The sequence below is a fragment of the Gorillibacterium terrae genome (genome assembly GCF_051594785.1).
Taxonomy (GTDB): domain Bacteria; phylum Bacillota; class Bacilli; order Paenibacillales; family NBRC-103111; genus Gorillibacterium.
In genome coordinates this window covers 56,151-170,110 of record NZ_JBPPGI010000003.1, presented here as the reverse complement: position 1 = coordinate 170,110, position 113,960 = coordinate 56,151, and the positions used below count along the sequence as shown (strand labels likewise).

General features: G+C 55.1%; 104 protein-coding genes, 1 pseudogene and 1 riboswitch (2 of these 106 cut by a window edge). Of the genes and pseudogenes, 50 read left to right on the top strand and 55 right to left on the bottom strand.

Going from position 1 to position 113,960, the window contains the following annotated elements; translation table 11 throughout:
- On the top strand, positions 1-409 hold the 3' portion of the coding sequence (locus ACSEXS_RS13445) for a hypothetical protein (protein ID WP_438433746.1). It extends 134 nt beyond the left edge of the window; the window shows 409 of its 543 coding nt (coding positions 135-543); the start codon falls outside the window, past its left edge; the stop codon is at positions 407-409.
- Between the two features lie 2 nt (positions 410-411).
- Here ACSEXS_RS13445 and ACSEXS_RS13440 read toward each other — a convergent pair whose 3' ends face one another.
- Positions 412-1,314 (bottom strand): alpha/beta hydrolase, encoded by a 903-nt coding sequence (locus ACSEXS_RS13440; RefSeq protein WP_438433745.1) that lies wholly within the window; start codon positions 1,312-1,314, stop codon positions 412-414.
- Between the two features lie 127 nt (positions 1,315-1,441).
- Here ACSEXS_RS13440 and ACSEXS_RS13435 point away from each other — a divergent pair, with 127 nt between their 5' ends.
- The 3 genes from ACSEXS_RS13435 to ACSEXS_RS13425 all read left to right on the top strand — a co-directional run bounded on the left by ACSEXS_RS13435 (position 1,442) and on the right by ACSEXS_RS13425 (position 4,048).
- Positions 1,442-2,452 (top strand): helix-turn-helix transcriptional regulator, encoded by a 1,011-nt coding sequence (locus ACSEXS_RS13435; RefSeq protein ID WP_438433744.1) that lies wholly within the window; start codon positions 1,442-1,444, stop codon positions 2,450-2,452.
- Positions 2,449-3,396 carry a helix-turn-helix transcriptional regulator gene (locus ACSEXS_RS13430; RefSeq protein WP_438433743.1) on the top strand — a complete coding sequence of 316 codons (948 nt, stop codon included), beginning with the start codon at positions 2,449-2,451 and terminating at the stop codon, positions 3,394-3,396. The genes ACSEXS_RS13435 and ACSEXS_RS13430 overlap by 4 nt, the downstream gene beginning before the upstream one ends.
- A gap of 67 nt (positions 3,397-3,463) precedes the next feature.
- A complete protein-coding gene (locus ACSEXS_RS13425) occupies positions 3,464-4,048 on the top strand; it encodes a DinB family protein (protein WP_438434041.1) in 585 nt (194 codons plus the stop codon).
- Positions 4,049-4,287: 239 nt separating this feature from the next.
- On the opposite strand, the gene dnaN is transcribed toward ACSEXS_RS13425, so the two are convergent.
- Positions 4,288-5,409: a DNA polymerase III subunit beta gene (dnaN, locus tag ACSEXS_RS13420; protein WP_438433742.1), complete on the bottom strand. Its 1,122-nt coding sequence runs from the start codon at positions 5,407-5,409 to the stop codon at positions 4,288-4,290.
- Between the two features lie 24 nt (positions 5,410-5,433).
- Positions 5,434-5,724 (bottom strand): hypothetical protein, encoded by a 291-nt coding sequence (locus ACSEXS_RS13415; protein WP_438434040.1) that lies wholly within the window; start codon positions 5,722-5,724, stop codon positions 5,434-5,436.
- Between the two features lie 221 nt (positions 5,725-5,945).
- On the opposite strand from ACSEXS_RS13415, the gene ACSEXS_RS13410 reads away from it, so the two are divergent.
- From ACSEXS_RS13410 to ACSEXS_RS13360, 11 genes are all read left to right on the top strand, one after another.
- Entirely contained in the window at positions 5,946-6,875 is a 930-nt protein-coding gene (locus ACSEXS_RS13410; RefSeq protein WP_438433741.1) for an alpha/beta hydrolase fold domain-containing protein, read from the top strand.
- 45 nt (positions 6,876-6,920) lie between these two features.
- Complete coding sequence (locus ACSEXS_RS13405; RefSeq protein ID WP_438433740.1) at positions 6,921-7,340, top strand: DUF3237 family protein; 420 nt, start codon at positions 6,921-6,923, stop codon at positions 7,338-7,340.
- Positions 7,341-7,407: 67 nt separating this feature from the next.
- Positions 7,408-8,823, top strand: a complete 1,416-nt coding sequence (locus ACSEXS_RS13400) for a family 43 glycosylhydrolase (RefSeq protein WP_438433739.1) — start codon at positions 7,408-7,410, stop codon at positions 8,821-8,823.
- A gap of 330 nt (positions 8,824-9,153) precedes the next feature.
- On the top strand, positions 9,154-9,990 hold the full coding sequence (locus ACSEXS_RS13395; protein WP_438433738.1) for an alpha/beta fold hydrolase: 837 nt from the start codon (positions 9,154-9,156) through the stop codon (positions 9,988-9,990).
- 71 nt (positions 9,991-10,061) lie between these two features.
- Positions 10,062-10,505 carry a cell wall hydrolase gene (locus ACSEXS_RS13390; protein ID WP_438433737.1) on the top strand — a complete coding sequence of 148 codons (444 nt, stop codon included), beginning with the start codon at positions 10,062-10,064 and terminating at the stop codon, positions 10,503-10,505.
- A gap of 288 nt (positions 10,506-10,793) precedes the next feature.
- Positions 10,794-11,396 carry a hypothetical protein gene (locus tag ACSEXS_RS13385; protein WP_438433736.1) on the top strand — a complete coding sequence of 201 codons (603 nt, stop codon included), beginning with the start codon at positions 10,794-10,796 and terminating at the stop codon, positions 11,394-11,396.
- A gap of 43 nt (positions 11,397-11,439) precedes the next feature.
- Entirely contained in the window at positions 11,440-11,832 is a 393-nt protein-coding gene (locus ACSEXS_RS13380) for a VOC family protein (RefSeq protein ID WP_438433735.1), read from the top strand.
- Positions 11,833-12,035: 203 nt separating this feature from the next.
- Positions 12,036-13,655 carry a sigma factor-like helix-turn-helix DNA-binding protein gene (locus ACSEXS_RS13375; RefSeq protein ID WP_438433734.1) on the top strand — a complete coding sequence of 540 codons (1,620 nt, stop codon included), beginning with the start codon at positions 12,036-12,038 and terminating at the stop codon, positions 13,653-13,655.
- Positions 13,656-13,973: 318 nt separating this feature from the next.
- Positions 13,974-14,768, top strand: coding sequence for a Nif3-like dinuclear metal center hexameric protein (locus ACSEXS_RS13370; protein WP_438433733.1), 795 nt, complete (start codon positions 13,974-13,976; stop codon positions 14,766-14,768).
- A gap of 100 nt (positions 14,769-14,868) precedes the next feature.
- Positions 14,869-15,468 carry a hypothetical protein gene (locus tag ACSEXS_RS13365; protein WP_438433732.1) on the top strand — a complete coding sequence of 200 codons (600 nt, stop codon included), beginning with the start codon at positions 14,869-14,871 and terminating at the stop codon, positions 15,466-15,468.
- 24 nt (positions 15,469-15,492) lie between these two features.
- A complete protein-coding gene (locus tag ACSEXS_RS13360; protein WP_438433731.1) occupies positions 15,493-15,840 on the top strand; it encodes a hypothetical protein in 348 nt (115 codons plus the stop codon).
- 116 nt (positions 15,841-15,956) lie between these two features.
- On the opposite strand, the gene ACSEXS_RS13355 is transcribed toward ACSEXS_RS13360, so the two are convergent.
- Positions 15,957-16,274, bottom strand: a complete 318-nt coding sequence (locus ACSEXS_RS13355) for a hypothetical protein (RefSeq protein WP_438433730.1) — start codon at positions 16,272-16,274, stop codon at positions 15,957-15,959.
- A gap of 171 nt (positions 16,275-16,445) precedes the next feature.
- On the opposite strand from ACSEXS_RS13355, the gene ACSEXS_RS13350 reads away from it, so the two are divergent.
- Entirely contained in the window at positions 16,446-16,781 is a 336-nt protein-coding gene (locus ACSEXS_RS13350; protein WP_438433729.1) for a helix-turn-helix domain-containing protein, read from the top strand.
- Positions 16,782-16,892: 111 nt separating this feature from the next.
- Positions 16,893-17,822 carry an HNH endonuclease gene (locus ACSEXS_RS13345; RefSeq protein WP_438433728.1) on the top strand — a complete coding sequence of 310 codons (930 nt, stop codon included), beginning with the start codon at positions 16,893-16,895 and terminating at the stop codon, positions 17,820-17,822.
- Positions 17,823-17,910: 88 nt separating this feature from the next.
- Here ACSEXS_RS13345 and ACSEXS_RS13340 read toward each other — a convergent pair whose 3' ends face one another.
- On the bottom strand, positions 17,911-18,792 hold the full coding sequence (locus ACSEXS_RS13340) for a GNAT family N-acetyltransferase (RefSeq protein WP_438434039.1): 882 nt from the start codon (positions 18,790-18,792) through the stop codon (positions 17,911-17,913).
- Between the two features lie 187 nt (positions 18,793-18,979).
- On the opposite strand from ACSEXS_RS13340, the gene ACSEXS_RS13335 reads away from it, so the two are divergent.
- Both ACSEXS_RS13335 and ACSEXS_RS13330 read left to right on the top strand, forming a co-directional pair.
- Positions 18,980-19,864, top strand: a complete 885-nt coding sequence (locus ACSEXS_RS13335) for an alpha/beta fold hydrolase (RefSeq protein WP_438433727.1) — start codon at positions 18,980-18,982, stop codon at positions 19,862-19,864.
- A 125-nt stretch (positions 19,865-19,989) separates the two neighbouring features.
- Positions 19,990-20,781: a helix-turn-helix domain-containing protein gene (locus ACSEXS_RS13330; protein ID WP_438433726.1), complete on the top strand. Its 792-nt coding sequence runs from the start codon at positions 19,990-19,992 to the stop codon at positions 20,779-20,781.
- 54 nt (positions 20,782-20,835) lie between these two features.
- Here ACSEXS_RS13330 and ACSEXS_RS13325 read toward each other — a convergent pair whose 3' ends face one another.
- The 4 genes from ACSEXS_RS13325 to ACSEXS_RS13310 all read right to left on the bottom strand — a co-directional run bounded on the left by ACSEXS_RS13325 (position 20,836) and on the right by ACSEXS_RS13310 (position 23,726).
- A complete protein-coding gene (locus tag ACSEXS_RS13325) occupies positions 20,836-21,828 on the bottom strand; it encodes a MerR family transcriptional regulator (protein ID WP_438433725.1) in 993 nt (330 codons plus the stop codon).
- 88 nt (positions 21,829-21,916) lie between these two features.
- Entirely contained in the window at positions 21,917-22,306 is a 390-nt protein-coding gene (locus ACSEXS_RS13320) for a VOC family protein (RefSeq protein WP_438433724.1), read from the bottom strand.
- Between the two features lie 202 nt (positions 22,307-22,508).
- Entirely contained in the window at positions 22,509-22,928 is a 420-nt protein-coding gene (locus tag ACSEXS_RS13315; RefSeq protein ID WP_438433723.1) for a MarR family winged helix-turn-helix transcriptional regulator, read from the bottom strand.
- 63 nt (positions 22,929-22,991) lie between these two features.
- Complete coding sequence (locus ACSEXS_RS13310; protein ID WP_438433722.1) at positions 22,992-23,726, bottom strand: SDR family NAD(P)-dependent oxidoreductase; 735 nt, start codon at positions 23,724-23,726, stop codon at positions 22,992-22,994.
- Between the two features lie 409 nt (positions 23,727-24,135).
- On the opposite strand from ACSEXS_RS13310, the gene ACSEXS_RS13305 reads away from it, so the two are divergent.
- From ACSEXS_RS13305 to ACSEXS_RS13295, 3 genes are read left to right on the top strand one after another with little or no spacing between them, the layout of a single operon-like run.
- A complete protein-coding gene (locus tag ACSEXS_RS13305; protein WP_438433721.1) occupies positions 24,136-24,576 on the top strand; it encodes a MarR family winged helix-turn-helix transcriptional regulator in 441 nt (146 codons plus the stop codon).
- Positions 24,573-25,211 (top strand): nitroreductase family protein, encoded by a 639-nt coding sequence (locus ACSEXS_RS13300; RefSeq protein ID WP_438433720.1) that lies wholly within the window; start codon positions 24,573-24,575, stop codon positions 25,209-25,211. The genes ACSEXS_RS13305 and ACSEXS_RS13300 overlap by 4 nt, the downstream gene beginning before the upstream one ends.
- A gap of 37 nt (positions 25,212-25,248) precedes the next feature.
- A complete protein-coding gene (locus ACSEXS_RS13295; RefSeq protein ID WP_438433719.1) occupies positions 25,249-25,545 on the top strand; it encodes a putative quinol monooxygenase in 297 nt (98 codons plus the stop codon).
- A gap of 132 nt (positions 25,546-25,677) precedes the next feature.
- Here the strand turns inward: ACSEXS_RS13295 and mqo are convergent, their stop codons facing one another.
- Both mqo and ACSEXS_RS13285 read right to left on the bottom strand, forming a co-directional pair.
- Positions 25,678-27,216, bottom strand: a complete 1,539-nt coding sequence (gene mqo / locus ACSEXS_RS13290) for a malate dehydrogenase (quinone) (protein WP_438433718.1) — start codon at positions 27,214-27,216, stop codon at positions 25,678-25,680.
- A 187-nt stretch (positions 27,217-27,403) separates the two neighbouring features.
- On the bottom strand, positions 27,404-28,042 hold the full coding sequence (locus tag ACSEXS_RS13285; protein ID WP_438433717.1) for an HAD family hydrolase: 639 nt from the start codon (positions 28,040-28,042) through the stop codon (positions 27,404-27,406).
- Between the two features lie 334 nt (positions 28,043-28,376).
- On the opposite strand from ACSEXS_RS13285, the gene ACSEXS_RS13280 reads away from it, so the two are divergent.
- Positions 28,377-29,117, top strand: a complete 741-nt coding sequence (locus tag ACSEXS_RS13280; protein WP_438433716.1) for a glycosyltransferase family 2 protein — start codon at positions 28,377-28,379, stop codon at positions 29,115-29,117.
- On the top strand, positions 29,114-29,833 hold the full coding sequence (locus ACSEXS_RS13275) for a glycosyltransferase family 2 protein (RefSeq protein ID WP_438433715.1): 720 nt from the start codon (positions 29,114-29,116) through the stop codon (positions 29,831-29,833). Before ACSEXS_RS13280 ends, ACSEXS_RS13275 begins: the two co-directional genes overlap by 4 nt.
- A 69-nt stretch (positions 29,834-29,902) precedes the next feature.
- On the opposite strand, the gene ACSEXS_RS13270 is transcribed toward ACSEXS_RS13275, so the two are convergent.
- A complete protein-coding gene (locus tag ACSEXS_RS13270; protein ID WP_438434038.1) occupies positions 29,903-30,481 on the bottom strand; it encodes a TMEM175 family protein in 579 nt (192 codons plus the stop codon).
- 38 nt (positions 30,482-30,519) lie between these two features.
- Positions 30,520-31,077, bottom strand: coding sequence for a TetR/AcrR family transcriptional regulator (locus ACSEXS_RS13265; RefSeq protein ID WP_438433714.1), 558 nt, complete (start codon positions 31,075-31,077; stop codon positions 30,520-30,522).
- Positions 31,078-31,211: 134 nt separating this feature from the next.
- On the opposite strand from ACSEXS_RS13265, the gene ACSEXS_RS13260 reads away from it, so the two are divergent.
- Complete coding sequence (locus tag ACSEXS_RS13260; RefSeq protein ID WP_438434037.1) at positions 31,212-32,726, top strand: DHA2 family efflux MFS transporter permease subunit; 1,515 nt, start codon at positions 31,212-31,214, stop codon at positions 32,724-32,726.
- An 11-nt stretch (positions 32,727-32,737) separates the two neighbouring features.
- On the opposite strand, the gene ACSEXS_RS13255 is transcribed toward ACSEXS_RS13260, so the two are convergent.
- Positions 32,738-33,541, bottom strand: coding sequence for a putative protein N(5)-glutamine methyltransferase (locus ACSEXS_RS13255; RefSeq protein WP_438433713.1), 804 nt, complete (start codon positions 33,539-33,541; stop codon positions 32,738-32,740).
- Between the two features lie 389 nt (positions 33,542-33,930).
- Here ACSEXS_RS13255 and ACSEXS_RS13250 point away from each other — a divergent pair, with 389 nt between their 5' ends.
- Positions 33,931-35,697: a M3 family oligoendopeptidase gene (locus ACSEXS_RS13250; RefSeq protein ID WP_438433712.1), complete on the top strand. Its 1,767-nt coding sequence runs from the start codon at positions 33,931-33,933 to the stop codon at positions 35,695-35,697.
- 74 nt (positions 35,698-35,771) lie between these two features.
- Here ACSEXS_RS13250 and ACSEXS_RS13245 read toward each other — a convergent pair whose 3' ends face one another.
- From ACSEXS_RS13245 to ACSEXS_RS13235, 3 genes are all read right to left on the bottom strand, one after another.
- Positions 35,772-36,488, bottom strand: a complete 717-nt coding sequence (locus ACSEXS_RS13245) for a DUF5694 domain-containing protein (RefSeq protein ID WP_438433711.1) — start codon at positions 36,486-36,488, stop codon at positions 35,772-35,774.
- A gap of 100 nt (positions 36,489-36,588) precedes the next feature.
- Positions 36,589-37,968, bottom strand: coding sequence for an amino acid permease (locus ACSEXS_RS13240; protein WP_438433710.1), 1,380 nt, complete (start codon positions 37,966-37,968; stop codon positions 36,589-36,591).
- A gap of 139 nt (positions 37,969-38,107) precedes the next feature.
- Positions 38,108-38,187, bottom strand: a riboswitch (glycine riboswitch).
- Positions 38,188-38,365: 178 nt separating this feature from the next.
- Positions 38,366-38,878, bottom strand: a complete 513-nt coding sequence (locus tag ACSEXS_RS13235) for a DUF2798 domain-containing protein (RefSeq protein ID WP_438434036.1) — start codon at positions 38,876-38,878, stop codon at positions 38,366-38,368.
- Positions 38,879-39,147: 269 nt separating this feature from the next.
- Between ACSEXS_RS13235 and ACSEXS_RS13230 the strand changes: the two genes are divergently transcribed.
- From ACSEXS_RS13230 to ACSEXS_RS13220, 3 genes are read left to right on the top strand one after another with little or no spacing between them, the layout of a single operon-like run.
- A complete protein-coding gene (locus ACSEXS_RS13230) occupies positions 39,148-40,014 on the top strand; it encodes a hypothetical protein (RefSeq protein WP_438433709.1) in 867 nt (288 codons plus the stop codon).
- 14 nt (positions 40,015-40,028) lie between these two features.
- Positions 40,029-40,256: a heavy-metal-associated domain-containing protein gene (locus tag ACSEXS_RS13225; protein ID WP_438433708.1), complete on the top strand. Its 228-nt coding sequence runs from the start codon at positions 40,029-40,031 to the stop codon at positions 40,254-40,256.
- Positions 40,257-40,304: 48 nt separating this feature from the next.
- Entirely contained in the window at positions 40,305-40,811 is a 507-nt protein-coding gene (locus tag ACSEXS_RS13220; protein WP_438433707.1) for a hypothetical protein, read from the top strand.
- 105 nt (positions 40,812-40,916) lie between these two features.
- On the opposite strand, the gene ACSEXS_RS13215 is transcribed toward ACSEXS_RS13220, so the two are convergent.
- The 3 genes from ACSEXS_RS13215 to ACSEXS_RS13205 all read right to left on the bottom strand — a co-directional run bounded on the left by ACSEXS_RS13215 (position 40,917) and on the right by ACSEXS_RS13205 (position 43,425).
- Positions 40,917-41,642, bottom strand: coding sequence for a 3-ketoacyl-ACP reductase (locus tag ACSEXS_RS13215; RefSeq protein ID WP_438433706.1), 726 nt, complete (start codon positions 41,640-41,642; stop codon positions 40,917-40,919).
- A 195-nt stretch (positions 41,643-41,837) separates the two neighbouring features.
- Complete coding sequence (locus ACSEXS_RS13210) at positions 41,838-42,356, bottom strand: DinB family protein (protein WP_438433705.1); 519 nt, start codon at positions 42,354-42,356, stop codon at positions 41,838-41,840.
- A 94-nt stretch (positions 42,357-42,450) separates the two neighbouring features.
- A complete protein-coding gene (locus ACSEXS_RS13205) occupies positions 42,451-43,425 on the bottom strand; it encodes a helix-turn-helix transcriptional regulator (RefSeq protein ID WP_438433704.1) in 975 nt (324 codons plus the stop codon).
- A gap of 239 nt (positions 43,426-43,664) precedes the next feature.
- Here ACSEXS_RS13205 and ACSEXS_RS13200 point away from each other — a divergent pair, with 239 nt between their 5' ends.
- From ACSEXS_RS13200 to ACSEXS_RS13180, 5 genes are all read left to right on the top strand, one after another.
- Positions 43,665-44,759 (top strand): iron-siderophore ABC transporter substrate-binding protein, encoded by a 1,095-nt coding sequence (locus ACSEXS_RS13200; protein WP_438433703.1) that lies wholly within the window; start codon positions 43,665-43,667, stop codon positions 44,757-44,759.
- Positions 44,756-45,796 carry a FecCD family ABC transporter permease gene (locus ACSEXS_RS13195; RefSeq protein ID WP_438433702.1) on the top strand — a complete coding sequence of 347 codons (1,041 nt, stop codon included), beginning with the start codon at positions 44,756-44,758 and terminating at the stop codon, positions 45,794-45,796. Before ACSEXS_RS13200 ends, ACSEXS_RS13195 begins: the two co-directional genes overlap by 4 nt.
- On the top strand, positions 45,793-46,824 hold the full coding sequence (locus ACSEXS_RS13190) for a FecCD family ABC transporter permease (RefSeq protein WP_438433701.1): 1,032 nt from the start codon (positions 45,793-45,795) through the stop codon (positions 46,822-46,824). The genes ACSEXS_RS13195 and ACSEXS_RS13190 overlap by 4 nt, the downstream gene beginning before the upstream one ends.
- Positions 46,824-47,642 (top strand): ABC transporter ATP-binding protein, encoded by an 819-nt coding sequence (locus ACSEXS_RS13185; protein ID WP_438433700.1) that lies wholly within the window; start codon positions 46,824-46,826, stop codon positions 47,640-47,642. The genes ACSEXS_RS13190 and ACSEXS_RS13185 overlap by 1 nt, the downstream gene beginning before the upstream one ends.
- Positions 47,643-47,772: 130 nt before the next feature.
- The gene (locus ACSEXS_RS13180) at positions 47,773-50,325 is read left to right on the top strand and encodes a transglutaminase domain-containing protein (RefSeq protein ID WP_438433699.1); all 2,553 of its coding nucleotides are present in this window, start codon (positions 47,773-47,775) and stop codon (positions 50,323-50,325) included.
- Between the two features lie 109 nt (positions 50,326-50,434).
- Here ACSEXS_RS13180 and ACSEXS_RS13175 read toward each other — a convergent pair whose 3' ends face one another.
- The 3 genes from ACSEXS_RS13175 to ACSEXS_RS13165 all read right to left on the bottom strand — a co-directional run bounded on the left by ACSEXS_RS13175 (position 50,435) and on the right by ACSEXS_RS13165 (position 52,136).
- Positions 50,435-50,950, bottom strand: coding sequence for a P-loop nucleotide/nucleoside kinase family protein (locus ACSEXS_RS13175; protein WP_438433698.1), 516 nt, complete (start codon positions 50,948-50,950; stop codon positions 50,435-50,437).
- Between the two features lie 213 nt (positions 50,951-51,163).
- A complete protein-coding gene (locus tag ACSEXS_RS13170; protein WP_438433697.1) occupies positions 51,164-51,628 on the bottom strand; it encodes a DUF8821 family protein in 465 nt (154 codons plus the stop codon).
- 19 nt (positions 51,629-51,647) lie between these two features.
- Positions 51,648-52,136: a GyrI-like domain-containing protein gene (locus ACSEXS_RS13165; protein WP_438433696.1), complete on the bottom strand. Its 489-nt coding sequence runs from the start codon at positions 52,134-52,136 to the stop codon at positions 51,648-51,650.
- 110 nt (positions 52,137-52,246) lie between these two features.
- Here ACSEXS_RS13165 and ACSEXS_RS13160 point away from each other — a divergent pair, with 110 nt between their 5' ends.
- The gene (locus ACSEXS_RS13160; protein WP_438433695.1) at positions 52,247-53,221 is read left to right on the top strand and encodes a helix-turn-helix transcriptional regulator; all 975 of its coding nucleotides are present in this window, start codon (positions 52,247-52,249) and stop codon (positions 53,219-53,221) included.
- A 76-nt stretch (positions 53,222-53,297) separates the two neighbouring features.
- Here the strand turns inward: ACSEXS_RS13160 and ACSEXS_RS13155 are convergent, their stop codons facing one another.
- Positions 53,298-54,242, bottom strand: a complete 945-nt coding sequence (locus tag ACSEXS_RS13155) for a metallophosphoesterase family protein (RefSeq protein ID WP_438433694.1) — start codon at positions 54,240-54,242, stop codon at positions 53,298-53,300.
- A gap of 249 nt (positions 54,243-54,491) precedes the next feature.
- Between ACSEXS_RS13155 and ACSEXS_RS13150 the strand changes: the two genes are divergently transcribed.
- Positions 54,492-55,487 carry a phosphotransferase gene (locus tag ACSEXS_RS13150; protein ID WP_438433693.1) on the top strand — a complete coding sequence of 332 codons (996 nt, stop codon included), beginning with the start codon at positions 54,492-54,494 and terminating at the stop codon, positions 55,485-55,487.
- Positions 55,488-55,583: 96 nt separating this feature from the next.
- Here ACSEXS_RS13150 and ACSEXS_RS13145 read toward each other — a convergent pair whose 3' ends face one another.
- Together ACSEXS_RS13145 and ACSEXS_RS13140 are read right to left on the bottom strand one after the other, a co-directional pair.
- Positions 55,584-56,699, bottom strand: coding sequence for a DUF4037 domain-containing protein (locus ACSEXS_RS13145; protein WP_438433692.1), 1,116 nt, complete (start codon positions 56,697-56,699; stop codon positions 55,584-55,586).
- A 297-nt stretch (positions 56,700-56,996) separates the two neighbouring features.
- Positions 56,997-59,933 carry a glycosyl hydrolase 115 family protein gene (locus ACSEXS_RS13140; RefSeq protein WP_438433691.1) on the bottom strand — a complete coding sequence of 979 codons (2,937 nt, stop codon included), beginning with the start codon at positions 59,931-59,933 and terminating at the stop codon, positions 56,997-56,999.
- Between the two features lie 301 nt (positions 59,934-60,234).
- Between ACSEXS_RS13140 and ACSEXS_RS13135 the strand changes: the two genes are divergently transcribed.
- The gene (locus tag ACSEXS_RS13135) at positions 60,235-61,728 is read left to right on the top strand and encodes a peptide MFS transporter (RefSeq protein ID WP_438433690.1); all 1,494 of its coding nucleotides are present in this window, start codon (positions 60,235-60,237) and stop codon (positions 61,726-61,728) included.
- A 28-nt stretch (positions 61,729-61,756) separates the two neighbouring features.
- On the opposite strand, the gene ACSEXS_RS13130 is transcribed toward ACSEXS_RS13135, so the two are convergent.
- Positions 61,757-62,194: a rhodanese-like domain-containing protein gene (locus tag ACSEXS_RS13130; protein WP_438433689.1), complete on the bottom strand. Its 438-nt coding sequence runs from the start codon at positions 62,192-62,194 to the stop codon at positions 61,757-61,759.
- A 91-nt stretch (positions 62,195-62,285) separates the two neighbouring features.
- Positions 62,286-63,173, bottom strand: coding sequence for a LysR family transcriptional regulator (locus ACSEXS_RS13125; protein ID WP_438433688.1), 888 nt, complete (start codon positions 63,171-63,173; stop codon positions 62,286-62,288).
- A 96-nt stretch (positions 63,174-63,269) separates the two neighbouring features.
- Here ACSEXS_RS13125 and ACSEXS_RS13120 point away from each other — a divergent pair, with 96 nt between their 5' ends.
- Together ACSEXS_RS13120 and ACSEXS_RS13115 are read left to right on the top strand one after the other, a co-directional pair.
- Positions 63,270-64,295, top strand: a complete 1,026-nt coding sequence (locus ACSEXS_RS13120; protein WP_438433687.1) for an AraC family transcriptional regulator ligand-binding domain-containing protein — start codon at positions 63,270-63,272, stop codon at positions 64,293-64,295.
- Between the two features lie 170 nt (positions 64,296-64,465).
- A complete protein-coding gene (locus ACSEXS_RS13115; protein ID WP_438433686.1) occupies positions 64,466-65,260 on the top strand; it encodes an SDR family NAD(P)-dependent oxidoreductase in 795 nt (264 codons plus the stop codon).
- Positions 65,261-65,310: 50 nt separating this feature from the next.
- Here ACSEXS_RS13115 and ACSEXS_RS13110 read toward each other — a convergent pair whose 3' ends face one another.
- Positions 65,311-66,162 (bottom strand): SDR family NAD(P)-dependent oxidoreductase, encoded by an 852-nt coding sequence (locus ACSEXS_RS13110; protein ID WP_438433685.1) that lies wholly within the window; start codon positions 66,160-66,162, stop codon positions 65,311-65,313.
- Positions 66,163-66,277: 115 nt separating this feature from the next.
- On the opposite strand from ACSEXS_RS13110, the gene ACSEXS_RS13105 reads away from it, so the two are divergent.
- Entirely contained in the window at positions 66,278-66,754 is a 477-nt protein-coding gene (locus ACSEXS_RS13105; RefSeq protein WP_438433684.1) for a MerR family transcriptional regulator, read from the top strand.
- Positions 66,755-66,865: 111 nt separating this feature from the next.
- On the opposite strand, the gene ACSEXS_RS13100 is transcribed toward ACSEXS_RS13105, so the two are convergent.
- The 3 genes from ACSEXS_RS13100 to ACSEXS_RS13090 all read right to left on the bottom strand — a co-directional run bounded on the left by ACSEXS_RS13100 (position 66,866) and on the right by ACSEXS_RS13090 (position 78,597).
- On the bottom strand, positions 66,866-76,987 hold the full coding sequence (locus tag ACSEXS_RS13100) for an InlB B-repeat-containing protein (RefSeq protein WP_438433683.1): 10,122 nt from the start codon (positions 76,985-76,987) through the stop codon (positions 66,866-66,868).
- Positions 76,988-77,441: 454 nt separating this feature from the next.
- Positions 77,442-78,050 (bottom strand): YdeI/OmpD-associated family protein, encoded by a 609-nt coding sequence (locus tag ACSEXS_RS13095; protein WP_438433682.1) that lies wholly within the window; start codon positions 78,048-78,050, stop codon positions 77,442-77,444.
- 82 nt (positions 78,051-78,132) lie between these two features.
- Positions 78,133-78,597 (bottom strand): VOC family protein, encoded by a 465-nt coding sequence (locus ACSEXS_RS13090; RefSeq protein ID WP_438433681.1) that lies wholly within the window; start codon positions 78,595-78,597, stop codon positions 78,133-78,135.
- Positions 78,598-78,699: 102 nt separating this feature from the next.
- Between ACSEXS_RS13090 and ACSEXS_RS13085 the strand changes: the two genes are divergently transcribed.
- Entirely contained in the window at positions 78,700-79,608 is a 909-nt protein-coding gene (locus ACSEXS_RS13085) for a helix-turn-helix transcriptional regulator (RefSeq protein WP_438433680.1), read from the top strand.
- Between the two features lie 198 nt (positions 79,609-79,806).
- Here ACSEXS_RS13085 and ACSEXS_RS13080 read toward each other — a convergent pair whose 3' ends face one another.
- The 4 genes from ACSEXS_RS13080 to ACSEXS_RS13065 all read right to left on the bottom strand — a co-directional run bounded on the left by ACSEXS_RS13080 (position 79,807) and on the right by ACSEXS_RS13065 (position 82,912).
- Positions 79,807-80,502 (bottom strand): ABC transporter ATP-binding protein, encoded by a 696-nt coding sequence (locus ACSEXS_RS13080; protein WP_438433679.1) that lies wholly within the window; start codon positions 80,500-80,502, stop codon positions 79,807-79,809.
- Entirely contained in the window at positions 80,502-81,626 is a 1,125-nt protein-coding gene (locus ACSEXS_RS13075) for an ABC transporter permease (RefSeq protein WP_438433678.1), read from the bottom strand. The genes ACSEXS_RS13080 and ACSEXS_RS13075 overlap by 1 nt, the downstream gene beginning before the upstream one ends.
- 136 nt (positions 81,627-81,762) lie before the next feature.
- Positions 81,763-82,332, bottom strand: coding sequence for a TetR/AcrR family transcriptional regulator (locus tag ACSEXS_RS13070; RefSeq protein WP_438433677.1), 570 nt, complete (start codon positions 82,330-82,332; stop codon positions 81,763-81,765).
- A gap of 109 nt (positions 82,333-82,441) precedes the next feature.
- Positions 82,442-82,912 (bottom strand): MarR family winged helix-turn-helix transcriptional regulator, encoded by a 471-nt coding sequence (locus tag ACSEXS_RS13065; RefSeq protein ID WP_438433676.1) that lies wholly within the window; start codon positions 82,910-82,912, stop codon positions 82,442-82,444.
- A gap of 122 nt (positions 82,913-83,034) precedes the next feature.
- On the opposite strand from ACSEXS_RS13065, the gene ACSEXS_RS13060 reads away from it, so the two are divergent.
- Positions 83,035-84,006 carry an aldo/keto reductase gene (locus ACSEXS_RS13060; protein WP_438433675.1) on the top strand — a complete coding sequence of 324 codons (972 nt, stop codon included), beginning with the start codon at positions 83,035-83,037 and terminating at the stop codon, positions 84,004-84,006.
- Between the two features lie 113 nt (positions 84,007-84,119).
- Here ACSEXS_RS13060 and ACSEXS_RS13055 read toward each other — a convergent pair whose 3' ends face one another.
- From ACSEXS_RS13055 to ACSEXS_RS13040, 4 genes are all read right to left on the bottom strand, one after another.
- Complete coding sequence (locus ACSEXS_RS13055; protein ID WP_438433674.1) at positions 84,120-84,449, bottom strand: hypothetical protein; 330 nt, start codon at positions 84,447-84,449, stop codon at positions 84,120-84,122.
- 32 nt (positions 84,450-84,481) lie between these two features.
- Complete coding sequence (locus ACSEXS_RS13050; RefSeq protein ID WP_438433673.1) at positions 84,482-85,012, bottom strand: hypothetical protein; 531 nt, start codon at positions 85,010-85,012, stop codon at positions 84,482-84,484.
- A 30-nt stretch (positions 85,013-85,042) separates the two neighbouring features.
- On the bottom strand, positions 85,043-86,143 hold the full coding sequence (locus ACSEXS_RS13045; RefSeq protein WP_438433672.1) for a tetratricopeptide repeat protein: 1,101 nt from the start codon (positions 86,141-86,143) through the stop codon (positions 85,043-85,045).
- Between the two features lie 381 nt (positions 86,144-86,524).
- Positions 86,525-87,541: a phosphotransferase family protein gene (locus ACSEXS_RS13040; RefSeq protein ID WP_438433671.1), complete on the bottom strand. Its 1,017-nt coding sequence runs from the start codon at positions 87,539-87,541 to the stop codon at positions 86,525-86,527.
- Between the two features lie 533 nt (positions 87,542-88,074).
- Here ACSEXS_RS13040 and ACSEXS_RS13035 point away from each other — a divergent pair.
- Positions 88,075-88,545, top strand: coding sequence for a pyridoxamine 5'-phosphate oxidase family protein (locus ACSEXS_RS13035; protein WP_438433670.1), 471 nt, complete (start codon positions 88,075-88,077; stop codon positions 88,543-88,545).
- Positions 88,546-88,765: 220 nt separating this feature from the next.
- On the opposite strand, the gene ACSEXS_RS13030 is transcribed toward ACSEXS_RS13035, so the two are convergent.
- Positions 88,766-89,656 (bottom strand): TetR/AcrR family transcriptional regulator, encoded by an 891-nt coding sequence (locus ACSEXS_RS13030; RefSeq protein ID WP_438433669.1) that lies wholly within the window; start codon positions 89,654-89,656, stop codon positions 88,766-88,768.
- Between the two features lie 147 nt (positions 89,657-89,803).
- On the opposite strand from ACSEXS_RS13030, the gene ACSEXS_RS13025 reads away from it, so the two are divergent.
- On the top strand, positions 89,804-90,394 hold the full coding sequence (locus ACSEXS_RS13025; protein WP_438433668.1) for an isochorismatase family protein: 591 nt from the start codon (positions 89,804-89,806) through the stop codon (positions 90,392-90,394).
- Positions 90,395-90,587: 193 nt separating this feature from the next.
- On the opposite strand, the gene ACSEXS_RS13020 is transcribed toward ACSEXS_RS13025, so the two are convergent.
- Both ACSEXS_RS13020 and ACSEXS_RS13015 read right to left on the bottom strand, forming a co-directional pair.
- On the bottom strand, positions 90,588-92,132 hold the full coding sequence (locus ACSEXS_RS13020; protein ID WP_438433667.1) for an SAM-dependent methyltransferase: 1,545 nt from the start codon (positions 92,130-92,132) through the stop codon (positions 90,588-90,590).
- Positions 92,133-92,495 carry a nucleotide excision repair endonuclease gene (locus ACSEXS_RS13015; RefSeq protein ID WP_438433666.1) on the bottom strand — a complete coding sequence of 121 codons (363 nt, stop codon included), beginning with the start codon at positions 92,493-92,495 and terminating at the stop codon, positions 92,133-92,135.
- A 276-nt stretch (positions 92,496-92,771) separates the two neighbouring features.
- Here ACSEXS_RS13015 and ACSEXS_RS13010 point away from each other — a divergent pair, with 276 nt between their 5' ends.
- On the top strand, positions 92,772-93,476 hold the full coding sequence (locus ACSEXS_RS13010) for a DUF421 domain-containing protein (protein WP_438433665.1): 705 nt from the start codon (positions 92,772-92,774) through the stop codon (positions 93,474-93,476).
- An 89-nt stretch (positions 93,477-93,565) separates the two neighbouring features.
- Here the strand turns inward: ACSEXS_RS13010 and ACSEXS_RS13005 are convergent, their stop codons facing one another.
- The gene (locus ACSEXS_RS13005; protein WP_438433664.1) at positions 93,566-95,263 is read right to left on the bottom strand and encodes a M3 family oligoendopeptidase; all 1,698 of its coding nucleotides are present in this window, start codon (positions 95,261-95,263) and stop codon (positions 93,566-93,568) included.
- A gap of 141 nt (positions 95,264-95,404) precedes the next feature.
- On the opposite strand from ACSEXS_RS13005, the gene ACSEXS_RS13000 reads away from it, so the two are divergent.
- Entirely contained in the window at positions 95,405-95,632 is a 228-nt protein-coding gene (locus tag ACSEXS_RS13000) for a helix-turn-helix domain-containing protein (protein WP_438433663.1), read from the top strand.
- 69 nt (positions 95,633-95,701) lie between these two features.
- Positions 95,702-96,073, top strand: a complete 372-nt coding sequence (locus tag ACSEXS_RS12995) for a helix-turn-helix domain-containing protein (protein WP_438433662.1) — start codon at positions 95,702-95,704, stop codon at positions 96,071-96,073.
- 101 nt (positions 96,074-96,174) lie between these two features.
- Here ACSEXS_RS12995 and ACSEXS_RS12990 read toward each other — a convergent pair whose 3' ends face one another.
- A complete protein-coding gene (locus ACSEXS_RS12990) occupies positions 96,175-97,914 on the bottom strand; it encodes an ABC-F family ATP-binding cassette domain-containing protein (RefSeq protein ID WP_438433661.1) in 1,740 nt (579 codons plus the stop codon).
- A 51-nt stretch (positions 97,915-97,965) separates the two neighbouring features.
- Complete coding sequence (locus ACSEXS_RS12985; protein ID WP_438433660.1) at positions 97,966-100,209, bottom strand: U32 family peptidase; 2,244 nt, start codon at positions 100,207-100,209, stop codon at positions 97,966-97,968.
- 443 nt (positions 100,210-100,652) lie between these two features.
- On the opposite strand from ACSEXS_RS12985, the pseudogene ACSEXS_RS12980 reads away from it, so the two are divergent.
- Positions 100,653-100,774: pseudogene (locus ACSEXS_RS12980) on the top strand (transposase); the annotation flags it as partial.
- Positions 100,775-100,963: 189 nt separating this feature from the next.
- A complete protein-coding gene (locus ACSEXS_RS12975) occupies positions 100,964-102,607 on the top strand; it encodes an Alw26I/Eco31I/Esp3I family type II restriction endonuclease (protein ID WP_438433659.1) in 1,644 nt (547 codons plus the stop codon).
- On the opposite strand, the gene ACSEXS_RS12970 is transcribed toward ACSEXS_RS12975, so the two are convergent.
- The 7 genes from ACSEXS_RS12970 to ACSEXS_RS12940 all read right to left on the bottom strand — a co-directional run bounded on the left by ACSEXS_RS12970 (position 102,593) and on the right by ACSEXS_RS12940 (position 112,430).
- Entirely contained in the window at positions 102,593-103,759 is a 1,167-nt protein-coding gene (locus ACSEXS_RS12970; protein ID WP_438433658.1) for a DNA cytosine methyltransferase, read from the bottom strand. The two genes, ACSEXS_RS12975 and ACSEXS_RS12970, sit on opposite strands and share 15 nt — an antisense overlap.
- On the bottom strand, positions 103,756-105,486 hold the full coding sequence (locus ACSEXS_RS12965) for an Alw26I/Eco31I/Esp3I family type II restriction adenine-specific DNA-methyltransferase (RefSeq protein ID WP_438433657.1): 1,731 nt from the start codon (positions 105,484-105,486) through the stop codon (positions 103,756-103,758). The genes ACSEXS_RS12970 and ACSEXS_RS12965 overlap by 4 nt, the downstream gene beginning before the upstream one ends.
- A gap of 258 nt (positions 105,487-105,744) precedes the next feature.
- Positions 105,745-106,224, bottom strand: coding sequence for a 23S rRNA (pseudouridine(1915)-N(3))-methyltransferase RlmH (gene rlmH / locus ACSEXS_RS12960; protein ID WP_438433656.1), 480 nt, complete (start codon positions 106,222-106,224; stop codon positions 105,745-105,747).
- An 82-nt stretch (positions 106,225-106,306) separates the two neighbouring features.
- Positions 106,307-109,186, bottom strand: a complete 2,880-nt coding sequence (gene mprF, locus ACSEXS_RS12955) for a bifunctional lysylphosphatidylglycerol flippase/synthetase MprF (RefSeq protein ID WP_438433655.1) — start codon at positions 109,184-109,186, stop codon at positions 106,307-106,309.
- Positions 109,187-109,222: 36 nt separating this feature from the next.
- Positions 109,223-110,728, bottom strand: coding sequence for an HNH endonuclease (locus ACSEXS_RS12950; protein ID WP_438433654.1), 1,506 nt, complete (start codon positions 110,726-110,728; stop codon positions 109,223-109,225).
- 235 nt (positions 110,729-110,963) lie between these two features.
- Positions 110,964-111,137, bottom strand: coding sequence for a CxxH/CxxC protein (locus ACSEXS_RS12945; protein ID WP_438434035.1), 174 nt, complete (start codon positions 111,135-111,137; stop codon positions 110,964-110,966).
- A gap of 105 nt (positions 111,138-111,242) precedes the next feature.
- Entirely contained in the window at positions 111,243-112,430 is a 1,188-nt protein-coding gene (locus ACSEXS_RS12940; protein ID WP_438433653.1) for a S1C family serine protease, read from the bottom strand.
- A gap of 113 nt (positions 112,431-112,543) precedes the next feature.
- Here ACSEXS_RS12940 and ACSEXS_RS12935 point away from each other — a divergent pair, with 113 nt between their 5' ends.
- A complete protein-coding gene (locus tag ACSEXS_RS12935) occupies positions 112,544-112,753 on the top strand; it encodes a hypothetical protein (RefSeq protein WP_438433652.1) in 210 nt (69 codons plus the stop codon).
- Between the two features lie 315 nt (positions 112,754-113,068).
- On the opposite strand, the gene ACSEXS_RS12930 is transcribed toward ACSEXS_RS12935, so the two are convergent.
- The gene (locus ACSEXS_RS12930) at positions 113,069-113,872 is read right to left on the bottom strand and encodes an MBL fold metallo-hydrolase (protein ID WP_438433651.1); all 804 of its coding nucleotides are present in this window, start codon (positions 113,870-113,872) and stop codon (positions 113,069-113,071) included.
- Positions 113,873-113,912: 40 nt separating this feature from the next.
- Positions 113,913-113,960 carry the final stretch of a two-component system regulatory protein YycI gene (gene yycI, locus ACSEXS_RS12925; protein ID WP_438433650.1) on the bottom strand. It continues 687 nt past the right edge of the window, so the window shows 48 of its 735 coding nt (coding positions 688-735); the start codon falls outside the window, past its right edge — the gene reads right to left on this strand; it ends in the stop codon at positions 113,913-113,915.

Here is a 113,960-nt window from a genome sequence, read left to right as displayed (position 1 = left end):
CGATAACTATATGGAATATCGGCACAATTGCGAAGCCATCATCCGAACGGAATTCAGGAAAAAGGGCGGTCTTGCAACCCGATTATCGCCTCATTATATGGTGGTGGAACACAGTCCGTGGTTAAGCACGTGGTTTGAAAATAGCGCCTTTATCAAAATTCCTGTTGAGGAATTTGATTTAAACACGGTTTCCTTTACGTATGGCGACTCCATGCCGACCTTTAGCCCCACTGTCAACGACGGAAAAGAATATAGGCAGAGGCTGTATACTTATGATGAGATCTTACCCATCATTGAAAAGTACGGATTGCCTCAGGATTGGAACAACGACGGAAAATACGGCCCGGAGCGGTATATCGAAGCGCATATTTGGAGCGATGAAACGATCAACACCTATCGGCTGGGTTAACTTCATCGGAGATGCTGGGTGAGAAAGAGCGCCGCGCGGTCCAGGGCTTGATCGGCTTCGTCCAGTGTACCGGCGAATGCCTGGAACACATGGGGGACATCTGCCGTTACGTCAAGAATGACATCCACGCCCGCGGCCCGGGCGCGGTCGGCTAACTGCGTGGAATCGTCAAGCAACAGCTCATTCGTACCGACCTGCAGCAGCAGCGGCGGGAATCCGGCAAGATCGGCGAACCGGGCGGGGCTTACCAATTCATGATGCGGGTCCTGTCCCGCGAGGTACATCGCATCCGTCACGGCAAAGCCCTCCCGGGTGAAGAAGGGGTCGAGTCCCCTTTTGCTAGCCACGCTCGCTCCGGAGTGCGTCTTATCCAACCCCGGCGAGAACGCCATTACCGCTGCCGGCAGCGGCAAGCCTGCTTCCCGGGCCATCAGGCAAGTCGAGACGGCGATCCCGCCGCCGGCTGAATCGCCGGCAAAGGCGATGGACGCTGCCTCCACTCCGCGATCCAGAAGCTCGCGATAGGCGGCAAGGGCATCGTCAAGCGCTGCAGGAAAGGGATGTTCCGGAGCCAGGCGATAATCGAGGGAGACAGACCGGATACGGGTTCTGTCGACCAGGCCCGCGGTTAGGGACATGGCCGTGTAGGGGGAACCCATGACAAACGAGCCGCCATGGAAATAGAGAATGACGCCGGGGCGGTCATTCGGGGCGGGGTCAACGGGGTCAACAGCCACAGCGGGCCGATTGCCCAGGGTGGTCGGTACGGTTTGCACGCCCGCAGGCACTTTCATCGTCGCCATCAGGGCCGCGAAGCCTGCGCGCATCTCTTCAAGGCTTTGCGGCTTGGCGGACCCTTGAAGCCGCAACCTGTCATCCAGCTTCCTACGCTGTTCTCTGCTCATACGATTTTTCTCCTTCTCTCAAATTTGCTTTCTTTCGGCCGTATCGCTCCCAGCGATCCGGCGTATTCCTAGTGTATAATGCAATCGTGACAATCCTTGTCACGATCATTTTTTTGGGGATGAATGTATGGGAAAATCAAGGCGCCTGATTGAATTGATGATGGCCGTCAACCGAAAGCGAAGATTCACCGTCAAGGAGCTCGCCGAAGAATTCGGCGTATCGGCCCGGACCATGCTGCGCGATTTGCAGGAGTTGAGCGGAATGGGCGTGCCTTTATATTCTCAGGTCGGCGCCGGAGGCGGCTACCGGGTTCTGGCCGCGCGAAGCCTTCCCCCGATTTCCTTTACGGAGAATGAGGCCTTCTCCCTATTCTTCGCTTCCCATGCTCTTCGGCATTTCCGTTCGCTGCCCTTCGAGGCATCCGCCGAGTCCGCCCTTCGCAAGTTTTATCAGCATCTGCCGGAGGATGTGAAAAGCCAGATCGACGAGATGCGGCACCGAATTGACTTCTTTACGCATACTCGTCCCGAACGGGCGGATCACCTGGAGATCTTGCTCCAAGCGTCCCTTAGAAGGACGCCTGTCACGATCACTTACGGTGCTCCGAGCGATGAGATTCGTGAAAGAACCATTCAACCCCTCGGAATCTATGCCCATGAGGGATACTGGTTTTGCCCCGCTTACTGCTATCTGCGCCAAGCCTTCCGATTATTCCGGGTAGACCGGATCGGGTCGGCCGTTTGGGCGGATGCCGATGCATTGCCGCTTCCCGTGGATGTCTCCGAGGTGGATTTAACGAACTGGGGATTTCACTTTTATACCAACCGGGAAGGTATAGAGGTCAAAGTTAGGCTGACGGCAAAAGGGATGAAGTTGTTCCGGGATAAGAGTTGGATTTTCCCTTGGGGAGAAGTGCAGCTCACCCCTAACGGTACAGGCATGCTGGAGATGGAGATTCCCTCCGCGGAAATCCCTTTCTTTGCCGATTATTTCTATTCCTTCGGGGCCGAAGCGCTCGTGCTTCAACCGGAAGCATTGAGAGAAGCCGTCAGAAGCAAGCTAGGTCGTACTCTTGAAGCGTATAATCTCCCTGACCCGTCTGACGATTCGGATTCAATAAAGGAGGGGATGATGTGAACAAAACCGATCGGATGTTGGCCATCGTCATAGAGCTGCAGCGTAAAGGCGTTCTGCGCGCCGAGGATTTGGCTGCCAGGTTCGAGACGAGTATCCGCACGATTTACCGTGACGTTCAAGCGCTAAGCGAAGCGGGCGTTCCGGTGGCGGGTGCGCCGGGAGTAGGTTACTCCTTAATGGAGGGTTACTTTCTCCCTCCTGTCAGCTTCACGTCGGAGGAAGCGGTGGCGCTGCTCATCGGGGCGGACTTCGTGGAAATGAGGCTGGATGCGGAGTTCGGCGCGAAGGCCCGCAGCTCGCAGGAGAAGATCGAGGCGATCTTGCCGGAGAACGTACGCGAGGAGACCGAACGGATAAGGTCGACGATTCGGCTGTTGAATGAAAGAGGGACGAAAACGAGCGGTCAGGAAAAAGAGACGTTCGAGAAGCTGCGCCAGGCGATCCTGCGGAAGCGCAGGGTTCGTTTCCGCTACTCCAAAAACTTGCCGAACCCGGATGAGTCCCGTCACAGCGAGCGAACGGTTGATCCTTACGGTCTCGTTTTTTCCCACGGGGTGTGGATGCTGGTTGCGTTCTGCGGGCTCAGGCATGACATCCGGCACTTTCGGCTGTCTCGCATGCATGGACTTGCCGTACTGGAAGATTCGTTCCGGATCATTCCGGGTTTTCGCTTTCAAGATCATCGGCTTATCGATGATCGGAAGGTGACCGTCCGCCTGTTGATCGACCAAGCCATTGCGGAGCGGGTTCAGGAATCGGACAATTTCTACATGGAGTCGTTTGAGCCGGGGAAAGAAGGCTGGCTGGCGACGCTCCGTGTCCGGAGGGTGGAGGACCTCCTTCAATGGACGCTCGGATGGGGTGCCGCGGTGCGGGTGCTTGAGCCGGAATCGCTGCGCGAACGGGTGCGCGAGGAAATCCAAAAAATGCTTGAACGCTACTGACAACCTGCTGTCAGTAGCGTTGATGTATGCTGGATTCAACTTAAGCAAAAAGGAGTTGGATTCCGCCATGGATGCGAAAGAAACGCTGCGTACATTCGAGGAGACGGTAAGCGGGTATTTTCAAGAAATAAATGGTTTAAGTCTTGATCAATTGCTTTGGAAACCGGCAGAAGACGAATGGTCGCTCGGTCAGATGTACATGCACTTAATCCGTTCCGCGCAGTTTATGCAGTTGAGGAACGCCGCCTTGTGCCTCGAACCGGGCGGCAGCCCGGAAGTCGCACATACGGGAAAGACGAAGCCGGGAGAGGTTTTGTTCAAGACGGGGAGCTTCCCGCCGGAGCGAATCCGAGTTGCCCCGTCCCCGCAATACACGCCGCCGCAACCGGAGAGCAAGGAACAACTTGTCGACGGGTTGCGGGATACGTTACGACGGATGGTCGAGATCGAACCGAGGATTGCGTCGGAGTTTGATCCGGTTATCCAAGTGCGACGGGAAGCGGGTAAGGAGATCGTTCGAAATACGGTTCTCCATCCGCGATTCGGCGGATTGAATGCATGGGAATGGTTCCGATTGGTCGAGATGCACTATCGTCATCATTTGCTCCAGAAGAGGCGTCTGGACGACGCCTGGAGAGAAACGCATAGGTGAGCCTGGGTAGATTCCCGGCCGGCAGACGAGAATCGAAGGACGCAGGAGAAGCAAGGGTCCTGGATGCCGGACCACACAAGTTTCAGCAAGAGCGGCTCGGATTAAGGATGGTTCACCTTGGCGGATCATTCAGCGGCTCATTCCGAAGAATATTCGGACAGGAAGTCCAGCCCTGCGCAAGGTTAACTCTAAGAAGAACTCCGAAAGCCCTTGGATGCGGTCGGTTTTCGGGGTTTCTTTCAATTAGGTGTCCTTACTGGAGTAATCAAGAACACCGACATGAGCGAATCGTCTGGAAGTATGACCATGGGGCTAGTCTTCCCTGCGTATCTTATTCGGACACTCGCACAATCACTGTTAAGAAGGATATCGATAAGAAGCTTTCCGTTCAGGGATAGGATGAATCCTTCTCCATAGCTATCTACTATAGGAACTTCATCCTCCATATCCCCGATTTCCGCTATTCTGGACAATAGCTTTACTTTATCTGCACTGGCTACTAGCCTAATAATGTTTTCACTAGCCAACACCGTTACGCATTCAACCGCTTTCAAGAACCGGGCTTTATCAACTACGATTTCAGATAGATAGGATGGAGGGATTACATTCTTTATAGAAGGAAAAGTTCCTTCAATAAGAACAGACTCTACCCTCAGTCCATTTGCCATAAATCTCACTCGGTTATGGCTCACTTCTATTTCAGTCGATTCCTCTTCATTGCTTAGCATCTTCGATAGTTCATAAAGACTTTTTGCTGGAATAATCGCATTACAACGCAACTTTGTATGACTTTCCAAAGGTAAAGTTCGGGAAGCAAGACGAACTCCGTCCGTAGCAATGAGGGTTACGGATTCATTATCGCATTCGAAGAAAACTCCCGTTAATACGGGTCTGGTCTCGGACGTGGATGCCATGATCGCTACTTGTTTAATAGTCGACCTAAACAAGGCATTCCTTATTCGCAGTCTATTAGGAGAAAGTGCCCCATTATCAAAATTCGGGAATTCGGATGAGTCCATTCCACATAATCGGATTTGAGAATGCCCTGAAATGATAGTAAGATTCAATGGCTCTTTTATTTCAAGTACAAGCCTTTCATCCGTTAGTTTACGAACGACATCATAAAAATACCGTGATGGTATCACAATAGCTCCTGTTCTTCTGACGATCACAGAAACATCGTCTTGAGGAATCATAGAATGGATCGTCAAACTCGTATTACTTGCGGTAAAACTAAGCCCCTTCTCTCCAGCCTGTATATGTATCCCTTGAAGTATAGGGATTGGACTATTCACCGCTACTGCCTTTATTACGTGCTGCACCGCGTTCAAAAGAGCAGTTTTCGTTATCTCAACCAGCATAGACCTCACCTCCCCCCCAGAAAATTATTTTGCATAGTAGGACTCAATAAGGGTACGAATAACCTCCGAACGAGAAAGTTGATTATCCGTGCAGCAGCCTTCAATTTTTCCCCACATTTCCTCTGTCAGGGTTAAGGATACCTTTTTAGTCACCCCTATCCTCTTCCTGCCAGAGCCCTCTCGAAGACCACCTCTCGAAAAGACAAACCCTAACTGACCTTCTTTATTGGAGACACCAACGTTAATCTTATTTGGGTTCATTTTTCTACGCCTCGATTTTTTTGATTTAGGTAACTTAAATCTATAGTAATTCATCTTCACCTTATCACACTCCTGTACAGGCGTACATTATTTTCAATCTATCAAGCGGAAGCCCCCCCAGTCGGTCCGATGGATATTTTGAGTGAACCTAGCTGTATCTGATCCGACCCCCAGTAATGGGGGGGCTACCTCTTTAAACTGGTTATTGCATCCGGTTTCATTTTGGACCAAGATGGAGGGGTGTGACTCAAAAACAAGGCAGAGGAGCGTAACGAATGGATCAGCTGGCAGCGGATCGGGCAGCCCATGAACTGCCGACAGGAACCCAGATTCTCTATGGGGAGTTTGCCGAAGGAGGTACCTCTTACTCCTGCTCGTACCGGCCCGACGTCGTATATGCGAGCTACGGCGACGTGGACCGACGACTTCAACTCATTCTCCCCCAACGGATGGGATATAAATTCCCTTTGGTGGTGTTCGTTCAAGGCTCCGCATGGAGGAAACAAGACCTCTACGCCGCGATTCCGAATCTGTGTCGGATTGCAGCCAAGGGGTATGTAATCGCCAGCGTCGAAATCCGGGACACGGACATCGCCCCATTCCCGGCGGCCGTGGAAGATGTGAAGTGCGCCATCCGGTTTATGCGCCGGCATGCGGAGGAATACGGAGTCGATCCGGAGCGGGTCGCGGTATGGGGAGATTCATCGGGCGGACACCTTGCCCTCATGACGGGCCTTACTATCGGCGAATACGATAATGGCCTGTACAGCGAGCAGTCGGACAACGTCAGCGCGGTCATCGATTATTATGGGGTCTCCGATCTGCTGACGTTAGGAAAGTACAATGCCATCCTCGACCATGACGCCGCCGATTCCCCGGAGGGTTTGCTGATTGGAGGAAGCGTGAAGGAGCATGTGGAACGGGCGAAACAGGCAAGCCCTCTCCATCAGAATCTGGATAAGCGGCTTCCGCCGTTTCTCCTCATCCATGGAGATCGCGATTCGGTCGTCCATGTGAACCAGAGCATCGAGATGTACAAGGCCCTGAAGGAGCATGGACAGCAGGCTATCCTGTATAAGGTCGTGGGTGCGGATCACGGCACAGGCATATGGAGCCCTCAGGTGCTGACGGTTACCGAGCAATTCCTGTCCGCTCACCTGCATCGACCCTCTCTACCGAAGCCGCCGGTTCAGCATGAACAATAGAAACGGAACAGCGGCGTGCCGTTTGGGGATTGGGGAGGTTGAATCATGAACTGGGAAGACGTGTTTACGGTCCATGTAAAAATCAAAAAATCCACCGTCTTGCATCGGGAGGATGGGGATTCGGTCGTTATGATAGCGTTTACAGGCGATGTAGCGGGAAGGCTCTTCCAAGGCAAGGTGCTGGACGGGGGCATCGACACGCAAATCATAGGCAAGCCCGGGGGCCATCATACCTTGTCGGCCCGCTATATGCTGGAAGGAACGGATTGTACGGGGGAAACCTGCCTTATCTACATCGAGAATAACGGCGAAATGCACCCGGAGCCGGGAGAGGCTTTATTTCGCACGCACCCGAAAATCATTACGAACAGCCAAGCGCTGTCTTTCCTGAATCACGACCTGCTCGTGGGAGAAGGGCTGCCAACGGAGTCGGGGGTAGACATCTCCCTATACCGATGGGCGTAACCCATCAAGCAAGTGTTGCGCAACAAAGACCCAATAACAGACCAGACAAGGAGTGACTCTCGTTCCGATGAACAAGCAAGGACTCAACCCCTATCTTCCCTCCTGGGAGTACATCCCCGACGGAGAACCGCATGTATTTCACGATCGCGTGTATGTCTATGGCTCGCATGACCGGTTTAACGGGCATGTATTCTGCTTAAACGATTACGTCTGCTGGTCGGCACCGGTGGAGGACCTGTCCGATTGGCGGTATGAAGGCGTGATTTACCGAAAGACGGATGATCCCCTCAACCCGGACGGAAGCATGTGCCTCTATGCTCCGGACGTTACGGTAGGTCCGGATGGCCGGTATTATCTGTACTATGTGCTGGATAAAGTCTCCATCGTATCCGTCGCCGTCTGCGATACCCCGGCGGGCACCTATCAATTCTACGGCTACGTGCAGGATTCCGAGGGCAATCGCCTGGGCGAGCGGGCGGGCGACCAGCCTCAGTTTGATCCCGGCGTCCTCACGGAAGGAGACCAAACCTATCTGTACACCGGTTTCTGCGCCGCCCGCGACCGGTCCAGAAAGGGCGCCATGGCCACGGTGCTCGGCCCGGATATGCTCACGATTCGAGAGGAACCGGTCTTCATTGCGCCGAGCGAGCCTTACAGCAAGGGAAGCGGCTACGAAGGGCACGAATTCTTCGAGGCGCCCTCCATCCGGAAGAAGGGCGACACCTATTATTTCGTCTATTCCTCGGTAGTCATGCATGAGTTGTGCTATGCGACCAGCAAGCATCCGACCCGCGGTTTTGTGTACCAGGGGGTGATCGTCAGCAATTGCGATCTCCACATCGATACCTACAAGCCGGCCAACAAGCCGATGTATTATGGCGGGAACAACCACGGCGGTATGGTTGAGGTGAAGGGTCAGTGGTACATCTTCTACCACCGGCACACCCATGGCACCAGCTTCAGCCGGCAGGGCTGCATCGAACCGATCGTCATCCGGGAGGACGGGACCATTCCCCAAGTCGAGATGACCTCCTGCGGCCCCCATGTCGGAGCGCTGAACGGGCGCGGCGAATACCCCGCCTATGCAGCCTGCAACCTGTTCTGCCGGGATGAAGAGATGTACACGGGCACCTACGGGGCCTGGATGGACGGCCGATTCCCGAAGATCACCCAGGATGGAAAAGACGGGGATGAGGAAATCGGCTACATTGCAAATATGAGGGATTCGGCTACGGCAGGATTCAAGTATTTTCAATGTGAGGGTATTCAGAAGGTCCGCATTAAGGTGCGCGGGTATGCGCGCGGCAGCTTTGAGGTCAGAACCGCCTGGGATGGACCGGCCCTCGGCAGGATTCCGGTCGAGTTTACGAATGTCTGGACCGAGTATGCGGCGGATATCGGCATCCCCGACGGTGTACAAGCCCTGTATTTTACCTATACAGGCATGGGCAATGCGAGCTTGGCTTCATTTGCCTTGGAATAAGCAACACGTTCAATGCTCCTTCCCGTCAAACTCTGCCCGGAGAGACGGAAAGGAGTTTTTTTTATCTATATAGACGGAACAAAAGAAAGCCGGAGAAGTGGAAGGTCGTGAAGAAGCGAAGTGTTCGCCTTTGATCCCCGATTTCCCCTAAAAAGTTCATTCCGGAAATCGGAGATCAACAGCGATCGGAATGACATTCCAACGGCGCAGGCGCAACGATTAAGTTCCATCTATATAATTCTGCGATGGGTTTGGTTACCATGGATCGCAATGGTATAATTGAGAAGCACTATCAATTGCATGCTACTCAATGAATTGGAGGGATTGGTTATGGCGAAGATTACGGTGGGACATGAGAATGGAGTGCCGATTGAGCTGCATTATGAGCAGTTCGGAGCAGGAGATCCGATTGTGCTGATTCACGGCTGGCCGCTCAGCGGAAGGTCCTGGGAGAAGCAGGTCCCCGCGCTGGTGGAAGCGGGCTACCGAGTGATCACGTATGACCGCCGGGGATTCGGACAATCCTCCCAACCGTGGAGCGGGTACGAGTACGATACGCTCGCGGCAGATCTGCATGAATTGATCCGCCAGCTCGATCTGACGAAGGTGACCTTGGTCGGGTTCTCGATGGGCGGCGGCGAGGTGGCGCGGTACATAGCGACCTATGGGACGGAGCGGATAGCGAAGGCGGTGTTCGCCGGAGCCGTTCCGCCTTACCTGTACCAATCGGCGGATAATCCGGACGGCGGGCTCGACGATACCACCATCCAAGGGTTCCAAGACGGCGTGAAGGCGGACCGGCTGGCGTTCCTGGAGGAGTTCACGACCAATTTCTTTGCCTCCGGCGAGAAGACCGACTTGGTCAGCGAAGCCTTCCGCTTGTATAACCGTGACATCGCGGCGTTTGCCTCGCCCAAAGGCACGCTCGATTGCATCTCGGCGTTCAGCTATACGGATTTCCGCGGCGACTTGGAGAAAATCAACGTGCCGACGCTGGTCATTCACGGCGATTCGGACGGGATCGTGCCGGTGGAGGTCAGCGGACAAAAGACGCATGAGCGGATTCCCGGAAGCCGGCTCGTCATAATCAAAGGCGGCCCGCATGGATTCAATGCCACCCATGCCGAGGAATTCAACGAGGCCCTGCTGCGGTTCTTGAAAGGCTGACCTTTTTGCCCCAGTCACACTTCCGCTTCGCCTATAATATGATGAGACCAGAACGCTAAAGAGGTGAGCCAATGGCAGTCGTAAAAGCCCGAGAGCAGGATATCGACATGTTGGCAAGGCTGCTTCGAGCCGAGGCGGAGACCGAAGGCGAACGGGGCATGCTTCTCGTTGGAAATGTTGGCATTAACCGAGTAAGGGCGAATTGCTCGGATTTCAAAGGAATCCGCACCATTCCCCAGATGATCAACCAGCCGCATGCGTTCGAAGCGCTGCAGCACGGCTTGTTCTACCAACGATCGAGAGAGCGGGAACGCCGTCTGGCGCAGCGGGCGGTGAATGGCGAGCGCAATTGGCCGGCCAAATTCTCTCTCTGGTACTTCCGCCCCGGATCGTTCGAGAACCCCGGCCCCTGCCCGGACACTTGGTACAATCAACCGCTCGCCGGACGATGGAAAAAGCATTGTTTTTATGAACCGACCGCCGAAGAATGCGAAAGTGTCTATAATACGTTTTAGTTTCTTCTCCATTCTTGCCGCGTTCATCGCGCCGATTCTTCGAAGAGGATTTGAAGGCGTTGAAGGAGAAGTGGCAGGAGCTTCAACGTCGGGAAACGAAGCACTGCGGAAAGATGAACATACGAAAAAAAAGAGCCCTGATGGGCTCTTTTTCATATTCTTCTTACTTGTCCTAAGCCAAGCCAAAACAAGGCGAGAATCGTTATACCGAGCTAATCTATTGCCGATGGACTTTCCTCCAAGTACAATCATAGAAAATCCCCTTGCTCCATGAGGTGAAAAGCGATTATGAGATTGATCCAACCCATCACGGACGATGCGATGGTCGCTGAATTTTTGCGGGCCGAGATCGGGTCCAAACGATTCGGTCCCCTCATTCGAAAGAGTCTGGCGGATCAAGATGCCCGTATTCTCACGCACCCCGATTTGCATGCGGAGGATGAGAATACCTATAGGAAATGGTTGTTAGGCGAAGTCAGAGGGTACGGAAGGAATCGCGACCTGTTTGAGAACTTTCCTTCCCAGATCAACTGGTATAAGGCACTTCTTAGGAAAGAAGAGGTCCGATCGGTGATGTATATTGATTATAGCTATTGGAACGAGCTATCGAACCATACCCGTCTCCCGATTGAGGCCGCCCGGAACATCCGGAATAACGTTGAAGTGTTCGGCGTTAAAAACGATGGCTTCCGAGAGGTAGCTTCCGTCATTCGTGAAGGCAAGACCTTTCCGAATCTGATTCTGGTAACCTGCGACGAAAACTCGAGGATCGTTGTCTTGGAAGGTCATGCAAGGCTAACGGGATTCTGGATGGCCCCGGAGTGGATTCCGGAGGAGCTGGAAGTGATGATCGGCTTCTCCCCGGATTTTATTTCTTGGGACCTGTATTAAGGACGTATTGTGGTAGAAGCCATGTACACTTGGAGGGATTCATGTGAAATTAGGCGCAACGCTGTACATCCAGAATACCGTGGAAGCGGTGAAGCTTTACCAGGAAGCCTTCGGCCTGACGCTGGGCTATCAGGTGCGTTTTCCGGACGGAACCTTCCTGCACGCAGAACTGCAGAAAGACGGCAGCGAGGTGTTCGCGGTCAGCGAATGCCGCAACGATGCTTTTGTCGCGACGATGCGGGCCTCCTCCCTGCAGGAATCGCGTCCGACGATGAGTTATTCGCTTACGTTTGCAAATGCGGAGGAAGTCGAGAACGCCTATACCCTGCTGGCCGAAGGCGGGACGGTTCTGTTCCCGCTCGGCTCGCTGCCTTGGAGCGCTTGCTGTGCCGAGGTGGTAGACCGCTATGGGGTGTATTGGTACATAACGGTGTGAGCCACATTCCCTCACCAATCGCCGCTATGAATGCGAAGGCCAAAGGAGGAGTTCCCGGGTTAGGGTCTCCTCCTTTCGTCGGTTTTACGGAGGGAAAGAAGGCAGCATGGTAAGAAAAGAATGGTCTTCGTCCCCCAACCTTTTTCATTTTCGCTGCAGTATTTAATGGAGTGCCATCTGAAATGAAGGAGCCCCTTCCCACCATGGATAAGCAGCAAGCCGACCGGATCATCCAGGATTACATCAAACCTCTGTTTGGATTTGCCTTGAACAAGACGGGCCATATCGCCGAAGCCGAGGAGCTGGCGGGCACCATCACGCTGGAGGTCTACCAAGCGCTTCTCAAAAAGACGGAGTTTCTTGATCTGAACCGCTACGTCTTTAAGATCGCGCATTATGTGTGGGCGAAATACGTCGGCGGACAAGTAAAGGCGTCCAACCAGCTGCGGATCGATGACAACGAGGTGATGTCCCGAGACGAGGGTTTTGATGCCATCATCCGCCAAGAAACGGTTGGCGCCTTGCGGCGGGAAATCGCTTTTTTATCGCGCCAGCAACGGGAAATTGTCGTTCAGTACTACTACGGTGACATGAAAATCGGCGAAATCGCGGCTGCCATGGGGCTTTCCACCGGCACGGTCAAATGGCACTTATTCGAAGCGAAAAAGGAGCTAAAACAGAAAATGGACACCATTCGATCCGTGGGCAATCTTGGCATCAACCCGATCCGCATGACAAACTTAGGGCATAGCGGCTCCCCGGGCAACAAAGGCGACACCTCTGACTTTCTGGCGACGGCGATCCGGCAGAACATCGCTTTTGCCGCCTATCACAAGCCGCGAACGGTTAACGAAATTGCCGAAGAGCTGGGGATCTCCCCCGTATTTATCGAGGACGAAATCAAACCGTTAGAGGAATACGGGTTTATGGATCAACTGGCGGGCGGAAAATATCGGACGAATATGTACATAGAAGAGCCGTCTCAACCAAAAAGCGAGGCCCTGCATCGGCTGTTCGAAGAGTATGCCGAGATTGCCGTCGAGCATTATTTCAAATCGCTGTTCTCCATGGAGGACGTGTTCCAAGAGACGGGGGTATCCATTCCAGGCCATGATTTCAATGTGCTCTTGTGGAGTCTCATTCCGTTTGCGGGTCAACAGTTGAGCTTCAAAGAACTCAACCGGGTGAGCCATTCCGAGGTTTCCGTCAGCCGAAAAGACGGCGGCCATTACGCCGCTTTTGCCACCATCGACAGAAGGTTTGACGTCAGCTTTGACGGCTCCCTCTATTCGTTTTGCGGCGATATGAATCGGGATTCCGATGAGCCCGCCCTGAAGGCCTGGCAAGTCGATACGTGGTGGTGCGGCAGGAAGGGCGGCTGGAGAGACAACATGAGTTCGGATTTCATCCATCTCATGCACGTCATTCAAGGGGATCTGCCGCAAACCCATGCGAATGTCGACGTCTATCGCCGTCTGTTCGACAAGCAATATCTGCTTCGAACCGAATCTGGCCTTGAAGTAAATATTGTTTATTGCAAAGATAAACAAACCGGAGAACGTCTGCAGGCGGCGATTCCAGAACCGTCCGAATCCATCCGGGAAGCCGCAGCGAAGTTGGATCAGGCGGTCTATCGCTTGAATCTAGAAGGCCAGCCCGACCATGCGCATAAATATATACACTACTGGTCGCAGAATAGCATGGCGTCGGGACCCATGCGCGCTTACGTGCTGAAGCATTTGGTCGACATCGGTCTGTTACAGGTTCCCGACCCGCAGCGGCAAAAGGGTATATCCACCATCCTGTTCATGAATCAAGCTTGATGGAACGCCATTCTTAAAAAGATGGCAGAGAGTACGTCGGCTTCCTCCGAATGGTTGCGAGCTAAACGTAAAGGAGACAAGAAAGGGAGCGTCCGCCGGCGACTCCCCTTTTTATTAGCTCCACACGCGGTAAACCGTACTTTTGTGCGATCTCCCCTGAAACCTTTGAAAGACTGATGGAAAATTTGGCGCAAGGATTGCTATACCAGATCTTGTAAACTGGGTCTTAATTGTGATAAGAATGAGTTAAATGAAGCGTAGTTTCAAATAACCGGTTCCATCTCGATTTCCTGTTCAGAATATAAGGAGGTCTCGAACATGATCATTACGGTGCAGAGAGTGATTGATCGTCTAATTGAACCGGTTGGCCCTCTGGAACGGACGGTTGATTTACTGAAGAGCGGACGCCTGGATGCAGAGGTCCGTAAAGTGGTAGTTGTGTTCATGGCGACTTATGCAGTCATTCAGCAAGCGGTTGAATCGGGTGTCGATCTGATCATCACACATGAGCCGACTTACTACAACCACATGGATGAAGTGGCGTGGCTAGCCAATAATCAAGTATTTGAGAGGAAGCGGAGGCTTATCGAGGAGTCGGGTATTTCGATTTTTCGACTGCACGATTATATCCATGAATATAAGCCGGACGGCATTCTAATCGGCATGCTAAAGAAGCTGGAATGGGAAGCTTACGCAAACCCAGAGGAGCTAACTCTCCTTACGCTCCCCCCTGATGAGAGGCATACCGTCCGTACCCTAGCTGCTCATCTGAAAAACAAGCTCGATATCGATAGCCTGCTGATCGCCGGTGATCCGGAAATGCAGGTGAGGAATTTCGGATTTTTAGTGGGCGCGTCTGGCGGTCGTTCGCATATCCAATACTTTGAGAGCCGAAATATCGATCTTCTCATCGTTGGCGAGACGAATGAATGGGAGACGAACGAATATGTGAGAGATGCTGCGGATATGGGACTTCCAAAGGCGTTGATTGTTACAGGACACCAGAACAGTGAAGAGGCAGGGATGCTGACCGTCGTGGACATGGTACGTGAAGCCTTCCCCCAACTTCAAGTGGACTTCATCGCAAGCCCTCCTGCGGTAATGCGCATTTAATTAATCATATCTGTCGTCTGATACCGAGTGCCTTCCTGTTCGGTATGCGAACGTATCGAAGGTTCTCTTATTCCTGATCTTTCTAAAGGGGGGAGTCGGATTGAAGGTCAATCTCATCACCGGTGTATTCAGACGCCTGCTCTTGGGGATTAGCATCAGCCTGATGCTGATGAGTGCCGGATGTTCCCGCGGGGAAGCCGAGGAACAGAAGCCGGCAGCGGTGAGCGTGCAGGCAGACGAGATGCTCGCGATCCCTTGGAACGAGGGCTGGTCGGTGGCCGTCAGTGTGACCCCCGGCATCCCGATTGAGCTCCACGGCAGCGGGGAGATTAAATACGACCTGTCCGGCGATACGCAGCAGATGTGGATCGAACAGGCGGGGGAACTGGTCAGCCTCGACAAGGCGGGAACCACTCGTAAGGCGGAGGAACGTCTGTATTGGAACCCCGTTCTCGGGAATCCTCCGAAGCAGCTTGACGATATCGAAACCTCCTGGATTCGCCTCGTGCGCAAGCAGGAAGGCCATCCCACCGGTCTGGTGCTGGTGAAGTTCTCGCCGAGCAAGCCGGAGGATACGAAGAGCGGGCCGACCTTCAAAGCGGAGATCGTCGCCAGCTTGGCCTTTCCCCAGAAGGACGGAACGTATCAATCCATATCGGACAAAGAGCTCCAGGAGCTTGCGGAAACGTACCAAAAGTAGGACTGGGAAAGAGGATGTATCTCGATGCCTCATATCATCGATTTAATCGTTCGAGACGTACCGAAAGTCTTTATAACGGTCGGTCTGTCGATTCTTTTCCCCGTCCTCCTGTATAAACTTATTTCCCGTTTAAAAAGAACGATTGCCATTTTCCTCTATTGGCTGCTCCTACCGATCGGGCTCGCAATAGGTTTTTGGGGGCCCTTCCTGGTTATGGGCTGGATAGAGGCTGACGATCTCGATAAGTGGGATTTCCTCCTGGACTATTCGCTGAAGACGGGCTTTTTCTTCTATGTGTTCATCCCCATGAGTCTGACTGCCCTGATCTGCACCATGGTCGGCTATGTTCGCGCTCTTGTGTTTAAACGCTAAGAGGAACGGCCGCTCCCGGATCAAAGGTAACATTTGCGAGGACGCCTTAGCCATCACCATGGCCGAAGGGCGTCCTCTTTTGCCGTACCGTGCGCTTCCTTCTTAAGCTTTTCCTCTCACTTGGAGTCCGTCTCGATTGCCTCCTCCGCTCTCCCACTGCCGGGGATAAAGGTCGCCGCCGATCCAAATGTCCGGCGCATCCGTTCGGCCAGCATTCCCTTCTCCAACCGCAGATGCACCAGTTCCATCCGCAGGTCCTGTTCAATGGTCAAGATGGCCGTCGCAACCTCCTCGCCAATCTCCCTCCCCGTCTCCCCACTGCGGCTTATAAGCTCCAGCAGCGTCCACTGACAGTCCTCGCACAGCCGGATCTTGGCCAACAGTTCCGTCTCCTCATCCACCAATTGTTCATAATGCTCGGCCGTTTCGGTCATGAGTCTCAACTCCGTTAATTGGTTCTGTCATTTTGAAGCCATATAAAGCTAAATAAGACGTTAACTATTTTCATTATACTATTTATACGTAGTAATTTAAATATCAAAAACTATTTTTGTTATCCTGCATAATATTTCCGATCTAACCTAAGCTTGTATTGAGGTGGTTAGATGTCGGAACTGAGAATTTTCATTGGAAATCGGATTCGGGCCATCCGAAATGCCAAGGGTTTGACTCAACAGAAGCTAGCCGACGCTTCGGGTTTGGATTATCGATATATTGGTGCATTGGAACGGGGAGAACGCAACTTTTCCATTGATACTCTGGAGAAGGTTATGCAGGCACTCAAGGTAACCCTGAAGGATATAGCTCCCATTGCCGGACCAGTGCTGAGGACCCGCCAAGAAGCACTCGACGAGTTTATGGCTTTGACAGAAGAACTTTCCCAGGAGCAGCTTGAAGTTATACGAAATGTGAACCGTGAAATTGTTCGCGGTTTTAATTAATTTATAAAAAAAAGAGCCTTGCGAGGCTCTTTCTTATTATTTGAATTCTATATTGCTTATTTACAAAAAAATTATGAATCTTTTGTGAAAATGGGAAGGGCTAAATAAAACATGGCGAAGGATCATAGTTGGACAAAACCGAATATCCCCAACATCATAGGTAGAAAAAAGGTGGATTGGAGTTTATCCCAATGGGGTTCAACAATACCTCTTGAATTTCACGACGCCTTTAAACGGGTCGGATTCCCAATCACAACAGATAATCTTCCTAGTTATGAAATAAAATTGATAAATGGTGGAAGACAGTATCGAGCGCGATTGCAAAAAAGTTCTATTACCTCGAGAAACAATTTAACCTATCAGATACGATTTGATAAAGACCCCGAATTTTGCAAGATCATCGAAAGAACTTTTACAACAAGTTTTAATTTCATTAATGCTGAACGAGAAAGACAAAAGGCTTTGGGGAAACTAAGACCGCAAGTTGTGATTCCGAATGAAAGAGCTGAATATATAGATTTTCTATATTCTGATAGTTTGAATGAAATTAAAGTAATTTTTCATACACTGCCAGATGAAGATGAGGCAGACCTCCAATACCAGCAAAGTATTTTTAAAGAGCTGATACCTATTAACCTTCTCATCCATGATATTCCGAAACCACTTCAACAAATGAGAGAATCTAACTCAGTTACTTTTCCCCGAGACCCCTCTTTGGGAAGAAAAGCTGTTGAATTTGCAAATTATTCTTGCGAGTATGATCTTACTCATGAACATTTCATTTCCAAAAGGACCAATCGCAATTATGTTGAAGCCCATCATCTGATTCCTCTAGAGTTTCAAAGTTTATTTACAACAAGTAGTTTAGATGTCGAGTCAAACATCGTCTCACTTTGTTGCCTGTGTCACAAGAAACTGCATCATGCTCCATTATCCGAAAAGAAAGAAATCATTGATAAACTATATAGAGATAGGATTCTCAGACTTCAAAAATGCAATCTTGATATTTCAATAGACCAGTTATTTTCTTTTTACCACTAGTAGATTACATTCTCACCTGAGGAGAAGCTTCCGGGAAAATGGAAGCAGCCCGCAGAGTTCCCGGAGGCCGCTCCCGACCGTCCGTCGGCTACCAAGTTCTTGACCACAGATCCCGATGGCAGGAGGTTTCAAAACCAATTTTGGGATAAAAGTCGGGAGCGCCTCCAAAACAGTAGGTAGCCCCCAACGGCTCCGTGCGTTTCATTAGCTCGGTTACGGCTACCGTGGCAAGACCTAAACCGCGATATCGCGGATCTGTGGCAAGGGGTTCCAGATAGGCGAAGTCGTTCACACCATCCATCCACATTCCGGCAAAACAGGCGTAGTCCCCATTGGGGGCTTTGATGATGGCCGTAAGGTCCTTTCGGAAATGGGGGCCACTCTGCATGAGCAGTCTGGAATCCAGGTCATCGTCCGGCTCGTCTCCATGGTTGAATCCCCGCCAGATGACCTCGTTAATTTTACGCAAGTCATTTTCATCTTCCAACGTGATGAACGTAAACCCCTCGGGTAAGGTGCGTTTGGAAAACCCTGAAGCGTAATTGTAAACACGGATGGGCTCACTGTATGTCTTGCGATAACCTCTTTGGACAAGCAGCTTTATTAGAGCTTCTTCATAGTCGTACACCCTAACATCAAGGCTGCATTGGTCAGCCGATCTTTTGGATAGTTCAGTCTCGGCGTATTCCAACATCTCCGGTTTTAAATAGTCGTATCCTTCTTTGGTGGTAAAGTAGCATTCGCCAATGTTCATTTCATAACAAGCTACACCTACAATTTCTTCATTCTCCTCCCAAATGCCAAATCGGTGTGTCAGCGAATGTTCAAAATAAGGATGGGTATGCGCGTACTCCCAAAACGGCTGCGGGACATTCCCCCCCAACTGATACTTCTTGAAGTTTACTCGCATGAACTGACTGACTCTTTCAAAATCGGAAAGTAATCTATACCTTCTTACCGTTATTTTCATACTCACCTATACCTGACCTCCTCCGGTTTATAGGAAATAAGGTATCATGAGCTTTTTCCGTAAACTATGCAGAGAACGGGATAGAGAAAACTTTCCCTTACAGGCAGCTCGGAGAATCTTATTCCACGAGCAACGGAAAGTATTTTACAATAAAAGGCGTGTCGAATTCGGAATTCTGAGGTGATCCATGGAATCCATCTTTAAGAGCAGAGCAGCCGAAGAAGAATACCATCAGTGCTACGAGAAAAGCTTGGAATGCTTTGAACTAGCGGGAACGTCACGCTATATCGCGACCTCATTTGGAGATACGCATGTCCTGAGTTTTGGTGATCCGAGCAAAGAGCCGTTGATTCTCCTGCACGGGATGACCATGAGCAGTACGATGTGGTTCCCCAACCTGAAGCATTTGGTTCAAGAGCGCTATGTGTATGCGGTGGATGTTATGGGGGACTTCGGTAAAAGCAGACCCAAGGGCGTCATAAAAAATCGGCAGGCGGCGAACCGGTGGATGCTTGAAGTGATGGATGCCCTGCCGTGCAGCAAGGCGGATTTGGCCGGCCACTCGATGGGCGGGTTCTTATCCCTGAATTTTGCGTTGGCTTATCCGGATCGGGTGTCCAAGCTGTTGCTTTATGCTCCGGCCGGGACTTTTCATCGAATGAGTTTGAAATTCTTCGCCAAGATTTATCCTGCCTTATTGTTTCACACCGAGAAATGGATCGACCGTGCTTTCCTATGGTTCTCGGGCAGGGGCGAGCCCCTGCACCCTGTATTTCGCGCTCAGGTCATCGCGGGCTACCGCCATGCGAAACCCCGTCTGCAGGTAATGTCCGGTGTATTTGGCGAAGAGGAATTCGAACATTTTCCTATTCCGACTCTGCTCCTGATAGGAGACAGAGAAGTCATATACCCGGCCGAGAAGGCAATGGCGAATGCCAAACGGTTCATTCCCAACCTCGAGCCCCATCTCATTGCCGGTGCCAGTCATTCCCTAACCATGGAGCATGCGGATGCGGTGAACGAATTGACCCTCTCCTTCTTGCAAAAGGAGCATGCTCCTGCAATGCGCTAAACCTTACCGGTACGCTGCTCTCACTTGAGTTGACTTTTACTCATCCACGTTGGAATGGTGCGGGCAAACGGGCCATGGTAGGATGCTCTATGGAAGCTTCCAAACCAACCCAAAGGAGCCCAACCATGCAAATTCGAATCGGCGAGACCCTTCGCAGGCTTCGCCTGGAAAAAGGACTGACCCAGGAGAAGGCCGCGGAGGTCTTCGGGGTCTCCCCCCAAGCGATCAGCCGGTGGGAGAATAACTCGACTTACCCCGATGTGACGATGCTGCCCGGCATCGCCAATTTCTACCGGATTTCCATCGACGAATTACTGGGGATGGAGGAAATTCGCCAGGCCGAAGCCATCCATCGAATTTTTACGGACGTCCATCACCTCGAGGCCAAAGGGATGATGAACGAGGCGATCCACATGCTGAGAGCGGCCATCAAGGTCTACCCTCACCACGATGGATTCCTGTCCGAATTAGCGCTGGCTTTGACCTTGCAAGCGGATACCGAATCGGGCGGCGAAGGGATCGAGGAAGCGATCGCCTTATCGGAACGGGTGCTGTCGAACAGCACCAACGATAAGCTTCGCAGCACCACGAAGGCCAATCTGTGCTTTCTCTATCGGCAGGCGGGCGAGAAGGAGAAGGCGCTCAAGCTCGCAAGGACCCTGCCCCACGTCTGGGAAAGTCGGGAGCTGTTGCTGCCGGATTTGGTCCCAGAGGCCGATTCCCAGGGAGAACTGAGAAAAGGCATCGTCACCGTTCTGTCGGTCCTCTGCGAGAAAATCGAAAAAACGGCCGCAGCGGCGGAGCGCCGAGGGCTCGAGCCCCTCATGGCTGTCGGACCGAATCTAGTCCCCGAGGTAGAGCTTCCGGAGAAACTGAAGCAGCTCGCCGAGTTCCTGGAGATCGCTTCGTCCGAATGACGCTTCTTTCATAAGTCAAAAAAAGAGATACCCGCGAGGGTATCTCCGGCTTTTCTATTCCGCTTTCATCCGATGTTTCACGGGAAACAACAGGTCGAGCTGGAGCGTTCGACCCAGCTCTTCCGGGGTGAGCGGGTAGAGGTTGATATAGTTCAGATGCTCCTCCATCAGCCCGTGCATGCAAGCCGGATCGCCATAGTTCTCCTCGTACTCCCCGTTCTCCTGCACCCAGTCGCTCAGCCAGCCCCATTCCTCGAAATTGCCGAGCGGAATCATGTGGGCGGCGTACAACCCACCGGGAAAGCTTTTCTTCACAAAGGGCTCCGGCAACTCCAGGTCGTCCGGGATGGTCACCCACCGCTCGTAGCCGTGATCGGAGCCGTCCGGCTGCTCTCCGTTCGGGTGATTGAAGCCGTAGTGCCGAAGATCCGGCTTCCTTTCGGCAAGCCGCGTCTGCTCCATAAACTGCTGCAGCTTCTCTCCGGTCTCCTGCTCGGGGTTGCCGCCAATCTGATGAACCGACGCCACCGTCGAGGGCGGCAGGTAGACGATGCGCACATCCTTCAGCTTGGACAACTGCCGATCCGCCTGATTCAACTCCTGCATGGTAAGCTCCTCCTTGAATTTGGGCTTGGTAACCGGGAGCGCTTCGATCAGCCCGCGCAGGTCCTTATCCTCCAAGACGAGGGGCGGAGCGGCGATGCCCGCCGTTTCCGCCAGCCGGACGGCAAACCGCTCGACCACTGCCCTAATGGCCGACAAGGCCTCGATCTCCTCGGCCAGCTCGCGGATCTTCTCCTGGAAGACCGCCACCGCCGCCTCTGTCTCCCCGTCCCCAAGAACCTTCGGGATCTCCTTCAAGGGAATCCTCAGCTTGCGCAGGAACAGAATCCCCTCGAGCCGTTGGACGGCGGCCTGGTCGTACGTTCGGTAGGCGTAGCCTTCGATCTTCACGCTTTGGAGGAGCCCGATCTTCTCGTAATACCTCAAGGTTCGGGTAGAGACTTGATAAGCTCGGGTCACTTCGCTGATCGTTCGCAGCTCCATACGGTCATCTCCTGGCACCAGTCTAAAGGACGACGCGACGTCAAAGTCAACCCCTTTGGGAGGGTATTCCTCATGCAAGGAGCCCCGGCTATTCCTTGCAGATCATGAGTTTGTTTCCGTCCGGGTCCTTCACGACGAACCAGTAATCGTCTTCCATCCCCGTCACCGGCTCCGCTCCCGCCGCTTTCATGAAGGCATAGGCCCCTTCCAGGTCGCCGGTCGGCAGCATCAAGGCGGGCGTCTCTATGGGCGGAGCGCCCTCGGGCCGGTCTCCGCCCCACTTCGGCATCGTATCGAGAATGATGCCGGTTCCGTCCAAGGGCAGCGGGCACAGATGTCCGTTCAGCACCGGGACATCCTGTTCGTCCCAACCGAATACCCGGCAATACCAGCTCCGTGCCTTCTCGATATCCCGGACCGGAATAAATACGCTGCCGATTCGCTTTTGGATCGGTGTGCTCTTCAACTGTTCGCTCATGGGCATGGCCTCCTTGAAGGGTCTAAGCTTCGGTTACTCTCCATCATAATCGTTTGCGGCCTTCGTCTGCTCCTCAAGAATTTCCTCATGGTCCATCGGCACCCATCTGCCTGCAACGTGAACTCGCTGTAAGCCGCGCGGCGTGCCCCCCCCTACTCCCGGGTAGGCGTGCGATGCCTGCGATATCCGCCTAGCCGAGGGGCTAGTCTTCCCGGTTCAGCTTTTGGAAGAGGGCGGAAAGCTGGGCCCGCTCCTCCTCCGTCAGCTTATCAAACAGGGTCTTGCGCAGCTGCTTGCCCTCCTCGGTGGCCCGTTCCAGCATCGCCTCTCCGCTCTCCGTCAGGCTTAAGCGCAGAATCCGCCGGTCGGATTCATCCGCCGTGCGGACCGCCAGCGCCTTGCAGACTAGCTTGTCCGCCAAATAGCTGAGCGTCGACGGAGTGAGCCCCATGTCCCGGGCGATGTCGGACGGGCGGCTGCTGCCCTTTTGCTGCAGATGGGACATCACGAGGATATGGGAGATGCCCAAGTCCTCCTGAAAGGATTTATTCCAGCGGATCATCATTCGGTTCGTGAACTTGTCCAGCCCATGAATCAGCTCGAATACGGTATCTTCGTTCATGGCAGTCCCCTTGATAAAAAAAATGACAGTTCCCGAAAACGGGAACTGTCCTCATCTTACCGATTATTGAGCCGAGAATCCACCGTCAATTACGAGCTCCGCTCCGGTGATATAGGAGGACTCGTCGGACGCCAGGAACAGCGCCGCCTGGGCGATATCGAGCGGCTTGCCCAGACGCTGCAGCGGCGTCGCTTGAATCAAGTGGCCGAGCAGCTCCTTGGAGGTGCTGAGCGCCTCCGTCATCGGCGTCTCGATGATTCCGGGGAACAAGGCGTTCACCCGGATGCCCTGCCGGCCGAAGGTCGTCGCAGCCGCCTTCGATATGGCGCGAACCGCGCCCTTGGACGCCGTGTAATGATTGAAGCCTTGGCCGATCAAGGCCGTGTACGAGGAGATATTGACGATCGAGCCCTTCTTCTGGGCCGCCATGTACGGGGCGACATGCTTCATACCGGCAAACGGCCCGAAGCCGTTGACGGTAAGCATCTTCTGCCAGTCCTCCGAGTTGATCTCTTCGAAGGGCTTTTCCGAGGAGATGCCCGCGTTGTTGACCAGGACGTCAATCCGGCCGAACCGGTCGTTGACTTCCTTCGCCAGCGCCTGCCAATCTTCGTCGGAAGCGACATTCAGCTTCATGCCGGTGACGTTCGGCTTCTGGCTCGCCTTCGCCAGCGCCGCTTCGTTGATGTCGGCGGCGATGACCGTCGCCCCTTCCTGCGCGAACAGATCGACCATGCCTTCGCCGATGCCGGACGCTCCGCCGGTAATGATCACAACTTTGTTATCCAACCTTCCCATCGTTCATCCTCCTATTTGTGGACATAGCCGTCTCTTATGGTTTACCCGAGAAGCACAGACTTATTCCAAACCAGGGCTTCTTCCCCGCTCCCCGTTTGCCCCACTCCAGCGCAGCCATTCCGCTGCATTCGCAAAGATATTTCGATATCGAAATAGTTTGTATCAAAAATAATAACAAAAAAAGCAACCCGGTTCAAATCCTCCCAAGCTGCGAACCCTAATGGCAAGGAAAACTCCGTTTGCCGGAGACTTGCGTTCCTCTACGCTCGATGCCTCAGTCGGTATACCCGCACTCGAAACGACGGAACACTTGACAGCGGTCTGATCGCTCTCTATAATTGACCATGTCAACCGTTGACGTTATCAATTATTGACTAAGTCCGCTTTTCGCCGAAAGGAGGAGGAGAACATGACTTGTCCGGACGATCCGTCCATCATCGATAAGCTCCATTATCTGTACAGCGAGATGACTGCCCGTTTCGGCGATTGCACCGGCGTCAGCCCCTCCCGCTACCGGCTCCTGCAGCAGCTTTACTACAACGAGGAAATCAGCCAGACCGCTCTGCAGAAGGAGCTCCAGATTGACAGCGCCGCCGTCACCCGCCACCTGAAGCAGCTGGAGGCCGAGAACGCCGTTATCCGACGAACCAATCCGAGCGACAATCGCGTCACGCTGGTGCGGCTCACCGAATCCGGACGGCAGAACATCGCCGCCTACCGGGAGGAGAAGACCAAGTTCCTCGAGCGGCTGCTGCGCGGCATCGGCCCAGAGGAACAGCAGCAACTCACCCGCCTCATCGAACAAATGCAAGCCAATATTTGCGAGTCGAAAGGAGATTCCAACCCATGACCGTTTCCGCCCTTACCAACGATTTCAGCCAGATTCTGAGCGGCCGCCGCTCCATCCGCCAATATGACCCGTCCGTGAAGATCGGCCGGGAAGAGATGAGCGAGATTCTTCGCCAGGCCACCCTGGCCCCCTCTTCCGTCAACCTTCAGCCGTGGCACTTCCTGGTCATCGAGAGCCCCGAAGCCAAGGCCAAGCTAGCTCCGCTCGCCCGCTTCAACCAGAAGCAGGTAGAGACTTCGTCCGCCGTCATCGCCGTATTCGGCGACATGAAGAGCGTCGAGAACCTGGAGGTCATCTACGGCAAGGCCGTGGAGCTCGGCCTGATGCCCCAGGACGTTAAGGACCGCCAGGTGACCGGCATCTCCGCCTACTACGCCGGCATGTCCGAGCGGGTGAACCGGGATACGATCCTCATCGACTGCGGCCTGGTCTCCATGCAGCTCATGCTCGCCGCCCGCGCCCACGGCTACGATACCAATCCGATCGGCGGCTTCGAGCGCGACGTGTTCGCGGAAACCTTCGGCCTCGATCCGGAGCGGTACGTTCCCGTCATGCTGCTCTCCATCGGCAAAGCCGCCGAGAGCGGATACCCGTCCTACCGGCTGCCGGTCGAGACCGTCGCCGAATGGAAGTAAACAATCCCACACTGACACCCTTAAGGAGGTTATCCGCTTGATTATCATTCACGCCACCATGCAGGTCGACCCGGCCAAGCTTGAAACGTTCCGCCAGGAAATCGAATCCCTCGTCGCAGCCTCCCGCGCCGAGGAAGGCAATGTCTCGTACGACCTCTACCAGGCGACCGATCGGGAACACGTCTACACGATGGTCGAGGTCTGGAAGGGCCCGGAAGCCGTCGCCGCGCATAACAAGAGCGCCCACTTCGGAGCTTTTGTCGCCAAGGCTCAGGCCTATCTGACCGCGCCGCTCTCCGCCAAGGCGTACCAGGGCGAACCGCTGCCGTCTTGACGGCGAAATGAACCTTTAACGGACGAATGCCGAAACGGCCCTTTCTCGCACCTCCAAGGGGAGCGCGAGAAAGGGCCGTTTGATTGTTCAATGCGCCGCCTGCGGCCCTTGGCCCGATTCCGGATTGCCCATTTAAGCGGAAGTGGTATCCATCGTGCGGATCGGAATGGGCCCCTCCGGCTCTCCGCCCCCGGAGATGAGGCCCAGCGGCTGCGAGGTAAACGCGCGAATGTCGCCGATCCGCTCGGGGTTCCGCATGAGGGACTCGCCGTAGGAGGGAATCATCTCCCTCAGCTTCGGCTCCCACGTCTTGATCCGGTCGGGGAAACATCGCTCCAGGACCTCCAGCATAATGGAGACGGCGGTGGAAGCGCCCGGAGAAGCCCCGAGCAGGGCGGCAATCGAACCGTCGGCGGAGCAGATGACCTCCGTGCCGAATTGCAGCGTCCCCTTGCCGGCCTTCGTATCCTTGATGATCTGCACGCGCTGGCCCGCCGTGAGCAGATCCCAATCCTCGTCGCGGGCCTCCGGCACGAATTCCCGCAGCGCCTCCATCCGTTTCTCCTTCGACAGCAGCAGCTGCTGGATCAGGTAGACGGTCAGGGAGGCATTCTTCGCTCCTCCGGCCAGCATGGTCAGCAGGTTATGCGGCTTGATGGACGTGAACAGATCGAACATAGAGCCGTACTTCAAGAACTTGGGCGAGAACCCGGCGAACGGACCGAACAACAGCGATTCCTGGCCGTCGATCAATCGCGTGTCGAGATGCGGCACGGACATGGGCGGCGCGCCCACCGGCGCTTGCCCGTAGACCTTGGCATGGTGCTGCGCGGCGAGCTCCGGCTTCTTGCAGACCATGAACAGACCGCTGACCGGGAAGCCGCCGATGCCTTTTCCTTCGGGAATGCCCGACTTCTGCAGCAGGTGGAGGCTGCCCCCGCCTCCGCCGATGAAGACGAACCGGGCGCGGCGGTGTTCGACAGCGCCGCTCTCGGTATTCTGTACCTTGAGCTCCCATCCTCCGTCGCGGGTGCGCCGGATGTCCTTGACGTGGCGGTTGAACTCCATTTTCACGTCCCGGCCTTGCAGATGGGTAAACAGCAAGCGGGTTAACGCGCCGAAGTTGACGTCCGTTCCCGACTCGATGCGGGTGGCCGCGACCGGCCCGTCTAGGCGGCGGTTCTTCATCATCAGCGGGACCCACTCCGCCAGTTTGGCCGGGTCGTCCGTGAACTCGATACCCTGGAACAAAGGATGTACCGAAAGCGCTTTAAACCGCTTGTTCAAAAAGGCGACATCCGTCTCGCCCTGCACAAAGCTCATGTGGGGTACCGGCGCAATGAAATCGCGCGGATTGCGGATCACCTTGCTGCGGACCAGGTAGGACCAGAACTGCTTGGAGACCTGGAACTCCTCGTTCACCTTGATCGCCTTGCTGATGTCCATCGTGCCGTCCGGCCGTTCGACGGTATAATTCAGCTCACACAGGGAGGAGTGCCCCGTCCCCGCGTTATTCCATTCGTTCGAGCTCTCTTCGCCGGCCTTGGCGCGCCGCTCCAGCACGGTGATCTCCCATTCCGGAGCGAGCTCCTTCAGCATCGAGCCCAGGGTTGCGCTCATGATTCCGGCACCAATCAGGATCACATCGGTTTGACTTGGTCTGTTGTCCATGCTTACCGTCCTCACCTCTTCGAATTGGAAAAGCTTGCGGGAACGTTGGATCGCCCTTGCCGCCTATGCCAAAACATGCCCGACTGGCACGAAGCTTCTTGTAATCACTATTATATGATAATTAAATGTCAATAAAAAGTCACAAAATCCCCATTCTCCCGAACAAGGGTGAATCCTCCGGCTATTTTCATGCCTCCTGCCGCAGATACGCTATAAACTCCTCCACCGTCGTAAACAACCGGTCGGGGTGAAGCGTCCGAAGCCGCTCCGGGTCGGCCGTCTCCGCCCAGGCCGCGGCTACCGCCCGGACGCCCGCCTCCCGCGCATGCTCGATGTCGCTCGGGCTATCCCCCACATAAAGGCTTTCCTCCGGTGCGACGCCAAGCTCGGCCATGGCGTTTTGTATGCCCTGCACCTTCCTCGGCCCCTCCGGCGATCCGGTCTCGATGACCTCGAAATACGACCCCATACCGAATACCTCGAGCGAAATCTCGGCGCTCTTCGCTCCCTTTCCCGTCACGAGAGCAAGCCGGAGCTTCCGCTCCCTCGCGATATCCAGCACGTTGACTATGCCCTCGAACGGGGCGGCGCACATCCCGTGCAGCTCGCGGTAATGCCTCAGGTATTCGGCCATCCCCTGCTCATAATGCTCCGGAATCAAGGCCTGGACAACCCCTTCCTCGGAAGGACCGAAGGTCTCGATGATCTCCTCGTCGCTCAGCGTTTTGCCCGCCAGGGGCTCGATCGCCTTTTTGAAGGCGGCGATGCACAACGGCAGCGTATTCCCCAGCGTACCGTCGAGGTCAAACAAGAGGCAGCGGATCATGCTTATCTCTCCTTTTTCCATGGACTAATCTTCTCGGTTATGCCGTAATGGCGTCCACAGCCTCTGCACGTTCACCGAAACTTTCTGCTCAGTTCCATCATGACCATTCAGAGGGAACGATGGCAACGTCATTTGATACAGGAGGCCTTCTTTCTATCCTAGTTCACGCGAAGAGGGATGAGAGAAAGACTTGGATGGGCATAGAGGCGAGGCGGCGTACGGTGAAAGTTAAAGCAACCGGATACTTATGCCGGACTATTGGCCGTTCCTCTCTTCGCCGGAGGACATACCTTATGGCGAAGGGCCATGCTTTTGAGAGAAAGGAAGTGATTCTATGACTAGCCGCCCTGCCGGCCCGCCGCTTCAGCCCGGTGTCTCGGTGATCGCCTGCACCAACCGCCCCGCCTTCCTGCAGAATCTTATCCAGAATTACAAGCGGCAGCTCTATCCGAGAAAGGAGCTCCTCATCGTCGTCAACAGCGACCGGATTTCCCCTTCGGCCTACCGGGAAGCGACGCGGCAGCTGAAGAACGTCCGGGTCTACGCGATGCCGCAAAACCGAAGCCTGGGAGCCTGCTTGAACTTTGCCGTCGGCAAGGCCCGCTATCCCGTAGCGGCCAAGTTCGACGACGACGATTATTACGCTCCCTACTATTTGACCGAGAGCCTGCTGACGATGATTCGGACCAAAGCCGATGTGGTCGGCAAACGAACCCATTATATGTACCTGAACGGCTCCAAGGCGCTGATCCTCCGGTTCTCCGGGGAGCAGAACCGAAGCGTTTCCGTGCTGCCCGGCGCGACCCTGGTGTTTCGGCGGAGCGTCTTCTCGAAGGTCCGATTTCCGAATCAGAGTGTCGGGGAGGACGACCAGTTCTGCCTGCGCTGCAAGCAAAAGGGCTTCAAGGTCTACTCCGGAAGTCCCCACAACTTCGTTGCCATCCGAAGAAAGAACTCCTCGGGTCATACCTGGATCATCAGCGACCGGGAATTGCTCGCCCACAACCGGATCGTTCCCCATGTTCGGGATTACAAAAGCCATGTTGGGCGCAAGCCCTTCCGTGAACCGCAGTGAAACGCGCCGACCGACCGGGTAGCCCGCAGGCCGTCTCGATCCTCACCTGCACCAAACGCTTCGACTGCATGGAGAATCTTCTTCGCAATTATGGCCGGCAGACGTATCGGAACAAGGAGCTGATCATCCTCCTGCACGGGAACCGACTGGACCGGAATGCCTACGACCGGGCGGCCCGCCCGTACGGCAATGTCCGCATCTACCGCGTTCCCGAATCGTTTCCGCTCGGCAAATGCCTCCGCTATGGGGTAACGCTGGCCCGCTTCGGCCATATCGCCAAGTTCGACGACGACGATTATTACGCGCCCCGCTATTTGTCCGACAGTATGCGGGCGATGGAGAAGTCAGGCGCCGATCTCGTCGGCAAGCGCGCCCATTACATGTACCTGGAGGGGCGAAAGCTGCTCCTGCTCCGCCATGCCCGGAGCGCCGGCCGGTTCGTCCCGGTGGTCCCGGGAGCCACGCTGCTGGTCAAGCGCCGCGTCTTCAAGAAGGTTTCTTTTTCCGACCGGCGGCAGGGCGAGTGCGTCAAATTCTGCTCCGACTGCCGGGCCAAGGGCTATCGGATCTACTCCGGCAAGCCCAACCACTTTGTCGCGGTTCGCCGCAAGAATTCGAACAATCATACCTGGATGATCAGCGACCGGACGCTCTTGAAGCGGGATGCCAAAGCCTTGCGCGTGAAGGATTACCGCACATTTGCGGCACGGGGATAGCCCGGCTGCCTGCCCAAAAAGCTCTTCGACGCCCGCACCCCATGCGGGAATCGAAGAGCTTCACATGTTTCAGCGGTCTCGCAAGACCTGCGCGATGCGCTTATCCGGCACGAACCAGAGGACGGCGACCAGCACGAAGAACACGCCCGATATCCAGGGACTCACGTAGGCGGTCAAGACGGCGGACAGGTAGAACAGCGGAGACAATTTCCCCTTCCAGTCCTTCCCCATCGCCGCAGCGAAGGAGGAATCCCGGGCATGCTGGCTCAGAATCGACCCCTGCAGCAGCGAATACGAGAGCGCGGCCAGCATCAGGATGATGCCGTACAGCGCGGTCGGCGTGGCGGCAAAATGGCTCTCCCCCATCCAGGCGGTCGTGAACGGAATCAGCGACAACCAGAACAGCAGCAGCAGATTCAGCCACATCAGCCGCCCGTTCATCGTCCGGACCAAGTGCAGCAGATGATGATGATTATTCCAATAGATGCCGACGTAGACGAAGCTGAAGATGTAGCTCAGGAGCTTCGGGCCGAGCCCGACCAGCGCCTGCCAATCGTGCCCTTCCGGGACTTTGAATTCCAGCACCATAATGGTAATGATGATCGCCAATACCCCATCGCTGAACGCTTCCATCCGGTTCGCTTTCAGTGGGCCTCCCCCTTCCCTGCATCCCGCACGGGTCTAAGTTACAAGTGCTTTTTCTTGTACAGCAGCGTAATTTGCCCCGCCAGCTCCTCGGCGCTGAACCGGGTGCCATCCTTGATCCACCACAGGATGATCCCGAGCAACGACGAGGCCATCACCTCCACGGCCACCAGTCCCTTCGCCGACGAGTCCGGGGTTCTCGCCTCCCTGCGCGCTCTTATCTTGCTCTCGATCAGCTGCGTCAAGCGGGTTTTGAATTCCGGGTTCTCGACCAATACCGCGAAGATCTCCCGGTACTCGTGAAAATAAGTTAAGAAGGCCGTGAGCGATTCCGGGTCGTTGACGCTGGGTCCTTGCAGGAGTGGATTTACCTTCGTCGAGAGCTCATCCAGGATTTCATGGACAAGCTGGCGCAGCAGGTCGTGGATGTCCTCATAGTGCAGATAAAACGTAGCGCGGTTGAGCTCCGCCCGGTTGGCGATTTTCTGTACGGTCAACTGAGAGAGGTCTTGGTGTTCCGCCAACAAGGAAAACACGGCTTCCTTGAACATCCTCTTCGTGCGGATCGTACGCGGGTCTTCTTTTCTTGTGGAAGCCATTTCATCCCTCGGGTAAGATTATTTTTTACGTTTTCCTCAACGGATTGGCTTGGTTCTGTCGATTAGTCAACAGGATCTGAAATATTGCAAATGGGCAGCGCTCCGGAATCCTGTTATCATTCATTTTATTGACAATCTGTCGAAAAAGCAACGAGGAGAGGAATCGCGGTCCTATGCAAGAAGAACACAAAAACCTAAACAAAGGGCTTCTGCTCACGATCTTAATCTTTGGATGCTTCCTGTCCACCTTGAACCAGACGCTGTTGAATGTCGCTCTGAGCAGCTTAATGGACGTCTTCCGCGTAACGCCGACCACGGTTCAGTGGATTTCCACCGGCTTCATGCTGGTCAACGGCATCCTCATTCCGATCACCGCCTACTTGATGAAGCGCTATACCACGCGCCAGTTGTTCCTGTCGGCCATGCTGCTGCTGTTCATCGGCTCGATTTTCTGCGCGGCGGCGCCCAGCTTCCACGTCCTCCTGGCGGGACGGATGATCCAAGCGGCGGGCGCCGGCATTATTATGCCGCTCCTGATGGGCGTAGTGCTGGCCATCTTCCCCGTTGAAAAACGCGGCAGCGCGATGGGTCTCTTGGGCCTCGCGATGATCTTCGCCCCCGCGATCGGGCCGACCCTGTCGGGATTCGTCATCGAGTATCATTCCTGGCGCTGGCTGTTCATCGGGCTCGCGCCGCTGGTCGCCCTCGTCTTTCTGCTCGCCTACCGCTACCTGGTGAATGTGTCGGAGACATCGAAGACGAAGCTTGACGTGCTGAGCGTTCTGCTTTCCACCGTGGGATTCGGCTTGATTCTATACGGCTTCAGCAGCGCAGGCAGCGACGGCTGGGGCGATTCCGTGGTGATTCTGTCGCTCACGGTTGGCGTCGCGGTTACGGCCCTGTTCTGCCTCCGCCAAGTGAAGTCGGACGATCCCTTGTTAAACCTGTCGGTCTTCAAGAACAAAATCTTCACGGCTACCTCGGTGATTAACGTGATCGTCACGATGATGATGTACGCCGATATGATTCTGCTGCCGATCTATCTGCAAAAGGGCCGCGGGTTTACCGTATTGGAGGCGGGGCTGCTCCTCATGCCCGGCGCCCTGGTCAATGCGCTCATGTCGCCGGTCACGGGCAAGCTGTACGACCGCATCGGCGCGAAGCCGCTGTTCATCGTCGGGCTGGTACTGATTATCCCTTCCATGTGGGCGGTTACCGATCTCTCCGCTTCGACCACGTACCTGTACTTAATGGTGCGTACGATCATCCTGCGAATCGGCTTAAGCTTCATCACCATGCCGCTCAGTACGGCCGCACTCAATGCGCTGCCCAAGCAGCTCGGAACCCACGGCACCGCCGTCAACAATACCGTGCGCCAAATCGCCGGGGCCATCGGGACGGCGGTCGTCATCACGATCTTTACCGCCCAGTCCAAAAGCCACGCGGCTGCCCTGATGCTGAAGGACCCTTCCATGGCAGCCAATCGCCTGAAGTCCCTGGCCGCTATATCGGGAGCGAGCGACGCCTATTCCTTCATGATGATTCTCTCCGTCGTGGCGTTGATCGTCACCTTGCTCATGCCCATGAAGCAAAAGCGGCAGACCGAACCCGAGGGGAAAGCCGTCCGGAAGGAAGGGTCCTATTCCTAACGGCCTTCCGCTTAGGACGGGGCGTCCGGTTGGACGCCGATGATTACGCTCGCGTCCCATTCCTCGGAGCGGACCCGGCGGGGGGAGAGCCCCGCCTCGGCGAACAGCGCGGCGGTGAACGGCGCCTGCCTCTCGCTCGTCTCCATGAGCAGCGCGCCGCCCTTCGCCAGCCAGCGGGGAGCCTCGGCGGCGATCCGCCGCTGAACGTCGAGGCCGTCGGCGCCTCCGTCCAGCGCCGTCCGCTCCTCATGAAGCCGCGCTTCCGCGGGTAGGAGCGGGATGGCTGCGGTCGGCACGTAGGGGGCATTGGCGACGATCACGTCGATGCGGCCCCGAAGCTCGGAAGGCAGCGGGTCGAACAGATGCCCCTCGTACACGGTGCTCGGCGCGAAGCGGAGGTTGCGGCGGGCGCACCGCACAGCGGCCGGGTCGATATCCGCCGCGTGCAGCTCTATCCGCCGGGATCGGGTGGCCAGGACGGCGCCCAACGCCCCCGAGCCGCAGCACAGGTCAAGGACGACGCTCCCGGGTCGCGTCCATGCGGCCGCCAGGTCCGCCAGGAACACGGACCGCTGCCGGGGCACGAACACGCCGGGATCGACCTCGATCCGCAGGCCGCCGAATTCCGCCCAGCCGAGGATGTATTCCAGCGGCATCCCGGCCGCTCTCCGTTCGATGCGCCGGGCGAGTTCCTCGGAATCCGGCGTCGACGACACCAGCAGGCGGGCTTCCTCCTCCGCGAACACACTGCCGGCCGCCCGCAGCCTGTTCACCGCGGCTTCCCAACGCTCCAGCTGCTTCTCGGTATCCTCCATCGGTTATCCCCCTTGTCCCGGCAGTCGGTTTCCGTTCCAGTCTAACGGTTCCGGCTGCCGGTGGATAGGGGCTTTTTTGCGTAGGACGGGATGGATGAAAGGGAAGGGCCTGGAAAGTTTGGCTGGTAAGGAAACTCCCTTTACAGGCTCGATCTCTCCCATGCGATAATGGGTGGAGTCCTTATAGAAATCGACAACGAACCCTATCACCGCTACCTGCTGACCAAGCGCGACTGGCAGACGATGAACCCGTGACTTCCCTTCCGTTCCCGCGCGATTCCTGGGACCATCCCTTAACCTTAAGCCGATGAGGTGTGAGCATGTGAGTGTGGCTAATTACCCTGACTGTTCTGCAAAAAAAAGCCTGATGGCAACAAGGAGAGGTTAAGATGGAATTGACGTGGGAATTGGACAGCATCTACCCCGGGTTTCAATCGGAGAAATTCCGGGCGGACCGGGAGTTGGCCGGAAGCTTGGCCGCCGAATTACGAGGATGGTCCGCTCCGCCGCACGGCGAGCCGGACCCCGCCGGGGTCATGGAAGCTTTCTTGGAACGATTAAATGCCTTTAAGAAGGTGTATCTCTGCCTGTTCGGCTATGCGGAATTAAGATACAGCGCAGACGGCGATGAAGAAGCGGCGAATACGATGGACGAGCTGGAAGCAACCGCAGCGCTGGCCGAGGAGGGACTCGCCGGCTTTCGCGAATGGGTGTCCACCCTCGGAAGCGTGGAATCGTTGCTGAATTCCTCGGAATACTTGGCGAAGCATCGCTTCTATCTGCGGGAGCTGCTGGAGCAGACGCGCCATCGGCTCGGCGAAGAAGCGGAGGCCGCCATTGCCCGGATGAGGCAGACCGGTTCCAAGGCCTGGGAACGGTTGTACCGAAAAACCTCCGCCACGCTGCGGGTGGAGCTCGATGTGGACGGCAAGACACAGCGTCTGTCCTTGGCGGAGCTGCGGAATCTGGCCTATGACGCGGATGCGGCCGTCCGCCTGGCTGCTGCCCGGGCGGAGCAGGAGGCCTGCACGAGCGTGGCAGAGACGTGCGCGGCCTGCCTCAGCGCCTTATCCGGCGAAGCGTTGGCCCTCTCTGAGCTGAGAGGGTATACTTCGCCGCTCGAGAAAGTGCTGGCCGCTTCCCGGATGGACCGGGAAACGCTGGAAGCGATGCTGGCGGCCGTCGAGGAAAGCCTGCCTCTGCTCCGGCGCTATTACACCCGCAAGGCCGAGCTGCTTGGCCATTCCGGCCCGCTGCCCTTCCCTGACGTGTTTGCGCCGCTGGGCGTTGAGCAGGACGGCGGGATTCCCTATTCGGAAGCGGCCGACCTCATCGCGTCCGGGTTCGATCGGTTCAGCGGCGAGCTGGGCGGCTTCGCCCGCATGGTGTTCGAACGGCGCTGGATCGATGCCGAACCGCGCAGCGGCAAGGGGAACTTCGGGATGTGCGTCGACCTCTTCCCGCTCGGCGAAAGCCGGATCCTCGCCAGCTTCACTGGGCGTCCGGTCGACATCAGCGTGCTGGCGCATGAGATCGGCCATGCTTATCACAGCCGCTGCCTGGCCGGGCAGACAATGCTGAACACCGACTATCCGATCCCCATTGCGGAGACGGCGTCGATCTTCTGCGAGAGCTTGATTCACCGGGAACTGCTTGGGCGCGCCGGAGCCGAGGACGCGATTGCCCTGCTGGAGCGGACGCTGTCCGATACGGCCTATTATCTGGTCGATTTCTACGCCCGGTATCGGTTTGAAAGCCGGCTGTACGAACGCCGGAGGTCCGGCCCCTTCTCCGTGGAGGAATTGAATCGCCTCTTGCTCGAAGCGATGACCGAGGCCTACGGGACCAGCGTGGACCTGGACTCCCTCTCGCCGTACCAATGGATCAGCAAAGCCGGGTATTACATGGCCGGCAACGAATATCTGAATTTCCCCTATTCGTTTGGACTGCTCTTCTCCAAAGGGCTGTACGCGCAGTATAAGAAGCGGGAGAGCGGATTTGCCGAACGGTACCGCGGCTTCCTGGCCGCTACCGGCACGGCGACGATCCGCGAGGCGGCCCTGCTGCTGGACATGGACGTCCACTCTCGGGACTTCTGGCGTGAAGCACTCGCGCTGATTGCCGAGGATGTCCAGGAATTCGTAGAGCGGACGTAAATTTAAAAAGGAACCGGAACGCATCTCCGCCGATGGAGCGGGGGCGTTCTCCGGTTCCTTTTGCTATATAACGTTTACTTCAAGTAGGCGTCAACCGGCTCCAGCTCGAATAGCTCGCTCTCCCGGATGAACTGCTTCAGCAGGTAATTGTGGCCGCTGCCGTATAAGACCAGCAGCCGGTCGTCCGCTTCGGCGAGGCGGGCGACATTGGCGTATATGGTCAGGTTCCGCCGGTACCACCAGCGCAGCCAGAAGGGGCCCACGTAATCGGGATATTCGCCCATTCGGGCCCGGTACCGAATGTAGTATTGGTGATCCCGCCGGTTGAACGCTTCGTCGTTATTCTGGCGGATCATCTCCAGCACGGTTCCCGGCTTGAAGTGACTCTGGAGCCGCTGCTCGATCCACTCCTGCGATTCCCGCACCAGCTCAGGCTGCTTGCGCTCCGCTTCTTCGAAGCCCTTCTTTAACCGCTCGATGTCCTCCGGATCGAGATCCATCCAGTCGGTCGCGTACACCCGTTCATGGCCCAAGCGGTGTGCCAGCCGGAAGCCGATCTGCTGAATTTCGTTCGCCGGCAGCTCGCCTTCTTCCTCCCGGTACTGCCGGTACTCCGCATCCAGCTCCCGCTGGCGCTCCGCCACCTGCTCCACGCAGATCTTGGTCGGCTGAAACTCGGCAAGCCGATCGATCAGCTCCCGGATTTCCGCCTGCCGGTGCGGCTCTCGGATATCCTCCATCTGCTGAAAATGAACCATGCCCAACACCAGAACTACAGGTTGGCCCGTCATCGCAAGCAACCCCTTCCCCTCCTGAAAGTCCTCAATCCTATTCGACTTTCGGGAAGGAAAACCCTTCCATTCCCTCTATGGCACAGGGAATTCCTGATCCCTATCCTTCCTGAACCGCTCCCTCGCTCAGCGGCAGCCGCACCTTCCGTCGCCGAACCGCGTACAGGGCGTACAGCAGCACAAACCAGAGCGGGGTGAGCAGCAGGGCCGGGCGCGTCTCGGAGGCGAACAGCATAATCGCCAGAATCCCGGCGAACAGCGCCAACACCGCGTAATTGACGAAGGGCGTGAGGGGAGCCTTGAACGTCGATTTCGCTTGAAGCTGCGGGTTCGTCCGCTTATAACGAATATGGCAGACCAATACGATCCCCCAAACCCAGATGAAGCAGATCGCGCTGATCGTGGTCACGATGCCGAAGGCCTGCCCCGGAATCAGCTTGCTGAGCAGCGCTCCTCCGGACAGCACCAGCGTGGAGACGGCCAGCGCATTGCGGGGTACGTGATTGCGGTTGAGCTTGCCGAAGGCGACCGGAGCCTGGTCGTTGCGGCTCAGGTTATAGAGGATCCGACTCGTCGAGAACATGCCGCTGTTGCAGGCGGAGGCGGCGGAGGTGAGCACGACGAAGTTGATGATCCCGGCGGCAATCGGAATGCCGACCAGGGTGAACGTCTTGACGAACGGGCTCTCCGCCGGGCTGAGCTCGGTCCAGGGATTGATGCACAGGAGGGCGAGGATCGCCCCCACGTAGAAGAACAGGATGCGCAGCGGGATCTTGTTGATCGCCGACGGGATGTTCTTCTCGGGGTTGGCCGTCTCCGCCGCCGATACGCCGACCAGCTCTACGCCGACGAAGGCGAACACCACCATCTGGAAGGAGAGCAGGAAGCCGGTGACTCCGTTCGGGAAGAGTCCGCCGTGCCCCCAGATGTTCGTGAGCGTCACCTTCCCCGCATCGGTATGGAAGCCGATCACGAGCAGAACCGCCCCAATCGCAATCAAGGCGAGAATCGTCACAACCTTGATGAGGGCGAACCAGAATTCCAGCTCGCCGAAGTTCTTGACCGTGAGCAGATTAAGCGCAAGCAAGATGACCAGGCAGACGATGGCCGGTACCCACTGCGGAATCGCGAACCAATACCGCACATATACTCCAACCGCGATCACGTCGGCCATCGCCGTCATGATCCAGCAGAACCAGTAGGTCCAGCCGGTGACGAAGGCCGCCCGCGGCCCCAGGTAGTCCTCGGCAATGTCGGTGAACGACTGGTACCCTGCCTTGGACAGCAGGAGTTCTCCCAGCGCCCGCATGACGAAGAACACCGCAATGCCCACGATCAGGTAGGCGAGGACGATCGACGGCCCCGCCTGCTGGATCGCCCGGCCCGAGCCCAGAAACAATCCTGTGCCGATCGTACCGCCGATGGCAATGAGTTGAACGTGTCTGTTTTCCAATTCCCGTTTTAATTCTTGCTGTGCCAAAGCGCAAGCCCCCTTTTTGTTCGAAACCCGTCCCGCACACTCAACAAAAAAAGAGATTGGATGGACTCCAATCTCCGGGTGCGTCAGAATAACGGATCGAAAGGAAGGGCGAACATGGCTCCGCCAACCCTGCTTGAATCCGCACTCTTCTGTCCTTTTGCCTGAGATTGTGAACCCTTCGGCGCCGCGGATGCCCGCGGTCTCTCCAGAAGCCGCTCCTGCTATAGTGAACCCATAGCATTCATAGCCTGCTTTTTTCGTATTCGGTTGTCGGGTGAGATGTTTCGATGTGTCCCATCGTAAGCCTGATGCGAGAATATGTCAATGATATGGATTCCATTCGGTCATCGGACTAAGTGATCGGGCTGCAAAAAAACGCTTCGGACCCGCTCCAGAGTTACGAATCGGAGCGAACCGCCCGAAGCGCTTGCCGGTCCTGCCGGGCGTGCAGCATCTTCATCCCCCAACGGGCAATCGGCTGGGCAAACAGCATCTCGATCCAGAAGGCGACACCAAAATTCCGCGGCCAGATATGCAGGAAATTCTGAAACGGATGCAGGCTGATCTCCCGCATGCCCACCCAGGTGCCGATGATCGACATCCACAGGGACAACACGGTGACGTTCAGCACGATGGTCATCAGCACCCGGACGGCAAACCCATCGGTCGGCTTGAGGAACCTCGGCAGAACCCTGCCCACGATCGGTCCGGCCAGGAAACGCACGGACAGAAGGACGATGATCCACATGAACGGGATGATTTTTAGCGTATTCCAATAGACTGCTTTGCTGAAGCCGAGCTCCAGCCCGGTGATGACGGGCGCAATGGTATTGACGGACAGAATAGAGACAATCAAACCAAACAGAATCCCCTCTTTGCCGTTTCTCGGCAAGCGGGTCTCGGCATGCATCGGGTTCGACATGATCGAAATCCTCCTTTTTTTCAAGAGACTTTGTCCATTGTAACGAGGTCCTCCCCGCTTTCATAAGTGAACGTTCTGTGAACGTTTCTCCGCGACAATGGAATAATTCCTCCATGGCCCGGCCCTTCTCCCGGATATCGGGGGCGGAAGAAATTTCAAATGGGAGAGTCGGTTTGCTATAATACCGAAAGATTCTCCGGCAGAGGAATGGCAGTAAGCCTGGGCCGGAGACAACGGCAGCATAAGGGGAGGAATCCATGAACCGAACGAGACGAGGAGCCTTGTTTTTGCTCATGGCCTTCAGCCTGCTCTCGGGCTGTGTTCCGATCGGCGCCCATCAGGCCGGCGACAAGGCGGAAGAATCGGTAAAAACGGAGTTTGCGGCGTACCTGGAGAAGACCTATAACCTACGGATCGCGGAAGGCTCGGTGTTCCAGGAACGGCGGAGGGAATTGCTGCACGGAGTCGACGAAGGGGATTGGGTCGGGGTGTTTTACGACGAGCGGGACCCCGGGCTCGGCATCCAGATCAAGAAGACGAAGAACGGCATCCAGGACTTTTATTCCCCCGACCTATTCGAGTTCCGCCAGGATTGCTATCGCTTGCTGGAGCAGTACAAGCCCGGGAACCCGCTGAACCGGTTCGTCAGCGTTATCCCCGAGTATACGGAAGGGCCGTCGGATGTGTTTCCGGCCTATCTCGGCCTCCGGCTTGGCATCCTGCGCCGCAGCTTCGACCGGGAAGCGGAAATGAAGAGCGACTATGCTCTGGCCCAAGCCATCTATGAACGAACCTCGCAGTATATCAAGGAGCATGCCATCAGCACGGACACCATCCGTCCGTTCCATGCCGACTTTGCCTATTACGCCGACCGAGACTCCTTCGATCTGGACAACCTCCTCGGCTATGTGAAGAAAAAGGGCTATTTCGGCACCGATTCGGGGAGCCTCGGCAACGAGCTGTACCGCGCTTCGGCCTGGGGCTACAAGGCCTCGAAGCTGCCCGGCAAGGTCTACAAGTATGAGGTCTCCGACCCCGTTGATCCCGAGACCGGCCAGTTCGTTTCCTTCGAGGACTACCAGCGCCTGGCCAAGGAGTCGAAGGATGTTTACTGGACCGACTAAAGGAGGAACGAAACATGAAAAGAGCGGTCATGCAGCTCGAAACCTTAACCTGTCCCAGCTGTATTAAGAAAGTGGAAGGTGCTCTCAGCAAAGTCGACGGAGTGGAACAGGCTACGGTTCTCTTCAATGCCAGTAAAGCAAAGGTCGACTTCGACGACTCCCGGGTATCGGCCGAGCAGTTGAAGCAAACGGTTGAAAACCTGGGATACGAAGTGCTTGCCGTTAAGACAACTGAAGGCTAAATCGAAGGAAGCGCGGTCGGCTAGACTTAGGGGTGGCAGGTGAATTGGATGAGTTTCAAAAAGCCTCTTCTTATCGGTATTGCCGTTGCCGTATTGGTTGTAGCGGCAGGGAACATCATTATCGATAGGTATTACAGGGCGAAGTATGCTATTTTCCAGGACCATCCCGAGCTGTTTGATGCGATCAAGGATGAGACCGAGCGTCTCATGAGCCAGCAGGAGGGCCTGAGCGATACCGGAGTTACGATCCTCTACTCCACCGGCGGCAATGCTTCAGTCGATCGCTTCCACGACATGGTGAGCCTGAGCCTGCAGAACAAGATCCGGGAGCTTGATGGATGGTCGGACCGCAAGCTGAGTATTCTGCGATACAGCAAGCAAGACGGAACGAGTTTGATTCAGTTTTTGTTCGACTGGGAAAGCGCTTATGGGAACCCCTATCATATTGTGTATTGCGAGAGTCGCGATGTCCTCGAAAATGCTTATGCCAAGGAGCACATCAAATACGTGCTGGATAAGCTGAAGGGGAATTGGTACGGACTAGCGCTAAACTAGCACGACGTTGCTCATCGAGTAATGGAATCTATTCCCCCATCCGTACCAGACGGCAAATTAAAAGGCCACCCCTTGCGGGATGGCCCTCCGTCTACCGGATGCGAGTTAGAACGGGTTGGTTGCGATGAAGCTTGCCGATTTCACATAGATTCGCCGATTCAATTTCAATTGGTCGACAATGAACTCCGCCAGGTCTTCCGGTTGAATGAACTTGGAATCGTTGTTTTCTTTGATCAAGTTCAAGTCCAGCGCCAGATCGGTCGCCACCGTGCTGGGGTTTAAGGCCGATACCCGAATGTTATGGCGGCGCACTTCCTGGGCCAGGGATTCGGCAAACCCGATCACGGCAAATTTGGACGCACTGTACGCGCTGGAGGTTGCAGCTCCGTTTAAGCCATTGGTGGAGGAGATGTTGATGATATCCCCGCCGTTCTTCTCGATGAATTGCGGCAGGACGGCACGGGTGACATAGTACGTCCCCATCACGTTTGTGTCGATAATCCTCTTCCATTCGTCCGGGTCCATCTCCAGCACGGAACCAAACGTGGCGATCCCTGCGCTGTTGATGAGAATATCCGCAGGACCCAGCTCCTTTTGGAGAGCCTCGACCGCCGCTTCGACTTGTTCCTTCGAAGAAATATCGGCGGCCGCATAAGCGGCTTTAACGCCCAGCCGTTCAAGCTCGGCTGCCACTTCCTTGAGAGTGGACTCCGTTCTTGCCAGCAAGCCCACCTTTACGCCTTCCTTGGCCAGCGCAATCGCCGTTGCCTTGCCGATTCCTCTGGCTCCTCCGGTGACGATGGCGACTTTGTCTTTTAAGCTCTGTGCCATTTCCGCATGCTCCTCTCCCTTTATCCTGATCTGCACTCCTATTATACTATGTCCGGACAGGCAGGATGAAATGCAGCGGCGTACATATATCGACAGATTTTTCCTGATCCCCCGCATGTTCAGACTCGCTTACCCGCTGGTGGGCAAAAGAAAAGACACCCTGCCGGGGGTGCCTTCCATCCTGGTGCGCTTCGTTTACCGGTGACCTTCCTGCCGGTCGATCAAGTAGAATAGATAATCCGTGGGCACGCCGCTGTACCCCTGCTGACGCAGCATGGCGGTCACATTGCCGCGGTGGTAGGTTCCGTGAGTCACCACATGCTGCACGATCTCGGAGAAGTACGTGTCCAACCGGCCATACTTCGGATGCTCGATGGTCATCGCTTTGTCCGGATCGGGCGTCCGCTCCAGCAAGGCCCGGAACGATTCGGCAACGCCGGCAAATAACCGCCGCATCTCGCCTATGGTTTTGCCCTGCGCCTCCTCTCTCCATTCCGTCATCTTCGGAAAAATCGCCTCATTCGGCAGCCCGGCGAGTACGCCCAGGTAGAGCTGTTCGAACAGGTACATGTGCCCGAGCGTCTGCGCCACGGACGGGAACACGCTCTGCACTTCGGCGTGGAAAGCCTCTTCGGGAAGCTGCTCCAGGTGGTCGAACAGCCGGGCGTTTGCCCAGACATGATACTCGTATTGGTGTTGCGGATGCTGACGCATATCTGCATTCCCCTCTCCTGCTTGGCCTAGTAAAGCTACCGCTGCCTGGTCTCTATCGTATACCGGATTCGCTGACAACCGCTGTCAGTGAAGTTCAATCGGCGGGGTCCTCTTCGTACTGCCGCGCAATCTGGCGGGCCATTTCCCGAACCTGCCGCCTCAGCTCCAGCGGCTCCCGGATAAGAATCGCCGCGCCGAAGGTCAGCAGATACCTCGGGAGGTACTTGTTCATCGTCGGCACGTCGAGCCGAAACTGCGCCTCCCGATCGGTCCGTTCCGTCACATAGTGGCGCAGATGCCAATGACGGCATAAAGCGTTCAGCGCATCGGGCTCGCCCTCGATGCGGATAAGCGTCAGCGGGCCGCCCGCCTCCCGGTCCCGTTCGGACCGGTCGCGGAAATAGGCCGACGCGGAGAATCCCTCCGGCTTGACGAACGGGGCGCCGGTGGGCGCAAGCCAAGCGATGCGGTCGGCGCGGAAGGTCCGCACCGCCTGCGACCGGTGGCAGAAGGCGACCGCATACCATTCGTCCCGGTCGAAGGCCAAGCCGTACGGGTCGATCTCGCGTTCGCCGGCCTGCTCCTCCTCCGCCTTCCGGTAGGCGATGCGGACCGTACGCCCATCCTTGGCCGCCGCTTCCAGATCCCGCAGCAGCGGCACGATGGAAGGCGGGCGAGCCGGTGCTATCACGTCCAGACCGCCCGTCCGGCGGGACAGATCGTCCCGCTGCTCTTCCAGCAGGCCGTTCTCCACCTTCTTCAGGGCGCTCTGCAGCTCCTCCGTATACGGATAGCCGGCGCCCTGGGCAAATTTGTACGCATCCGCGAGCGCCCTCAGCTCGGCGGGATTAAAGAATAGGGGCGCTTCCCGGAAGCGGTCCAGTATCGAGATGCCGCCGTCATGGCCGGATTCGGCGACGATCGGCACGCCGCTGGCGCTTAAGGCGTCGATGTACCGGTATACGGTGCGGATGCTGATCTCCAAGCTGTCCGCAATCTGCGCGGCCGTAAGCTTCCTGCCGGACCGCAGCATCCACAGCATGGACAGCAGATTGTCCCATTTGGCCACCTTTGTTCCCCCCTTTGATTCCCCGCTTGCGGCACTGCCCCTATTATACGAAGCCGAGGTTCCCCCTGTATATCGGGATTCTCCGCAAACCCATTGCCGTTCCATCGGCAACAGCCGCCGCATGCCCCAAAATTTTCATCGGCATTCCGTCTGGTCAGGTCAAATATTTTATTGACAATGATAATCATTATCATTAAGATTTAATGAAAATACATCTTCAGTCAGGAAGGATACCGTCCATGAAGCCCACCCGAAGCTCTCTCGTAAAACCCCTGCTGTTCTCGCTTACGCTCGTCTTTGCCCTGGCCGGCTGTTCCAGCTCTTCCTCCAGCTCGCCAAGCGCCTCCGCCCCGGCCGAGTCTGCTTCCGCAAGCCCTGAAGTCTCTCCGGCCGCGTCTCCCGCCGCCTCCGCCGAAGCAGCCCAATATCCCATCGTCATCAAGCACGCCTTCGGCGAAACGACGCTTACGAGCAAGCCGGAACGGGTCGTAACGATTCAATGGGCCAACCACGATGTCGCGCTTGCGCTCGGCGTAGTGCCGGTCGGCTTCTCGGCGGCCAATTACGGCGTTCAGGACGACAGCGGGCTGCTGCCTTGGACCGCCAAGAAGCTGAAGGAGCTGGGCGTCGATAAGCCCAATGTGTTCCAGGACACGGACGGCCTCGATTTCGAAGCCATCTCCGACGCCAATCCGGATGTCATCCTCGCCGCCTACTCCGGCATCACGCAGGAGGATTACGACGTGCTCAGCAAGATCGCTCCGGTCGTCGCTTATCCGACCGCGCCTTGGCTGACCACCTGGCGGGAGCAGGTCCTGTTGAATGCCACCGGCATGGGCATGAAGGCCGAAGGCGAACAGCTCATTAAGGACACCGAGAAGCAGATCCGCGACAAGGCCGCCGAGCACCCGAGCCTCCAGGGCAAGAAGGTCGTTTGGGTCAACTTCTCGGCGAAGGATATGTCCAAATTACATATTTATACGCCCGCTGACCCGCGCGGCGAATTCTTGCAGGAGCTGGGTCTGGTCTATCCGGAGAGCGTGACGAAGCAGATCACGGATCCCAAGAACTACTCCCTGAACCTAAGCGCCGAGAACGCCGATATGCTGAACGATGCCGACATTCTGGTCGGATACGGCGGCGAGGACTTGTATCAAGCCGTGAAAGCCGACCCGCTGCTGGGCAAGATCCCGGCGATTCAGAGAGGCTCGGTCGTGTTCATCGGCGATGGCACTCCTCTCGCGGCCTCGGGCAATCCCAATCCGCTCTCGATTGCCTATACCTTGGATGAATACCTGGGATTGCTCGACGGGGCCGTCAGCAAACTCCAATGACGGGCCCGCAAGCTTCCTTGAAGCGGCAGCTGCGCCCGCATAGACCGAAGCATTTCGCCTTGGTGCTGGCGCTGTGCTTGGGCCTGCTGGTTCTATGCGCAGTGGCCTCTCTCGTCTTCGGCTCCCGGCTGGTGAGCTTTCACGAACTGATCGACGGCTTGTTTCGCCGGGACGTCGACTCCTACGGGGCCCATGTCGTGCGCAAGCGGATCACGCGCACCGTCTTCGGCTTATGCGGCGGGGCCGCACTCGGGGTATCCGGCGCGCTGATGCAGGCGGTCACCCGCAACCCGATCGCCGATCCGAGCATCCTCGGCGTGAACACGGGCGCGTCCCTGTTCGTGGTTTGCGGACTGGCGTTCCTTCATATCAGCACGGCGAACCAATACATTTGGCTGGCGTTGGCCGGAGCCGCCCTGACGGCGCTGTTCGTCTTCGGAATCGGCTCGATGGGACGTGGCGGAGCCACGCCCATCAAGCTTGTCCTCGCGGGCGCGGCCACCAGCGCCGCCCTCTCCTCCCTGGTCACCGCCATCATGATCCCGCGTTCCTACGTCATGGATCAATTCCGGTTCTGGCAGGTGGGGAGCGTCGGCTCGGCCTCCTGGAGCGGAATGGCGACGTTCGCTCCGTTTCTCGTCGTCGGAACCGCGCTCGCCGTGATCACGGCACCGGCCCTCAATGCCTTGGCGCTCGGAGACGAGGTGGCCACCGGCCAAGGTGTCCGAACCGGCGCCCTGAGGCTGGTGGCGGCCTTGGCCGGGGTTCTCTTGTGCGGGGCTACCACGGCGCTGGCCGGCCCGATTGGATTCGTCGGGCTGCTCGCCACCCACGTCGTCCGCCTGGCACTCGGCCCCGATCTGCGGTTCGTCATCCCCCTGTCGGCGATAGCGGGAGCGATTATCCTGACCATCGCCGATGTGTGCGGCCGGCTCATCGGCAGCCCCGGCGAGGTGGAGGTCGGCGTCGTTACCGCGTTCATCGGAGCCCCCATCCTCATCCTCCTGGCGATGAAAACGAAAGTGCGGTCCTTATGAACCCTCAACCGATTGCCCATATTGTCGCCGGCCGGCGCAAGCGTCGCCGCCGCTGGGTGCTGGTCACCGGTCTCCTGGCGGTCCTCGCCGTCCTGCTGTGCTGCGCCATGCTACTGCTCGGCAGCACCCTTTATCCCGTCCGGGATGTCCTTCGGGCGCTCGCGGGCGAGCCGCTCAAGGGCGTGTCGTTCGCCGTGAACACGATCCGGCTGCCGCGGATGCTGGCCGGTCTCTTCGCCGGGTTTGCCTTCGGCATCGCCGGGTATACCTTCCAGACGATGCTGCGCAACCCGCTGGCGAACCCCAACGTGATCGGCATCACCTCCGGGTCGAGCGCGGCTGCCGTGTTCTGCCTCGTTGTCCTGCATACCAGCAGAGCGGTGGTTTCCCTCGCCTCCGTGATTGCCGGACTGGCCACTGTGCTCTTGATCTATCTTCTCTCCCGGGGCAAGGCGTTCTCGGTGGGACGCTTGATCCTGGTCGGCATCGGCATCCAGGCCATGCTCGACGCGGTGATCTCCTATCTGCTCCTGGTCAGCGCTCAGCAGGATATTCCTGCGGCGCTGCGCTGGCTTTCCGGCAGCCTCAACGGCTCCCAGATGCGCGAGCTTCCGCCCCTCGCGATCACGGTGCTGGTCCTGGCCCCGGTCGTGATCGCGCTCGGTAAGCGGCTCGACCTCTTGGAGCTTGGCGAGCAAGCGGCGTCGACGCTCGGGGTGAACACCGACAAGACCCGGTTGGCGCTGATTGTCAGCTCCGTCGGGATGATCGCCATGGCCACGGCCGCCACCGGCCCGATCGCCTTCGTCTCCTTCCTCGCCGGCCCGATCGCCAAGCGGCTCGTCGGCGTCGGCTTCTCCAATGTCATTCCGGCCGGTCTGGTGGGAGTGAATCTGGTGCTGGCGGCGGATCTGATCGGACAGTTCGCCTTCGCGGTCCGGTATCCGGTCGGTGTCGTCACCGGCCTGCTCGGAGCGCCGTATCTCATCTACCTGCTTATCCGCATGAACCAAAAGGGAGAATGGTAATGAAACCGACCCATCAGCTCGCAGCCGAGCGGCTCTTCGCCGGCTACGATCACAAGACGGTACTTCAAGGCGTCAGCCTGACGATCCCCAGCCATAAAATCAGCGTCATCATCGGGGCCAACGGCTGCGGAAAGTCGACGCTGCTGAAAACCATGGCCCGGCTCATCAAGCCGTCCGCCGGCCAGGTCACGCTGGACGGCCGCCCCATCGGCAAGATTCCGCCAAAGCCGCTCGCCCGGATCCTCGGCCTGCTGCCGCAATCCCCCATCGTGCCGGAAGGAATCTCCGTCGCCGACCTGGTGGGGCGGGGAAGGTTCCCGCACCAATCCTGGCATACCGGCTGGACCCGCCGGGACACCGAGGCCGTTGCCGAGGCGATGAGCATCATGGATATCGCGGAGCTGGCCAATCGGCACATCGACGAGCTGTCCGGCGGCCAGCGGCAGCGCGTATGGATCGCCATGGCGCTGGCGCAGGAGACCGATATTTTGTTCCTCGACGAGCCGACTACCTTTCTCGATATCACCTATCAGGTGGAGATTCTCGACCTGCTCACCGACCTGAACCGCAAGCACGGAACGACGATTGTCATGGTGCTCCACGACATTAACTTGTCCGCGCGGTATGCCGACCATATCTTCGCCTTGCAGGAAGGAAGGCTCATCGCCGAGGGCGAGCCGGCGCAAGTGATTACGAGCGGGCTGGTGAAGGACATCTTCGGGCTGGACTGCTCGGTGATCGAAGACCCCGTGTCGGGCTCGCCTTTGGTCGTCCCCAACGGACGCTACCATGTTCAGGCTCCTTCTCTCCGCCTCTGATGCCGACCAGAAGCTTGCCGAATTCGCCATGAATGGGTCGAATTGTAGGCAATATCTCATAGAGCCCCCTCCGAATTTCATCCTATGATAAAGAAATGGGACATTAACGGGATGAGGGGGCCAGTGTGACGTGAAGAGACGATGGGCAGGGTTTATGGCGGTGTGGTTGACCTTGATGAGTGCGGTGGGACTATGGACGGGCCGGCCCGTTGCGGCGGCTGCGTCCGATTTTCCCCAGAATCCGGCGCTGAACAGCCTCTTTCAGCAATTGGAGAAGCAATTCACGCAGTACCGCAAGGACGAAGTCGTGCCTCTGGAGTCGTACGAGCTGATCGGAAACGAGGGCGAGAAGAAGAACACGGTGCCCCGCACGGTGAAGAAAATAACGGACGAGCAGAAGAAGGCGGCCACCCAGCGGAAGCTGAACGAGATTCGCGCCAACCTCGAGATCTGGGAGGAGAAGCTGGGCGGCCTCTCCGCGCAGGAGTATAAGCTCATCGCCGACCACCTGACGCGGATGATGATGCTGGCCCAGCTCAGCAGCTATGGCTGGGACACGCTGGGCAAGACCGTCAGCTTCTACCTCGATGTCCGCGAGGAGCAGCTGTACGATTTCAAGGGATTGACGGGCAATTTCGCCCGCATGGGCAAGGAGAAGGACCAAGTCAACCCATCCGAACTGAAGGTGAAGGAGCGGATCGCCCGCTACCTGAACCAATCCGTTCAGAAGGGAAACAAGGTCGGAGCGGATGTGCTCAAACGGTTTCCCGGCGAAGTGGAGAAGCTGCTCCTGGAGCGGCAGCCCTCGAGGATCGTCGCGGGTCGGTCGCTCGCGAGCCTGCATGACGAGATTCTCAATCCGGACGGAATCCATTACGACGGAACGGAGTCGGTCGAGGACCTGGTCGAGAGCTTCGACATCACGATAAAATGGGCGAATCAAGACCGCGACCGGGAAAAGCAGCTGGAGGACTACGTCTACCCGGCCGACGCCCCCTCCGGCGAGTTCCGGGAGTATATTACCCGGAAGCTCGTCGACGGGGAGCTGTCCGATTCGTTTGCCTCCGGCTTCAAGAAGGCGATTACCTTGGATGAGCTGGCGAAGCTGTATTTCGAACCGGTGAAAGCGAAGGCGGCGGAACCGGCCGAAGAACCCGAGGACGCGGACGAGTCGGATATGGCGAGCGTAGAGGAGGAAGCTTACACCGAGGACAGTGCGGATTATGCCCTCGAAGAGGATGAATCCGACACCGAGGATCGTACGGATTACACCCTCGAAGAGGATGAACCGGAAGCCCGGGACGTTGCCGATGCGGCGGAAGAGTCGGATAGCGCCAAAATCGTCATCGACGATCCGGCGATTCCCGCGGATAGCCCGGATTACCTCAAGCAAGCCTATATCTATGGGATGATCGACGACAAGACGAATCTCGGCAAGCCGCTGACCCGGGTGGAAGCGGCCCGCCGCTTGATGGACGGAACCGTCTATCATGAAGGGATAAACAGTCTGCTGCCGATCACCGATGCGGCCAAGATTCCGGTCGCCGATCAGACGACCGTCGGCAGCGTCCTGAGAGGCGGCATGGGGACCCGCGCCGACAAATTCGAGCCGCAGAGCGGCTACACCCGGGAGGAGGCAATCCGGGACCGCGAGCTGTTCCGGTACGACAGCCTGCGCCGCTGCAACATTCCCTTGGCCTTGAGCCGCGTCTCGCGGATCATCGTCGGGAAAAGCACCGTTCACCTGATCTTTTCCACCAAGGCCGACCTCAACTCGTACCTGGAGGACTACCTGGATGATACGGCCCTCAGCAAGATTAAGCCAGGCGGAAAGTACACCAAGGTGGATACGGGCGGAGCGCTGATCGAGTTCTTCACCCCGGAGAACGGAGTCAAATTCACCATGAAGACGGGCACGACGTTCTTCGATCTGCACGAAGGCTTCTATGGGCCGATGCTGCAGTACCGCATCGAGCCGAAGGTCGTCAAGACCGGCGACAAGGTGAACATGACGATGCAGCCAGACACGATCAACCAGAAGCTGAACCTCAAGCTGGATGCGATCCTGGCGAAGATCTTCAAGCCGGGGATGACGGACCAGCAGAAGGTCAAGGCCATCCACGATTACCTCGTGACCCACATCACCTACGATCGCAGCTTGTGGGACGAGCAGACGGTGGACAGCATTCTGGTCACCATCGACAAGGGACGGGGCGTCTGCGGCGACTATGCGCTGCTGTTCATGTTCCTGTGCCGGCGGGCGTCCATCCCCTGCGTCTTTGAATCCAACTATGAGATGGAGCACGCCTGGAATGCCGTCTACGTGGGCGGCCAATGGCTGTTCGTCGATGCGACCTGGGACGACGACGACAGCGGCAAGATCAAATATACCTATTTGCTGAAGGACCGTTACGCCTTCATGAGCGACCATGTTCCGATCATGGGCGTTCCGGACCCCCGGCTGTTCAAGAACCTCGATCCGATGAGCCTGAAATCGCAGGACGAAATCCGCGGCTACCTGATGGAGAATTTCTATTGGACCGACGGCTACAAGCTGAGCTTCCGCGTCGCCGACAAGGCCCTCAAGCCGATCATCCCGTATATGCACGACAGCTATGTGACCGTCAAGCTAACCTACGACGCCAAGACGAACCTGTACACCGTGACCGCGAAGAAAAGATAAGACGGCTGAAACCGGCAAAAAGCCCACTCCCCGGAGTGGGCTTTGTCCATCGGCTCGACGAACATGCCAGGACTGCGGTGCCGCCATTGCTCGTTGAGGTAACGTATCGTCATCGGCCAGCGGAGCGAGGCGCCTGCTTAAGCCGTTCCATGAGCGTCCGCAGGCTTTCGGCGGCCGACTCGCGGGCGGTGTCGAGGATGATGCGGTCGCGGTCCCAATCCTCGTAGCGGCGATGGCGGACCTGCTCCCACGTCGGCAGGACGAAGCCGGGAATATCGGCTGTCCGCGTCTCGATCCGACGCCGGTGCTCCCGCTCGTCCGAGCAGACTACTTCGATGTCCGCATAAGGCACGCCCTCCGACTCGGCCACGCCGCGCCAGGCATCGCGCGTGATTTGGAGGGGATTGACGGTATCGGCGATCACATCGAGACCCAGCCGCAGGTTCTGCGCCGCTAGGGCGTAGCACACCAGATAGCCCTGCGGCCCGTCGACCGTCGCTCCGCCCTCGCGCATCGCCTGCTCGACGACGTCAACCCGCAGGTAGACGGCCCCCAGCTCCTGGGCGAGGGCCGAGGATAACGTCGTTTTCCCGGCGCCCGGCAGCCCGCTAAAGATATAGAGCATATGCATCTTGTCTCCTTTCGTCTTCAAGCGACAGGCCGATCTCGTCGAGCCGCTGCAAAATCAATTCCTTTCTCCGCATGCCAATTCCTCCTTCGGGTCGAAAAAGCAAAAGGGCCCAACCTGCCGATTCTCAGCGAGGTTGAACCCGAGGGTTACAGGGCCTTCAATTTTCACATCACGAAATTAGCATGGATGCCGGAAGCTGTCAATCCGTTAATATTCGCCTTTGATGACAAAAAACGACCCCCGGACGGTCCCGGCCAATTTCGATTTCTGCCTGGCGAACTTAAACTTCCCTTCCAGCTCCTGCGGCACGTCCATCCCCTCGGATAGCTTAAACCCGACAGCCCGCTTCTTGGGGTCGTCCAACGTATACAGAACATTTACCCCGAGGCCGTCCTCATAGAAGACATAGGTCCAGTCGATGTTCTCCACTTGAAAACGCGACGTCTCCAGGGGCTTCGCCGCAAACGCGATTCCCCGCTCTTCTTTCAGAATCCGGTTCACATAGTCTAGGGTATCCTGACTTTCGCCGGCCGGAACAACCGTGAATTCATGCTTATACTTGTTCATCATGTAGCGGGCTTCATTCGCGCGCAAACCGGCCAGCGCTTCCGCCACAGGCGAAGATTCCAACCCAACCGTGGACACGTTCTTAAAATCAACGAGGTAAGACATTCTCATCCCTCCGGTAAGTTTATAATTTCTTGACGACCGGAATCCACATTTCTCCAAAGACGAGGCCGTCTCGCTGTCCCATCACAACCGCTGCATTCGGACCGCCGACGTAGGCAAAACTCTGCGCTTCCGGCAGGGCTTCGCCAAAGGCAGCTCCAGTCAGGCGATCATTCAGTTCCTCCGCCGTCTCTGCTTCCCCTCTCACAACCAAGTAGGGTCCCTTGGGAAACAGGATCACCCGGGCCCCTTCGGCTGCGGGAACCGATGCTTCGGTCAGGACACCGGCATAATACATCAGCTTGTTATTCACTGCTTCATTCACGGCAAAGACGTAGTCATTCGCCGCGATGGCCTTTAGAGCATCCAGTCTTCCATCTTCGCCGATCGCCTGCCAAAACTCCGATTTTTCCCGGTTTAAGCCGGCAAAGTCCGTGTAAGGGCTCTTGAGCTCCGTTCCAAGGCCAAATACGGTAAAGCCTTCTTTTTCCTCAAGCGCATATTCCGCCATCTGTCTTTCCCTTCTTTCCTTTTATTTTCTGAGCCGGTTGTTCTCTTTCCTTTGCCAAGTATATGATAGCTTTAAACCATGTCAAAAAATGATACCGTTTAGGAGTTCCGATGAAAAAAGTTGAACGGATTAACACCATCATGCGGTACATCAACAACCGGTCCCATTTTACCCTATCCGAACTGATGCGGGAATTTCATATCTCCCGTTCGACGGCGATTCGGGATGTCCAGGAAATTGAGGCGCTTGGGATGCCGCTCGTCGCCGAGGTTGGACGCAGCGGGGGCTATTTTGTCATGCACAACTCTCTCCTGCCCGGTGTGCGGTTTACCGACAATGAGGTCAAAGCTCTGTTTATTGCCTTTATGGCTACGCGGAATGCCCAACTTCCTTATCTAAAGAGCCGCCAATCCCTGGCAGAGAAATTGCTGGCCCTCCTGTCCCAAAGCCGGCAGGACGACCTGGTTCTTCTAAATCAAATTCTGCTGTTTGAGGGAACCAACCCGAAGAATCCCGACCTGCTTGAGCTTTCCGATCTTCCCCATCCCATGTTGGAAAAGCTCATTCAAACCCTTCTGCTGGACAGCTATTTATGGATCACCCTTGAAGGGGAAGCGGAAACGGCCTCTTATCCGATCTATCTTTTGCACCTTTATCAGGAAAAAGGCTCTTGGCTGATGGAAGGCTTTGATTTGCAGGAGGAACGAAAGAGGATGATTCCCGTCGACCGGCTCGCCGACGTTAAACCCTATTCACCGGGTAAAAGGGAAAGCCCGAAGAAGATGCTTGAAAGAATAAGCAAGCAGGAACAAGCAAACAATCTTGTCCTGGAGCTGGGTCCAACGGCTATCGCTCAGTTCAAAAAATACCATCCTTTGAAGGCCTCTCTCTCGTACACCAACCCTTACCAAGCCACAGCCCTTCTAAAAACCTATGTACAGGTAAGGATGCCCGAAGAAGTGGCTGAGCTAACCAACTGGCTTCTTTTCTTAGGGGAAGATGTCAAGGTGAGGGAAGCGCCCCCAGAAGTGCGGGAAAGCCTGCAAGCCCGAATGGATCGGCTGAGAGACCAACAGGGTCGATGAAAATCCGCCGGGAGGAAAAAACAAACCGTTGGCATACGGGAAGGCCATCCCCTGGAGGATGGCCTTCCCTGCTCGCTTATGCGGTTTCGCCTATCGGAATGACACGGCGTTTCACAATGACTCCATTCTTAACGGTAAACTCGATGATATGGAAAATCGGAACCGGTGCGCCCTTCAGAAAGCCGCGCTTGACCAGAGGCGCGCCTGTTCCCCCAGACAGGGTATACCTCGTGCCCTGATCGCATACATGATCCAAAGCATGAACGTGCCCCACGAGAACTTGAGGGACTTTGCCGCGTACGGTGGAGAGGAATCGGCTGAGCTGTCCCCGGGTATTTCCGAAGGTCGAGGTCTCATCCTGAAAATAATTCGGGTTTGCCCATTTCCCGATCCGGGGAGGAACGTGCATCGTAACCACGGTGTTCTTCTGGGCCTTTTTCAATTGATTCGCCAGAAAAGTCAGTTCTCCCGGAGCGAAGCCGTAGACCGACTGTCCGTTCTCCTTTAAGCGGAGCTGCTGCGAATTATCCAGGCCAATGAGCGTGGTTTTGATTTTGGGAAGATGGATACCGAAGTGAGTAGGCCCGATAAACTTCCTGAAATTCGTAAGCGGACCGTTGATCCCCGCGTGTTCATGGTTGCCGGGAACGATAAAGAACGGGATATCCGGCACGCCCTTCTGCGGATCTTGAATCAATTGCAGCAGGCTTTTTACCGGTACGCCGGAATAGGTTCCGCCGGTCTTGAACTCCTGCTCGCTCCCTGTGAACACGGCATCTCCATTATGCAGAATAAATAAGGGCTCTTGCTTCAAGGCGCGAATAGTTGACATAGCCGAAGCAAATATCGCATTACTGGATTGACCGTCTCCCGCCCAACTGTCTCCCATGCCAATAAACGTGTACTCGTTGGTCTTCAGCTTCCTTACCTTCGCCAATAACCGGGCTTTGGAGGTCTCAAACAGCGTAGGATTGGTCGCTGACGTTCTTACGGCGGCACCCTTTGGGGTTCTCGGCTTCATAGGAGCACCCTTTCCTGAGGATTCTACCCAATTCTATGGGAAGGCAGAGAATCCAGGAACGGCATTAACCCATCGGCGGAGTCTTTGTGGAAAAAAGCACGTGTATCCCATTGGAGAATCGTCCATCTGGAGCGGGAGGCCTGTTTGGGGCCTTGGCTGTTTGATTATAGTTATTTTGTACATTGTAATTATCTGGAAGAAGGCTATAGTGGGTATAGGCTGACAGAACGGTAAGGGGTGCCAACCAATATGGAAGAAGCGGTCGTTTCCATCGTCTCATTGAATTATGACATAGGCGACATTCGTGCAGTCTCGAGAATCTCAAGCGGAATCGGTTCCATTAGCTATTTCATCCGATCCAGCACGGGGGAATTCGTCCTCAAGGATCACGAGCTTAACGGAATGAACCATCCGGAGAATGAAGCCATGATCCTGGATGCGCTTAGGGAAGCGGGCATTCCCGTCTCCAAAATCCGTCCGACCAAGCAAGGAAGCCCGGTACTGAAGCTCGGGAGCAAGGTGTATCATCTGCAAGAGTATGTGCAAGGGACTCTGTATGGACGAAATGCCGCTCCCCCGTGGCTGCTCGATTCGTCCGCCGGCATGCTGGGGCAAATCCATGCGGCCATGAGCACGCTTGATCCCTTGCCGACCGGCATGAGCCAAGGCTTCTTCGATTACATGACGCCCGAGAGGGCGGCAAGCGGGTATGAGGAAACCCTGGAGCTGGCTCTTCGCAAAGGGGACAAGGAGATTGCCGAGGCGATTCGAGCGAAGCAAACCATGCTGAAAGCGTTCAGCGGCTTTTCCTTCGATGTCGGCCAAATGACCTGCATCAACACACACGGCGACTATAAGCTTCAACAGATCATTTGCGGCAAAGACCGAATCCATGCCGTGATTGATTTTACAGCCGCGTGTGTCCATCCCATCTGCTGGGAAGTCATAAGGGCTTATCTGTCGGCCGACCCCGCTTGCTCGGATGGGGAGCTGAATATCGGGCATTTTAAACGATTTGTCTCCCGCTTCTTGGAGTATGGTTACCTCAATGCGTATGACCTTAAGATCATGCCGTATATGTATTATTATCAAAATCTGGTATCGGATTACTATAAGCAATACTATACCACGGACCACCTCAACAAAGAGAGCCTGCTGGAGGATGCGCTGCTGTCGGTGAAGCAGTGCTTCTGGTTCAAAGAGAACATAACCAAGCTGGAAGACCAGTTGATCGCCGGGTTCTAGGTCCGGTTCCCCGCGCTGTCGTGCAACGGCAAGTTTTAAGGCCATCCTTTGCGGGATGGCCCTTTCACTTATTATCCGGTTGCTATCATCCGGCGGCTATACCAGCATATCTCCTACTCCCGTTCGTTCTATATCAGACTTGGCAAGGTAGATCGGCTTGAACTTTGAATAGTGATCCGCCCATATCAGGATATGTTCATTGGTAATAAACTGGTCCAATGCCCCTGGGATTTCAAGCTGTTGAAGCTCCTTCGGCAGCGTAGAACCTAACGTATCCTCAATATTCGTATAAGAATAGGATTGTTGGCCTCTCGCGTAGAAGAGGGGCGGTTCAAGTTCGATGTAGTCCGTCACCCTCATCTCGTTATGTTGGTCTACCAATTTCCTTAATACCCCTTCGATGCGTTCCACAGCTCTGGCAACGCAGGGTTCCATCAAGATGCCCTCAAGCTGCTGAACCCACTCCTTGCCCATAGGGCTGATCTGCGCCAGTTCCTTGGACATCCATTTGAAAGTGCCTGGTCGATACCGTTTGTGATACAGAAAGATCAGCTCCATGGTCTTCTCTGCCATTCGGTTTAAGAGCAGCCTAGCCGATAGAGTTTCTCCTCTAAGCGCCGAGAGCCCTGCCACATAGAGATGACGAAAGGAGCCCCATGCATATTTTAATTTATAGCGCCATACCTCTTCGGGAAGATAAGCAAGCCTCGTCCGCACTTCGGTTATTTCGCCGACAGGGTCGGTGAAAATCCTTCCTCTTGTCCACTCCATTAGTTTTTGCTCCGGAATGGCTAACCAGTCGTATACGGAAAGCCGGGAAGACTGCAGTCCCAATTGGATTCGCATGTGCCGGGAAACACTGGTAATGGCCACATGGTGCAGATTGGTTTTCCCGTTGTACGGTACAAGCACCCCATGGGATTCATCTACGGAAAACCGAGAGGGATATCCCCGGAATAATAGGGGAATCTCTTCATCAAAGGCTTGATTCAGCCCTGCTGCATGCTCCTCATAATCCGAGTCAAGCAGCCAAAGGTGGCATCTCGCTCCCCATTCATGATCTCTTGATAAGTCATCATCATACCCCAGCACGTCCGAGCCGTAACCGATTAAACCGGCGGCATGCTTTTCCAAGAGCTGCGGGAACCGCTTGGCGATGAGGGGCCTTACGATCTCCCAATAGAACCCTTCGCTTAAATCCAACCCCTTCATTCGTGAACTCCATCCCCTGCTGCGGTGCGCATCCGCTCCTTTTAACCGGTATCCTAATGGTAGCATGGGACTCGGAAATTACTAGACTGTTCTTTAGGGTTCTGTTATCATTTAGATTGAAGTCTTGGTAAAATATCCGAGTCCCCTATTTCCTGTAGGAGCCGGATAAGGGTCCAGGCTTTTTTTATTTACGCCTAAATAAGCGACTGTATCCGACCCGTTTGATAAAAAAGAAACGGCCGCTCTCCGGAGAGTCCCGGAAAACAGCCGCTGAGGAGCTTGCTCTTGTTCGATCGTTTAGGCAAGCTTCTCCGTCTTACCGGTATAGTAGCTCTCGACAGGCCCCAGATAGCTGTCGGCCGGCTGCTTGCCCTCCGGATGAATCACGATTTTCTCCAGAACGAACCCCGGACTTACCGCATAAATCCTCAGGGTGTTCAGCCCGGCCCGACCGTTCACCTGGATACGCCGTTTCCGAATGTGGGAAAGCACCCCCTGCGCCCAATCCGGGCCATCCACCCGATACCCTTCCGGAAGGGTATTCACAACGCGGATCTCTTCCTCATTCAGTTGGACGCCGCAATACAGCTTCGCTTCCTGGGTCACAGGGTTAGAGGGCTGCAGATAGAGCTCCAGCTCGTAGATTCCGTTCTCCTGGACGGCAAAATTGTACTCCACATACGGAGCGTCTTCCCCCGCCGTGAAATAATCCGTTGTCGGATAAGCCTTCACCGCCGACAAGGTTTTGCCGTAGCCTTCTATCACCTCAAACCGACTTACCCCGCCATTCGGTTTTACGGCTTCCTGGGTTCGCGCGAAATGCTCAGCTTCGATGGAAACATATCCGCTCGTCTCGATAAAGGTCATGGCCGGCAGGTGGCTGTAATCCTGCTTGGGCACGTTCACGATGAGCGTACAGACGCCCAGCGGCAGGTGGATCGCGATATGGCCTTCTGCCCCGTCCTTCAGCGCACGGCGGTCCACCTTCACCCGAATGATCTCTGCGGTGTGTTCTTTCCCGTCCAAGACGCCGCTCGTCCGGGAACAGGTCAACCACGGATGACTGCAGGTAATGGTATACTCGGCGGGAAGCTCGCTGAGGCTCGACAGCGTAAAAGAAGCCTCCTCGACATCGGGCCGCAGGAAGTCATTCAGCTCCAGCTTGTTGATATGCCAAGGGCATCCTTCGCTGCGCTGCGTCGTTCCATCCACGGTGACGAGCAACCGGGGTTTATTCACCGGGAGAACCTTCATCAGAACCGGGTTTTGCGCCTCGTCCTCGTTCCAGCGCGTGAAGCCGATATGCTCGGACAGCCCCATTCCGTACCATCTGCCGTGGTCAATCGCATGAAACTGCGCAACCAACTCCCGGTCCCGATTCAGGCATGCTTCTACCTGCTCCGCAAGCTTATTGGCTTCCAATGCCCCCAGCTTCGCCAGGTAATGGTTCTTGCCGGTTAATAGCCACATTTTCTGCAGGTTGAGGTTCCCGACTGCCGGATAATAGACCAGGGCATAATAAGCCGGCAGATGCACTTCCTCCACCGTCTTGTAGAGCTCCTCCGCGAGTTCCAACAGGTGGTCGATCTGCTTCAGCAATTCGTCCGTTTCCTTGTCGTTCACCGGATGATAGACGTTGGCGTTCATGTGCTCGGGCCGCCGCTTGTGGGCGATTCGGGTGTACCCCGTCAACAGCTCGAAGATCTGCTCCTGCTGCCGCTCGGAGAACACGCCGGCGAACTGCCTTTGAATCCACTGCTGCGTATAGGCATCCGTCTGGTTCCGGGCGGCCGTTCCCCACTTGTCAAAATCGTAGGCCAGGTCCAGGAAATACGACAGCGGGAATTCCTGCGTGGCGATATCGCCGACATTGACGATCCAGAGATCGCGGATTCCGAAGTCGTACGCCATCGTCATCTGCTCCCCTATCTTCGGAAGATAGGAGCTGTTGATCCATTCGTAAGAGATCGGCCCGCCGTGGTAATCGAAATGATAATACATGCCGTACCCGCCCGGGTGGCTGCGCATCTCTTCCGTGGGCAAGGTCCGGAGATTCCCGTGGTTGTCGTCGCAGAGCATCAGGATGACATCCTCCAGCTCCTGCGAACCGATTAAACCGGGAGTATGCTCGTCTCCGTAAAAGAACGGCTCCACTTCTTTATACAGAGCCAGCATGCGCGGGACTTCCGTGAGGTCGGGATTGACATGTTCCCGGATCAGCCGGTTCTGGGTCTGCAGCACTTCACGGAGCAGAGCAATATTATCGGCGAGCGCCGCTTCCTTGCCCATGATCGCCGTATCCGCCTCGCCGCGCATCCCGACCGTAATCACACTTTCGAAATGGCCGCTCCGCTTCAGGCCGTCCTCCCAGAACCGGGTAATTCCCTCTTGGTTCGCAATGAAATTCCAGGCGTCCCCGTAGATCGAGTCCTTCCCGCGGAGATACCGGTATTCCTCTCCGTACCGCAGACAAGGCTCGTGATGGGAGGCGCCCATGACGACACCGTATTCATCGGCCAATTCCGCATTGGCCAAGCCCGGCCCGTCATCGTAGAACCGGGCGGACCACATCGCTGGCCAGAGGTAATTGCCCTTCAAGCGAAGCAGCAGCTCGAAGACGTGATCGTACATCTGCGCCTGGAACCCGCCGAACCGGTTGGTCGCCCAATTGCCGAAGGCGGGCCACTCATCGTTGATGAAGAAGCCGCGGAACCGAACGGACGGCTCCTTGGAGACATGCTTCAACTCCCCGCTCAGCGAAAAGGATTCCATGGGCGCCGGCTTCACGTTGGCCCAATCCACCAACGGAGACACCCCAAGCCGCTCCGAGAGGTGAAACAGGCCGTAGATCGTGCCGCGTTTGTCGCTTCCCGCAATGACCAGCGCCTGTTCGACGCCGTCGAAGGGATGGGCAACGATCTGAAACAAGAAAACCTCGCGTTTTCCCCTGATTTCCGTCAAATCAATCCGCTGCTGCTCTTCCAGCTCCCGCAGCATGGGGCTGTGGCCCACCGTGCCATACAGGACCGCAACCTTCCCCAGCTTCTTTCGGTCCGTCGTGGCCTGCGGCGCGGCTCCGAAGACCAGCTCCATATCATGGATCACCTTGCGGGCAATCTTATTTACCCCGCTGAACGCGGACTCTTCCCGGAGAAAGAGTGCGCCCGAAGGAGGCTCCGCACCCTTTGAAGCGGTTACATTTTGCAGCATCTGCCGAGTGATCGTAAATTCCATAAGAACTCCCTCTCCGTTGTGACTTCATCCGTCTAAGCTCTCCATCATTATAGTACAGGGCGGTGTCTAAATGGGCTGGAGCCGGTATGAATCCTTCCGATAGCGGTCATAGAGGGCGCCTTTACCTCGGCTATACGCTCCTTCTCTCTAGAAAAGCCCTTACAAAGTGTGGTATACTCATACTTTACATTTGTTGAAAGGTCTATTTGGGGCGGGAATCGTGGATAATGTCGGATAATGGGCATTTTGATAAAGGAAGGATTTGCTCGGCGTAATCATCATCAAGGGAGGAAATAACAGCGTGTCGGATTTAACTAAGCAGGAAATTGTGCAAAGCGTGCCGCAACGGGGATTTTTTGGCCATCCCAAAGGGCTGTTCACCTTGTTCTTCACCGAATTTTGGGAGCGCTTTTCTTATTACGGAATGAAAGCGATCCTGGTTTATTATATGTATTACGAACTGAGCCGAGGCGGACTCGGCATGGAGGAGAGCACCGCTCTCGCCATTATGTCGATCTATGGTTCCCTGGTGTACATGTCGGGGATTATCGGCGGCTGGCTGGCCGACCGGATCTTCGGGGCGTCCAAATCGGTGTTCTACGGCGGCATTCTCATTATGCTGGGGCATATCGCCTTGGCCATTCCGGGAAGCATGGCTCTGTTTTTTGCTTCCATGGTTCTGATCGTGCTCGGCACCGGTTTGCTCAAGCCCAATGTCTCCACGGTGGTAGGGGAGATGTACAGTGAACAGGACCAGCGCCGGGATGCGGGCTTCAGTATCTTCTACATGGGCATCAACGCGGGGGCCTTCATCGCTCCGCTGATCGTGGGTACCGTCGGCATGGATATCAATTTCCACCTGGGCTTCGGCATTGCCGCCGTCGGGATGTTCCTCGGCCTGATCATCTTTGCCTACACCCGAAAAGGAAACCTGGGACTGGCCGGCACTAACGTTCCCAGTCCGCTGTCCCCGGCGGAACGAAAAAAAGTGTTCGTTCGGATCGGGATCGTCGCCGTGCTGCTCGCCGTGATTGTCGCTATTACTGTTCCGTTGGGGCTGTTGACGTTCAATTCGGTCGTCGTGCTGGTCGGCATTCTGGGGATTCTGATTCCCACCGTCTATTTCGTGGTCATGTACCGCAGTCCGCGAACCACCGGCGTGGAACGCTCTCGCCTGATCGCTTACATTCCGCTGTTTATTGCCGCGATTATGTTCTGGGCCATTCAGGAGCAAGGGTCCACCATCCTGGCTAATTATGCCGATAAGCGGACGCAGCTGGATTTTGCCGGGATTCATATCTCGCCGTCCTGGTTCCAGTCGCTGAATCCCTTGTTCATTATCTCGCTGGCCCCTGTATTTGCTTGGCTCTGGATGAAGCTGGGCAAACGGCAGCCGACGATTCCGAAGAAATTTGCCCTCGGGCTGCTGTTTGCCGGCTGCTCCTTCCTGGTCATCCTCCTGCCGGCCTATTGGGGCGGCCAGGATTCGCTGGTTAATCCGTTGTGGCTCGTGCTGAGCTACCTCATCGTGGTGCTGGGGGAGCTGTGCCTGTCTCCCGTCGGTCTGTCGGCGACGACCAAGCTGGCCCCCTCGGCCTTCTCCGCCCAGACCATGAGCTTGTGGTTCCTATCCAGCGCAGCGGCCCAAGCGATTAATGCGCAGATTGTTAAATTCTACACGCCTGCCACCGAGATGCAGTACTTTGGCATCATCGGCGGAGCGGCCATCCTGCTCGGCATTGTGCTCTTCTTGCTCTCCGGCAAAATCCAGGGGTACATGAAGGGAATTCAGTGATCATCGTAGGGGAGCGCTAAGCCTGACGTTATCCGATCATGCAGGCGGAATGTCCAAGCGTTCCCTCTACTTCGTTCCCTTCCTTGCGCCAGTACTCGATGCCTCCCAGCATTTCTTTCACCTGGAAGCCGAGTCCGGATAAGCGGGCGGCTCCTTTGGCTCCGCCGTTGCAGGCAGGTCCCCAGCAATAGACGACGATGACTTGATTCTTGGAAAAAGCGGCGGTCGTCTCCGCGCTGATCCGGTTGGCAGGAAGGTTGATGGCGCCGGGAATATGGCATTCCTCGTAAGCCTTGTCGCTTCGAACGTCGATCAGCCGAAAATCGTTAAGCCCATGCTGCATGTCGTAGCTGACGTCCGCTACATCCGTTTCCACGGAAAGCTTATTCAGGTAATGCCGATGAGTCTGCTCCGGCGAAGCGGCAGGGGTTTCGAGTACCAAGGATTCACGGGGCTCAGTGGTCATTTGGGTTACCTCCTGGGAGTGGTCTTTTGCTTGAAATCACTATACCACGACCCCAGACACCGGAGTTATCGATAGATTTCTATGCCTTCCATCAATCATTTTGATCATTACGGCAGCCGATCAGCTCCAGGAACCCCAGAAAAGCCTTCGACCTCCATTTTTTATTGGCGTAAATCAACTGGGTATAGAACTTGAATTCGGGATGAACCAACGGAATTGCAGCGATTCGGGCTTGACGGACTTCTTCGGCAACCGCAGTTCGGGGCAGCAGGGCAATCCCCAGACCGTAGGTGACGCATTGCTTAATCGCCTCCAAGTTACCAAATTCGTAGGAGAGCCGGACGTTCACTTGGTTCGCTTTCAATACCTTGAGCAGCATGGCCCGGTAGGTACAGCCCTCCTCGGTCAAGATCAGCGATTCGCCCTCCAGGTCCTCGACATGGATTTCGCTGCGTCCGCTGAGTCGATGCTCCGGGTTTGTTATCATGACCAGGGTTTCCTCCCGCAGGATGCGGCTGGTCAGTTCCGGATCTTGAAACGGCGGATCGAGGATGATTCCGATATCCAGCTCCCCATCTTTAACCGATTCGATCAGGGAGGGCTCGTTGCCCGGCTGAATGACAACGTTCACGTCCGGATAGTCGCGTCGAAATGCCTGCAGGTATTGAGGCAGGTAAAAGGCCGCCAGCGTCTCGATGGTTCCAATCGAAAGGGTTCCCTTGGCTTGCTTGGCTACCACTTCCTTCGATTCCTCATGAAGCCGGTGGATGTCATGGGCGTATTGCAGGAGCGTCTCTCCGGCCATGGTCAGCTTCATGCTTCTCCCGCAACGCTCCAAGAGCGTCGCCCCGTAAGACTCCTCCAACCGCTGGATCTGCGTCGTGATACTGGACTGAGCATAGCCCAGCGCCTCCGCCGCCTTCGTGTAGCTCCCCCATTTCGCCACCTCACGAAAGGTTTTCAAATAAGTCAGTTCCACGGCTATCGCCTCGATTCGGTTAAGTTCCAGACACTGTAGCATGGTTTTCCGAACGCGGCAAGAGTGTTGCCTGTCCAAGCAAGGAGGTATAAGGCTATGAGAACTTCGGCTCCCCCCATGATTAAGATGCCCCTCGGTTTTTGGGAAAGCATCGGCCACACCGGAATCACGGCGGGCGATCTCGCACAATCGGCTGGGCTGCCGTTGTCCATTGTCCGGGAGACCGACGTGACCGCCGCCCAGTATTTTGCCATCTGGCAGGCTTATGCCGACCTCAGCGGAGACACGGCCCGGGGCATCGTCCGGCTGGTGGGCGCCTTCGCTCCCACCGCGTACCCGCCCCCTGTCATCGCCACTTATCACGAACGAACATATCGGGATGCCCTGTACCGGATGGCCCGTTACAAGAAGCTCTGTCCCCCGGAGGGCATGTCCATACGCGAAGACGGGGAGCAGGCTCGGATTGAGCTGGACTGGAGGAATCCCAACCAGCCCGGGCCGCCCATCCTGATGGGCAATACGCTGGCCTTTCTGGTGGAGCTGGGGCGCCGAGGCAGCGGATACCCGGTAACGCCCCGGTTGGTTGAAATCAGGCCGTTGATCGGCGATCCGCAGATCCTGGAAGCCTACTTCGGCTGCCCGGTTCGTCAGGGTGCCGCCCGCAACCGGCTCACCTTCGATCGCAAGGAGCTGGACCGACCGTTTACCTCCCGTAACGAGGAGCTGCTGGAGGTGTTGACCCCTGCCCTGGATCAAACGCTGGCGAGCCTTCGGGAGACCGACTCCGTTCAAGAGCGGGTGAAGCAACTCCTGAAGGGAAGTCTCCCCAGCGGAAGAGTCGACCTCCATTCGGTTGCCCGGGAGCTGGGGATGAGCGAGCGCAATCTGCAGCGCAGGCTGGCGGAGAAGCAAACGAGCTTCAAGGACCTGACCCATCAAGCCCGGCATGAGCTGGCCCGAGCCTACCTGGCCGACTCTTCGCTTGAGATTAAGGAGGTGGCTTTCCTGTTGGGGTATGAAGATCAAAACTCCTTCTACCGGGCATTTCGCAGCTGGGAAGGCGAACCGCCGGGCCGCTGGCGATCCCGCCATGCAGCAGGCCGCCACCCTTCGCTTGTGTAAGTCCTTCCCGTCTGTCTCCAGCTTCTGGAAAGTCGTCTGTTCTCCCCTTTGGCGTGTCCTGCAAGAAGGTTGGCGTCGGGAATCAGTTACGGCAGCCCATGGACACGGTAAGATAAACAGACCCGAAGCTGGACAGAGGGAATAGGCGTGGCAGGAAGGGGAAGTGTCCGATGGAGTTGGGACTTGCGAATAAAACCGCCCTCGTGACCGGTTCGACGAAGGGAATCGGCAGGGCGATTGCGATGGAATTGGCGAGGGAGGGCGTTCACGTCCTGATCAATGGCCGCAGCGAGGAGGAAGCCGAGCGGATGGTCGATCAGCTCAAAGCCGATTTCCCGGCAACCTCCCCTCAGAATGCGGCGGCCGATCTAACCGATCCTTCCGGGCGGGAAGCGCTGGCCGAACGGTATCCGGACATCGACATTCTGATCAACAACGCAGGCCAGTATGAGATTAGGGGCTATGACGAGATTAACGAAGAGGTCTGGGACACCTACATCCGCACCAATGTGCTGGCGGCAGACGGCTTATGCCGCTTGTATCTGCCCCGCATGCGGAAGAAGGGCTTTGGCCGGATTCTGTTTCTGGCGAGCGAAGAAGCCATCATGCCCTCCGGGCAGATGCCGCATTACGCGGTAACGAAGTCGATGCTGCTCTCCCTGGCCAGGAGCTTATCCAAGCTCACCGCGGGAACGGAGATCACTGTGAATACCCTTCTGCCGGGACCGACGCTTTCGGAAAAGGTGCAGCAGATTATCGAAGGGTTTTATCCCGACGAGGAGATAAGCTTCTCCGAAAAAGAGCGGCGCTTCATGGCCGAATCCCTGCCTCATTCGGAACTTCAGCGGTTCATCCGACCGAGTGAAATCGGCCGGCTGGCTGCCTTCGTCTGCAGCCCCTATGCGTCCGCCTTCAGAGGATCGCCTCTCCGTATGGACGGGGGATTGGTTCCGACGATCTTTTAACGCAAACCGGGCCGTGCAGGAGCTCACCTCCGCACGGCCCGGTTTGGTATTCACTCGCCCAAGTAGTCGTGCCGGTAAATCGTGTCGACCCGCTCCAGCACGGCCTGCGCCATGTCGGAGAATTTCGGCTTCGTCACGCGATTATTCACCAGGAAAACGCCGGTTTCTTCGCGATGTTCTCCGACGGCTCCCTCGTAGAGGCGGTCGGCTCCTTTGGCGGGCGGAGAGAAGAACAGCTTCATGATCGGCGCAAGCCCAAACGGCAGTCCGGATCGCTTTCCTTTCCTCAAGGTGTTGTTGCCGCCCGGGTCCACGCTGCGGATCGCGATTCCTTCCCGGAGCAGGCGCGGAGCGGCGGCTTGGGACCAGAGCGAAAGCGCTAGCTTGGAGGCCGCGTAAGGCCCTGTCAGCTTGCGGAATGTGCTCGGCTGCTCTAAACTCTCTATCGTAAGCGTCTTGACAAAGCGCACTGCCGAGGAAGACGTGTTGATCACCGTTCTCAAGCGGCTGTTCGCGATAAGCTCCTTCACTTCCATCAGGATCAGATACGGAACGACGGTCATCAATTCGTAATGGGTTTCACGTCCCTGCTTCGAGTAACTCAGCTCGGGAAAGCTCCCGCCGGCATTGTTGAACAGCCCATCAATCCGCCGTTCCTTGGCTTTTATCTCATGCAAAGCCGTTCTCAAGGAATCATAATCCGCCAGATCGGCCGCCTTGTAGAGGCGAAGCGATCCGCGGTCGACGGCCTGCTGCAGGCTCCGGTCCCCCGCCGGAAGGTCCGAACGGTTCAACGCAATGACCTGCCAATTCTCCGACAGCAGCTTTCGGGTGAGCTCCAAGCCGATCCCGCTGCTTGCACCCGTAATCAGGGCAATCGTGTCTCCTTGAGCCGCATTCATGGTTCCTCTCCTCCTATTTCCTTGGATTTGTAGCAGATTGTATAACCTGGAGTCGACTCCAAGTCAAGCCACAAGTGAGCGCCTGTGCAGGAAAAAGACGTTTGGAGGGATGAAGATGAACAGGGAGCAAGAGCGGACATTTGCCATCAAGCAAGCCGCCGAGCAAACCGGCGTTTCCGTTGACACCATTCGGTATTACGAGAAGATCGCGCTCCTCCCCCCGGCCGCCCGCAAAGGCAACGGGCACCGCCTCTACCGGGATCAGGACGTTCAAGCGATCCGTATGATCGCCTGCCTCAAGAAAACCGGGATGTCCCTGGAAGAGATGCGGCCTTTCCTGGCGGTGTCCGCCGATGCCGATCCGGGGGAGCATCCCGAGCTGATGGAGCAGGTACGTCATCACCGCCGGACCCTCACCGACCTCATCTCCTCGTTGCAGCAGGTCGTCGATTTTATCGACCTCCGACTGGAAGAGGCGAGCTTCCGCCCCGGCTGCTCGGGTGCCCCGCAAGACGGCATCCCGCAGAATTCCGCCGACAAGCCGCTCTCCCCCCTTCAGCTGGACTATTTTCGGTATCGGCCTAAGGCCTGACCGTCTACCCGCAATCCCCCGCACCCAAACAAAAAAGACAGCGTTTGGCTCGCTGTCTTTTTTCCTTGCCGTTTGCTTATTTTCTTTGCGGTTCTGCCGTTATAGCTCCGATTACTTCGTATGGCTTTTCCAAGCTTCACGGCCGGAGGTCTTATCGTACTCGTGGCCATTCGTGGCTTCCATGATCTCGTAGTAAGCCCAGTACGGATTGGCCAAATCTACATATTGGTTAAGCTTCTGTTTCCAGCTGTCTACATAGCTGCGGTCGGCGGATCTCTCCAGCATCCGGTTGACCAAGCTTACCACTTCGGCACGGGTGATGTTATTCCCCGGTTTGAAGGTTCCGTCCGGATAGCCTTTGATCCATCCTTTGGAAGCGGCGAAGGAAATGGAATCTCTCGCCCAGTAATCATCCGTCACATCGGTGAAGAGAAGGGGCTCGCCTGTGACCAGCTCATCGAACCGAGAGGCAATGGCGGCAAACTCGGCTCGGGTGATCGGCGCATTCGGCCTAAAGGTTCCATCGGAGTAACCGGTGATGATGCCGTGCTGCTCCATATAGCCGATGGCATTGGCATACCATTGCGCAGGATCAACATCTTTGAAGGAGGATGGATAGTTTTGGTCTACCTCCATCTTCTCTACCAAGAGACGCGCGAACATGACGGCAACTTCCGCTCGGGTCATATTCTTTTGGGGGCCGAAGGTCTTATCCGGATAGCCTTTCATATAAGCAAAATGGTTCACCTTATCCAGAGCCGGGATATTCGGCTTGGCAACGATCCATTTTGCCGTGAGGGTCATCTCGGAGTATACCTTATCGGTACCGAAATTCCACGCGCTGCCATCGGCTTTATACCAACCTGCAAACTGGTAACCGGCTCTTGTCGGATCGGCCGGCTTGGTTAACAGGCTTCCTAAGGGTGCCGATTGCGTTGTGGAGGTTGGAGTCCCCCCATCCGCATTAAAGGTAATCGTGACATTCATCGCTCCGCCCATGACCGGCGGAATCTGCACTTGCGGAGTGTTGTACGCTATGGCGTAGACCGAAAAGTTCTTCACGTAGAGCGTCAACGTCCAATCGGATTGATCCAGGGTAAGATACTCTCCATCCGCATTCGGAACCGTCCCGATGACATTCACGGCGTTGTCGTGATAGCGGTAAATGGTATACCCGGACTTTCCTTGCAGGTCGGAAGGAATGGGAACAATGACTTGGATCAGCCCATTCGTTTGTCGGATAAGCCCCTGCGAGTTCCATTTCGCCGCTTCCGTCATGCGGTAGAATTTTTCAATGTTCATGTCCAGATAGAGCCCGATGGTCCGCTTTTCGTTCTGCGCTTGCGCATTCATTCTCGTCATGGCGGTTACTTGGTTGGAGTTGTCCGTCGATTCCTCAATCTTCTCGATGGTCATCTCGACCTTGACGAAGCCGGTATTGTTGTATTCCTTCAAAAGGTAATCCACGGCCTCCGGGTGCAGGTTATCGATGACGATGGCGGGCGTATCGTTCCCCACCAGCTTCAATTCGCTGCTGGCATTGTAGGGGAAGATGATATTCCCCAGATGTACGATCTGCGCATCCCCGCCGATGGTAACGGCAATAATGGCCGTCTTCTCGCCCAACGTGATTTTCAGGTCGTAAATCCCCGCCGGTATGGAATAGATCGTGAAATTGCCTGCGGAGTCCGTAACCGCCGTGTTTCCGTATTGGGTATTGCCCTTCACAATCTCAACGGTTGCTCCCGGCAGGGTGTCAGGGGGAGTCTCATCGTTAACCACGGTGCCGATCACGGTATAGTCGCCAGTCGATGGGACAGGCTGCCATGTCGCAGTATAGGTGCGGTCGCCGATCGAACCCTTTTCTACCTTTACCGTCAGGGTCGGTCCGGTCAGCCCCGTTCCCGTCCACCCTGCGAAGGTATATCCGGGCTTGGTCGGGTTGGTTAAAATAAAGTCGTCATCCACGACTGTATAGGCTGTCGGGTTCGGTGAAGCCGCCGTTCCGCTGTCCAGATTATACGTGATCGAATAGGTTTCAGCCGCAAAAACAGCCGTATAGATAGCTGTCGCGTACCCGCCTGAGTCCTTCTGCGGGACAAAGACAGCGTTCGGGCTCACCGTATGGCCGCTTGCGTCCTGCCATTCAACAAAGCGATACCCGGGCTTTGCCGTTGCTACTGAACCCACTGCCGTTCCGGCCTCCGGGTTCAACGATTCATAGCTCAAGCTGACGGTCCCATAGTCCGGATGATTGGGGGCATATTGGATCGTGATCGAGCCTATCTCCGCCCATACGGCATAGAGAATGGCAGATTCACCGGGTTTATCCCAGTCTTTTGCACTGCTCATGTCCGCATGGTAATACTTCGTTCCGCCGTTCGGTTGATCAAAATATCCGACGAAGGTATACCCCGCCTGACTCGGCGCGGTTGCGACCGGCATAGGCTGACCATATGTTACCGTGACAACGCTGCTGCCGCCACTGCCGCCGTTGTCGTCCAAGGTCACCAGAGAAGCATTGGCTGTCCATGTCGCGGTGTAGATGCGATCACCGGTGGAACCGCTTTTTACCTCTACCGTAAGGGTCGGCTCGGTCAAATCGGTGCCCGTCCAACCGGCGAAGGTATATCCGGGCTTGGTCGGATTGATTAAGGCAAAGTCGCCATCCTCGAAAGCATAGTAGGTCGGATTCGCCGGATTGACCGTACCACCGTCCAGATGGTACGTGATCGAGAAACCGGCCTGACTGAACTGGGCGGTATAGGTTTGGTCGCCGGTTACCGGTGCGACCGTCGGGCTCCAGCCGGTGAACGTATACCCCGCCAGGCCGGTAATGCTCGGTGCAGTCGGCGTTGCCTCGAAGCGAACCTTCGGTGCGGTCTCGTCTATGGTCGTCCCCTTGTTCGGGTCGATCACAAAGGAGATGGTATACAGATTTCTCGCATAGTGGATATTCACGACCGTGCTACCGTCCGCTGCAATGGTCGCCTGCGTGAATGTCTCAGCCGTGAAGCCGGGATAGGTCTTGGCCACCGCATTGGTGGTTCCTCCGGTCGATCCGCTCAGGGTTTCCACTATCGGGGCTGCCGTGTATCCGCCGTTTACACCCTCCTTATAATGGTTAACCGTGTAGGCGGTGTTGGTGCTCGGGGTCCAGTGGGCGACATAGCTTCTTTCGCCTGTCCAGCCCAACGCGATGGTAACGGTTGTTGTCGGACCGGACAGCCCCGTTCCCGTCCAACCTGCAAAGGTGTACCCTTGCTTGGTCGGGTTGTTCAGCGTAATGCCCGCGCTTTCCACCGTGTAGGTGGCCGGGTTGGTCGTTGCCACACTGCCGCCATCCAAATTGTACGAGATCGCGAAGTCGGTCAAGCTGAACTGTGCGGTATAGGTCTCGTCGTCGGTTACCGCCGCGATCGTCTTATCCCATCCCGTGAATGCATACCCCGGCTGGTCGGTGACATCCGGTGCAGTCGGCGTTGCCTCGAAGCGGACCTTCGGCGTGGTCTCGCCCGTAGTCGTCCCCTTGTTCGGATCGATCACAAAGGAGATGGTGTACAGGTTTCTCGCATAGTGGATATTCACGACCGTGCTGCCGTCCGCTGCGATGGTCGCCTGCGTAAATGTCTCAGCGGTGAAGCCGGGGTAGGTCTTGGCCACCGCATTGGTGGTGCCACCCGTCGTTCCGTTCAGGGTTTCCACCGTCGGAGCCGCCGTATAACCGCCGGTTACACCCTCCCGATAATGGTTAACCGTGTACGCGGTATTGCTGCTCGGCGTCCAGTGGGCGACATAGCTTCTTTCGCCCGTGGAACCCGCTGCAATGGTAACAGTCTTTGTCGTGTCCGACAGGCCTGTTCCCGTCCAGCCCGCAAAGGTGTACCCCTGCTTGGTCGGGTTGTTCAGCGTAATGCCCGCGCTTTCCACCGTGTAGGTGGCCGGGTTGGTCGTTGCCACACTGCCGCCGTCCAGATTGTACGTGATCGCGAAGTCGGTCAGGCTGAACTGCGCGGTATAGGTTTCATTGTCGGTTGCCGGTGCAATAGCCGGACTCCAGCCGGTGAACGCATACCCCGGCTTGTCGATAACATCCGGTGCGGTAGGCGTTGCCTCGAAGCGAACCTTCGGCGCGGTCTCGCCCGTAGTCGTCCCCTTGTTCGGTTCGATCACAAAGGAGATGGTGTACAGGGTTCTCGCATAGTGGATATTCACGACCGTGCTGCCGTCCGCTGCGATGGTCGCCTGCGTAAATGTCTCAGCGGTGAAGCCGGGGTAGGTCTTGGCCACCGCATTGGTGGTTCCTCCGGTCGATCCGCTCAGGGTTTCCACCGTCGGTGCCGCAGTATATCCGCCGCCTACACCCTCCCGATAGTGATTGACCGTGTACGCGGTGTTGGTGCTCGGAGTCCAGTGGGTGACGTAGGCTCTTTCGCCTGTCGAACCTGACGCGATGGTGACAGTCGTGGTTGGAGCGGTCAATCCTGTTCCAGTCCAACCCGTAAACGTATATCCCTGCTTGGTCGGGTTATTTAATGTAATGCCCGTGCTTTCCACCGTGTAGGTGGCAGGGTTTGCAACAGAGACGCTGCCGCCATCCAGATTGTACGTGATTGCGAAGTCGGTGAGGCTGAACTGTGCCGTATAGGTTTCGTTGTCGGTTGCCGGTGCGACCGTCTTATCCCATCCCGTGAATGCATACCCCGGGTTAGCAGTGACCTCCGGTGCCGTCGGCGTTGCCTCAAAGCGAACCTTCGGTGCGGTCTCGTCTATGGTCGTCCCCTTGTTCGGGTCGATCGCGAAGGTAATGGTGTACAGGTTTCTCGCATAGTGGATATTCACGACCGTGCTGCCGTCTGCTGCGATGGTCGCCTGCGCGAACGTCTCAGCCGTGAAGCCCGGGTAGGACTTGGCCACCGCGTTGGTGGTTCCACCGGTAGCTCCGGTCAGGGTTTCCACTATCGGGGCTGCCGTATAACCGCCGGTTACACCCTCCTTATAATGGTTAACCGTGTACGCGGTGTTGGTGCTCGGGGTCCAGTGGGCAACGTAGTTTCTTTCGCCCGTGGAACCCGCCGCGATGGTAACAGTCGTGGTCGGGGCGGTCAATCCTGTTCCCGTCCACCCGGCGAAGGTGTACCCTTGCTTGGTCGGGTTGTTCAACGTAATGCCCGCGCTTTCCACCGTGTAGGTGTCCGGGTTTGCAACAGAGACGCTGCCGCCGTCCAGATTGTACGTGATCGCGAAGTCGGTCAGGCTGAACAGTGCGGTATAGGTTTCGTTGTCGGTTGCCGGTGCAATAGCCGGACTCCAGCCGGTGAATGCATACCCCGGCTGGTCGGTGACATCCGGTGCGGTCGGCGTTGCTTCATAGCGAACCTTCGGCGCGGTCTCGCCCGTAGTCGTCCCCTTGTTCGGGTCGATCACAAAGGAGATGGTGTACAGGTTTCTCGCATAGTGGATATTCACGACCGTGCTGCCGTCCGCTGCGATGGTCGCCTGTGTGAACGTCTCAGCCGTGAAGCCGGGATAGCTCTTGGCCACCGCGTTGGTGGTGCCCCCGGTCGGTCCGTTCAGGGTTTCTACCGTCGGGGCCGCGGAATAGCCGCCGTCGACCGTCTCCTGATAATGATTGACCGTGTACGCGGTATTGCTGCTCGGCGTCCAGTGGGCGACGTAGGCTCTTTCGCCTGTCGAGCCCAACGCGATGGTGACAGTCGTGGTTGGAGCGGTCAATCCTGTTCCCGTCCACCCGGCGAAGGTATACCCCTGCTTGTTCGGGTTGCTCAGCGTAATGCCCGCACTTTCCACCGTGTAGGTGGCCGGGTTTGCAACAGAGACGCTGCCGCCGTCTAGATTGTACGTGATCGAGAAGTCGGTCAGGCTGAACTGTGCCGTATAGGTCTCGTTGTCGGTTACCGCCGAAACCGTCTTATCCCAACCCGTGAACTCATATCCCGGGTTAGCATTGACATCCGGTGCGGTCGGCGTTGCCTCGAAGCGGACCTTCGGCGCGGTCTCGCCCGTAGTCGTCCCCTTGTTCGGGTCGATCACAAAGGAGATGGTGTACAGGTTTCTCGCATAGTGAATATTCACGACCGTGCTGCCGTCCGCTGCAATGGTCGCCTGCGTGAATGTCTCAGCCGTGAAGCCGGGATAGGTCTTGGCCACCGCAGCTGTAGTGCCCCCGGTCGATCCGCTCAGGGTTTCCACCGTCGGAGCCGCCGTATAACCGCCGGTTACACCCTCCCGATAGTGATTCACCGTGTACGCGGTGTTGGTGCTCGGCGTCCAGTGGGCGACGTAGGCTCTTTCGCCCGTGGAACCCGCTGCAATGGTAACAGTCTTTGTCGTGTCCGACAGGCCTGTTCCCGTCCAACCTGCAAAGGTGTACCCTGGCTTGGTCGGGTTGTTCAGCGTAATGCCCGCGCTTTCCACCGTGTAGGTGGTCGGGTTCGCCGCGGCCACGCTGCCGCCGTCCAGATTGTACGTGATCGCGAAGTCGGTCAGGCTGAACTGTGCGGTATAGGTTTCGTCGTCGGTTACCGCCGAAACCGTCTTATCCCAACCCGTGAACTCATATCCCGGGTTAGCATTGACATCCGGTGCAGTCGGCGTTGCCTCGAAGCGAACCTTCGGCGCGGTCTCGCCCGTAGTCGTCCCCTTGTTCGGGTCGATCACAAAGGAGATGGTGTACTGATTTCTCGTATAGTGGATATTCACGACTGTGCTCCCATCCGCCGCGATGGTAGCCTGCGTGAACGTCTCAGCCGTGAAGCCGGGATAGCTCTTGGCCACCGCGTTGGTGGTGCCACCCGTCGTTCCGTTCAGGGTTTCCACCGTCGGTGCCGCCGAATAACCGCCAGTTACACCCTCCTGATAATGGTTAACCGTGTAGGCGGTGTTGGTGCTCGGAGTCCAGTGGGCGACATAGGCTCTTTCGCCCGTTGATCCCGCCGCGATGGTGACGGTCGTGGTCGGGGCAGACAATCCCGTTCCCGTCCAACCTGCAAAGGTATACCCTTGCTTAGTCGGGTTGTTCAGCGTAATGCCCGTGCTTTCCACCGTGTAGGTGGCCGGGTTGGCCGCGACCACGCTGCCGCCGTCCAGATTGTACGTGATCGCGAAGTCGGTCAGGCTGAACTGTGCCGTATAGGTTTCGTCGTCGGTTGCCGGTGCAACCGTCTTATCCCAGCCGGTGAACTCGTATCCGGGGTTAGCATTTACATCCGGTGCGGTCGGCATAGCTTCATAGCGAACCTTCGGTGCGGTCTCGTCTGTGGTCGTCCCCTTGTTCGGATCGATCGCAAAGGTGATCGTATACAGGTCTCTCGCATAGTAGATATTCACGACCGTGCTGCCGTCCGCTGCGATGGTGGCCTGCGTGAACGTCTCAGCCGTGAAGCCAGGGTAGCTCTTGGCTACCGCATTGGTGGTGCCACCCGTCGATCCGTTCAGGGTTTCCACTATCGGGGCTGCCGTGTATCCGCCGGTTACACCCTCCCGATAATGGTTGACCGTGTACGCGGTGTTGCTGTTCGGCGTCCACGCGGCATAAATCTTGGTGGTAGATGTGATCGCTCCATTAAAATCAAATGCGGTGGTGCCGCCGTCGGTCGTTATCCATTTGTCAAAGGTATATCCTTCTTTCGTCGGCGCTGTCGGCAAGACCGCTTTCCCACCGGAAAGTACCGTTTGCGCAGCAGGCGTATCGTACTTCTGTGCCCCATTATAGAAGGCTACGCTGTAATAGCGGATTACCTTGCTCGCATCAGAGCTCGAAAGCTGTACCCCGGTGTTCTCCCCGTTCACATAGATGTCATAGAGACCGGGCGTTATGCCGCTGGCCGAATGGGCAGCACCGTTTGCGGCAAGGGTATATTTGCTCGCGCCGTCCTTCCACAACGCTACGCTCTGGCCGGTATAGTTCGCTCCATCAAGCAGGAGGGTTACACTCGGAGAAAACGTATTGGCTACAGTCAACGTATCATTGCTAATCGATGCAGGCGTGCTTAAAACTGTACCGGCAACCGATGTGATTGTTGCAAGGTTGCTATATTGCGTTCCTACCACCGCGCTGGCTGACACTTTCGCCTTAAAGGTCAATTCTACAGTGCCACCAGCAGGAACGGAGCTTATCGTATACGGGAATGCTGAGCTCGATTTGGAGACGCCTTCTTCCGTAAGACTGCCGCCCACAAACGTCAAGCCGCTTGGCAAGACATCGCTGACTATGACATTCGAAATCGGGCTGGGAGTCAGATTGGTAACCGTTATACGATAGAGTGAATTCTCACCGGCAGCCACCGAACCCGAATCCGGGGCCATTTCGATTTTCATGATCGGTGCAATCTTTCCGTTGTTGCCCAGCTTGGTGATGAACATAGGGTCAGCACCTTCAACCGTCCATTCATAGGACGAGGAGGCGTTGGCCGTACCGGTGGCATTGCTGCTTTTGGGTACGGAGGTCGGTATATCGCTGCCGAGCGTTTTCGGGTTACTTACAATGGCGCTGCCATCCTTGCTGATGTCTTTATAGTAATACGGATTATCTGCGAGCGGGATAAAGCGCGTGGTTGCCGTTGCGACGCCCGCACCCGCATACTCGTTGCTGTACAACGTACCGGATGCATAGGCATCCTGCAACCCTACCGTATAAGTAAGCTGCACCGGAAGTTGATTGGGGTTGGAATAGAAGCCCGGCTTAGGAGCCTTACGGTCGCTGAACGTAATCAGCGGTACTTCCTTCGGGGGGATGATCCATTTCACTTCCCTCGTAGCACTGTTGTACACGACGGTCGTATTCAGGTCTGCAAAGCCGTATGTGGTAACGGACCCAGATGAGGATTTAACCGTTCCGGTTACGCCGCCCAATTTGGGAGCCGTTTTCAACATCATTCCCGCGCCCAACACATCCGTGACCGCAAGATTCAGCGGTTCGCCGGACCCGTTTGTCTGCTCGAACGGGATGATTTTTTCCTGAGTTGCCGCCTCTACCAATCCGGACAGGTCCCGCATCGCCTCATCGACCTTGGCCAGATCATTCGCAGATACAAAATAAATATAATCATTGGCATACACGTAGCCAGGCGTGCCGCCGATCCCATACTTTTTATAAGCAGCCCCTGCGCTGGAGGTAAGGGATGTCAGCGAAGTGTACACACTCTTCAAATTGGTGGTGGCAGTCGGCCCCAGTTTACTCGGCTTTAGTATGGCGGTGGCCAGGTTATCGCCTTCGTCCAGTCCAAAGGCAACATTGAACCAAATCACATCCTTACCGCCGCTAAGTCCGCTGTACGCCTGCTTCAGCTCATCCTTCAGCTTGGCTGCCGTCAAGATAGTCAGCGCCGATATCGGGGCCGTACCGCTTGCACCGCTGCCCGCCGCTTCGGTTCCGTTCGGCGGACTGTTATACCAGTTGGGATAGGCCCGGTTGGCTTCACCATCGGTAAGGAGCAGCACATACGGAGCCCTCTCCGAGTCAGCGCTGCTCAGTTGACGGTTTTTCGCATCTGCTATTAAAGCATTGATCGCCGTGTACAGCCCCGTCTGTGTAGCCGTCCCACTCGCTACCGATACGGTTAAGGCTGATGTTGAAGACGTTGCTCCGTCCAGATATTTCTGGGTCAGTCCAGCCTTCCGGGTGATGGTCTGGGCGTTGCTGGTCACATAACGGTCCACCGCGTCGGATTTATCACCGGTTTGCGGCGTAGAATAGGAAGCCAGCGGAAACAAGGTGCCGACGTTCGGATTGCCGCTAGTGGTTCCGGTCGCAAGACTGTAATAATAGATGCCGATACGATTCCTCGGATTGGCCGCCATAATGGTTTCTATGCCTTTGTTTACGGCATTTTTCATTTTGGCAACACGATCCGCCGTCATGCTTAACGACATATCCAGCACCATCGCTACGTCTGCCGCTGCCTGGGACCGCACCTCCGTCGTAGTGGTGCGGACGTATTCCTGGGCTAACGCCGACAGCGTCACATCAAATTGAGTTCCGTTCGCGGAAACCGATTTGTCCGCCCATACGCGGCCGTCGTCGGAGGCCGTACCGAAGGTGGAGGGCCTTGTGGATGTCGACGGGTCGGAGCTTACCTCCACGACGTAGTTGGCAAGCCCGTTTCTTTGCGTCCCCGCCGTATCCGCCAACACGCTTTTCGGCAGCATACCGCTCAGCATGGCAACGATGATAAGCCACGCGCATATTCGATTCCTTCTTTTGCTTTTCAACTTCACATGCCTTCCTTCTCATTGAAATAAAAAAATGAATGCTGGCTATTTGCCGAATATCCCGTACCCCTGCCTGTTCACGAGAAGATAGTTCCCTTGTCAGAAACAGGTCAGTTCGTCACTCTGTGCGGCTCTCCCGAAAAACAAGGCCTTTAGGCCCATGGGCCTAATCATTATAATATGGAAGTCTAAACAAAAACTAAACAAATTCCGCTATTTCCCATCCCATTTCCCTAAATCTCTATGCTAATTGACCATCACGAACCGAGCCCATTCCGGTACATGGAGCGCCTATAGTTGGCAGATATTTCCCTTTCGTTGCGGCAGGCGTTCGTCCGTCCGTTTCGGGACTTTTATCCCATGGGTGATGCACAGGCTAAGCGTAAAAATACAAATAAGAGCATCGATATCCCATCGATGCCCTTGTTCTTTCTATCCGTAGTCCATTTCTACCTCAAGGCTGGTTCGGCAAGCCTTTACCCGCGCGATCTTCTCCATAATCCAGCAGACGTCCGTTGTCGTTCCATTGACCGTACAGCTTGTTTTTTCTCGTGTTGGCAATGAGTTTGTCCAATCGGCTCCTGAATAAGTCCGGCTGGTGCCTCACGCTCTGTATGGTGTCGACCCGAATTCGTTTATACAGATCCGGAAAAGCCAGAAAGTTCTCATAGACCTGCTTTTCCTCCCTCAACCTTAGCTCGATAGCTCCGTCGATTCGAAAAGAATCGATCTCCATATCGGGAAGGACCTTTCTTCCTTCGTCTGTCATCCGCCCCAGCTTTTCGAGGCGACGGACACGTTCTTTGTTTAGCTCCGTCCATGAGCTTCTTGGACTTCGAGGGGAAAATCTCTGAGCCAGCTCCGTTTCGGATCGTTTCTGTTTGACTCCATCGATCCAACCGAAGCACAACGCTTCCTCTACGGCGTCCAGATAGAACAGCGTATCCAAGGCGGGCTTCATCTTAACCAAGACCCAACAATATTTTTCCGTCTTGCTATGCTCCTGCAACCATTCCCTCCACTCTTCCCTCGATCTTACGGGAATGAAATGGTCGATCTCCATGGTTGATCCTCTCCACCGCATCGTATATGCGCCCAAGTCCTGCTTGCCTTCACCCGTTGCGAGACCATTCCTCGGAAGCGAGTTACGGTTTGTTGGTTATGACGTCATCCAGAAACTTCTCTGCATCGCTGTTGAATTTCCAGTTCACCCCGAATTGGTCGACGAGCATTCCGAAGCACGAAGACCAGGGCGTATTCGACAACGGCATGATGACAAGGCCGCCAACGGACAGGCGAGTAAAATACTCTTCCAGCTTTTGCTTATCCTCGATGACGAGACTGATTAGAATAGTATTGCCTTTCACCAGTTCGCCGGTTACCGCCTTCATCGAGGGCAAAACGTCGGACATCATGATTTTCCCGCCTGCGAACTCCAGGGAGGACTCCATGATCATGGTTAGCTCCTTTTCCGGCAAGGGGTAGTTGGGGTCCTGCGGGATATCGCCAAATTTCACTTTCTTCACTTCAATTGCTTGCAGAGCCTCCGAGTAAAATGCTATCGCCTGTTCGGCGACTCCATCAAAGTTCAAATAAGCAATGGCTGGCATAAAGTCGTCCCTCCTTCTATTGGTAAATGAAGTATACTGGATACGCGGTGACGACTATCTGTCACCTTTTATAAAACTGGACAAAAAAAGGGGGGGGCCGCCATGGAGAAGGTCGAGCGATTACTATCGATCATCATGATCCTGCTAAAGAAGGAGATCGTCTCCGCCAAAGAATTTTCCCAGCTATTTGGCGTTTCCAAACGAACCATTCTTCGCGATATGGAAGCCTTAAGCTTAGCCCAAATTCCCATCTACGCGGTTCATGGAATTCACGGTGGATATGGCATTATGAATGAATACAAGGTGGATAAGCGTCTCTTAAGCAACACCGATTTGGAGAATATCTTAACGGCACTCGGCGGCTTGGAACGACTGCTCCTGAGCGAGGAAGTGGAAGTGACCCTTAGGAAAATCGAGGCGATGGTGAGCGGCTCCTCCCCGAAGGAGTCCGTCCGACTGTTTCTGTATGATTGGGAAGGGAGGTCGGAGCTTCGGCAAACCTTGAAAGAGTGCCAAGAGGCCATCGCAGAGAGAAGGCTAATTTCCTTTGATTACATGGATAAGAACGGCACGGCTACGAAACGAACCATTGAGCCTTATCAGCTTCACTTCAGTGAACCGAGCTGGTATTTGCGGGGCTTCTGCCTCCATCGGATGAGCTATCGAACGTTCAAAATTGCCCGGATCGACCATCTTACGGTGGAGGACATAACCTTTACCGCCAGAGAGGATGGCTTCGAACCAGGAGAAGACCGTTATCAGCCGGAGCTCGTCACGGTTCGGGCCCTGATCTCGCCAAGCATCAAAGATCATTTCATCGAACGGTATGGGCGGAAGAGTCTGGAACCCTACGATGCGGAACGGTTTCTCGCCACCCTCTGCGTACCTCAGAACGGGATTGGCTTTCAATTCTTGGCGGGCTTCGGAACTAACCTGCAAGTCGTGGAGCCTAAGCTATATGTGGAGGAATTTCGGGAGTATTTGGTTCAAATGGTGGACAAGTATTCTTGAAGGTCCGTTCCCGCTTAGCGGTTGGGGATCGCCTTCAATTGCCTTCATTTTGCTCTCTACCGGGTAACTGACTCTGGTTGCCAACAGAAAAACACCTCCAAAGTTGTCCCTACTCTCTTTCGATGATTGGGGATTCTCTTGAAGGTGTTTTGATTTGTCTCACTTTATGGGTTCAGTCCCCTCTTCGGGGCCTGGAATCTAACCGACAGCCGGTTCGGCAACCTGGGACAGGACGCCGTCCTCCATCCGGTACACCTTGTCGACGTACGTCAGCATTCGCTCATCGTGGGTAACCATCACCGCCGCCTTCTTCCGGGCTTTCACCTCTTGCGCGATCAAGGAAGTCACCTCATGCGAGCGTGCCGTGTCCAGACTGGCTGTCGGTTCATCCGCCAGAATAACCTGGGGGTCGTTCATGAAGGCCCGTGCAATGGCTACCCGCTGACGTTCGCCGCCGGAAAGTTCCTCGGGGTAGCGGCTAAGCTTGTCGCCGAGGCCGAGCTCTTCGAGCAGCTTCGAGGCAAACACCTTATCCGCCGAGGTGATGCGGCCGGACATTTTCTTGACGACGAGAAGCTGCTGCAGAGCGTTCAGATACGGAACCAGGTTGGACGTCTGCATAATAAAGCCAATTTCTTTCAACCGGATCTGGGACAATTCGCGGTCGGTCGCCTTCGAGTACGACTTTCCGTTGATCTCGATTTCCCCTTCCGTCGGCTGAAGAAGCGCTCCGGCCACCGAAAGGAAGGTACTCTTGCCCGAGCCCGACGGTCCGATAACGGCGACGAATTCGCCGGGCAGAACCGAGAGCGAGACGTGATTCAGCGCGGTCGTGCGTTGATCTCCATCCAGGTAATACTGGGTAACGTCTCTCAAATGCAATCCTTGTGCCATTAGTCAACCCTCCCCAAAGCAACCAGCGGATCAATTTTCGTGATGGTACGGACCGATACCAAAGAACTCAGCATGGCGATAATCAGCAGAACGAAGGAATACAGAACCACCAGCTGCGGGTCCAGCGTGAAGGGCATTCCCTTCGGCATAATCGCCGCCGTTCCATAGGTAAGGGCAATGCCGATCAAGATACTGAGCACCGACAGGATGAAGACTTGCGAGACGACCGCCTTGCCGAGGAAGCCGCTTCGTGCCCCGATCGCCTTCATAATCCCGAATTGGTTCGTCTTCTGCATGGTGAGTACGTAGAAGAAGACGCCCAGCATAAAAGCCGAGATGACGAGCAGGAATGCCAGCATCATGTAGATGGTCCCGCTCTCTTCCTTGTAGCCGGGCAGACCCATAACCGCAACCGATCGGGTGACCGTCTCGGTGTTCTCCAGCTTGGTGTCGATGTCGCCCGCCTTGATGTCCTTGCCCTGCAGCATGATGGCATTGACCGGCTCCGCAATGCCCTTGTCCGAACCTGGCGCCGCAAAGGCAATCGTACGCCACTCCTCAATCGGCAGGAAGACCGAGGCGACGTGGTTGTACGTCTTATTCTCGACAAAGCCGACGATGGTCAGCGACTGCGTCGAGCCGTCGAGCTTGAAGGTATCGCCCAGTTGGAAGCCTTCGTCCTTCATCGAGGCATTTACGACCACATCGGTCGGCTTGCCGCTCGACAAGCCCTCGCCCTCCGTCTTCTGCGGCTCCAGGAAGCTGCCCGGCTCGATGCCGATCAGCGCGATGTCAACCTTCCCGTCGTCGCTGTCCGCTCCGTCGCTTTTCAAAGCCGTAGCCATGGCGCTTCCCATAGGCGAAGCGGCCTTCACGCCGGGTATTTCACTTACTTCGGGGAGAATTTCAGCCGACAGCAGCGATTTGCCCATCGAATGCTGCGAACCTTTCTCGAAGACCACGTAGTTGGCGTCCATTGTCTTGAAGGTCGATGCCGCCAGGGATGCCAGCCCGTTTCCGAGCCCGGAGAGGATGAAGACCAGCCACGCGATCAGAACGAAGATGATTCCGATCATGAAAAACCGCGTTTTGTTGCGCTTCAACTCTTTTAAAGCCAAATACATGCGGACCTCACTCCCTTATTTATATGACACAAGTGTCAAATTTGACCGTTCTCTTATCGGGGAGAACTGTATCTATTAAACCTCATTCTGACACTTGTGTCAAATAAGTCGGGATGCCATTTCTTTCCCTTGAATTTTATTCCTCCGCCGTCCCCTTGAACCACAGCTCGAACAGCAGCCGGCTCCATTCACTGCGCGGCAGATTCATCATATTGGGGGCGTTGACCAGATTGAAGAACACGCTGATCTGCGCAGGCAGCGGAATGTCCCGGCGGAGATGCCCCTCCGCGAGCGCTCTTCCGAACAAGCGGGACAGCTGCTCCTTCAACGTCTCATGGGCTTCATCGACATAAGCCAGATCGCTGGCGGCCGCGGTGGAATGCTCCGTTCGGATCTTATGGGCGTCGCCCAGCAGCTGGTGAAACTCGGATTCCTCGATGTAAATATCCAGCAATTGGCGGAGCGCCTCCAGCGTGGAGGTCTCGTCGACCGCCGAAGCCTTCTCCAGGACGTCCCGGGTCACCCGCTTCATGCAGGCGGCGACGATCTCCTCCTTGTTCGGATAATACATGTATAGAGTGCTCCGCGCCCCGGGCAGATGCTCCGACAGCAGCTTCAGGTGGAAGCCTTCATAGCCGTGTTCGAGCAGCAGCTTCTTTGTCATATCCAGCAGCTCGGCTTCCGAGTAGTTTTTCTTTCTTCCCATTCTGTCGATCTCCTTACCTTGACTTGCTTCTGCATTTAGTGTAACAAATCGGGGGATGCGAATAAAAGGAATAAAACGAGCCCGCTGTCCATCGACAACAGGGCTCTTCCTAGTCACTCTCCATCTTGGGCGGAGGCGGAGGACCTTTCCGGGTCCGCTGCCCCAGCCGCACGATCGACTCCCGATCCTGATCGGTCAACTGATTCAGGAAATGCTCCCGGATCGCTCGCGCCACGACAGGCAGGGCCTCCTCAAGAGCAGCGGTTCCCTCCGGGGTGATGACGACCTGAATCCCGCGGTCCGTATCGAGCGGTTCCCTGCGCACCAGGCCGCGCTTCTCCATTCGCGTGAGATGGTGGGACAACCGGCTTTTATCCCAATTCATCGAGTTCGCCAGCTCCTGCTGCCGAAGTTTACCGGCTCCCAATTGGGCCAGCCGGTCCAGTACCCCGAAATCTCCTTCGGAGAGTCCCGTTTGTTCGGACATGTCCTGTACGACCCGTCCAAAGATTCGTTTGAAGGACCCCTTCCACAGGTTCCACAATTGCCGTTCTTCTTCTCTTAACTCGTTATTGTCCATAACTTCATCCTATCACGGTTGACATATCAACCGCAAGATGGTACTCTTTTCCCTGGTTGACACGTCAACTTGAGGTCGGCAAAATAGAGACCTAATTTACAAACCCTAAGGAGTGAGCTCGCATGGACTATGTAAAACTGGGAAGAAGCGGCCTGGAGGTGTCCCGGCTCTGCCTGGGAGCGATGAGCTTCGGTGTACCCGAACGCGGCAATACCCCCTGGTCGCTGACGGAAGAGGACAGCCGTCCGATCATCCGCAAGGCGCTGGAGCTGGGGATCACCTTCTTCAGCACAGCGAATATGTATTCCGATGGCACCAGCGAGGAGATCCTCGGGCGCGCCTTGAACGAGTACGCCCGGCGGGAGGAGATCGTCCTGGCAACCAAGGTCTTCGTGCCGATGCGGCAGGGCCCGAACGCGATGGGGCTCTCCCGCAAAGCGATTATGACCGAGATCGACAACAGCCTGAGACGGCTCGGAACGGACTATATCGACTTGTACCAGATCCACCGCTGGGACCCCCATACCCCGATCGAGGAGACGATGGAGGCCCTGCATGACTTGGTGAAAGCCGGCAAGACCCGCTACATCGGAGCCTCGTCCATGCAGGCGTGGAAGTTCGCGAAGGCGCAGCATACCGCCGAGCTCCACGGCTGGACAAAGTTCATCTCCATGGAAAACCGGCTCAACCTGCTGTACCGGGAAGAAGAACGCGAGATGCTGCCCCTCTGCCGCGATCAGGGAGTAGGCATCACCCCGTACCTGCCGCTTGCGGCCGGGCGGCTTGCCCGCGACTGGGAGGAAGAGACGGCCCGCTCCGAGCAGGACGCGGTCGCGCGGTCGCTGTTTGCAAAGACCGAGGCGGCCGACCGTAAAGTCGCGGAACGGGTGGCGGAGATCGCGGCTGAACGCGGGATTGCCCGGGCTCAGGTCGCTCTCGCCTGGCTGCTGCAGAAGGAGGGGATCACCGCTCCCGTCATCGGTGCGACCCGGACCCGCCACCTGGAGGAAGCCGCCGCGGCGTTGTCCCTATCCCTCACACCCGACGAGGTGGCCCGCCTGGAAGAATGGTATCAACCCCATCCCTATGTGTAACGGATAGCAGGGCGAGGAAGGCCGCTGATCCTGATCTTGATCCTGATCCTTATATTTGTCGCTGTCAACAAATCGGGCCGTGCTGGAGAGGCAATCTCCGCACGGCCCCGGTTTTACCCTGCCATTTCACTGGAACCCGTTATGCTTGCCATGACCTCGTCGGTCACGTCTTGGCCGCCCTTGAAGTTCCGGGTCAAGGCGCCGATCGTGTAGATCGGTCCCCACGGAATCCCCCACCACCCCAGCAGGAAGCTGAGGATCGTGAACTTCATCCCTTTTCCAACGCGGTTCTCGTGGTGCCGAACGAAGTAGATGTCCGAGCTCCGCTTGAAGGTCATGACCAGAATCGAAATGCAGAACTGATACACGACGAACTTGCCGCCCAGGTTAATCTCCTGCTGAACCTGGTCCACGGTCATGCCTTCCACTCCGATCATTTTCATAGCGTTGTCCTCCTCTGGATTAAACTGATGGATTATAGCATAAGGTGCACGACCAAATAAGGAATTCCTGCGGCTACGGCAATGCCGTAGAGGGCATCCAGCCAGAAGAAAGAGCCCAGGGCTCCCAGGTAGATCAGGCCGACCAGCGGCGCACCAATCAGCCTGACGGGCAGCGGGGTTTCCCGGCGCTTGAGCAACGACCAGATATTCTTGGCGTCTCCCGTGCTCGGAAAAGCATGCATCGCAATCGATACGCCCAGCCAGATCAGCAAGTAATCCAGCAGGCTGGCGCTTTCGAACTGAAGAACGGGGATGGCGGCCGGCATGGCGATAAGCGCTCCCACCAGCGTGTTGACGATAAAAGGACCAATGCCGATCCACACCTGATGGGAGGGTTTGCTGGGGTGTTCGTGGCTGACATAGCCGGCCGGATTGCCTACCCGGAAGTAACAAACGTCCAGGACAGCCGTACGGGAGAACCGGCAGAACAGCTGATGGGCGAATTCGTGAACCATCACTCCCGGGAACGTAACGATGGATATAAGAAAACCGGGTATAAACATGGTTTCTACCTCTCTCGGGTCCGTCTAGGATTACTTGCGCCACTTGATCCTGCCGGCAAAAATATCTTCCAACTGCTGAAGGTCCTTGGCCGGGAAGTCCTCCTGGGTCTTCAGCTCCTTCAGCCACTTGTCCCGCTCCGCCGGATTGCCGTTGTAATGATAAGCCAGCGCCAGGTTGTACTGGCTGTAAGGCTCATCCGGCTTGAGCTCTAACGCGGTCTGTGCATCCTGAAGGGCCGCTTCATCCTGATGTGCCTTGAGTTCGATCCGGGTCTTGGTGTAGTAAGCGTCTGCGCTCTCCTGGTTGAGGGCCAATACCGCCTGACACTGGTCCAGCGCACCGGCGAAATCCCCCGTCTCCCGCAGGCTGGCCGCTGCCAGCAGATAAGCCGGCTGAAAGTCAGGGGCCGCCTCGAGGATCTTGTCGGTCCAACGCAGAGATTCCGCGTAGTTTCCGGCGTCGAACAGCAGGTCGGCCAGCCGATACTGAGCCGGGACCTCGGAAGGATGAGTCTGGACGAACGCCTGCAAGTCCTCAATTCGCTTCTCCGGCGTCAGTTGCGCATCATCGAGGATCGCTTGCAGCTCGTCGCTGGCGAAATAATACCGGCTCATCCGTTCAATCGCAGAATTGACCTCACGGGCCAGGTCATCATTGCGCAGCGATTTTCCGGTAATCTGATCTACAATGCCCGCCGCCTTCGCAATCTCACCCGTGTGATAATACGTGAGGAATTGGCGGCCCCGGATAATCGGCGATTCGCCGTACCGCTTGGCCGCCGTTTCATAGTGAGCCGCAGCCGTTATGTACTTTCGTTCGCTCTCCGCCTGCTTGCCGCGCTCATAAGAAACCGCTGCCCCCACTCCCGCCGGAAAGCGGAATAGGGCCGTAACCAGCAGCGCCAGGACGCCGACCGCCAGCGCTTTCATCCAGACTGGCACGGGGTAGGCCGCCAGCTCGTTCCGGCACTCCGAACAGAGGGCCAGCTGATAGCCCTCCTCCACTTGAAGACTTCCGCATTTGCGGCATCCGGCCGCCGCCGGTTCCGCCGGAGCCTCCTCCGCAGGCAGGCGGCGATCCGGCAGCTCCGTTGGAAAGAAGGGGCCGCTAGGGGGAATCGGTGCATCCACGATCCATCATCTCCCAAATCCAACATGACATAATTTGTCACCTAGTATAGCATAGGTCTTCTAGAAAGCGATACCAGATTCACTATTAATACAAGGAACGACTCAATTCCTGACTAGATCCGCCAGAAATCGGCAATGAAGAATCCCTCCGTTTCGTCTGGTATAGTTGGAGTATGCGGGATTTATTTCCATAGCTACAATGTCTTTACCCAGAGAATAGACAGAGGGATCAACACGATGATCATAATTTTGGGAGCGACCCTGGACCGCATTCTCGCAAATGGGCAATGGACCGCGTCCGAATAATAACAATTAAGGCAGACTAATAGAAAAAACTCCGAAAACCCGCAGCAATCAGGGGGTCTTCGGAGTTTTTTGGAGTCAACCCTGCACAGGGCTCGCCTTCATTTCATAGATCTTCTGCAGCATATCGAGATTCTTCCGCTTCCCTTCCTCGTCCTCTGCATGGAGGAACCCCTCCACCATGCGATACCCGAAGATGAGAAGGATCAACTCATAGACGCAATGCTCGGCGACAGGAGGGACATCCGCATACTCCGAAAAGCCTTTGTAATACGCGGGGACACAGCGCTGGTAGTATTCAACCATATGATCGACATCCGCTTCATCCGCAATCAGGCTTGCGAGATCCTCGCCCAGGTAGCCCCATCCGCTGGTATCCCAGTCGATGAGGGCGATTTTCCCGTCGGCATGGATCAGGTTAGTCACCCAGAAATCCCGGTGGCACAACACGAGGGGCAATTGCTCGATGCGAGCGAATATCTCGTCCGCGTGCTCATCAATGGCGATGAGCATTTGTCGCAGATGTGATGGGAATTCGCAATCCTCCGAGCGGATATAGTCGTAGACGACCGGCCAGGACCGGTAATGCAGATACGTATTCTTCATGAGATCGGCGTGGCTCAGATTGGTCAGGCTCTGCAGCACGGCGGGCTGCTCCGCGTACAGCCTACCTTGATACCGCCCTAGCTCCAGCGCGGCCTGTTCATACATGTCGCCGGTCAAATCTAAGCCGGATACGCCGTCGATGTATTCCAGCCACAGCCGGGATTCATTCTCTTCGGCATTCATCTCGGCGTGATAGCAGGTCGGCCAGCGCAAGACCTCCGAGAACGTCGCTGCCAAGTCGGACGCATAGAGGTCATATTCCCGGCGCCAGGAATCCGGATCGCCGTAACGCTCCCATTTCTTCTGGATTTTCAGCACGATCCGGTACGGTAATTTCTCGCCGGCTGCGGTCTCGGCGATGCCGGTTAGCAGATTAACGTTCCCCACCGTTCCTCCCTGCAATGACTTGGCTTGGCAATCGGCCGACACGATTTCCTTCTTGAACTTTTGGCTTAGGGCATAGGTCAGCGTTTCGAAATTCAGATTCATTTCATCCATCCTCCTCCGGTTGTCTTCGTTTGCTTGTCTTCGGCTTTCCTTTGTTCCATCTATATAGCTCCTTCTTTCGGTCGGTATTGGACGCAAAAATGCCGCGGACAAGCAGCCTCGAAGAGAAGCTGCTGTCGCGCGGCATCCAACTGCCAAGATGATACGGCCTTCCTCGTATCTTTGCAAACAGCATTCACGAAAGGTTACTTTGGGATGGCACAGCAAATAACACGGGCGTTTTCCCGCTTTTTTGCCTATGCCGGCTATTCGGTTTTAGGACAAGACCACCCTATACGTAGCTGCCAAGACAACACATCCCCTTTCGTGTCCGGAACTTGCTTATCGCTAAGCTTCCTCTACCATAATTTATAGGAATGAATATAGCAATGGTATAACGATTTTTTCCTGCGCTAAGTCGAGCCGAGGTGAGGTTAGCGATCTATTCTCTTGTCGTACCATTCTTCACATACGCCAAGATTTTACAATGGTAAGCTTACTGATGTACGCCTTATGACACTTTGGGAGGGAATCGAATGAGCAAGTACGACGAAGCCATGAAGCTGCTGGAAGAGCAAGTGGGTAACAAGGACGGCCTGATCTCTCTGTCTACCATTGCAGAGGAACCGGGGGCCAATGGTAGGAGCCGTCCCGCCGCCCGCATCGTGGATGCCTATTACGAGGACGGAGCGTTCTACACCGTCACTAACGCAACCTCCGGCAAGATGCAGCAGATCGCTCAAAACCCCGAAGTCGCCGTATGCATCATCGTTGAAAACTTTACGGCCGATGGGATCGGTGAAAACCTGGGCTGGGTCTGCGACGAAAGAAACGCGGAGATGATGACAAAGCTGCGCACCCTATTCGCCGAATGGTATAACGAAGCCAATAACGACGAAGACCCGAACACCTGCCTGCTGCGCATTCGCCTGACCAAGGGCCTGTGGAATGACGCCCATAAAGGGATCCGAAAGGAAATTGATTTTGTCAATAAGACGGTCCATTAAGGGGTCTATAGGGCTCGCGTTATGGGATTAACTACAAGGGAGTGTTTGCGTAAACTTGAGACGGTTTTAGTCCTGAATTCCAGGGTGCTGAGGCCGTTTTTTCTTTTTGCGTCCTGCTCGATCTGATGGATGTACGTCAGGATCTCTTCGCCGATGTCCTTCCCCAGCAACTCCTCTTCCTCATCCGCCAACCTCTCGTATACGTCAAACCGGGTTCCCCTTAGTCCAACCCTTCCAGAACGATCCGCTTCAGCTGAGTGACGGGGCTCCTCAATTCTTGCTCTTGTTCCAGGTAGGCACATAGCGCCTGAATGAGCGGCTTTTTAGGACGGGGATGCGAAATCTCTTCTCCTAACAGCTGGACAATCTCTTGCAGCTCCTTCCGGCGGGCGGCCCCACCGGTCCAAGTCTCAAGCCGTGCAGCAAGGCTGCTGTACAGCCCCTGGGTAACCTGTTCTTTTTCGGTAGGCCAATCCTGTGAACCGGAGTGAATGAATTTATCAAAAGCGCTTTGTCCAAGCAGCCCCTTTGAGCCTGAACCCGACATATGCTCGACTAACGCATCCAGCTTATCGACGATGAACCAAGCGGTCTCCTCGATGGACAGCAGCTTCTCTTCGCAGATTATGCGCTGCAGGTAGTCCTTCAGAAGGGCGCGATAGATAAAAATCAGATCCCAAAGAAACGGCTTAACTTTCTCCCCATAGACTTCGAGCAGCCAAGACTTGTGCCACTCCATCATACGGGCACGGGCATGGTTTCGCAGCAGACGGAAAGTCGCATACTCCGTAATGGGAAGATCAATGAAGTCGACCATAATGTGGCTGTATTCAATAAAATACTGATAACGAAATACGATCTGACCGGCGAACCTCTCCTTAGGGCTCCCCTTCTCCGTTTGTTTCAACCGCTCCGCCCCATCAAAATAGGCCGCCTGGCACTCGTCGAAAACGGCGCACAGTAAATCCTCTTTAGACGGGAAATATTTGTACACAGACCCCTTGGCAATATCGCAATCCTGCGCAATCTCCTGAATGGAGGTCGCCAGATACCCTTTTTCTTTAAACAGCTTAGAAGCCGACCGCATGATATCCTGCTTGGTTACGCTCATGTCATACGTTTCCCCCACTTGATAACTTTATACCGATCGTATAAAATTATGAACATGCAGTCAAATGACCAACTGTTCATAATAAAAAACTATTGGTCACGCGTTTGGATTGTATTCATCTATCCCTTATCTGGAGTGTGAACGATTATGGAGCAGCTTTTATTTGATCTATCAAAAACAGCATTAATCGTTATCGACTTGCAAAAATGGCTCGGGGCCCATTATGCCCCTCACTCCGCGGAGCAAGTTGTCGACCGCGCCTCTACCCTGGTGCAGGCATTCCGTAAGGCAGGCTCCTTCGTGGGACTTGTCCGTGTATCCTCGAAAGACTTCAACGACATGCCTCGCCCCTTGCTGGATCAAGCACCGCCGGCCATGAATCTGAAGCCTGGCTGGGATGAAATCGTGCCTGAGATCGGAGTTACCGATACCGACCATATCATTACAAAACGCCAATGGGGAGCGTTTTACGGAACGGACTTAGATCTGCAGCTGCGCCGGCGGGGCATCACGACGATCGTGCTTTGCGGCATTGCTTCGGGTATTGGGGTAGACACCACAGCGCGTGAAGCGTTCGCCCATGGGTATCAAGTGGTTTTTGCGATTGACGCCATGACCGGCTTCAGCGAGGCGGAACATGAGCACGTCAGGAAGGTTATCTTTCCTCGCATTGGCAGAATCCGCTCGACCGAGGACATTCTTGCCTGCGCCGCGCTTCAATCCATGCCATCCGAATAAGAACAACCGACAGGTCGCGCTGGATGTTATCAAGGAGACGGAATATCGCTCCTTAAGAAGCAAGACAAGATAAGGAGTTGGATGATCAGGACCAGGTGAAGTTGCCATTGTGCCGCACTCTCACACACCAAAAAGGAGCATGCCACGCAGCACGCTCCTTCGTTAGGTTCTGGAGTAGTTTGAAATACCCGCATCAAAGACTCAGCAGCGCTAAGGCCTCTTCGTTATCAGGTTCAAGTTCCAACAACTTTTGCAAATACCCCTTTGCGTCATCAACCAAGTCTAACTCGAAGCAGCAGATGGCGAGACAATAGAAGACCGTGGATACGACCTCATCCTGCTCCTGCTGGACCGAGGTCTCCAAGTAAAATTTGGAGTGCTCATACATGTCCATCTCGAATAAGATCAATCCGGCATCGAGTGCCAGATCATATCGCTGCTCCATGACGTAGTACGAGGACCACATCTCTTGGATGCCTCTAAGCAAATCCTGCTTCTCTTCCTCATTCGATTCCGGCAGCAGAGCGGATATACGCTTCGCGCTTTGGATAAAGAATTCCGCATCATAGCCGCCCAACCGCCAAAAACTCAACAGCTGCGGAAGCCCCATGCTATCCAGGTTGCGGTCCACCCACCCTTTTAAGCTAAAGAAATCATCCGGACCGAAGCGTTCAATCGAACGACGATACGCTAACCGCAGGTTGTGATACTCCGTGGGATTCTCCACATGGAGAATACAGCCGACATTAATATCCTTGTAATGATGCGGAGGGAATAAGGTCACCGCTCCCTTTTGCTCATAGACCTCGTTCATCGCATGGTAATTTGCCGTCAAGGAAAAGCTTCCATGCAAGACCAACTCGGGCGGCTCTGCAAACTTCCAGCTCTCCAGCAAGTGATCCCCTTTGTCTGCCGTTATCAATAGAAATCCCGATGGGGCTAACCGATTCCACCGCTCCAAACAAGCGATAGCCTCAGCCGGAAATAACACATGCGAATCTTCCAGCTGCTCCTGGTAAAGGGCAATTACATGGCGGTAAGGGTAGGTGTCTTGTTCATATTCAGGCGCGCGCCGATGCTCATAGCGCAACTTGATTTGATCCAACCATTCTGCGGGTGACAGGGAATCCGCATGGGCGGGTTGTTCCACGTAAACATCCGTCTCATACACATTCCCCTCGCCAATGTAGATCAATTCCTGCGGGAGACTATCGAAGAAGTAGTTGGCGATCAGGATCACCGGCTGTTTTAAATCGCCTTCCCGAATCGTTGTGCCGGATACCACGAGGTTCAGCTCGGAATCATGCACCGCATCAAATCGCGCAAAGTCCAGCAAGCCTTCGGCGATGAACGGTTGAAGCGCGGGATGCTCCCTCCATGCCGTAACGTTGTTCATGGCCAAATCCGTCATGATATAACGGAACGAAGGCAGCGGGATTCCGGCGTAGTCGATTAACTGACCCAATTCGTCTAACACATGGAAAGCAAGACGTCCCGCTCCTGCTCCAAGCTCCACCATATACACGGGCTCCGAGCCATGCCCCCTATTCATCCGGTCTTGAAGGAACCCAAAGATCAGTTCGGCATAGGCCGCCGCGATCATGGGATTACTCGTGATATATTGGGGAACTTGGTCATTGTTCCAGGCCTTCGTCCCTTTCCCTTCATAATACTCCCGCTGGGCTTGCCAGATCGGCGCTTCACTGAAACGGTACCGTTGGGTAGGATCGCTCGTCATCTAGGCCTGCCTGAAAAAGACTTTGTCTTCGTTATATTTGGCCTTGCCTTCATTAATGAGATACGTTTCATAAATTTCTCGGTGGACCGGATCTTCCACGATACAAACTTCGATTTTCGTTACCTCGTCTCGATGCTGTTTAATCGGGGATACGGAATCCTCAAAATGTTTCTTGATTCTCGGTCTTAGCTTTCTGGCTTTTCCGACGAACAACAATTCATCTTGGTCGTTGTAGAACATAAAAATCCCACCTAACTCTCTCGTGATCAGGTGAAATTCGGTGAAGCCGTAAATGTTGCTTTCCTGTGGATCGACCTTTTTGGTTATGGTGACATCGGGTGTGGGAACGGTGATATTAATCATTGTAGGTTACTTCCTTTTCCTGTATTTGATTGTATCCTGTGTTCGTCCTGTACATGTTACCATTATAGTTGCCAACCGGATAATTTGCATACAGGCGCGCCCGGAAGCGATATGTCCATCCCTTTAGGGACAGCCTCTTCTGGAGGGTAAGCCTACTTTGGGCTAGCTCCCTCCCGTTGTGGCTTAGTGCCGTCTATAAAGGCAAGTTTAAGGCAATTCTGATGGTGGGGTCTTTCTCTGCACCCCCGAAAGAAATTCGAACAAGGAGTCCGCCCAATGCAAACCTACGTGGAAGTTATCTTTCGAACGATCGCCGCATTTGTCCTCCTCATGATCGCGTCGAGAATTCTCGGCAAGCAGACGATATCCAATATGACCTTCCATGACTTCGTGAGCGGCATCACGCTGGGCTCCATTGCGGCAAATTTGGCGTTCAACGAGAAGCTCCACTATTGGCACATCGTCGTATCGCTGCTGATCTTCTTCGGCATCTCTTTCCTCGTGTCCAAGATCGCGCTCGAAAACCGGGCATGGAACCGGCTGGTATCCGGTACTCCGACCGTCGTCATCGAGAATGGCAAAATTCTCGATGACAACCTGCGAAAAATCCGCTACACGTTGGACTCCCTGGCCCAATCTTTACGCGAAAAAGATATTTTTAATATGGAGGAGGTCGAGTACGCTTGCCTGGAGGATCACGGCAAGCTGTCCGTCAAGAAGAAAAGCGAGTACGAGTGGGTAACGCGCAAAGATCTGAAGCTGCACGCCGCGGCCGTCCAGTCGTTCCCCGTCGAGCTGATTATGGACGGCGTTATCATGGAAGACAATCTCGCCCACAACGGGCTGACCGTCCAATGGCTGGAGCAGGTACTGCAGGAACGGAACAAATCCGTATCCGATGTGTTCTACGCCGTGAGAGGCACGCAAAATCAGTTGTATTTTGACTACTATCAGGACCACATTGACAACGCGATTGATTAGCCCCGCCCTTCATAGGAGCCTCATGTTCGCCTATCTCCTCTGAGTAGATATGGGCTTCGCTTCGGCACTCACACCTTGTACGGAGTCTGTTAATGCAGCTCATTAATCAAATCCATCACAAATTTGGAGGTCTTCGCCAGACATCGTTCCGTGAAGTCGAATGCAATACCCGTATCGCGATAAATATCGGCTATGGATTGATTGGGATCTGCGCCTGCTCCCTGTTTGTATAGCGACGTCGCTCTAGCCGGATCTTCCCGGTAGATTTGCAATAACTGCAGAGCGCCCACCATCGACATGGAATATTCGATCTGGTAGAACGGATAACCGAAATAGTGAATGACCTCGGTCCACCTCGTTGCCACTTCAGACTCAAGCCCCGTCATGTCTACAGGGTGATAGAGGAAGCGTCTTTCTATTTCTAAGTACTTCTCGTCTCTCTCTTCCGGTGTATGATCCGGATTCGTATAGAGCCAGTGCTGAAACAAGTCACCTGCGACGGGCCTGATCAGCATGGCGAAGGCGCGGCTAAGTTCTTCAAGTTGTGCATTCTTGCATTCTTTATCATCCGTATAGAATAGATGAAGCTTGTCGAGCAGCAACAACTCCAAACCGTGCGAGTAAAGCTCTGCTACTTCCGCACGAAGGTGGTGCTCTTGAATCCCTTCCCCGGATTCGTACTGCAGATAGGTGTTCACCGCATGACCCATTTCGTGAATCAGGGCAATGAGCGCGAAGAACGATGGACTGAAATTACAAAAGATAAATGTATTCTGGGTCGCGGGTAGGTATTCCAAGAACCCGCCGGGCGCCTTTCCTGGACGAACCTCCAGGTCGAGCAGCCCATTCCCGCGCATGTGACGGAATCTTTCTTGGAAATAGGGATCGGTCATGCCCAGCATCTGATCCACGCCGTCCATCAACTCGGTAACCGTTTGGAATGGCGCACCTTGCAGCAAACACGACCCTTTGTCCCAGGGGCGGTAAGCTTCTACGCCCAGGCTTGTTTGGATGATGCCGGCAAGACGGTCCCAAGCGGGGATAACGTGTTTCTCCACAGAATCATGGAAGTCATAACAGTCCTGGATGCTGTATTCGCGGTTCTTCATCGTGAACAGGTAGTCGCGGTAATTATCGAAACCGGCGTTGATCGCCATCTTGTGCCGAAGACTCACCAATTCGTTCATCATCTCATCCATCTGCGGCTTTACCCGTAACCGGGCATCGGCTAATGCACGCCAAGCTCGTTCGCGAATTACTCGATCGGGACGGTCCAATTGTCCCTCCACGAAGGAATAAGGTTTTGGTTCGCCATCCCATTCGATGCTCAAACCACCCATGATCTCATTGTACCGGGTGACCAGTTCTTGCTCCCGAACGGTAAGCGGGATATTCTCTTCGCGAAACAGTTCCACCTTGGTTCGCCGTACTTTAAGCATCAGGCCGTATTTCTTATCGTCCAACTGTTCGTGAAACGAACTGTCCACTACCTTCTTGTCGAACTTAGCCTGATAGTTCATCAGCATGGGCTGCACAGCGGTTTGATCATGCAAAAAAATATCGCGCATGGCAGCATTTGTGGTATCACGATAGAAGTCGATTTGGTGACCGTACATGGCCTCTTCAATCTCCTCCCGGAACTTCCTCTCCCCTGCGAGCCATTCCTCCAAATCGGCAACGGACTTAATTTCCCGCTCGAGGATCTGCTGCAATCTAGCTTCTAACGCTTCTAGGTCATTCAGATGGACGGCGTCGGAATAATACTTGATAGAAGATAATTCAGACATGCTTTGGCCTCCCATTCAACAATCTCACTTCCATCATACCTTAAGTCGTCAGTTTCAATCAGTTCATTATACGATAAGAAGTATAATTCGCCAATTATAATTCGAGGATGATATTTCGCCAATTGTCTACGATAAGGGGGAATGTGGAAAGGAGGGCTTCCCATCATCAAGCTAAGCGACGCCCGAACCGCAAAAGGACTGACTCAAGAACAAGTCAGCCGAACCGTAAACATATCGCTGAAGCATTACCAGAATATTGAGCATGGGCTGACTTCTCCGACCGTAAACATTGCGCTGCATATCTGTGAATTGTTCGATGTCGATCCTCGGGAGATTGTGGAGTGGCGGGACCGGAGACGGGCGGAGTAAGGTTGTTGGATGGTCCAAGCTCACCGCTGGTAATTGAAAAATGTTACGCTTCTCATGAGGGGATAACTCATGGTTCACAAGGCTAAGAGCGATCAAGAAGCTGCTAAAGCGTTCATAAAAATAGTTGGCGAGAAAATCCGGTTACTTCGCACGGAAAAGGGAATATCGCAAGAGAAGTTAGGAGAAGCGGCCAATCTCAACTCCAACTATATTGGTCAGATTGAACGCGGCGAGAAGAGCCTGTCCGTATTTACATTGAAGAAGATAGCCGAGGGTTTGTCTCTATCTTTGGAGGAATTGTTTCGGCAGATTGATCCTGCCGAGCGGACCGATGCTTTGGGGGAGATCGTGGACTTGCTGTCTGCGAGGCCGATTGAGGAACATGGGAAGGCCTTGGCGGTTTTGAAGGCCGTGCTGGAATGGAATGAAAAGAGATCATAAATTGAAAAGAGGCATGCTGCTCATATTATAAGCGGCAAGCCTCTTTTTTTATTTACCTTTTGGCGACCTATATTCGCTGCCATCATTAGGAGAGCTATCCTTTAAAGCAGCTTAATGATCTCTCCCAGCTCATCGACCAATCCTTTGGCAAGTTCAAAATTCTTCTCTTTCAAAGCCAACTCAATTTTCAGTTCAACCGACTTTTTCTTTTGTTCCGTTTCCAGATCGTCTCGATTAAAGTGACTCGCGTAGATCATCTTTCTAAATTTTCGCATGCTCATTTTTCTAATCTTCTTATCGTCAATGAGTAACACATAATCCATGCCGTTCACGACCGAATAGAAATCATGAGAAACCATCAGAATCGCGCCTTTATAGGCTTCGATGGCTTTCTCCAGCGCGGTCTGTGCATAGATATCCAAATGGCTTGTCGGTTCGTCCAGAAGCAGGAGGTTGGCTTGGCTGGCAGACACTTTCGCCAACTGAAGCATGTTTTTTTCTCCACCGGACAACGATTCAATCTTCTGATCCAGGATTTCTCCTTCAAAATCATAGTTGGCAAGATAAGATCGGACCTCGTCATACGTTTTAAACCCGGCATCGATGAATTCATCCATGATGGTATTGGAATCATTTAGCGTTTCGCCATGAAGCTGAGATAAATAAGCCACTTTAGCATCAGGATGGATTTTGATCGACTCATGATGGTTCTTAAAGATTTCTCGGAGCAAACTCGTTTTTCCGGTACCGTTTGGACCGATAATGGCTACTTTATCCGTAGATTGAATCTCAAAACTAACCTTATCCAACAGCAGCTCATTAAAAGCAAGGCTATACTCATGGACGCTTACCACCGTGGTGTCTTCCAGTTCATGATCCATACCAAACGTAATGTTCGGTTGCTTAATATCGACAAACGGTGCTTTGATTCTACGCGCTTCCAATCTTTCTTGAAACTTGACTCTGGCATTTAACGCTCTGCCTCTGGATGCTTCTGAATAATAAGTCGCGAGCTCTCTAAGGTTATCGATGATGGTGTCATATCGCTCGATTTCTTCTGCTTCCGCAATGGCGATCTCTTGCAGCTCGATTTTGGTCTGAAGCAAGGAGAATTTATACTCCACATATCGCCCGTGAAACTCCTGGAGCTCTTTGTCTTCAAGGTGGATGATTTTGTTGAAGCAATGGTTCAACAGATAGCGGTTGTGCGTAACGACCAGCAGCATTCCCTTGTGAGCATTCATCAATTGTTTAAGCGCATTCAGGTGATCGAAGTCTAAGAACACATCCGGTTCGTCCATAATCAGCAAGTCCGGACTGTTGAGCATTTCCTTGATCACTTGAATCAGTTTGAATTCCCCGCCGCTCAGATCGGATAGCTTAAGATCTTTAAGCTTCATGAGGTTTGCCAGATTCAGTTTCTTGTTCAGGCTGCTTTCAAAATCATCACCGCCGATTGCAGCGAATGCGTCCAAAGCCAATTGAAGCTTTTCCAGCAGCGGATCCATGTCCGTTGCGGTTTCCATCTCCGCATAAATGGAGGTGATCTCTTTTTGAACGCGGATATAGGCTTCCCCGATAAAGTCATAAACAGTTGTTTCTTCCGGCTTGTCTACTTGCGAGAACTGACTGACATACCCGATTGTGCAGGTCGGGTCGATCTCCAGCTTCCCCTCGAACAAATACCTTTCGGGATCGATCAGGATATCGATCAGTGTACTTTTCCCGCTGCCGCTGGTTCCGATAAAAGCGCAATGCTGCCCCTCTTCAAGCGTAAATGAAATGTCCCTATAGAGCTCTTTTTGCGGAAACGAGAAGGATAAGTGATCAACTTTTATCATAGGGTTACCTTTCTTAAAAAACGATAATGGTGATGATTATGAGCTGGCTGCCTACAAAATCTCTTTATGAAAATGTCCTCTTGTGTCGGTTTCCTGATTGAAAACAGGAGTATTCAGGGAGCCATCTAATTTGCCTGAGGCCTGCTGTATAACCTTCACAACCTGCTCTTGGGTTTCAACGGTGAAGCTTAATCGGAATGCCTCGATACCCTGGATGTTTTGCAGCTCATCCAATAGGTTAAGCGTCTTCCCATTCAGGACCGTCGTTGTACAATCCTCATGGGAAAGGATCGGGAACGTTCCGTTCTCATCTTTTAACGCATAGCTCTTCGTTCTACAAACTCTGCATTGGTTCATTTTTTTCATCGGACAATACTTGGTGAACATCAAAGGAGCCTTGCCGTATACCATCATCTCCAGCGAAGGATCGCCGTCATTTTCTTCATAATAAGCGTTCCTTAACTCTTCGATCTGGCTCTTATTCATTTCATAAGATAAAGTGACTCGTTTTGCACCGAGTTTATATAATTCATAGCAACTCGCAGCATTCACAACATTGAGAGAATAGTCCGTAACAAACGGATTCGTTTCTCTGTAGCGATAAATTCCGCCGTATCCTCCGATGAGCAGCTGCCCTTCTTTTTCCTTATACTCATTTTGATTTCGTCTGACCACGTTTTCGTAATAGATTTCCTTAATTCCACCGCTCACGCAAGCCTCATACTGTTCCTTTGTCGTTACCGTGGCCGTAAGGTATGGTTTTTGAGCGGCAAAGCTTATTTTTTCTTTTGCTTCCCTGGCCTTGGTTCTGTTCTTCTGGCTGTTCAGCTTTAAGTCAGATAAGCCCTGTACAATCTCTCTTCTGGCGGCATTCAACAGCTTGGCTGGAATAAAGGCATGGCATTCCTCATAATCGACCTGGTTCAGCTCGAATATCGTATCATGTAATCGGGAGAATTGCTTGATTACCTGGCCTCTGGTTGTTGGATTCTGAATGGCTTCGCCCAGTAGTTCCTCGCTTTCATAGAAATATTGAAAGCCCAAGCCCTCCGCATCGATAAAAAGCTTGGAATCTGGACAAGCATAGACTTTAAGATCCAGAGGAAACCGCTTAAATTCTTTTTCCAGCGATGCTTCTAATTCTTTGGAATAGAAATAATCCTTCGTTTTATAGACGACATCTCCCGGAGATAGCGTTTCTTGGATTTTGATATAGCAGACCTTATCTGCCTTGTTGATTAAGTCGCCCTCTTTATTGTACAGTTTGGCAACCGTTAAATTAACCTCTTCCTTGTTGTGACTGATCCGGATGGTATCGTTTTGATTTAATGGACGGGTAAGGGTGATTTCATACCGATCTTTAACCATCCTGCCGATGGTTCCAATTTCATAACCAAAGTTATTCGGTTTTACGATGTTCGTAATATTTCTCCTATCTTCGTGAAACAAATAGCCTTTGGTGAAGGTTCGATTGAAGGTTTTTTTCAGATTTTCTTTCTCTTCCTCGGTGATTTGATTATCCAAGGCCATGCGATATTTGGATACCACATTCGCCACATACGTAGGATCTTTCATTCGACCTTCTATTTTTAAAGAATCGATTTCTTTTAATTCATGGATATAATCGATTGTGTTTAAGTCCTTGGTTGATAGAATATAGTTTCTGGCTAAAGAGGTATCGGTTGTCTGATCCAGGAGTTCATATTCCTTACGGCAGGAGCCCACGCATCTTCCGCGATTCCCGCTTCGATAGCCGATTAATCCTGACATGAGGCAGTTTCCCGAATAAGAGACACATAACGCCCCGTGAACGAAAATTTCCACAGGGATTTCCGCTATTCGTTTGATCTCTTTTACTTTCTCAATCTCGACCTCACGGGACAGAACAACGCGTTTGGCACCAAGTTCTTTAAACAATAACGTTCCGTCCACGTCGTCTATTCCCATTTGAGTGGAGCAATGGACTTCCAGATCAAGAAAGTTCTTCACGATATAATCGAGAGCAGCCAGGTCCTGGACGATAATGCCATCCACCCCAATTTCATTTAATTGGTGGATCTGCTCCTTCATCTCTTCCATTTCGTTTTCGAAAACGATGGTATTCATCGTAACATAGATTTTAACGTTCCTCAGGTGCGCATACGCAACCGCCTCATGTAACGATTCGAAATCAAAATTAGAGGAGTATGCCCGTGCACCAAATTTTTGCATGCCTAAGTATATGGCATCACAACCATTTGAGATGGCAGCTTTTAAGGCTTCCATACTTCCTGCTGGAGCTAATAGTTCCGTCATTTTGTCCTCCTGGTGATGCTTAAAGATATATATCTTGCCTTACTAATGGTACGGTTCATCATTATATATCTAAGCACAAAGTGTAATTTGACCGCCACAAAATATTCGTCAGCGTATAAAGACCAAACCACTCCTGACTGAACTGCTCCCCGTCAAGTAGACAGTGGAAAAAGGTACAAATCTACACGACCTAAGCCAAATTCCAAGGAGCTTAGGCCGTATAATTTCTCCTGCAGTCTTTCGTTATTCTAAAAGGCGATGTACGCCTCGATATCCCGCTTCAATTACTCGAAGGTTTCGAATACGTGTTCAAATAGTATTTTTCGCACTTCAATGCTCCCCAGAAGGACTTCATAGGGCCGTTATCGATACATCTGCCAACACGAGACATGCTCTGAATGAGTTTCCCCTGTTCCAGCATCTTCGGGAGGGAGGTGTATTGGAAGAAACGAGGGGCTCCGGAAATCCTCATCACCTGTGTGCGGACAACCTGACCGGTTTCTCCCAGGCGATTACCGCCTGCTACCCGAAGACTGAGATCCAGAAGTGTATCATCCACCAGATCCCGCAACTCTACCCGTCTCCCTTATCTTAAATCAGCAGGAAGATTCTATGCTATCAGAATTACCGCTCACTTGTAAGTAGTGGACTTTAGGAAAATATAGGTTGTAAGAATAATATAGAGGTGGTAAATTAGACTCTAAATTACTATGGGTAATATTACCTTTCCAAGAGGTAGCGAGGAGATAATTTAATGAAAAATGAAACAAAAAGGGTTAAATACGGGAGAGAAAATACTGCGTTTCACGAATATGCAAAGTTTATTGTTGAGCATGACTCTTATAAAGGAATGCCTGATGTCTACAAGGATGATGGTGGGATACAATGGGAAGCTCCTTCTAATCGACCAGGAGGTAAATTTAAGGACACTCACCACAGACGTAGAGAATGGTGGAAATGTAAAGCTATTGAGCTGGGCATCTCCCCTGAAAAAGATGCTTGGATAAGTAAAACCGCAAAAACATTACATCCCACAAAATCAAAGCCATGCAAGAATTGTGGTAGAATCATGGATATTAGATACGTCTACCCAAATTCTAAATTACTTAAAAGAATTAGTAAGTTAGAATATTTTACTTCCGATTTTGAAGTGAATGAATTGGAGCATATTGATAGGTTAGTTATTCGCCTAATAAAGCAATTTGGAGCTAGAGTATTTGCTGACCTACCAAATATTTTAAAAACTGACTCTATCATAATTAGAGCCATTAACCCCACTATAAAAGACTGGCTGCATTTTATTAATAATGAGTATGTCCCCTTAGAACCCAAACTACTCAGTCCCGGGGCTATGTCGAATGCGCCTGATCGATTAGACGGATTCCACACATTTAACCGTTGCTGTCGTCAAAAAGTAGACAAAGGTAGAAGCGTAGAAAATCTTCGCTCATACAGCACTGATAGAAGAGTATTTGAATATTGGGTGGATGGGGATTGGGTAGCTGCGAACACTTTAGTAGGATTAATTCGTTCAAATCCTGACTTGCAAGCCCAGCCCTGCTTAAATGGTCATTCTGGACCCTGCTCTGCAGACCATATTGGGCCAATTTCCCTGGGTTTTGCACATCGACCTGAGTTCCAATTCTTATGTAAGAGCTGCAATAGTGGAAAAAATAACAGGATGTTTTACTCAGATGTATCTCATTTGCGAGAAGTCGAAGGGAATGGAGAAAACGTTACATCGTGGTATTCAAAAACACTTTGGGATTCACTGAAGCATTTAGTTGTAAGCGAAGAAACTGCACTTAGACTAAGTAAGATTCTCCGAGATAATAGACACAACGCTATGTTTTTGATACAAAAAATAGCGGAGGCAGGACACTTTTGTTTTCTTTCAATCTTTCTCGGACTACATTATGCAGATTTTAGTGTGCTATTTGATGAACTTATAGTTAGAAATCATAAAACTAAATATAAGAATATAGAAAGACACCAAAAATTCACGAAATATGCTAATATACAAAAAGCTCGAAGGATTAGAATTGCTTTTCATGCACTAGAAGAATATACAGAAAAAGAAAATAGAAATGCCTTTTTAATCTCTAACCGACAACTTGCTGATAAATTGAACGACACGCTAAATATTCTGGAGCAAAAGCCGGAAGAAGTTTATTTAATAGATTTAGAGATAGCAAACCTATTAAAGATTAAAGAGGATATAGTATCACCCAAATTTCAAAAAATAATGGGAAAACTCTCCTTAATAGGTCTGCTCCCGAAGTGTTTCCCGATTGCCAAAGAGACGATGAACGATTACATGGATATAATCTCAAAGGAATTAAGCGCAATGTGGGAAGCAGACCGTTATGTTAGAGAAATTATGTTAGATACTAATTAAAGACTCTTCTACTCTCTGCAAATAAGACTCGATATCTATTTCGCCCCGCATAAATCGCTGGTAGGGATTTGTGGGGGGCGTTAAATAATTCTTAAATGAGCCATCCTCTCCAGGTTCAAGCGGAGGCAGGTCTGAAAGCGCCTCTTTAACGGAAATTGTTTGAATTTCATTAGGTGATGGACAAGTATAATGAATATCGCCTTTACAATTACCGATTAAAACCACTCTTTTCCTTCTTTGAGGAACTCCGTATTCTACTGCGTTTACCTTACTAACTGACAGTTGATTTGCAGTCGTGCGGAGTTCTTCATAAATCATATCGAAAACTTTTCCTTGTTCCATGCTTAAAAGGCCAAGTACATTTTCAAATACAAAGCCCTCAGGCCTAATGGTTTCAAGTACGGACTTGTATTGTTTAAAAAGCCAATTTCGTTCATCTTCCATAGAACGCTTTTTTCCCGCCGTAGAGAAACCTTGGCATGGTGGGCCACCTAGTACAAATAGTGGTAGAGACGGCTCCTCGCATTTTGCTTTTTGCGCAGCATCTATTATTGATTGAAAGACAACCTCTTCTCGAATGTCACCGCAAATGATATTTTCATGTATGTTCGCCCGATATGTTTCAAGGGCATTTTTATCAATATCGTTCGCAATGATAGGTTTCCATCCTGCTAATACAAATCCTAATGCTAGCCCTCCAGCACCAGAAAACAAATCAATAAATTGTCCCCTGAATGGAAATGCTTTGGCGATTTGATATGCGAGAATAGGTGGGACAGCGTTCCCAATTTGATTATTTATCGCAGTTTTGCTGCCATGAAAGCTAAAGTTATCCGGAAATGTTTGGAGGCGAGCTGCTTCCCTTTGTGATAAAGTTCTATGCTGACCTCCAACAAAATCATAGTGGATGTGACAACCATTACCCGGCCTTGTAAAGTAGGTATTTATTGTATATGCGGGAGCTTCGGGTCTGAGCCGACCATAATATGTTGAGCGGCTTCCTTTGCCTTCAGAAAAGCTCTTTCGGATTTGTTCAAGTCTCTTAGACGGAACTGTCTCAGGAATATTCCTCCAGTTACCTCCAGGTGGTACAGAACGGATAATCATATCGTCAAGTGCACTTAAGGTAGCTGCGTAATGATTAGGAATCAATTATTTTCCTTCCCTTCATTCCATCGTTGAAGTAATTGCTCTCGTTCTTGTGTAGTCAGCTTATCAAATGAGGAGAGCAGGGTTGAAAATTCACCATAAGACAAATCATACATCTTGGCAACAAAAACTTCTATCATTTCCTCGTAACTCTCGTCATTTTTATCTATATAATTATCAACGAGTTGCACAAGGGATTGAACTACATTTTCATTAGTAATATCTGGAATCCTCACCTTGCGCACAGCACCTAAAGATACATGGGCGGTTGCCAGATGCATCCTGGCTTGCGCTTCAAATACAAAGGAATTCATGATTGCAACCAGTGCCTTAAGTCGATTCACATTGTTATCACGGAAGTACAATACATTTAAAGAGTTACCTGTAACCATTCCAGGTGGAATTATCGCCGCATGCATCCTACGCTTTTGAGTTGGACGCGCCACATCTCGCCAGACTAATCTATACAAGTCAGCACTTTTTGGAATTTGGGGACCATCATTTTTAACATATTTGCTTGGTTTTTCTGCGAATCCATATCTCCTTATCATCTTTCCTTTGGCAAAAAGATATTCCCCGTTATCTGAGAGATAGGATTGGTAACCTGTTTCGTCAAGTTCCCGTCCAGCCCAAATATGCTTATCTTCCATACCCTCAAGGCAAGAGATTGTTTGAAGTCTCCCAAATTTTTTAGTTATAGCAACAATTTTTAAGCCAAACTGTAAGGGTAAAATATATCCATTCTCAACGATATGATTCCAATCGCTATCATTAAGAGTTTCAACATTGGGATTGCAATTTTTATCATAAGTAATGAGGCTAGGAGAAGCAGAACTTATCGTGCCAGGTGATGCCACAAAAGCAATACAAGGTTGGTCAACATTGTAAAATAGTTTTGCCTCAGCTACATAGTAATGAATGCTTGAAACGTTATTAGTTTCAAAAATCCATCGACGTAAGCATTCAGACATTTGGTCGGCTAGCAATGAAGCTGGGGAGACTACCCCACATATGCCATCTTTTGCGGTAAGATTAATTGCTACTTCCGTACCACACCTAGCCAGATTCATACCCCATCCAGCAAACTTTTTAGTAGGGACAGAGAGTGGATATAGCTCTGATAATGATTTGTTCATTTCTCGGATATTTTGAATATATGCTTCAGCTTCTTGTTTATTTAGATTCTTTAATTCCCTGCTGTCAGGCTTCAACACTTCCCAAGGTGGGTTTGTAATGCAGATATCGTACTTGTTTGTATGACTTTTGGCTAGCTTGAAACTATCCCCTGCCCGTGTGGTAACTTCAACCTTGTAATTCAAAGTTCTGGCTGTTGATTCGATTCTTCTTCTAGCATCTGACAGTGCATCGTAATCGCAATCCCAAAGCTCAATTTGCCATGTTAATTTATTTTTTGTACGTTGTTTTGCCTCTTCTAATAACCAACAAATTAAGCGTCCATCGCCACAGAATGGCTCGATTACTTTTAGCATTAAGAAATTATCCACTTGAAATGAATTAAACATTGATTTTATCATTGTACGTCCTATAAACTCATGCGTATAGAACCGGCCGGTTGACCGAACAATAAGATTCTTTTGATTTAGTTCGTTTTCACTTTTTTTTGATTCGTTATCATAAATCTTTTGAAGATGATTAAAAGTTAAGTTGTCTACCTCAATGTCAGATTCAAATAACATAGACAGCTGGATATCTGTGGTTGTTTTACTCATTCGTATACTCCCTTCCTATGCGAATGTGTTACTTAGAGAGTGCCCAAGGCAATTAAGAAAACATACGTTCTTATAAGAGTGTACAATAAGAAGGTAACAAAGGGAAGTGACTCTCATTCAGGGAGTACAGGATTGATTAACTTTTTGTTCATACTGCACGAATTGATAGATATAATGTCTGAAGATTATTTAACCATGGGATAACTCTTTTTTGCTGTCACACTACATCCAACTTTAATTCTACTTTCCGCTTTACCATCATTTATGATATGGTTCCCCCCGGTTGATCTTCACCGCCCGGTACACCTGCTCGGCCAGCACGAGGCGCATAAGCTGGTGGGGCAGCGTCATGCGGCCGAAGCTCAGGCGTTGCTGCGCGCGGCGCAGGACGGCGTCGGCCAGGCCGTGGCTGCCGCCGATGACGAACACGACGTGGCTCGTGCCGTAGGTGCCGAGCCGGTCCAGCTCGGCGGCGAGGTCCTCGGAGCTCCACAGAGCGCCGTCCAGCGCCAGCGCGATCACATGCGCCTCGTCCTTGATCAGCGCGAGCAGCCGCTCGCCCTCGCGGTCCTTCACCTGGCGAACTTCGGCGTCGCTCAGCGTGTCCGGGGCTTTCTCGTCGGCGACCTCCAGCACCTCGAACTTGAGGTAAGGCGCGAGCCGCTTGCTGTATTCCTGGATGCCCTGCACCAGGTACTTTTCCTTCAGCTTGCCGACTCCGATGATCTGAATGCGCATAGGTGTCTAATCCTCCTGTCTTTTCATTCCAAAAAGCGGACCGTCTCGCCCGTTTCCACGGGTGCGGACGGTCCGCTTACCATTAGGTTCCTTTTTGCTCCGTGCCGCTTATTCCTGCACTTCCGCCCGATCCGGCGGTGGCCTTCATCTTCCGATTCACCAACCGCCTGAGATCGACCGTGAGCAGCGGCAGCGAGACGGAGACGGGGTAGGCCAGGAAGCGCGGCTCCCATTCGGGAGCGAACTTGGCTTTGTAGCGGCGCAGGCCCTGGAAGCCATATAAGTGTCCCCCGTAGCGGAACACGAGCGCGGCGAGCCGCTCCTCGCGCATGGCGCTCTTGTTCTGGCCGACGCTGGCGAGCGGGGCGTTGCCGAGGTTGAACCGGGCGTAGCCCTGCTCTCGTGCCCACTCCAGGAGCTGGATGAACATGTAGTCCATCGTGCCGTTCGGCGTCTCCCGGCGATGGCGCATCAGGTCAATGGACAGGGTCCGGCCACCGTCGTAGACCGGGGCCAGCGTGGCGAAGGCGATCGCCCGCCCCTCCGTGTCGCGCAGAACGGCAATGCCCGAGCGCTGCAGATACGCTTCGTCGAACCAGCCGAGCGAATAGCCCATCTCCTTCTTGCCGTCCAGCCATTCGGCGGAGACGGCCCGCAGCTCGTCCAGCAGCTCCGAGCGGTGCGGCGGCGATGCGATTTCGAACCGGTAGCCTTCCCGCTGGAAGCGGTTGTTGACCGAACGGAGGTCGGTGTTCCGCTTGCCGCTCAGGGTGAACCCGGCGAGATCGACGAGCGCTTCCTCGCCCAGCTTGAAGAAGCGGTAGCCGTTGTCGTGATAGATCGACAGGTACTCCGGCCCCACCTGATAAAAGACCACCGACAGCGCATACCGGTCCGCATACTGCTGAAACTCCGCGATCGCGGGCGAGATCAGCTCCTTGGGGCCGAGCGGATCGCCGAGCACCGCCAGCTTGTCCCTCGTCCGGGCAAAGGCGAAGAGCACCTTGCCGCCCATGGCCCAGTAGAAGGCTTTGTCCCCCGTGAAATACATATGAGTGAGGTAATTGCCGGGATTCAACCGGAGAAAGCTCTCCAGCTTCGCCATGTCCTCCGGCGTCGCCCCTTGCTCCACCTTGCGGTGAGGGCGCAGCAGCGTGATCATCGACAGGAACAGCCAGGCCGCTGCCAGCCCCACCGCCGCCGTGACGGCGTAATCGTGCGGGGTGAGCAGGTTGTGGCGCGGGTGGCGCGACGGCTTCATCGGCAGGTGCTTGAAGAACCCGTCCAGCATGTGGCTGCCGAGCAAGTAATAGCTGAGCGCGATCAGCATCGTCACGAAGAACCAGAACCCGAGCGTGCGTCCCGACAGCGGTACGCCCTCGCGGTAGAAGCGGTCGCGCGAGATCCACAGGATCAGCGCGACGACGAGCAGGAACACCGCTTCCTCGAAGTCGAACGCCTTTGTGAAGCTGAACACCGCCCCGGCCCAGAGCAAGAGGCTCGTCAGCCGGTAAGCCCGCTTGACGCGAAGGGAGATACCGCGCGACAACAGCACGAGCAGGAAACCGATGATAACGGTGAACTGATGGGACAATTGCATCACCGGCAGGGTCAGCAGCTCTTCGGTAAATCGGAGCCGCTGAAGGAGACCGGGCGTGGCCGCCGACAACAGCAGCAGCAGACCGGCGAGCAGCACCAGCTTGCCCAGTGCCCAAGCGCCGAAGTCGGTGAGGAAGCCGAACTGCTCCGGCCACCGCCAGAACCGCTGCCAAGCGTTGAGCGCACCGTTCAGCCCGGCCGCCATGGTAGCGGCGGCTTTGCTGCCGTTCTCCTCTTCCTCCTCACCGGCAAGCGCTCCGGCGGCCCGGATAGAGTCCCGTCCGGAAGCCATAGCCGCATTCTCGGGCATAGGGCCGGAGGCCGCAGCGATTTCCGGCCCGGCGTTCTCGCCCGCAATCGTCGCAGCCGTCTCCCCCCCCTCGGCCATCGAGCCCTTGAGGCCGCCCCGGGCGAATTCCACCGCCGCCAGCACCAACCCGAGCATCCACGGGAAGATGTAGTAGAACAGCCGGAACATCACCAGGACCGCCATCGCCTCGTCGGAGGTGTGGTTGAGGATTTGCAGCCCCATGAGCACGGTCAGGTCGAACGCGCCGATGCCGCCGGGGGCCATGCTGAGAATCCCCGCCACCGCCGACACGATGTACAGCCCGACAATCTCACGGCTCGGCACCGGGCCAAGCAGCTCGTGGCAGATCAGGTAGAACGTAGCCGCAGCGAAGCCCCACTCCAGCAGCGACGCGCCGAGCGAGGCACCTACGGTGACGAACGGAATCCGTTCGCCGCGGTCGCGGTTGAACCAGCGGGCGAAGAGCGAGGACCGCTGCACGCCGACGAAGAAGACCAGGTACAGCCCGACGCCGTAGACGGCAAATTGCAGCCACGGATGGACGCCGAACAGCTCCCAGGCCGGGAACAGCCCCGTCACCACGCCCCAGGACAGGATCGACAGGCCGGTGATGACGATCGGCGACAGGAACAGCACGGCCGCGCCCATCTGGGCCGCCGGTACCCCGCTGCGCTTGTAGAGCAGGGTGCGAACCCCCGCTCCGGTCAGTCCGGCGAAGCCGAGGATGTTGTTGAAGGTATTGGCGATCCACGAATACCGGAATGTCGCCCCCGCTCCGACCCGAAGCTTGAAGTGGTGGCGGATCAGGTAGTCATAGCCGCTCATGACGGCGACCGAAACCAGTGCGGTCGCCAGGATGGCGAGCGTCGCCCTATGGTCCATGTGCCGCAGTTGGCGGATCGTCCGTCCGAGATGAATCTGCTTCAGCTCATGCGCGCCCTCCAGGTAGACGAGCCCAATGACCGCCACCGGAATGAGCAGCCGGAAGAATTTCGTCTGATACAGCGCGGCGAGCAGCCGAAAAATAGCGAATCGTTCGAGCTTTTCCTTCACCGAATCGGATTCCTTTCGCAGGGGATGGCTCTCCCGTCAGCGGCGGGAGCTCAGGAAGTCGTCGACATCCTTGTCGGCCTTGTATCGGTTGCAGAGGCTGCAGGCGCAGACGCAGTTGTCCGGCGTGCTGTGCCCGCCCTTGGCCCGCGGCACGAGATGGTCGATCGTATCGCCATATTGGCCGCAGAAATAGCACGTATAATGATCCCGGGTCAAAATATAACGGCGGAAGTCCTTGTTGCTGTACAGCCGCCGGATCGTGTGCGGGTTGATCAGCACCGCCGCATGCTCGCGCACCAGGGTGGCCGCCATCTCCAGGTCGATCTCCTGGTACCAGCCGCGGCCCTTGTCCGTGCGGCCGCGCATGCGGATGATGCCCTGGCGGGTCGGCCGAAGCGCCGCCGGGTCATGCACGTCGAGTCGGCCGCCGGTCGTGTGCGGCCGGCTCTTCAGGCGCGGCTCGGCCTTGCCCCGCGGCTCCGCCGGGGCGTCCGGCAGCGCGGCGGCCCCGGCGAGCGGAGCGCCGGGGGCCTCCGGCTTGCGGCGGCGGCGCGGGCGCTTGCGCTTGCCGCCCGCCGCCGGAAGCTCCGCGGCTTCCGAGCCTGCGGAAGCCGCCAAGGATGGCCCGCCCGGGCCGGGGGCGGGCGCAGGTTGATCCGGCGCGGCCCATGCCGCCTGGCCGGATGCCTTCTTCCCGGCGGGACGCTTCGCCGCTCCCGCCGCCATCGGCTTGTCCGCCGCCTGGTCGCGGGCGGCGGGCGCAGTCGGCCCGGCGTCGCCCGCGGAATGGGCGGCCTGCGCAGCAGGCTCCGCGCCGGGGCTCACCGCCGAAGCCGCCGTTCCCGGCTTGCGGCGACGGCCCCGCCGCCGCTTCTTCTTCGGCTTGTCCGGCAGCAGCACCGCTCCGGCGGGCACATCATCCTCGGTCCAGACCTCGGCAGCCGGTTTCGCGCTCCTCTCGTCTTCGGAACGCTCCACCGCTTCCGCCCACGCCGTGCTTTTGGCCCGAGTCGTGCCTTTCGCCCGCGCTTTGCCTTTTGCCTGCGCTTTGCCTTTTGCCTGCGCTGAAGCCTTCGTCCGCGCGGTATCTTCCTCTCGCACCGTACCTTCCGGCCGCGCATCAGCCTCCGCCCGCGCCGAGCCTTCCGGCTGGGCGTCCCCCTCCGGCGCGCCTGCTGCGGGCTCGGCCGCCCGGGCGGCATTCGCGGCCGCCGTCGACCGCTTACGGCCCCGCCGCCGCTTGCGGCTGCGCCGCTTCTTCGCGCCGCCCGGGGCGCTGCCGCCCGCGCCTAATCCTTCTCCGGCCGCCTGAGCTCCCGCCGCAGCCGGCAGCTCCTCCGCCGACACGTCGCGCGGGGCTTGGCCAGCCGCAACGCGCACCGTTTCCGGCGCTTCGTCCCCGCGCGAGACGCGGCAGCTTCGACACATGCCGCGCCTGCCTGCGGCGCCCCGCTTGCCGCTTCTTCGCTTGAATTCGCCGAGCGGCCGGCTCTGGCCGCAATAACTGCACACTTTATGCTCCATCGTTGTCCCTTCGGACATCGGAATCACCTCACCTTGCGACAGGCATGAAGGCCCATCTTCTCCATCTTACCTCATTTGGCGAACAAAGGGAAAATAAGCCAAACAGCATCCGCCCCCGGCCGTCCTGGCCGCTCGTGCGGATGCTGTTTGAATGGCGGCGACGCCTTGGAGACTCCGGCCGCCGGCGGATATCGCCTCGCCGCCCTGGATGGAACGCGCACCTGCCCGGCAGCGCTCCCCGAGGCTTCCCCGGTCACACCACGAGGAATTCCGCGTGCGCCTGACAGCCCTTCTCCTCGCAGTGAGGCGGCGGGTCCCAAGCGGCAAACTTCGTCTCCTCCAGGTTCACCACGTCGGGCGCTTCCTCGAATTCGTCCAGAAATCGGTCAATGGCGATTTCCACATGCTCTTTGCATACCACATACATCCGTTTGTCTGCCCCCATATGCTCGCTTCATTCTTGGTTGCCGCCGGACTTCTCCGCCGTTTTCGTATCGATTTCCTTCTGCTCCTTACCGCCAATGCGGACCGGTCAGTCCAGCTCGCCCAGGGTGAGCGTCACGTCCTGCTTCTTCCCCGCGCGGTAAAAGGTCACCTTCAGCTTATCGCCGATCTTCTTCTCGTTGAACAGATATTTGCGGAGCTCCATCGTCGAGCCAACCTCTTTGCCGTCCAGCGCCACGATCACGTCCCGGGTGGTTAGCCCCGCGCCCTTGGCCGGATCGGTGACATCGGTGACGATGACGCCCGCCGTCACGTCCTTCGGCAGCTTCAGCACGTCGAGTCCGCTGCTGAACGCCTGCAGGTCCTCGGAGAAGATGCCCATTTTCGGCCGCTTGATCTTATGGTCGCGGATGAGCGTAGTCAGCACCGGCTGAGCGCTGTTCGACGGGATGGCGAAGCCGAGTCCCTCGACGCCGGTGTCGGAGATCTTCATGCTGTTAATGCCGATCACCTGGCCGGCAAGGTTGATCAGCGCCCCGCCGCTGTTGCCCGAGTTGATCGGGGCATCGGTCTGAATGACCTCCATCTCCCACTGCAGATCGCCTTCCTTGCCCAGGTTGACCGGAATCGTCTGCAGCGGCGAGCTGATGATGCCCTTCGTCACCGTGTGATTGGAATAGCTGAGCCCGAGCGGGTTGCCGATGGCGATGGCCGTCTCCCCCGTCCGCAGCTTGTCGGAATCGCCGAACTCCGCAACCGTGCCGATGCCGTCGGCTTTGACCGCCAGCACCGCCAGGTCGGTGTATTCGTCCTTGCCCACCAGCGTCCCGTCGCGGCGGGTTCCGTCGGAGAGCACGATCTGGTAGGTGTTGCCCGTCTCGATCACGTGGTTGTTGGTGACGATCAGCGCCTTGCCGTCGGCCTTGCGGAAGATAACGCCCGAGCCTACGCCGCCGCCCTGGATCTTGTCGTCATTCACATCGGTGCTGATGACACTGACCACGGCTTCCTGCACCCGGCTGACCGCTTCCACCACCGGATCGGAGGAGCTGTCGGACCCGTCTGCCGTCGGAACGACCGCGACTGCCGGCTGAGCCTCCGGCGCGTGTCCCGGCGGATGCAGCGACCGTCCGACCAGGAGGGTCACCCCGCTGCCCGCGAGGAGCGACACGGCGATCACGGCCGCGAGAAACCGGCGCTCCGCCGGAGGCCTTCCTCCGCGCAGCGTCCTGCGGCTCGGCTTGGTGCTGTAAAAATCATCCTGAAACAGTCCCACAGCGGTCCCCTCCTACTGGGCTGGCTCTTGCTTTTTTCTCTCTCGCGAGGAATCTTTTCGCTCCGCGCTGACTACACTAATAATACCAGATTGCTAGAAAAGGAGAATGACCGATGAACGCCTGGGAACAAGTGGCATGGGCCGGCCAGCTCGCCGACCTCAAGGAAAGCCAGTACCGCACCCTGCTGCTCGCAAGCGCCTTGGCGGAGCTGCTGATCGGCAAGGGGCTCGCCACCCGCGACGAAATCGCCGCGCTCGCCGCGCAGCTCGAGCGGGCCGATCTCGCCGCCTGCCCGCAGCCGAATCCGGCCGATCCGGCCTGAGGCAACCGCAGACTCTCTCCATGAGGAGCCGCTTGGATAGCCGCAGTATAGAGCACTCGTGGATAGCTGCCTAGATAGGCGCGAGAGAAGCGCGTCCCTGGGTACTTGCTAGAGGCAATCGATAAGGGGCGCACTCGGCAGCTACGGCCCTAAAGAGAGCTGCTGCGCACAGCCGTTTCGCAAAATGCCGCATTCGAGACAGCCGCGGAAGATGCCGTCCCGTTCCATGCCCCCGAGACCACCGCCGCCAACGCATCCCGCTCGAGCCTGCCGTACCGGCTCTAGCATCCTTTTTGCCTAGCAGATGCTACGCTTCTACTCTTCCTCCAGCGCATCCCACTCGGTTGGATGATCGAAGTAGGTATCTTTCAGCTTCACCGGAAGATTCTCGAAGATTCCGTTGTCCTCCATGATGTTCCCCACCGTAAGCCGCGCCAAGTCCGTCATGTTATGATTACGGCTCAGGTGAGCCAAATATACCCGTTTTGTCTGGCCGCCGACCAGCTCGCACAGCCCCTCGCCCGCTGCATCGTTGGACAAGTGTCCGATGTCGCTTAAGATGCGCCGCTTGATGTTCCACGGATAGCTGCCCATCCGCAGCATGCCGACATCGTGGTTCGACTCCAGCACCAGCACGTCGGCGTCCTTCACGCTCTCCTTGACCTTGCCGCTCAGGTAGCCGAGGTCGGTCGCGACGCTGAGCTTTTCCTCGCCGCTGTAGAAGTTATATGCGACCGGCTCCGCCGCGTCATGGGAAATCCCGAACGATTCCACCTTGAGCGTGCCCAGGTCGACGGCCGATCCGGTCTCCATCACCCGCCGGTTCTCCTCGGCGATCTCGCCGCATTGGCGGTTGATCTCCTCCCAGGTCTTCTCGTTGGCGTAGACCGGCAGCTTGTGCTTGCGCGCGATCGCCCCGAGCCCCTTGATGTGATCCGAATGCTCGTGCGTGATGAACACCCCGTCCAGATCGGCAAACGTCAATTCCCGCTCCGCGAGCAGCTGCTCCAGCTTTTTGCCGCTGAAGCCGGCGTCCAGCAGCACCTTGGCCTCTCCGTTGTCGACGACCGTCGCATTCCCCGTCGAACCGCTCGACAGAATGGTAAAGCGCAATCCCATGATGTCTCCTTCTTCCTGAAGCTTTGCTTGCTTCTTCCCTCTATTGATCCTTCTCCGCCGGTTGTTCGACCGCGCCGGTGTAGGCTTG

What these genes read in the sequence shown, in the direction of transcription:
- ACSEXS_RS13440 (WP_438433745.1), bottom strand. Translation starts at nt 1,314, where the DNA reads ATGAGCAGAGAACAGCGTAGGAAGCTGGATGACAGGTTGCGGCTTCAA.
- ACSEXS_RS13435 (WP_438433744.1), top strand. Translation starts at nt 1,442, where the DNA reads ATGGGAAAATCAAGGCGCCTGATTGAATTGATGATGGCCGTCAACCGA.
- ACSEXS_RS13425 (WP_438434041.1), top strand. Translation starts at nt 3,464, where the DNA reads ATGGATGCGAAAGAAACGCTGCGTACATTCGAGGAGACGGTAAGCGGG.
- dnaN (WP_438433742.1), bottom strand. Translation starts at nt 5,409, where the DNA reads ATGCTGGTTGAGATAACGAAAACTGCTCTTTTGAACGCGGTGCAGCAC.
- ACSEXS_RS13415 (WP_438434040.1), bottom strand. Translation starts at nt 5,724, where the DNA reads ATGAATTACTATAGATTTAAGTTACCTAAATCAAAAAAATCGAGGCGT.
- ACSEXS_RS13410 (WP_438433741.1), top strand. Translation starts at nt 5,946, where the DNA reads ATGGATCAGCTGGCAGCGGATCGGGCAGCCCATGAACTGCCGACAGGA.
- ACSEXS_RS13405 (WP_438433740.1), top strand. Translation starts at nt 6,921, where the DNA reads ATGAACTGGGAAGACGTGTTTACGGTCCATGTAAAAATCAAAAAATCC.
- ACSEXS_RS13400 (WP_438433739.1), top strand. Translation starts at nt 7,408, where the DNA reads ATGAACAAGCAAGGACTCAACCCCTATCTTCCCTCCTGGGAGTACATC.
- ACSEXS_RS13395 (WP_438433738.1), top strand. Translation starts at nt 9,154, where the DNA reads ATGGCGAAGATTACGGTGGGACATGAGAATGGAGTGCCGATTGAGCTG.
- ACSEXS_RS13390 (WP_438433737.1), top strand. Translation starts at nt 10,062, where the DNA reads ATGGCAGTCGTAAAAGCCCGAGAGCAGGATATCGACATGTTGGCAAGG.
- ACSEXS_RS13385 (WP_438433736.1), top strand. Translation starts at nt 10,794, where the DNA reads ATGAGATTGATCCAACCCATCACGGACGATGCGATGGTCGCTGAATTT.
- ACSEXS_RS13375 (WP_438433734.1), top strand. Translation starts at nt 12,036, where the DNA reads ATGGATAAGCAGCAAGCCGACCGGATCATCCAGGATTACATCAAACCT.
- ACSEXS_RS13370 (WP_438433733.1), top strand. Translation starts at nt 13,974, where the DNA reads ATGATCATTACGGTGCAGAGAGTGATTGATCGTCTAATTGAACCGGTT.
- ACSEXS_RS13360 (WP_438433731.1), top strand. Translation starts at nt 15,493, where the DNA reads ATGCCTCATATCATCGATTTAATCGTTCGAGACGTACCGAAAGTCTTT.
- ACSEXS_RS13355 (WP_438433730.1), bottom strand. Translation starts at nt 16,274, where the DNA reads ATGACCGAAACGGCCGAGCATTATGAACAATTGGTGGATGAGGAGACG.
- ACSEXS_RS13350 (WP_438433729.1), top strand. Translation starts at nt 16,446, where the DNA reads ATGTCGGAACTGAGAATTTTCATTGGAAATCGGATTCGGGCCATCCGA.
- ACSEXS_RS13345 (WP_438433728.1), top strand. Translation starts at nt 16,893, where the DNA reads ATGGCGAAGGATCATAGTTGGACAAAACCGAATATCCCCAACATCATA.
- ACSEXS_RS13340 (WP_438434039.1), bottom strand. Translation starts at nt 18,792, where the DNA reads ATGAAAATAACGGTAAGAAGGTATAGATTACTTTCCGATTTTGAAAGA.
- ACSEXS_RS13335 (WP_438433727.1), top strand. Translation starts at nt 18,980, where the DNA reads ATGGAATCCATCTTTAAGAGCAGAGCAGCCGAAGAAGAATACCATCAG.
- ACSEXS_RS13330 (WP_438433726.1), top strand. Translation starts at nt 19,990, where the DNA reads ATGCAAATTCGAATCGGCGAGACCCTTCGCAGGCTTCGCCTGGAAAAA.
- ACSEXS_RS13325 (WP_438433725.1), bottom strand. Translation starts at nt 21,828, where the DNA reads ATGGAGCTGCGAACGATCAGCGAAGTGACCCGAGCTTATCAAGTCTCT.
- ACSEXS_RS13320 (WP_438433724.1), bottom strand. Translation starts at nt 22,306, where the DNA reads ATGAGCGAACAGTTGAAGAGCACACCGATCCAAAAGCGAATCGGCAGC.
- ACSEXS_RS13315 (WP_438433723.1), bottom strand. Translation starts at nt 22,928, where the DNA reads ATGAACGAAGATACCGTATTCGAGCTGATTCATGGGCTGGACAAGTTC.
- ACSEXS_RS13310 (WP_438433722.1), bottom strand. Translation starts at nt 23,726, where the DNA reads ATGGGAAGGTTGGATAACAAAGTTGTGATCATTACCGGCGGAGCGTCC.
- ACSEXS_RS13305 (WP_438433721.1), top strand. Translation starts at nt 24,136, where the DNA reads ATGACTTGTCCGGACGATCCGTCCATCATCGATAAGCTCCATTATCTG.
- ACSEXS_RS13300 (WP_438433720.1), top strand. Translation starts at nt 24,573, where the DNA reads ATGACCGTTTCCGCCCTTACCAACGATTTCAGCCAGATTCTGAGCGGC.
- mqo (WP_438433718.1), bottom strand. Translation starts at nt 27,216, where the DNA reads ATGGACAACAGACCAAGTCAAACCGATGTGATCCTGATTGGTGCCGGA.
- ACSEXS_RS13285 (WP_438433717.1), bottom strand. Translation starts at nt 28,042, where the DNA reads ATGATCCGCTGCCTCTTGTTTGACCTCGACGGTACGCTGGGGAATACG.
- ACSEXS_RS13280 (WP_438433716.1), top strand. Translation starts at nt 28,377, where the DNA reads ATGACTAGCCGCCCTGCCGGCCCGCCGCTTCAGCCCGGTGTCTCGGTG.
- ACSEXS_RS13265 (WP_438433714.1), bottom strand. Translation starts at nt 31,077, where the DNA reads ATGGCTTCCACAAGAAAAGAAGACCCGCGTACGATCCGCACGAAGAGG.
- ACSEXS_RS13255 (WP_438433713.1), bottom strand. Translation starts at nt 33,541, where the DNA reads ATGGAGGATACCGAGAAGCAGCTGGAGCGTTGGGAAGCCGCGGTGAAC.
- ACSEXS_RS13250 (WP_438433712.1), top strand. Translation starts at nt 33,931, where the DNA reads ATGGAATTGACGTGGGAATTGGACAGCATCTACCCCGGGTTTCAATCG.
- ACSEXS_RS13245 (WP_438433711.1), bottom strand. Translation starts at nt 36,488, where the DNA reads ATGACGGGCCAACCTGTAGTTCTGGTGTTGGGCATGGTTCATTTTCAG.
- ACSEXS_RS13235 (WP_438434036.1), bottom strand. Translation starts at nt 38,878, where the DNA reads ATGCATGCCGAGACCCGCTTGCCGAGAAACGGCAAAGAGGGGATTCTG.
- ACSEXS_RS13230 (WP_438433709.1), top strand. Translation starts at nt 39,148, where the DNA reads ATGAACCGAACGAGACGAGGAGCCTTGTTTTTGCTCATGGCCTTCAGC.
- ACSEXS_RS13225 (WP_438433708.1), top strand. Translation starts at nt 40,029, where the DNA reads ATGAAAAGAGCGGTCATGCAGCTCGAAACCTTAACCTGTCCCAGCTGT.
- ACSEXS_RS13220 (WP_438433707.1), top strand. Translation starts at nt 40,305, where the DNA reads ATGAGTTTCAAAAAGCCTCTTCTTATCGGTATTGCCGTTGCCGTATTG.
- ACSEXS_RS13215 (WP_438433706.1), bottom strand. Translation starts at nt 41,642, where the DNA reads ATGGCACAGAGCTTAAAAGACAAAGTCGCCATCGTCACCGGAGGAGCC.
- ACSEXS_RS13210 (WP_438433705.1), bottom strand. Translation starts at nt 42,356, where the DNA reads ATGCGTCAGCATCCGCAACACCAATACGAGTATCATGTCTGGGCAAAC.
- ACSEXS_RS13200 (WP_438433703.1), top strand. Translation starts at nt 43,665, where the DNA reads ATGAAGCCCACCCGAAGCTCTCTCGTAAAACCCCTGCTGTTCTCGCTT.
- ACSEXS_RS13195 (WP_438433702.1), top strand. Translation starts at nt 44,756, where the DNA reads ATGACGGGCCCGCAAGCTTCCTTGAAGCGGCAGCTGCGCCCGCATAGA.
- ACSEXS_RS13190 (WP_438433701.1), top strand. Translation starts at nt 45,793, where the DNA reads ATGAACCCTCAACCGATTGCCCATATTGTCGCCGGCCGGCGCAAGCGT.
- ACSEXS_RS13185 (WP_438433700.1), top strand. Translation starts at nt 46,824, where the DNA reads ATGAAACCGACCCATCAGCTCGCAGCCGAGCGGCTCTTCGCCGGCTAC.
- ACSEXS_RS13175 (WP_438433698.1), bottom strand. Translation starts at nt 50,950, where the DNA reads ATGCTCTATATCTTTAGCGGGCTGCCGGGCGCCGGGAAAACGACGTTA.
- ACSEXS_RS13170 (WP_438433697.1), bottom strand. Translation starts at nt 51,628, where the DNA reads ATGTCTTACCTCGTTGATTTTAAGAACGTGTCCACGGTTGGGTTGGAA.
- ACSEXS_RS13165 (WP_438433696.1), bottom strand. Translation starts at nt 52,136, where the DNA reads ATGGCGGAATATGCGCTTGAGGAAAAAGAAGGCTTTACCGTATTTGGC.
- ACSEXS_RS13160 (WP_438433695.1), top strand. Translation starts at nt 52,247, where the DNA reads ATGAAAAAAGTTGAACGGATTAACACCATCATGCGGTACATCAACAAC.
- ACSEXS_RS13155 (WP_438433694.1), bottom strand. Translation starts at nt 54,242, where the DNA reads ATGAAGCCGAGAACCCCAAAGGGTGCCGCCGTAAGAACGTCAGCGACC.
- ACSEXS_RS13150 (WP_438433693.1), top strand. Translation starts at nt 54,492, where the DNA reads ATGGAAGAAGCGGTCGTTTCCATCGTCTCATTGAATTATGACATAGGC.
- ACSEXS_RS13145 (WP_438433692.1), bottom strand. Translation starts at nt 56,699, where the DNA reads ATGAAGGGGTTGGATTTAAGCGAAGGGTTCTATTGGGAGATCGTAAGG.
- ACSEXS_RS13140 (WP_438433691.1), bottom strand. Translation starts at nt 59,933, where the DNA reads ATGGAATTTACGATCACTCGGCAGATGCTGCAAAATGTAACCGCTTCA.
- ACSEXS_RS13130 (WP_438433689.1), bottom strand. Translation starts at nt 62,194, where the DNA reads ATGACCACTGAGCCCCGTGAATCCTTGGTACTCGAAACCCCTGCCGCT.
- ACSEXS_RS13120 (WP_438433687.1), top strand. Translation starts at nt 63,270, where the DNA reads ATGAGAACTTCGGCTCCCCCCATGATTAAGATGCCCCTCGGTTTTTGG.
- ACSEXS_RS13115 (WP_438433686.1), top strand. Translation starts at nt 64,466, where the DNA reads ATGGAGTTGGGACTTGCGAATAAAACCGCCCTCGTGACCGGTTCGACG.
- ACSEXS_RS13110 (WP_438433685.1), bottom strand. Translation starts at nt 66,162, where the DNA reads ATGAATGCGGCTCAAGGAGACACGATTGCCCTGATTACGGGTGCAAGC.
- ACSEXS_RS13105 (WP_438433684.1), top strand. Translation starts at nt 66,278, where the DNA reads ATGAACAGGGAGCAAGAGCGGACATTTGCCATCAAGCAAGCCGCCGAG.
- ACSEXS_RS13095 (WP_438433682.1), bottom strand. Translation starts at nt 78,050, where the DNA reads ATGGAGATCGACCATTTCATTCCCGTAAGATCGAGGGAAGAGTGGAGG.
- ACSEXS_RS13090 (WP_438433681.1), bottom strand. Translation starts at nt 78,597, where the DNA reads ATGCCAGCCATTGCTTATTTGAACTTTGATGGAGTCGCCGAACAGGCG.
- ACSEXS_RS13085 (WP_438433680.1), top strand. Translation starts at nt 78,700, where the DNA reads ATGGAGAAGGTCGAGCGATTACTATCGATCATCATGATCCTGCTAAAG.
- ACSEXS_RS13080 (WP_438433679.1), bottom strand. Translation starts at nt 80,502, where the DNA reads ATGGCACAAGGATTGCATTTGAGAGACGTTACCCAGTATTACCTGGAT.
- ACSEXS_RS13075 (WP_438433678.1), bottom strand. Translation starts at nt 81,626, where the DNA reads ATGTATTTGGCTTTAAAAGAGTTGAAGCGCAACAAAACGCGGTTTTTC.
- ACSEXS_RS13070 (WP_438433677.1), bottom strand. Translation starts at nt 82,332, where the DNA reads ATGGGAAGAAAGAAAAACTACTCGGAAGCCGAGCTGCTGGATATGACA.
- ACSEXS_RS13065 (WP_438433676.1), bottom strand. Translation starts at nt 82,912, where the DNA reads ATGGACAATAACGAGTTAAGAGAAGAAGAACGGCAATTGTGGAACCTG.
- ACSEXS_RS13060 (WP_438433675.1), top strand. Translation starts at nt 83,035, where the DNA reads ATGGACTATGTAAAACTGGGAAGAAGCGGCCTGGAGGTGTCCCGGCTC.
- ACSEXS_RS13055 (WP_438433674.1), bottom strand. Translation starts at nt 84,449, where the DNA reads ATGAAAATGATCGGAGTGGAAGGCATGACCGTGGACCAGGTTCAGCAG.
- ACSEXS_RS13050 (WP_438433673.1), bottom strand. Translation starts at nt 85,012, where the DNA reads ATGTTTATACCCGGTTTTCTTATATCCATCGTTACGTTCCCGGGAGTG.
- ACSEXS_RS13040 (WP_438433671.1), bottom strand. Translation starts at nt 87,541, where the DNA reads ATGAATCTGAATTTCGAAACGCTGACCTATGCCCTAAGCCAAAAGTTC.
- ACSEXS_RS13035 (WP_438433670.1), top strand. Translation starts at nt 88,075, where the DNA reads ATGAGCAAGTACGACGAAGCCATGAAGCTGCTGGAAGAGCAAGTGGGT.
- ACSEXS_RS13030 (WP_438433669.1), bottom strand. Translation starts at nt 89,656, where the DNA reads ATGAGCGTAACCAAGCAGGATATCATGCGGTCGGCTTCTAAGCTGTTT.
- ACSEXS_RS13025 (WP_438433668.1), top strand. Translation starts at nt 89,804, where the DNA reads ATGGAGCAGCTTTTATTTGATCTATCAAAAACAGCATTAATCGTTATC.
- ACSEXS_RS13020 (WP_438433667.1), bottom strand. Translation starts at nt 92,132, where the DNA reads ATGACGAGCGATCCTACCCAACGGTACCGTTTCAGTGAAGCGCCGATC.
- ACSEXS_RS13015 (WP_438433666.1), bottom strand. Translation starts at nt 92,495, where the DNA reads ATGATTAATATCACCGTTCCCACACCCGATGTCACCATAACCAAAAAG.
- ACSEXS_RS13010 (WP_438433665.1), top strand. Translation starts at nt 92,772, where the DNA reads ATGCAAACCTACGTGGAAGTTATCTTTCGAACGATCGCCGCATTTGTC.
- ACSEXS_RS13005 (WP_438433664.1), bottom strand. Translation starts at nt 95,263, where the DNA reads ATGTCTGAATTATCTTCTATCAAGTATTATTCCGACGCCGTCCATCTG.
- ACSEXS_RS13000 (WP_438433663.1), top strand. Translation starts at nt 95,405, where the DNA reads ATGTGGAAAGGAGGGCTTCCCATCATCAAGCTAAGCGACGCCCGAACC.
- ACSEXS_RS12995 (WP_438433662.1), top strand. Translation starts at nt 95,702, where the DNA reads ATGGTTCACAAGGCTAAGAGCGATCAAGAAGCTGCTAAAGCGTTCATA.
- ACSEXS_RS12990 (WP_438433661.1), bottom strand. Translation starts at nt 97,914, where the DNA reads ATGATAAAAGTTGATCACTTATCCTTCTCGTTTCCGCAAAAAGAGCTC.
- ACSEXS_RS12985 (WP_438433660.1), bottom strand. Translation starts at nt 100,209, where the DNA reads ATGACGGAACTATTAGCTCCAGCAGGAAGTATGGAAGCCTTAAAAGCT.
- ACSEXS_RS12975 (WP_438433659.1), top strand. Translation starts at nt 100,964, where the DNA reads ATGAAAAATGAAACAAAAAGGGTTAAATACGGGAGAGAAAATACTGCG.
- ACSEXS_RS12965 (WP_438433657.1), bottom strand. Translation starts at nt 105,486, where the DNA reads ATGAGTAAAACAACCACAGATATCCAGCTGTCTATGTTATTTGAATCT.
- rlmH (WP_438433656.1), bottom strand. Translation starts at nt 106,224, where the DNA reads ATGCGCATTCAGATCATCGGAGTCGGCAAGCTGAAGGAAAAGTACCTG.
- ACSEXS_RS12950 (WP_438433654.1), bottom strand. Translation starts at nt 110,728, where the DNA reads ATGTCCGAAGGGACAACGATGGAGCATAAAGTGTGCAGTTATTGCGGC.
- ACSEXS_RS12945 (WP_438434035.1), bottom strand. Translation starts at nt 111,137, where the DNA reads ATGTATGTGGTATGCAAAGAGCATGTGGAAATCGCCATTGACCGATTT.
- ACSEXS_RS12935 (WP_438433652.1), top strand. Translation starts at nt 112,544, where the DNA reads ATGAACGCCTGGGAACAAGTGGCATGGGCCGGCCAGCTCGCCGACCTC.
- ACSEXS_RS12930 (WP_438433651.1), bottom strand. Translation starts at nt 113,872, where the DNA reads ATGGGATTGCGCTTTACCATTCTGTCGAGCGGTTCGACGGGGAATGCG.